76 protein-coding genes, 3 pseudogenes and 1 other annotated feature (1 of these 80 cut by a window edge) are annotated in these 106350 nt (G+C 56.2%); of the genes and pseudogenes, 39 read left to right on the top strand and 40 right to left on the bottom strand.

What is annotated here, in order from left to right; translation table 11 throughout:
* Positions 1-272: 272 nt before the first annotated feature.
* Positions 273-1208, bottom strand: coding sequence for a LysR substrate-binding domain-containing protein (locus tag ACR0BU_RS14195; protein ID WP_298934778.1), 936 nt, complete (start codon positions 1206-1208; stop codon positions 273-275).
* 238 nt (positions 1209-1446) lie between these two features.
* Between ACR0BU_RS14195 and ACR0BU_RS14190 the strand changes: the two genes are divergently transcribed.
* From ACR0BU_RS14190 to ACR0BU_RS14165, 6 genes are all read left to right on the top strand, one after another.
* Positions 1447-2400, top strand: coding sequence for an ABC transporter substrate-binding protein (locus ACR0BU_RS14190; protein WP_298934777.1), 954 nt, complete (start codon positions 1447-1449; stop codon positions 2398-2400).
* Positions 2401-2482: 82 nt separating this feature from the next.
* The gene (locus ACR0BU_RS14185) at positions 2483-3511 is read left to right on the top strand and encodes a quaternary amine ABC transporter ATP-binding protein (RefSeq protein WP_299083689.1); all 1029 of its coding nucleotides are present in this window, start codon (positions 2483-2485) and stop codon (positions 3509-3511) included.
* On the top strand, positions 3511-5493 hold the full coding sequence (locus ACR0BU_RS14180; protein WP_480737958.1) for an ABC transporter permease: 1983 nt from the start codon (positions 3511-3513) through the stop codon (positions 5491-5493). Before ACR0BU_RS14185 ends, ACR0BU_RS14180 begins: the two co-directional genes overlap by 1 nt.
* Positions 5494-5507: 14 nt before the next feature.
* A complete protein-coding gene (locus tag ACR0BU_RS14175) occupies positions 5508-7907 on the top strand; it encodes a trimethylamine N-oxide demethylase (protein WP_480737957.1) in 2400 nt (799 codons plus the stop codon).
* Between the two features lie 123 nt (positions 7908-8030).
* The gene (locus ACR0BU_RS14170; protein ID WP_480737956.1) at positions 8031-8522 is read left to right on the top strand and encodes a hypothetical protein; all 492 of its coding nucleotides are present in this window, start codon (positions 8031-8033) and stop codon (positions 8520-8522) included.
* 692 nt (positions 8523-9214) lie between these two features.
* Positions 9215-10231 carry a GlxA family transcriptional regulator gene (locus ACR0BU_RS14165; RefSeq protein ID WP_480737955.1) on the top strand — a complete coding sequence of 339 codons (1017 nt, stop codon included), beginning with the start codon at positions 9215-9217 and terminating at the stop codon, positions 10229-10231.
* A 463-nt stretch (positions 10232-10694) separates the two neighbouring features.
* On the opposite strand, the gene ACR0BU_RS14160 is transcribed toward ACR0BU_RS14165, so the two are convergent.
* The 5 genes from ACR0BU_RS14160 to ACR0BU_RS14140 form a co-directional block, all read right to left on the bottom strand.
* Positions 10695-11645, bottom strand: a complete 951-nt coding sequence (locus ACR0BU_RS14160; protein ID WP_300072934.1) for an NAD(P)-dependent oxidoreductase — start codon at positions 11643-11645, stop codon at positions 10695-10697.
* Entirely contained in the window at positions 11642-12097 is a 456-nt protein-coding gene (locus ACR0BU_RS14155; RefSeq protein ID WP_300072936.1) for a cupin domain-containing protein, read from the bottom strand. The genes ACR0BU_RS14160 and ACR0BU_RS14155 overlap by 4 nt, the downstream gene beginning before the upstream one ends.
* 75 nt (positions 12098-12172) lie before the next feature.
* Complete coding sequence (locus ACR0BU_RS14150; protein WP_480737954.1) at positions 12173-13615, bottom strand: aldehyde dehydrogenase family protein; 1443 nt, start codon at positions 13613-13615, stop codon at positions 12173-12175.
* 22 nt (positions 13616-13637) lie between these two features.
* Positions 13638-14846 carry a mandelate racemase/muconate lactonizing enzyme family protein gene (locus ACR0BU_RS14145; RefSeq protein ID WP_480737953.1) on the bottom strand — a complete coding sequence of 403 codons (1209 nt, stop codon included), beginning with the start codon at positions 14844-14846 and terminating at the stop codon, positions 13638-13640.
* Entirely contained in the window at positions 14843-16468 is a 1626-nt protein-coding gene (locus ACR0BU_RS14140; RefSeq protein WP_480737952.1) for a GMC family oxidoreductase, read from the bottom strand. Before ACR0BU_RS14140 ends, ACR0BU_RS14145 begins: the two co-directional genes overlap by 4 nt.
* A 69-nt stretch (positions 16469-16537) precedes the next feature.
* Here ACR0BU_RS14140 and ACR0BU_RS14135 point away from each other — a divergent pair, with 69 nt between their 5' ends.
* Both ACR0BU_RS14135 and ACR0BU_RS14130 read left to right on the top strand, forming a co-directional pair.
* Positions 16538-17497, top strand: a complete 960-nt coding sequence (locus ACR0BU_RS14135) for a LysR substrate-binding domain-containing protein (RefSeq protein ID WP_298934766.1) — start codon at positions 16538-16540, stop codon at positions 17495-17497.
* Between the two features lie 96 nt (positions 17498-17593).
* On the top strand, positions 17594-17857 hold the full coding sequence (locus ACR0BU_RS14130; RefSeq protein WP_298934765.1) for a hypothetical protein: 264 nt from the start codon (positions 17594-17596) through the stop codon (positions 17855-17857).
* Between the two features lie 188 nt (positions 17858-18045).
* Here ACR0BU_RS14130 and ACR0BU_RS14125 read toward each other — a convergent pair whose 3' ends face one another.
* Complete coding sequence (locus ACR0BU_RS14125; protein WP_298934764.1) at positions 18046-18630, bottom strand: YceI family protein; 585 nt, start codon at positions 18628-18630, stop codon at positions 18046-18048.
* 128 nt (positions 18631-18758) lie between these two features.
* On the opposite strand from ACR0BU_RS14125, the gene ACR0BU_RS14120 reads away from it, so the two are divergent.
* From ACR0BU_RS14120 to ACR0BU_RS14085, 8 genes are all read left to right on the top strand, one after another.
* A complete protein-coding gene (locus ACR0BU_RS14120) occupies positions 18759-19490 on the top strand; it encodes an endonuclease/exonuclease/phosphatase family protein (RefSeq protein ID WP_480737951.1) in 732 nt (243 codons plus the stop codon).
* 92 nt (positions 19491-19582) lie between these two features.
* On the top strand, positions 19583-20305 hold the full coding sequence (locus ACR0BU_RS14115; protein WP_480737950.1) for a CDP-alcohol phosphatidyltransferase family protein: 723 nt from the start codon (positions 19583-19585) through the stop codon (positions 20303-20305).
* On the top strand, positions 20302-21915 hold the full coding sequence (locus ACR0BU_RS14110) for a sulfatase-like hydrolase/transferase (protein ID WP_480737949.1): 1614 nt from the start codon (positions 20302-20304) through the stop codon (positions 21913-21915). Before ACR0BU_RS14115 ends, ACR0BU_RS14110 begins: the two co-directional genes overlap by 4 nt.
* Positions 21912-22817 carry a lysylphosphatidylglycerol synthase transmembrane domain-containing protein gene (locus ACR0BU_RS14105; RefSeq protein ID WP_480737948.1) on the top strand — a complete coding sequence of 302 codons (906 nt, stop codon included), beginning with the start codon at positions 21912-21914 and terminating at the stop codon, positions 22815-22817. The genes ACR0BU_RS14110 and ACR0BU_RS14105 overlap by 4 nt, the downstream gene beginning before the upstream one ends.
* Positions 22814-23803, top strand: coding sequence for an ABC transporter substrate-binding protein (locus tag ACR0BU_RS14100; RefSeq protein WP_480737947.1), 990 nt, complete (start codon positions 22814-22816; stop codon positions 23801-23803). Before ACR0BU_RS14105 ends, ACR0BU_RS14100 begins: the two co-directional genes overlap by 4 nt.
* A 23-nt stretch (positions 23804-23826) precedes the next feature.
* Positions 23827-24573 (top strand): ABC transporter ATP-binding protein, encoded by a 747-nt coding sequence (locus tag ACR0BU_RS14095; RefSeq protein ID WP_300072966.1) that lies wholly within the window; start codon positions 23827-23829, stop codon positions 24571-24573.
* Positions 24570-26099, top strand: coding sequence for an ABC transporter permease (locus tag ACR0BU_RS14090; RefSeq protein ID WP_480737946.1), 1530 nt, complete (start codon positions 24570-24572; stop codon positions 26097-26099). The genes ACR0BU_RS14095 and ACR0BU_RS14090 overlap by 4 nt, the downstream gene beginning before the upstream one ends.
* Positions 26099-27142, top strand: a complete 1044-nt coding sequence (locus tag ACR0BU_RS14085; protein WP_298934756.1) for a glycosyltransferase family 4 protein — start codon at positions 26099-26101, stop codon at positions 27140-27142. Before ACR0BU_RS14090 ends, ACR0BU_RS14085 begins: the two co-directional genes overlap by 1 nt.
* Positions 27143-27502: 360 nt before the next feature.
* Here the strand turns inward: ACR0BU_RS14085 and ACR0BU_RS14080 are convergent, their stop codons facing one another.
* The 10 genes and pseudogenes from ACR0BU_RS14080 to ACR0BU_RS14035 form a co-directional block, all read right to left on the bottom strand.
* Positions 27503-30988 carry a matrixin family metalloprotease gene (locus tag ACR0BU_RS14080; protein ID WP_480737945.1) on the bottom strand — a complete coding sequence of 1162 codons (3486 nt, stop codon included), beginning with the start codon at positions 30986-30988 and terminating at the stop codon, positions 27503-27505.
* A gap of 564 nt (positions 30989-31552) precedes the next feature.
* Positions 31553-32124: pseudogene (locus ACR0BU_RS14075) on the bottom strand (DDE-type integrase/transposase/recombinase); the annotation flags it as partial.
* A 2-nt stretch (positions 32125-32126) separates the two neighbouring features.
* Positions 32127-32499, bottom strand: a pseudogene (locus ACR0BU_RS14070) (transposase); the annotation flags it as partial.
* Positions 32154-32270: a sequence feature (AL1L pseudoknot), on the bottom strand. It overlaps the preceding pseudogene by 117 nt.
* A gap of 474 nt (positions 32500-32973) precedes the next feature.
* Complete coding sequence (locus tag ACR0BU_RS14065; protein WP_480737944.1) at positions 32974-34242, bottom strand: Hint domain-containing protein; 1269 nt, start codon at positions 34240-34242, stop codon at positions 32974-32976.
* A gap of 529 nt (positions 34243-34771) precedes the next feature.
* Positions 34772-36643, bottom strand: a complete 1872-nt coding sequence (locus ACR0BU_RS14060) for a hypothetical protein (RefSeq protein WP_299083753.1) — start codon at positions 36641-36643, stop codon at positions 34772-34774.
* Entirely contained in the window at positions 36636-42311 is a 5676-nt protein-coding gene (locus ACR0BU_RS14055) for a hypothetical protein (RefSeq protein ID WP_480737943.1), read from the bottom strand. Before ACR0BU_RS14055 ends, ACR0BU_RS14060 begins: the two co-directional genes overlap by 8 nt.
* 48 nt (positions 42312-42359) lie before the next feature.
* Complete coding sequence (locus ACR0BU_RS14050; protein WP_480737942.1) at positions 42360-45662, bottom strand: hypothetical protein; 3303 nt, start codon at positions 45660-45662, stop codon at positions 42360-42362.
* Positions 45659-49048 carry a DUF6603 domain-containing protein gene (locus ACR0BU_RS14045; protein WP_480737941.1) on the bottom strand — a complete coding sequence of 1130 codons (3390 nt, stop codon included), beginning with the start codon at positions 49046-49048 and terminating at the stop codon, positions 45659-45661. Before ACR0BU_RS14045 ends, ACR0BU_RS14050 begins: the two co-directional genes overlap by 4 nt.
* Entirely contained in the window at positions 49041-50603 is a 1563-nt protein-coding gene (locus ACR0BU_RS14040; protein ID WP_480737940.1) for a hypothetical protein, read from the bottom strand. Before ACR0BU_RS14040 ends, ACR0BU_RS14045 begins: the two co-directional genes overlap by 8 nt.
* 18 nt (positions 50604-50621) lie before the next feature.
* Positions 50622-52016 (bottom strand): Nal1-like putative serine protease, encoded by a 1395-nt coding sequence (locus ACR0BU_RS14035; protein ID WP_480737939.1) that lies wholly within the window; start codon positions 52014-52016, stop codon positions 50622-50624.
* Positions 52017-52114: 98 nt separating this feature from the next.
* Here ACR0BU_RS14035 and ACR0BU_RS14030 point away from each other — a divergent pair.
* A pseudogene (locus tag ACR0BU_RS14030) lies at positions 52115-52243 on the top strand (IS6 family transposase); the annotation flags it as partial.
* Positions 52244-52446: 203 nt separating this feature from the next.
* Positions 52447-52770, top strand: a complete 324-nt coding sequence (locus ACR0BU_RS14025; RefSeq protein ID WP_480737938.1) for a hypothetical protein — start codon at positions 52447-52449, stop codon at positions 52768-52770.
* A 5-nt stretch (positions 52771-52775) separates the two neighbouring features.
* Here the strand turns inward: ACR0BU_RS14025 and ACR0BU_RS14020 are convergent, their stop codons facing one another.
* A complete protein-coding gene (locus tag ACR0BU_RS14020) occupies positions 52776-53072 on the bottom strand; it encodes a hypothetical protein (RefSeq protein ID WP_480737937.1) in 297 nt (98 codons plus the stop codon).
* Between the two features lie 121 nt (positions 53073-53193).
* On the opposite strand from ACR0BU_RS14020, the gene ACR0BU_RS14015 reads away from it, so the two are divergent.
* Positions 53194-54069, top strand: a complete 876-nt coding sequence (locus ACR0BU_RS14015; protein WP_299083775.1) for a LysR family transcriptional regulator — start codon at positions 53194-53196, stop codon at positions 54067-54069.
* A 504-nt stretch (positions 54070-54573) separates the two neighbouring features.
* Positions 54574-55986: a S8 family serine peptidase gene (locus tag ACR0BU_RS14010; protein ID WP_480737936.1), complete on the top strand. Its 1413-nt coding sequence runs from the start codon at positions 54574-54576 to the stop codon at positions 55984-55986.
* Here the strand turns inward: ACR0BU_RS14010 and ACR0BU_RS14005 are convergent.
* Complete coding sequence (locus ACR0BU_RS14005; RefSeq protein WP_299083780.1) at positions 55983-56726, bottom strand: anti-sigma factor family protein; 744 nt, start codon at positions 56724-56726, stop codon at positions 55983-55985. The two genes, ACR0BU_RS14010 and ACR0BU_RS14005, sit on opposite strands and share 4 nt — an antisense overlap.
* Complete coding sequence (locus ACR0BU_RS14000) at positions 56723-57229, bottom strand: RNA polymerase sigma factor (RefSeq protein WP_480737935.1); 507 nt, start codon at positions 57227-57229, stop codon at positions 56723-56725. The genes ACR0BU_RS14005 and ACR0BU_RS14000 overlap by 4 nt, the downstream gene beginning before the upstream one ends.
* Positions 57230-57457: 228 nt before the next feature.
* Between ACR0BU_RS14000 and ACR0BU_RS13995 the strand changes: the two genes are divergently transcribed.
* The 3 genes from ACR0BU_RS13995 (at position 57458) to ACR0BU_RS13985 (ending at position 60848) form a co-directional block, all read left to right on the top strand.
* Entirely contained in the window at positions 57458-58273 is an 816-nt protein-coding gene (locus ACR0BU_RS13995; RefSeq protein ID WP_480737934.1) for a hypothetical protein, read from the top strand.
* 26 nt (positions 58274-58299) lie between these two features.
* Positions 58300-59346: a DUF1611 domain-containing protein gene (locus tag ACR0BU_RS13990; protein WP_480737933.1), complete on the top strand. Its 1047-nt coding sequence runs from the start codon at positions 58300-58302 to the stop codon at positions 59344-59346.
* Between the two features lie 83 nt (positions 59347-59429).
* Positions 59430-60848 (top strand): ABC transporter transmembrane domain-containing protein, encoded by a 1419-nt coding sequence (locus ACR0BU_RS13985; protein WP_480737932.1) that lies wholly within the window; start codon positions 59430-59432, stop codon positions 60846-60848.
* A 405-nt stretch (positions 60849-61253) separates the two neighbouring features.
* Here ACR0BU_RS13985 and ACR0BU_RS13980 read toward each other — a convergent pair whose 3' ends face one another.
* The 3 genes from ACR0BU_RS13980 to ACR0BU_RS13970 form a co-directional block, all read right to left on the bottom strand.
* A complete protein-coding gene (locus ACR0BU_RS13980; RefSeq protein ID WP_480737931.1) occupies positions 61254-62186 on the bottom strand; it encodes a M23 family metallopeptidase in 933 nt (310 codons plus the stop codon).
* A gap of 15 nt (positions 62187-62201) precedes the next feature.
* On the bottom strand, positions 62202-62540 hold the full coding sequence (locus ACR0BU_RS13975) for an STAS domain-containing protein (protein WP_298934736.1): 339 nt from the start codon (positions 62538-62540) through the stop codon (positions 62202-62204).
* A gap of 134 nt (positions 62541-62674) precedes the next feature.
* Positions 62675-63805, bottom strand: coding sequence for a DUF7005 family protein (locus ACR0BU_RS13970; protein WP_480737929.1), 1131 nt, complete (start codon positions 63803-63805; stop codon positions 62675-62677).
* 92 nt (positions 63806-63897) lie between these two features.
* On the opposite strand from ACR0BU_RS13970, the gene ACR0BU_RS13965 reads away from it, so the two are divergent.
* The 6 genes from ACR0BU_RS13965 to ACR0BU_RS13940 are packed head-to-tail and all read left to right on the top strand — an operon-like array spanning position 63898 to position 73686.
* Positions 63898-64965, top strand: a complete 1068-nt coding sequence (locus tag ACR0BU_RS13965) for a hypothetical protein (RefSeq protein WP_480737927.1) — start codon at positions 63898-63900, stop codon at positions 64963-64965.
* 42 nt (positions 64966-65007) lie between these two features.
* Complete coding sequence (locus tag ACR0BU_RS13960; protein WP_299891317.1) at positions 65008-66261, top strand: NHLP bacteriocin system secretion protein; 1254 nt, start codon at positions 65008-65010, stop codon at positions 66259-66261.
* 59 nt (positions 66262-66320) lie between these two features.
* Positions 66321-68558 carry an NHLP family bacteriocin export ABC transporter peptidase/permease/ATPase subunit gene (locus ACR0BU_RS13955; RefSeq protein WP_298934732.1) on the top strand — a complete coding sequence of 746 codons (2238 nt, stop codon included), beginning with the start codon at positions 66321-66323 and terminating at the stop codon, positions 68556-68558.
* A gap of 13 nt (positions 68559-68571) precedes the next feature.
* The gene (locus tag ACR0BU_RS13950) at positions 68572-71544 is read left to right on the top strand and encodes an NHLP bacteriocin export ABC transporter permease/ATPase subunit (RefSeq protein WP_480737925.1); all 2973 of its coding nucleotides are present in this window, start codon (positions 68572-68574) and stop codon (positions 71542-71544) included.
* On the top strand, positions 71541-72473 hold the full coding sequence (locus tag ACR0BU_RS13945; RefSeq protein ID WP_480737924.1) for a M23 family metallopeptidase: 933 nt from the start codon (positions 71541-71543) through the stop codon (positions 72471-72473). Before ACR0BU_RS13950 ends, ACR0BU_RS13945 begins: the two co-directional genes overlap by 4 nt.
* Before the next feature lie 7 nt (positions 72474-72480).
* Positions 72481-73686 (top strand): hypothetical protein, encoded by a 1206-nt coding sequence (locus ACR0BU_RS13940; protein WP_480737922.1) that lies wholly within the window; start codon positions 72481-72483, stop codon positions 73684-73686.
* 63 nt (positions 73687-73749) lie between these two features.
* Here the strand turns inward: ACR0BU_RS13940 and ACR0BU_RS13935 are convergent, their stop codons facing one another.
* From ACR0BU_RS13935 to ACR0BU_RS13890, 10 genes are all read right to left on the bottom strand, one after another.
* Entirely contained in the window at positions 73750-75369 is a 1620-nt protein-coding gene (locus ACR0BU_RS13935) for a hypothetical protein (protein WP_480737920.1), read from the bottom strand.
* Positions 75370-75431: 62 nt separating this feature from the next.
* Positions 75432-76661: a YcaO-like family protein gene (locus ACR0BU_RS13930; RefSeq protein WP_480737919.1), complete on the bottom strand. Its 1230-nt coding sequence runs from the start codon at positions 76659-76661 to the stop codon at positions 75432-75434.
* A complete protein-coding gene (locus ACR0BU_RS13925; protein ID WP_480737917.1) occupies positions 76658-77953 on the bottom strand; it encodes a TfuA-like protein in 1296 nt (431 codons plus the stop codon). The genes ACR0BU_RS13930 and ACR0BU_RS13925 overlap by 4 nt, the downstream gene beginning before the upstream one ends.
* A gap of 3 nt (positions 77954-77956) precedes the next feature.
* Positions 77957-79771 (bottom strand): sulfotransferase, encoded by a 1815-nt coding sequence (locus ACR0BU_RS13920; protein ID WP_480737915.1) that lies wholly within the window; start codon positions 79769-79771, stop codon positions 77957-77959.
* A 25-nt stretch (positions 79772-79796) separates the two neighbouring features.
* A complete protein-coding gene (locus ACR0BU_RS13915) occupies positions 79797-80996 on the bottom strand; it encodes a PP2C family protein-serine/threonine phosphatase (RefSeq protein WP_480737960.1) in 1200 nt (399 codons plus the stop codon).
* Between the two features lie 647 nt (positions 80997-81643).
* Positions 81644-82423, bottom strand: a complete 780-nt coding sequence (locus tag ACR0BU_RS13910) for a hypothetical protein (protein ID WP_480737913.1) — start codon at positions 82421-82423, stop codon at positions 81644-81646.
* The gene (locus tag ACR0BU_RS13905; RefSeq protein ID WP_480737911.1) at positions 82420-83502 is read right to left on the bottom strand and encodes an ABC transporter substrate-binding protein; all 1083 of its coding nucleotides are present in this window, start codon (positions 83500-83502) and stop codon (positions 82420-82422) included. Before ACR0BU_RS13905 ends, ACR0BU_RS13910 begins: the two co-directional genes overlap by 4 nt.
* Positions 83503-83545: 43 nt before the next feature.
* Positions 83546-85771: an MFS transporter gene (locus tag ACR0BU_RS13900; protein ID WP_299083825.1), complete on the bottom strand. Its 2226-nt coding sequence runs from the start codon at positions 85769-85771 to the stop codon at positions 83546-83548.
* Between the two features lie 8 nt (positions 85772-85779).
* Positions 85780-86547: a hypothetical protein gene (locus ACR0BU_RS13895; protein WP_480737909.1), complete on the bottom strand. Its 768-nt coding sequence runs from the start codon at positions 86545-86547 to the stop codon at positions 85780-85782.
* A 13-nt stretch (positions 86548-86560) separates the two neighbouring features.
* The gene (locus ACR0BU_RS13890) at positions 86561-86986 is read right to left on the bottom strand and encodes an ATP-binding protein (protein ID WP_299083829.1); all 426 of its coding nucleotides are present in this window, start codon (positions 86984-86986) and stop codon (positions 86561-86563) included.
* 260 nt (positions 86987-87246) lie between these two features.
* On the opposite strand from ACR0BU_RS13890, the gene ACR0BU_RS13885 reads away from it, so the two are divergent.
* Both ACR0BU_RS13885 and ACR0BU_RS13880 read left to right on the top strand, forming a co-directional pair.
* The gene (locus tag ACR0BU_RS13885) at positions 87247-88206 is read left to right on the top strand and encodes a pyridoxal-phosphate dependent enzyme (RefSeq protein WP_480737907.1); all 960 of its coding nucleotides are present in this window, start codon (positions 87247-87249) and stop codon (positions 88204-88206) included.
* 265 nt (positions 88207-88471) lie between these two features.
* Positions 88472-88801 (top strand): Nif11-like leader peptide family RiPP precursor, encoded by a 330-nt coding sequence (locus ACR0BU_RS13880; RefSeq protein WP_298934716.1) that lies wholly within the window; start codon positions 88472-88474, stop codon positions 88799-88801.
* Positions 88802-88957: 156 nt separating this feature from the next.
* Here the strand turns inward: ACR0BU_RS13880 and ACR0BU_RS13875 are convergent, their stop codons facing one another.
* From ACR0BU_RS13875 to ACR0BU_RS13860, 4 genes are all read right to left on the bottom strand, one after another.
* Positions 88958-90418, bottom strand: coding sequence for an NAD(P)/FAD-dependent oxidoreductase (locus tag ACR0BU_RS13875; RefSeq protein WP_480737905.1), 1461 nt, complete (start codon positions 90416-90418; stop codon positions 88958-88960).
* Positions 90419-90433: 15 nt separating this feature from the next.
* Entirely contained in the window at positions 90434-91699 is a 1266-nt protein-coding gene (locus ACR0BU_RS13870; protein ID WP_480737903.1) for an FAD-binding oxidoreductase, read from the bottom strand.
* A gap of 197 nt (positions 91700-91896) precedes the next feature.
* Positions 91897-92229 (bottom strand): Nif11-like leader peptide family RiPP precursor, encoded by a 333-nt coding sequence (locus ACR0BU_RS13865; protein ID WP_480737901.1) that lies wholly within the window; start codon positions 92227-92229, stop codon positions 91897-91899.
* A 450-nt stretch (positions 92230-92679) separates the two neighbouring features.
* Complete coding sequence (locus tag ACR0BU_RS13860; protein WP_298934712.1) at positions 92680-93009, bottom strand: Nif11-like leader peptide family RiPP precursor; 330 nt, start codon at positions 93007-93009, stop codon at positions 92680-92682.
* Positions 93010-93625: 616 nt separating this feature from the next.
* Between ACR0BU_RS13860 and ACR0BU_RS13855 the strand changes: the two genes are divergently transcribed.
* From ACR0BU_RS13855 to ACR0BU_RS13845, 3 genes are read left to right on the top strand one after another with little or no spacing between them, the layout of a single operon-like run.
* Positions 93626-94750, top strand: coding sequence for a CobW family GTP-binding protein (locus ACR0BU_RS13855; RefSeq protein WP_480737900.1), 1125 nt, complete (start codon positions 93626-93628; stop codon positions 94748-94750).
* Positions 94743-95957 carry a GTP-binding protein gene (locus ACR0BU_RS13850; protein ID WP_480737899.1) on the top strand — a complete coding sequence of 405 codons (1215 nt, stop codon included), beginning with the start codon at positions 94743-94745 and terminating at the stop codon, positions 95955-95957. The genes ACR0BU_RS13855 and ACR0BU_RS13850 overlap by 8 nt, the downstream gene beginning before the upstream one ends.
* The gene (locus tag ACR0BU_RS13845) at positions 95954-96589 is read left to right on the top strand and encodes a DUF1826 domain-containing protein (RefSeq protein WP_298934709.1); all 636 of its coding nucleotides are present in this window, start codon (positions 95954-95956) and stop codon (positions 96587-96589) included. Before ACR0BU_RS13850 ends, ACR0BU_RS13845 begins: the two co-directional genes overlap by 4 nt.
* Before the next feature lie 490 nt (positions 96590-97079).
* Here the strand turns inward: ACR0BU_RS13845 and ACR0BU_RS13840 are convergent, their stop codons facing one another.
* Positions 97080-98819 carry an FkbM family methyltransferase gene (locus tag ACR0BU_RS13840; RefSeq protein ID WP_480737897.1) on the bottom strand — a complete coding sequence of 580 codons (1740 nt, stop codon included), beginning with the start codon at positions 98817-98819 and terminating at the stop codon, positions 97080-97082.
* A 161-nt stretch (positions 98820-98980) separates the two neighbouring features.
* On the opposite strand from ACR0BU_RS13840, the gene ACR0BU_RS13835 reads away from it, so the two are divergent.
* Positions 98981-100090 (top strand): FkbM family methyltransferase, encoded by a 1110-nt coding sequence (locus tag ACR0BU_RS13835; RefSeq protein ID WP_480737896.1) that lies wholly within the window; start codon positions 98981-98983, stop codon positions 100088-100090.
* 43 nt (positions 100091-100133) lie between these two features.
* Here the strand turns inward: ACR0BU_RS13835 and ACR0BU_RS13830 are convergent, their stop codons facing one another.
* Entirely contained in the window at positions 100134-101012 is an 879-nt protein-coding gene (locus ACR0BU_RS13830) for a GDP-mannose 4,6-dehydratase (RefSeq protein WP_480737895.1), read from the bottom strand.
* A 20-nt stretch (positions 101013-101032) separates the two neighbouring features.
* Positions 101033-102070, bottom strand: a complete 1038-nt coding sequence (gene gmd / locus ACR0BU_RS13825; RefSeq protein WP_298934705.1) for a GDP-mannose 4,6-dehydratase — start codon at positions 102068-102070, stop codon at positions 101033-101035.
* A 203-nt stretch (positions 102071-102273) separates the two neighbouring features.
* Here gmd and ACR0BU_RS13820 point away from each other — a divergent pair, with 203 nt between their 5' ends.
* The 4 genes from ACR0BU_RS13820 to ACR0BU_RS13805 form a co-directional block, all read left to right on the top strand.
* Positions 102274-102687 (top strand): hypothetical protein, encoded by a 414-nt coding sequence (locus ACR0BU_RS13820; protein WP_298934704.1) that lies wholly within the window; start codon positions 102274-102276, stop codon positions 102685-102687.
* 69 nt (positions 102688-102756) lie between these two features.
* A complete protein-coding gene (locus ACR0BU_RS13815) occupies positions 102757-104742 on the top strand; it encodes a glycosyltransferase (protein WP_480737894.1) in 1986 nt (661 codons plus the stop codon).
* 45 nt (positions 104743-104787) lie between these two features.
* The gene (locus ACR0BU_RS13810) at positions 104788-105591 is read left to right on the top strand and encodes a class I SAM-dependent methyltransferase (protein WP_298934702.1); all 804 of its coding nucleotides are present in this window, start codon (positions 104788-104790) and stop codon (positions 105589-105591) included.
* A 241-nt stretch (positions 105592-105832) separates the two neighbouring features.
* Positions 105833-106350 carry the 5' portion of a class I SAM-dependent methyltransferase gene (locus ACR0BU_RS13805; protein ID WP_480737893.1) on the top strand. Its footprint extends 430 nt past the window's final position, so the window shows 518 of its 948 coding nt (coding positions 1-518); the start codon lies at positions 105833-105835; its stop codon lies beyond the right edge, outside the window.

Below are 106350 nucleotides of genomic sequence, written 5' to 3'. Positions count from 1 at the left end.
TGGAAATCCCAATCTTACCACCAATCTCCTGGATCGGCTGCTTAATGGCCTCTCGGGCAATCTCAATGTCAGATTTATAACTCATGTGGGCTTTTGCCTCCCTGCAGAATAGGCCAAACACGTCCGGACCCGACAGTCTGGTAGACCGGGTGCAGAATCAAATTATTTCTTTAAAGTAAATAAATATTCCCCATGGTCAATGTTTGAATTGTACAGCAACTGGATCAGACGCAGTTTCCGAAAGGCACAATAATTGAAATCAGACAGAAAAATTACGCGTAACGTTTTCGTCCAGCGCTGAGCCCCAAAAGCCAGTCTTGGACAATACGCTGTTCCGGAAACGCTTTGTGTGCGGGGCTTCTCAGCAGATAGTATCCTGAGCTTGTCCTAACCGATGCACCGTCAATTGGTCGAACCAATGCTTTGCTCTCAAGCAAGGGGTCAACAAGATGCGCCCATCCCAACGCGATACCCAAACCATCGACTGCTGCCTGCACGGACAATGGATAGGTGTTGAAGGCCACCGCACGTTCCATAGGAGACGTTGCAACACCGTTCGCCCCCAGCCAGGTGCGCCATGTCATCCATTCTGCGTGGCTGCTTGTGACTTCGATCAGGTCCAGCTGCGGCAGGGCAGTGAGATCAGTCGCCGACGGGTTAGTTTTTAAATACTCTGGGCTGCACACAGGAAACACTGTTTCACCAAACAGTAGTTGTGCCTCGTAGCCGGGCCAATCGCCATCTCCGCGCAGTATGGTCAGATCCATAGCTTCAGACAAACACTCGGCGTCGCTGTCCGAGGACACAAGCGAAATCCGTATCCGACCATTGGACTTGTTGAACTTCCGCAATTGCGGCATCAACCAAAGCGAAGCCACGGAATTGGTTGCAGCAATCGAGACCGTATTGGCTTGATGTTTGGCCAACATATCCCGACTGACATCTCGCATCAGATCAAGCGATTGTTCTACTGTTGCGAGCAGAATGGCACCCTGTTGTGTCAAGGATACCGACCGATGCCCCCGCACGAACAAGGGCACATCATAGTGTTGTTCCAGCAAACGTACTTTTCGACTGATTGCAGTCTCTGAGATATTAAGAACCTTGCTCGCTTGCGCAAAACTCTGCGCCTTGGCTGCGGCCTCGAAGGCCAAAAGATAGTCGAGCGGCGGTAGAACTTTACCGGTAGCTGGCGCTTTCTTTGGCATTTGACGACATAATCCCAAGCTGGACCTGTTCACGATCAGTATCGATGTTCCCGGGGCAAAACACATTTGACCAGGCAACCGATTGTTAAAATAACAAAATTTCTATTTTGCCTCAAGAATTTATAGGCAAAGCCCCTCAAATCTCTGTTCTGTGTTCCCCGTATTTATGGGCAGAATGCAAAAATTCGGGACCGGAAGAGTCCTTACGCTGAAAATACTCGTCACTCAGGGAGCGAACATGAAACTTACAAACCTACTTTCTGCTGCAACCTTGGCAGCGGCAGCGGGAACCGGCGCGATCGCCGAAGACAGCAGCGATCCGATCGTTATCCCCATTCACAATTGGTCAAGCCAGATCGTGATGTCGAACGTTGTTGGTCTGATCTTCGAAGAGATGGGCAACAACGTCGAATATGTCACCACCGACAGCCAGGCTGTCTATGAATCGGTGCGCCTGGGTGACGTGGCGCTGGAAATGGAAGTCTGGGAAGGCGCGTTTGGCGCGTCCTACCGCGCGGCTCTGGAAAAAGGTGGCCTGCACGATGCTGGCGATCACGACGCAGTCACGCGTGAGGATTGGTGGTACCCGATGTGGACCAAGGACTCCTGCCCTGGTCTGCCAGATTGGCAAGCGTTGAATGATTGCGCACATTTGTTCGCTACAGCGGAAACCGGCGACAAGGGTCGGTATCTCGATGGCCCGGTTGACTGGCTGAAGCATGGTAAAGAACGTGCCGAGGCGCTGGATCTGAATTTTACCGTGATCAACGCGGGCTCGGCCGCAGCCCTCTGGGCCGAGATTGGCGCGGCTGAGGCCGACAAAACGCCGGTTCTGGTGTTCAACTGGACGCCAAACTTCGCCGAAGCTGTTTGGCCTGGTGAGTTCGTCGAATTCCCCGCATGGGAAGACGGATGCGACAAAGATCCGGCCAAAGGTCCGAACCCGGATGCGTTGTATGATTGCGGCAACCCCGCCAAGGGTTATCTGAAAAAAGCTGCATGGGACGGAATGAAGGACAAATGGCCGGCCGCGTATTGCGCCCTGACCGAGATCTCGTTCACCAACCCTCAGATTGCCGAGATGGCGAAATTGGTCGACACTGATGAGCTTGAACCGGAAGAAGCGGCAGAAGAATGGCTGGACGCCAATCGCGCCGTAGTTGATCCCTGGATCAGCGCCTGTAGCGGGTAATTCGGTCAATCTTAACGAAATTGGCGCGGCCTTGTTTGTCTCAGCGACGCAAGGCCGCGTCTAACTGGAAAGAAAAACAGCCATGTCCGCCGCAGCACCTGTGATCTCAGCCAAAAATGTCTGGAAACTGTTTGGGCCCTCGCCAGAAAGCTATCTCAAGTCTTTGCCCGAAGGCCGCAGCTTCGATGAGATCCGGGCCGATGGATACATCGCCGGTGTCAAAGACGTCTCGATCGAAGTGGGTCGTGGCGAAATGCTGGTCATCATGGGACTTTCAGGATCGGGCAAATCGACACTAGTGCGGTGCTTCTCGCGCCTGCATGACATTACGGGCGGTACTATCGAAGTTGACGGGCAGGACGTCATGAGCCTGAGCGAGCGCGAACTGATCGAGTTACGTCGCAAAAAGATGGGTATGGTGTTTCAGTCGTTCGGTCTGCTGCCACATCGTACGGTTCTGGAAAACGTGGCATTCCCACTGGAAATGCGTGGACAAGATCGCCACGACCGACGCGAACGCGCGCTGGAAGTCATCAAGCTTGTTGGGCTCGAAGGACGAGAAGAATATTTTCCGCGCGAGTTGAGCGGCGGTCAGCAACAGCGAGTTGGGATTGCCCGGTCACTGGCCATCGAGCCGGACATCTGGTTTCTCGATGAACCTTTTTCGGCACTGGATCCGTTGATCCGCCGTGAAATGCAGGACGAATTCCTGCGACTTCAGGAGCTACTGGGCAAAACCATCGTCTTTATCACCCATGATTTTGACGAAGCCCTGCGCCTTGCCGATCGGATTGCGATCATGCGCAACGGCGCGGTCGAGCAATGTGATACCCCTGACAAGATCGTGATGAACCCTGCGACCGAATACGTGGCGAAATTTACGGAGGACATCGACAAAGCCAGGGTCGTGCATGCGCGAGGTTTGGCAAAACCGGTGAACGGACATGCATTGGAAGGTGCCCCGATCGATGGCGGTGCCACCATTCACGAACTGGCACGTGTGTTGGTCAATGACAACCGCATCCTGCTGCCGGTGGCAGATGACCAAGGCGTTGTAACCGGCGTGCTGGAGCGCGACGCTGCATTGAACGTTCTTCTCGGAGCCGACTGATGGCGACGCTGTCCACCGATCTGCCCGGCACAGCAGGCAAGCCGTGGAGTCGTACCAGAGTCCTGACGGTGCTACTGGTCACCGCCTTTGTGCTGATCGTTGCCAAGGCAGCAGGTATTTTGCCTGAATGGCTGAACCGCATCCCAGAAGCGGCGATCCCTCCGACGGCACAAGTGTTGGACGCAATTTTCAGCTTCATTCAGAATGACCTCGGTCTGATCTATGTGACCCGATTTATTGCCGAAGGCCCGCTAGAGTTCTTGCTGGACACGTCAGCGAACCTATTAGAAGGCAAACGGCGTTGGCCATTTCTGGGGCCTATCCCATGGTCGGCAATCGCCGCCGTGGCCGCTGTCATTGGCTACGCTGTTGGTGGGTGGAGGTTGGCCGCCTTGGGTGCGGGAACCTTTATTTGGACCGCAGCAATCGGGCAATGGAAGATCGCCATGCAGACGATGTCTGTCATCGTGGTCGCCGCACCATTGGCGTTTCTGCTGGGCTTGGGTCTGGGTATCGCCGCCTGGAAATACGGCTGGTTCGAGCGGATGCTAAAACCCATCCTGTCTGTGCTGCAAACCCTGCCCTTTTTCACATATCTTTTGCCAGCAGTCATCTTTTTCAAGGTGGGACCAACCGCCGGGGCCGTGGCAACAATTACCTTTGCTATTCCGCCAATGATCCTGATGACCACTCTGGGCCTGAAAAAAGTCAGCCCGGAGGTGATCGAGGCGGGTCAGATGTCTGGCTGCACCCGCTGGCAGATGCTGCGCCACGTTTATGTTCCGGCCGCACGTACTGAAATTCTGGTTGGCGTCAATCAGGTCATCATGCTGTGTCTGGCAATGGTAGTTCTGACCGCCTTCATCGGCATGCCGGGCCTTGGTGCCAAATTGCTGGCCATGATGGGCAGTTTCAAGCTTGGCCGATCCTTTGAGATTGGCATCACGATTGTTCTGCTGGCAGTCACCCTGGATCGGATGTCCAAAGCCTGGGTCGTCAAGCAACCGGTTCATTTCGAACGCGGCACACCGTGGTGGAAACGGCATCAGATTTCTCTTGTCGCTTTAGGTCTGTTCGTCGGGTTCATCCTGCTGTCGCAGTTGTTCCCGATCCTGGCTGAAATTGGTCGCAAGCAACACCTTAGCCAAGGCAAAGAAATTGATGTGGTCATCAAATCGTTCCTGGCCGTGGACTTCATCAAAGGAACGACCGAGTGGCTGCGCTGGTTCCTGAACGTCAAGGTATTGATCCCGTTCCGCAACACATTGCTGGCCATTCCGACACCTGCCTTTATCTTGCTTGTTGTTGCATTCGCCTATTGGGTCGGAGGGCGGCGACCGGGCATCTATGCCGCGATCTTTTTTACCATTGTCGCCTTCTCAGGCTGGTGGGACCGGTCCGTGATCACGCTCTATACTGTGATCTCTGCGGTTGCGCTGGCAACATTGATCGGCATTCCACTGGGCGTGGTTGCGGCCCGTTCGGCATATTGGTCCAAGAGCATTCTATTGGCGTGCGACACCGCCCAGACCTTCCCCAGCTTCATATACCTGATCCCCGCGATCATGCTGTTCGGTGTCAACGACGTCGCTGTGGTGTTCTCGATCCTGATTTTCGCAGCAGTGCCGCTGATCCGATACACCATTATTGGTCTTGGCAGTGTGCCCCCGGAAATGACCGAAGCAGCAGACATGTCCGGGTCCACACGGCATCAAAAGCTGATGTCGGTCCAGTTTCCATTGGCGCTGCCGACAATGGCGGTCGGGTTCAATCAGGCAATCATGTTTGCCTTCTTCATGGTCATTATTGCTGCCTTCATCGGCACACAGGATCTGGGACAGGAATTACAGCGCACACTGGCCGGGACGGAACTGGGTAAGAACTTTGTTTTGGGCCTGAACGTGTCGCTGATGGCACTGACCTTTGACATGGCAATCAGCAGTTGGGCCGAAAAGCGCAAACGCGCTTTGGGTCTGGATTAACCGGAGGATCGAAGATGAACGTTCAGCCCGTCTTTGAAGTACCTTATGAACGCAGCGGCGTTCTGACCCCCGGTCTTCCCATCCTGCCGCACGGGACGGAACGCCATCCGGTACCCGGTGCCGGGTCGCGGGCTGTTCCGATCTCCAAGGGCGATACGATCACCTTGCTGGATCGAGACGGAATGCAACCCGCCGAGATGGTCTTCTTTGCCCCCGATCGAAGCTCTGATGCAGCGATGCTTGGAACACAAAGTCACGGCCGTCCCGAAGGGTTGATTGCGACCCTGGCAAACGGGTCGCCCTCGGGCAAAAAGGTGCTGCGCGCTTTGCAAGCCGCAGGATTCAACATCGGTAACGGCGACGCCATCCGGGCATTCACCGACGGCTCGCGACCCGGCGACATGGTGCATTTCGTGGCCGAATGTGATGGCCTTCTGATCGTGGCCGCCCCAGGCGAGGCGATGCGACCGGAAAAGAGCAATCCCCCAACAGACATCATCCTGTATATCCAGCGCGCCGCCCCGGGTCTGGAGAAGCCTGATGTGGGTCCGCCCGATCCCTTGGCCGACCCACTAAGAGATCTCAACATTCAACCGGGCAACGCCAAATCCTATGAGGTCAAGGCCGGAGAGTATATCCAGATCGTGGATATCAGGGGGCGCGAATGCTCGGACTTCCAGGCCTTCAGCCGCCGCGCATTGGATCAGGGGATCGAGCGCGAAATTGACCCAACGACCACCCGCAGCCTGATGGGCAGTCTCTACCCGCAGCCAGGGATATACTCAAAATACTGGTCGGTTGATCAGGAACCTCTGATCGAGATTGTTCAGGATACCTGCGGGCGTCATGACACCTTCGGATTGGCTTGCACTGCGCGATACTACGAAGATCTTGGCTATCCAGGGCACCTGAATTGCTCGGACAATATCAACAAGGATCTGGATCAATACGGTGTAAAGCCACGTGCTGGTTGGCCTGCGATCAACTTCTTCTTCAATACAATGCTGGACGACACAAATGCGATTGGCATGGACGACCCCTGGTCACGGCCGGGGGACTTCGTCCTGCTGCGCGCCTTGACCGATCTGGTTTGCGTCAGCACCGGCTGCCCCTGCGACATTGATCCGGCCAATGGCTGGAACCCCACCGACATTCAAGTGCGAACTTACAAGGCGACCGAGGATTTCAATCGATCCTATGGCTACAGAAAATCTGCGGAGGCGGACGTGGAAGACACCAAGAAAACTGCATTTCACGACTGCTTTGCCCGGCACACCCGTGATTTTGTCGAATACAATGGCTATTGGCTACCCAACACCATGACCAATCACGGCGCGATTGCCGAATACTGGGCCTGCCGGGACAAGGTCGCCGTGATGGACCTGAGCCCGCTGCGAAAATACGAGGTGATGGGCCCCGATGCGGAAGAGCTGATGCAGCTTTGCGTGACCCGCAACATGAAAAAGCTAAGCGTTGGCCAGGTCGTCTATACGGCAATGTGTTATGAACACGGCGGTATGATCGACGATGGTACGGTCTATCGGTTGGGCGAGACAAACTTCCGTTGGATCGGCGGCAATGACACAAGCGGGTTGTGGCTGCAGGAACAGGCGCTCAAGCGGAACATGAATGTCTGGGTGCGCAACTCGACCGACCAGTTGCACAACATCGCGGTTCAGGGACGTCACAGCCGCGACATCCTTTCAAAGATATTCTGGACACCGCCCCGGCAACCAACAATCGAGGAATTGCCGTGGTTCCGACTTGCAGTTGCAAGGGTTGGGGATGTGCAGGGTACGTCTGTCGTGATTTCACGAACGGGGTATTCCGGCGAGCTGGGTTATGAAATCTTCTGCCACCCAAAAGATGCCACCGAAATCTTTGATCGCGTCTGGGAGGTTGGGCAAGATTACGGAATTACACCTCTGGGCCTCGCTGCATTGGACATGTTGCGGATCGAAGGCGGTTTGATCTTTGCGGGGTCTGAATTCGACGACCAGACCGATCCGTTTGAGGCTGGCATCGGCTTTACGGTGCCATTGAAATCGAAAACCGATGATTTTATCGGACGTGCCGCGATCGAAGACCGCAAGGCACATCCGCACCGTAAGCTGGTTGGTTTCGAAATCGAGGGGGGAACTGTTCCGTTGCCGGGCGACTGCGTGCGCGTCGGAAAAGCACAGGTTGGAGAGATCACCAGCGCCATGAAATCTCCAATCCTGGGCAAAGTCATTGCCTTGGGCCGGGTTGCGACCACCCATGCCACCATAGGAAGCGATATCGAGATCGGACAACTGGACGGTCAGCAAAAGCGCCTGAAAGCCAAAATCGTCCCTTTCCCGCATTTCGATCCGACGAAGGAGCGTGTGAAAGGCCTGTATTCCAAAGCAGATGTTCCTGACGCAGCCGAATGACTGCTCGGCTGCAGGCGTATTGTACAAAGCATGAAAGCGGCATGAAAGCTGATGCAGGCCTAAAAACACAATCTCGAATTTGCCTTAGCGCCTGTAGCAAAAAACAGCGTTTTGGAGGTTCACATGTGCAAGTTCAGTGAGCACGTCAAAGCTCGGAGTGTCCCCAAAACAGGACCAGAAGCCATAACAGGCCATGGAATTCCATTGCTCAAGCGACTTGCCATCGTATTGATCGTGGCAGTTCAACCAACATCTGGTATGGCTGACGCATGCACGCGAATTTCTGCGCTAGAAAGCTATGAAGACACTGGTCTCGCCCCTGAAGGATCAATATGCGAGACTTTCGTTGGCTTGATCTACTCAAGAGGCGTTTCGTGCTTTTGGGAATTTCCATTCAGAAGCACCGAGGCCACAAGCATCTTCAACGTCATGTGGGCCGAAATAACAGATTGTAAAAAAATGGTTTCTTCTTCTGACGACAAGCCCGTCAATCACCCCGACAGCTATCAACTCAAGGAAATGATCGCCAATGATGGCGTTTACCGCGTCGCAATAAAAGACAAAGGTTTAGAAAACCGTACTTTAGTGTTTTTGACTGTCGAGCAAGGCGATTGAATTGACTTATGCAGATGGCTTAGTCGGATGTGCGACAAATACTGAGATGAATTGAGAGGGCGGGGGCCCTTACTTTGATCGCGGCGCGAGAAGAACGGACTTTTCGCCTCCTGTGACCTAGCGCTTCAGAACAAGCTGATGGGTCAGGTCAACCTTCTCAGCGTTGGTCACGGCCGGGTCAGCGAAGGCGGTTCATTTCTGATCTGACCTTTAGCACGGTCGCCACATGAGCTATCGTCGACCCAATATCCAGAAACACAGGACCTCCGTATCGTGGTGCCGCGTTGAGGCCAAAGGCATAACCCGCGCCTGGGGGCGTAGACCGGCCTAAAGCAATTTTCCTATCCGCTTCTGTATCTGCCTCGAACAGTGGACGAAGGAAGCAAATCGGTTTCCCGACCAGTCTCGTGTAATGCGGACGGTGCTTTCGTGATCCCTGAATTCGGCCTCGGCGTAGCGACCGAAAATTTCAAAGGTCTGCCAACATTTCACTTGCATATACATGCTTTTTCTTTCCCTTAGTTGGCATCGTTTAGACCATGACCAGGCTCTCCTCACCAAAGGCCAGCGACGAAGAGATCTCCTCGTGGAAGGCGAGCGGCAACACTGTTATGCAGGTACATGCCGCACCTTCACCCGGTGTATTGGTGCCTTTGATCCGTCGCGACCTGCATTGTTTGGGGGAAGAGGACATGACCCAAAAGAACTTTGTACCCAAGGGGGCGGCCAGTTTTCGCATTAGCTACGACGGGCCAGCGAAAGAGATCTATTTCCTGCTGCTACCAAAGCTGACCATGCTGGCCTTCAGCGCAGCGGTCGAGCCTCTGAGGATTGCCAATCAGATCACCAACAAAGAGCTCTACAGATGGTTTTTGATCACCGAAGACGGAAGCTCTGTAATGTGCTCCAACGGTATCGAAATCACCCCGGATTTTGCCCTTCAACATCTACCCCGTTCATCCAGATTTTTTGTCTGTTCGGGCATAGAACCGGCAGAAAGCACCAATCGCAAAGTTCAGTCCTGGATCAGCCGACAGATTGCCTTTGGGTGCAAACCCGGCGGCATTTGTTCCGGCGCGTTTGCACTTGCACAGGCAGGAGCTTTGACCGGCAGGCGGTTCACATTGCACTGGGAAAACCAACCGGCATTTCTTGAGCATTTCAATGATCTGGAACCGTCAGCAAATCTATATGAAATCGACAATGATCTGATGACCTGTGGAGGTGGAAATGCGGCAACTGATTTGATGTTAGACATGATCGAATCCGACTTTGGAAAAGACCTGGCGATAATCGTCTCTGACATGTGCATTCACTCCCGTTCGAACAACAGGCAAACCCTTCAAAAGTCCGCCTTTTCGGTGGCACTGGGCAGCCGGAACCAACATCTGATCAACGCGATGCAGATAATGCATGAAAACCTTGAAGAACCGCTCGATATCTCCGAAATCACTAAAGCCGTAGATATCTCCCGCCGTCAGTTAGAACGGCTTTTTCAGAAATATGTCGGGACCTCGCCTACGCAGTATTACATCGAGCTACGGGTTGCACGGGCTTACGCCTTGTTAAATGAAACCGAGATGACAGTGTCAGAAATTGCGGCTGCCACAGGTTTTGGCAGCGCCACTCAACTTACAGTTCGATTTAAAAAACGCTATGGCGAGGCGCCAACTTCCTTTCGAAGAGGCTGGTCTGAAAGGCGCGGATGATCACGTCACATCTTCAATAACGCTTTTTAGACACAAGTCTTGGGTTCTCGGATGATCCGGCACAACTGCGATATGCTCCTCTGTCCAGAAGCCGCAGTCGACCAATGCATCAATGACAAAGCGTGTTCCTTCAGGACGTTTCTGATTAGCGAAGCCTACTGCGAAGCAGCTAGGTGTTGGCGCGAACAATGCGGAGATCAATCGCCTGCCGATACCTGAGCAGGCCGCGGTCAACCAATACTGTGTGAACCCGAGAAGACAAAACGGAGAACCATGAAACTAGGGCACTTGCAGCACGCCAAATCCGCAGCTCAGCCTAAACCAGATGAGAAGTGACAAAACAAAGTCAAGCTGCCGCCTGTCTCAAACCATCGATAACAGACAAGTACTTGACATATATTGACTTTTAGAAGTGCCCATGAAGACGCGTTGTCACTTAGCTAAGCGGCGAACACCTCTCCTCTCAATTCCGCCCCGTTGGGATGACCTCATAGCCGGGTTCCTCGGGCTCATCGTCCGTCATTTCCGGTGGAAATCCCGGTGCTCGGATATCCAGACCGGTTGCATCCTCCAGACGCTTGATGATGTTTGGTGACAATTCACGATCACCATAACGAGCGATGCCATCGTCGAAGATGCTGCAAATCAACGGTGAAATCTCCAAAGGCACGTTGTTGCGCTCTGCGATTTCCTGGAACAGCCCCACGTCTTTTTTGACCAAATCCATGGTGAATGAAATATCCCGAGACCCATTCAAAATGACCTGACTTTCGGTGACATGGCTGAAGGATGTTCCCGACGAGATCTTGATTGCCTCATACGTGGTGTTCAGGTCCATTCCGGCAGCTTTGGCAGTGACAAGCGCCTCGGCGTTGGCCGCCAGATGAACGGTTGCCAGATAGTTGGTCAACACTTTCAGCATCGACGCCGATCCCAGATCACCGGTATGCAATACCCGACGTCCCAAAGTGGTCAGCAAAGGCAGAATACGTTCGAATGTGGGGCGATCGCAGCCTGCAAAGATTGAAATATTCCCTGTATCAGCCCGGTGGCATCCACCCGACACGGGGCAGTCAACAGCGGCCCCGCCCGCCGCGATAACCAGACCTCCTAGACGCTCGGCCTCGGCCTGATCAGTCGTCGACATCTCCATCCAGATCTTGCCTTCGCGAACCTCAGGCAACATCTCCTGCATGACGGCATCAGAGGCGGCGGGTGACGGCAGGCATGTTATTACCGCATTGCAGTCACGCATCATCTGTGCCGGATTTTCGCCTGCCGTTGCGCCCTTGGTGACTTTTTCGGCAACCAGATCGGAGTTTAAATCATACACTGTCAGATCAAAGCCGTTCCGCAGCAGGCTACCACTCAGTTTGCCGCCGACATTGCCGAGGCCAATAAATCCTATTTTCATTGTTCCCCACCCTGTTGTTGAGAAAAGTTGTAGACCACGTCACCAAAGCGATTTTCCGGAAACCCGTAGATGAACTCAATGCCCTCAGTGCCAGCCGTTACGCCATGTATTGTCCCGCCCGGGATGAAGAGCGCCATGCCTGGGCCAACTGATGTAATCTTGCCGTCAATTGAAACCTCTGCATATCCGGATACGACAAAATAGAACTCTGCCGGGTCGTGACTGTGCAGTGGCAAACTGCCGAAGGCCGGAATACTCGCGATCCCCAGGACCAGATCTGTTGATGACATACGGTCCCCACAAATCAACGTTTGCCACATCACGTCGCCATACCTCGCGTCAAAACCGCCTTCGATTGGCGCGTCGTCGCGATGGGTCGCCCAAGCGCTGGTTGTATTTTCGGAGCCGGAGGCAGACGGCTCCGGAAGAAAATCGAGGGTGGTGTGCGACATTGCACTCTCCGATGAAATGGCTGCCTTTTTTGGTCAGACAGGGTTGCTGTTGCGAATGTTAGGATTTGGCCTGGCTCAGGCCGATAACCCAAGCCCGCCTCTGACTTTGAGTTCGAGGTAATCTTCCAGCCCAAACGGCCCGCCTTCGCGCCCGTTACCGGATTGTTTATACCCCCCGAACGGCGAGCCGTAGTTGGTGCTTTGACCGTTGATCGTGACAGTGCCCGCACGCAGCGCTGAACAAACGCGTTTGGCACGCTCCGCGTCTCCTGTCTGAAGGAATGCGGCCAGGCCAAATACTGTATCGTTGGCGATGGTGATCCCTTCCTCTTCGGTCTCGAAGGGGATGATGACCAGAACAGGGCCAAAGATCTCTTCGCGCGCGATACGCATTTGGTTGTTCACATCCGCAAAAACGGTCGGACGGGCATACCAGCCCTGTTCAAACCCAACGGGTTTGCCAAGACCACCAGCCAAAAGCCGCGCGCCTTCGTCCAACCCAGTCTGAATCATTGCCTGAACGCGGTCATATTGTAACTGGCCGAAGAGAGGACCAATATGATCACCGGGATCAGCAGGCTCCCCAATCTTTTGATCAGCAGCGGCGCGGGATGCAATCTCAAGGACGGTTTCATAACAACTGCGCTCGACCAGCATACGGGTTGGCGCGTTGCAAGACTGGCCAGTGTTTTGAAAGCAATTGGCAACCGATGCAGTTACGCGCGCCTCTAGATCCTTACCGTTATCAGCAAAGATCAGGTTGGGGGATTTCCCGCCTAGTTCCAGCGCCACACGTTTGACTGTATCGGCGGCGTCCTTTGACACCATTATGCCTGCCCGGGTCGAGCCGGTGAAGGACATCATGGCAATGTCTGGATGACGCGACATTGCCGATCCAACCTCTGGGCCATCCCCGAAGACCAGATTGAAAACACCTGGCGGATATCCCGCCTCGTCGATGAGCTCGGCAAAAAGTGCTGCCGAAAGCGGTGTGTATTCCGAAGGTTTCAAAACGCAGGTGGCCCCAACCGCCAAAGCAGGCAGGACCTTTTGGGCGACCTGGCTGATTGGCCAGTTCCACGGTGTGATCAACCCGCAGACGCCGATCGGTTCGCGATACAGCACATCGCCGTTTGGCAGGGTCTCGCAGTCAACGTGAGCCTTCAGCACCTCGATGAACGACTTGATATGGTCTACTCCACAACCCGCTTGCATCGCACGCGACATATCGATGGGCGCGCCCATTTCGCGGGTGATCGCCCAAGCCATCTCTTCCAGCCGGTTGGTGTAAACTCCCAGCAAGCGGTTCAGCAGCGCGATACGCTCAGCCTTGGAGGTTTTGGAAAACGTCTCAAAGGCCCGGCTTGCGGATGCAACAGCCCGATCGACATCCAAAGCGGTGCCAAGCGTGACTTCGCCCAGAATGCTATCGTCTGCAGGATTCTTAATAGCGAAGCGCGTGCCGTCGACCGAAGCCACCCAACCGCCATCGATATAGTGTTTGTTAAGCTTTTCCATTGCGTTCACCATTCATGAGTGATCATGGGTTCACCGGCTCGGCCACCACATTCAGGTGCAATTCTTTGCCGGTATAAGGATGCGCAGCGATGACCGCATCGTTTAACTCCGCGCCCAACCCCGGAGATACCGGGGGGAGGACAAAACCCGCCTCCCAGGAGATGGGCGTGGTCAGGAAGTCCATAAACGGGCCGTCAAAGCGACCGATGGCTTCCAGGATCAGAAAATTGGGACTGCAAGTTGCGATCTGGATATTTGCTGCGGCCACAACGGGGCCACAATACAAATGCGGAGCAATCTGCGCCTGACGCGTTTCGGCCATGGATGCTATTTTCTTAGCTTCCAGCAAGCCACCTACCCGACCCAGGTTCATCTGTAGAATTGAGGCTGCGCCAGCTTCGAGCAGGCGGGCAAACTCATGCTTGGTGCAAAGCCTTTCACCTGCGGCGACCGGGATGGCAGTGTAACGGGCAACTTCTGCCATATCGGCCGGGTTTTCCGGCGGAATAGGCTCTTCAAACCAAAGCGGGTCATACGCCTCGAGCCGTCGTGCCATGCGTTTGGCACCCGACACGGTGAACTGGCCATGGGTACCAAACAGAAGATCGGCCTTATCGCCCACAGCGCTACGGATCTGTCGGCAATAAGCCTCGGACAGGTCCAGATCGCTGAGCCGTGGCTGATGGCCGTCATAAACTGTGTATGGACCTGCGGGGTCGAATTTGACGGCAGTAAAGCCCTGTTCAACAGCCCGCACCGCCGCCTCAGCGGCGATATCCGCGTCATTGTAGACGTTGGGCTCATCAGGGTCCGGGTAAACATCGCCTTCGGCGGGATAGAGGTATGTGTAGCTGCGAAGGCGGTCGTGAACTTTGCCGCCCAACAGCTGATAGACCGGCTGATCGGCGGCTTTGCCGATTATGTCCCAGCAGGCCATTTCAAGCCCGCTCAGCACGCCCATCACAGTTACATCGGGGCGCATAGTAAACCCGGCGCCATAGGTCTGACGCCAGAGTCGTTCAATATGGTGCGGATCCCGACCAGCGAATTGCCGTTCAAACACATCATGTGCCATGGCGGTACAAAGATTGGGCCCGAAGGTTGCATTGTAAATTTCGCCCACGCCGGTGATGCCGCAGGCGGTTGTGAGGCGCAGAAAGATAAAATACCGGCCGCCGTGGCGTGGCGGCGGATTTGCCACTACGAAGGTTTCAAGCTTTTCCAGTCTCATACTGCACCTCCTTGCCGGATCGGTTGTGCCGTATCCTGCAGGATCATTTCAGCGCCGCGCGCGGCCAGCATCATGACAGGTGCATTGGTGTTGCCAGACGTCACGTTGGGAAAAGAGGATGCATCGATCACCCGCAATCCTGACACGCCATGCACCCGTAAGCGCGCGTCCAGAACAGAAGATTTAGCCGAGGCGCCCATGCGGCAGGTGCAGCTGGCGTGATAGATCGAACTGGCGCGCGCCTGAAAATCGGTAAGCAAATCATTGTCGGACATGGCCGCGATATCCGGACCGTCGCGCAATACAGACCGAATGGCGGGCGTCTCTGCCAGTTTTTGTGCGGCACGACCTGCTGCAATGGCAAGCGCGCAGTCTTCGTTGGTCGAAAGCGAATAAGGTCTGATGTCTGGCGCAGCATTCGGATCGGCTGAGGTGATCGCCACCTCACCCCGGCTGGTCGGGCGGCAGGGCTGCACACATATCAGAAACCCGGCCTTAGCTGCGACGTCAGTTTTGCCACCAGCGCGCACTGCGTAGGACATCGGGTTGCAGTATATCTGCAAATCCGCACGCTGACCTTGGTCGGAACGTATAAAGCCGCTGACCTGATTGATCGGTACGCTGAGCGGCCCGGCCCGTGTCAGAAGATACTGTAAACCCGCCGCGATTTTGCCGGGCCAGCTGCCCAAGCGGTTGTTCAACGTCGGCTCGGTGGCGGCAAACTGATAAGAGATTCCCAGATGATCCTGCAGCCCCTGCCCCACTTGCGGCAGGTTGGCCTGAACTTTGATCCCGTGGCGTTGCATCAGCTCTGCCGGGCCGATCCCTGAAAGCTGCAAAAGCTGTGGCGAGTTGATCGCGCCAGCGCTGACAACCACCTCACGTCCCGCCATGGCCTGCACCCGCCGCGTGCCCTGACTGTACTCGACCCCAGTGGCGACACCGTTTTGCAGTACTATTCGTTCTACCAGAGCGTTTGACACAACCCGCAGGTTTTGCCGCTTCAATGCAGGTCGCAAAAACGCATCAGCTGCCGACCAGCGCCGCCCGTTTTTTACAGTACAGCGCAGACGCGCAACCCCTTCTCGTATTGCCCCATTCAAATCATCAACGACAGGCCACCCCGCTTGTTGGGCAGCCTGCAGAAAATGGGCGGAAAACGGATGCATACGCGTGCCGACGTCACTGATATGCACGTGCCCGAAGCTGGGCCCTTCGGTTTCACATCGGTTTTCAAAGGTTTCAAGTTGGGAATAGGTTGCGCTGACAGACTGCCAGTTCCAACCCGTCGCACCAGCGGTCTCCCAATCGTCGAAGTCATGGGGAAGGCCTTGCAGGTAAGCCATCGCATTGATCGAAGACGATCCGCCAATCACCCGTCCACGCGGCCAAAAGGCAGCGCGATTGGCAAGACCAGCGTCGGGTTTGGCGGTGTAGCACCAGTTCAAAGATGGATCATCGTAGGTCTTACCATACCCCAGCGGTACCTTGATCCAGAAGCGGCGGTCGCTGCCGCCCGCCTCAATCAGCAAAACCTTGTGACGTCCACTCGCCGAAAGCCGATCAGCCAGAACACATCCTGCTGAACCCGCTCCTACGACAATGAAATCGTACGCCTCCACCCACGCCTCTCCCTGCAATTGCCACGGCTCTATCGTTGGCCCGGTGACATTTCTGCAAAGAGTTCCCACATGATGATTGTTAATTCAAACAATGGATTTTATGGTATTGACCTAAAATTATTTAAAGGTTGTGCGCTTATGGACCTACCTCACCCAACCTGGCTCCGTACCTTCGAGGCGGCCACTCGGCTCGGTAGTTTTTCTGCCGCGGCGGCTGAACTTGGGTTAACGCCAGCAGCCGTCAGTCAACAAATGCGCTTGCTTGAAAAGCATCTAAAAACAACGTTGTTTGAAAGACTGCCGCGCGGCGTTGCTTTGACGGATATGGGCAAAGCCTATGCCCAACCTGTTCGGAAAGGCCTGAGCGACATGCAGGTTGCCACCACAGGGTTGTTTGGCAAAACGAAGCGACAACAACTCAAGGTTCGGGCATCAATCTCTTTTGCAGCTTTGATCATTGCACCCAGGCTGAACGAGTTTTTCGCCAATCATCCCCATATCGACGTAGAACTGTCTACATTCGTCTGGGCTAACAGATTTCAAGAGGGGATAAGTGATGTCGATATCCGTTTTGGATACGGAGATTGGTCAGATGGTCGTGTTACACATCTCGGTCATGAATTTGCTGTCCCAGTTTGCCATCCAGACTTCCTAGGAAACTTCCAAGGCGAACCAACCCTCGATATACTGGCCGCACAGCAGATCATTACAATTCATGGGTCTGAATCAGATTGGCCACAGCTATTTCAACAACTCGACCTTTCGATGCCTGTTCAGGCCAGGGTAACACGATTTGATTCATCCTTGATGGCTTTGCAGGCCATCAGCGCAGGGCCCGGGATGGCCATCGTATTAGAGAGCTTTGCGCAATCGTTCATTCAACGAGGGCTCGTTACGTCGCCGGTGACGGAAAAGATTGCCATCCGGCCCGCTCATTTTCTGGTAGAACGCGATGGCTCTGAGCGCCGCGACGAGATCCGTACCTTTTCAGATTGGATCAGAACCATCTATTCGGATACCGCAGGCTAACCATTCCACAAATTGCTTGGTTTTTCGCGCCCGCCAACGCCGAACAGTATGTAGCGATCAAATCAGGGGCCATTTCCTAGCCCATAACAACTACAGATGTCATTCCTTCCGGAAGGTCGTTTTGCACTTCTGAAAATCAGGCGTGTCAACGCTCCAAGTGTGAAGCCATCTTTGGTCCACATCCATTATTCCGCACGGTTCGGCACCAAGAACCTCTGCGAGGCGTCCTACTTCCTTGGACACTTCCGCAGCATCGCCGATGCCGATCTGATCTGGGCAACAGGCGTGCCAAAACTGATCGGGGCCTGGACCCTTCGGGTGTCCTCAAAGAAGTGGTCCTTATGTTTTGAAGATCGATGAAATCAAGGCTTTTGGCGCCTGGATGCCACCAGCTGGGTAGGTCGAAATCTGAACATCAGAATTCTGGAGGTAACGCGGCAATACCATGCGCGCAGTGCATCTTTATTAAACTGTATCGATCTGACCTGATCCGCCGTGCATGTTTCCAATCGGGTTCGATCAGACTTGGATGTCGACCCAACTTGACATCACTCTATCTTCATCGCCTCGGTTTCAATACTGATGTTGACTACATCCCCGACCAGCCCGTTTTCCACCGCATAGGTCATGCCGAAATCGCTGCGCTGGATCGTGGCAGTCATCGACAAGCCTAGAACCTCGCGCTGGTGGCCGAACGGGTAGCCTGCAATCTTGTTCAGATTCACGTTAAGCGTCACAGGCTGGGTCACGCCAAGGATCGCAAGGTCGCCGGTGACGGTTCCGGTGGTATCGCTGGTAGGAGCGCCGCCGTTAGCGACAAAGGTGATTTCGGGATGTTCCGAGACATGCAGGAAATCAGGTTTGCGCACATGCCCATCGCGCGCTTCGTTGAACGTGTTGACCGACGCCGTACCTATCGTCACCGAGACATCGCCCAATTCTTGGGTGTCCACGTCATACATGAAACTGCCGTTGACGTCGGTGAATATACCGAGTGTCTTGGCGAAGCCGATGTGATCCACGGTGAAGTAGATGGATGTGTGTTCCGGGTCGAGTTCATACCGCGCCATGTCCGCCTGCGCAGTTGCTGCGAAAGTGGTGAAGAAAGCCGTTGTGACAAGGAGCGTACGCATGGTTTATGTGTCCTGTTCTAAGCGCGTGAAATGCCTTGGTGGGCGAAAACATCGCCATTGGGGACGCGCGGTCTAACTCTGCTATTGTGGCATATAGGGTGGTTGAGAGATAGGGCAGGTTCGATCTGATGCAGGCTGAGCAGCTGCGATGTGCAACGTGGAACATCCACCGCGCCAAGGGAAGTGACGGCAACGTCGATCCTGGGCGCGTTGTCGAGGCGATTGATCATTCACTGACACCTCTGGGCCTACATGTTCTGGCCTTACAAGAGGCAGACGGAGAGTGCCGACCTCACGCAAGTGTGGTCAATGTGCAAGAGATCGCAACCCGCACCGGGCTCGAATACATCCATGACTGCGCGCTAAGATGGGGAACCGAAAGCGATGGGTTTCTGGGCACCATCCTGTTTTTGTCACCGTCGCTGGAACGTACGAAAACCGACTTGATAGATCTACCGGGTCATTGTCACCGCGGTGCAGTGTCTGTCGAGGCAACGTTTAACACACGCGAGGTCAGGATCATGAGCACTCATTTGTCTCTGTCGCAGCCTCTACGCATCATCCAGATGAGGACCATCGGGCAATATCTGCGACGGCGCCCGCCCATGCAAACCATCCTGCTTGGAGATCTGAACGAGTGGCGTCCCTGGAGCGGGCTGATGCTCAATCGCCGACTGATTGGTACTGCGCTGCGCGGCCCTGCCCGCCGCACGTTTCCCAGTAGATGGCCACTTCTGCCGTTGGACCGTATCCTGACCAACCCGCCGGGCAAAGTGCTGCAATCGCGCACCGTTACGTCGACAAAGGTAGCACTGGCATCGGACCATCTGCCGCTGGAGGCGACGGTCACAGTTCCGTGATGTGGTTGTATAGTCCGCGTGGCCGTGGGTTATCTAAGGTGTCCAATGCCGCCCGCGGACCTAAGTAACAGACGAATTGGGTGAAGTAACACATGTTTCGCAGCACACCACACCTTGTCGAGCAGACGCTTGAGCCCCGCACACCAATAGCCGGGTTCTTGGGTGTTTCTGCTGTTCTGGGTGTGGTGCTGGCGCTGGTGTCGTTCTTTGCCTACGGCATGCTTGCAGTGCCGATTTTGATCTTCGCCGGCGCAGCGACGGTGGCGGGACATGCTCTGAATAACAGATATCCGCACCCGGTTCTGGGCGCCTGCAACATCGTCACCCTGGCGCGCGTGGCCATGATAGCCTTTCTGACTGGGGCGCTTGTGTCGCCCGACGTGTCCGTCTGGGTGGTGTTTGCAGTGGCAAGTTTGGCTTTTGCGCTGGACGGCGTTGATGGATGGCTGGCCCGACGAGCGGATCTGGTTTCGGATTTCGGTGGGCGGTTCGATATGGAAACGGATGCCGCTTTGGGCGCAGTGATTTCCCTATGGCTCCTGATCAGCGGGACCATCGGCGCTGAAATCCTGATCCTGGGATTCATGCGCTACGCTTTTGTCGCTGCAGCCTTCGTATGGCCGGCGTTGCAAGCGCCCTTGCCGCAAGCATTCCGACGCAAAGCAATCTGTGTCGTTCAGATCGCAGCGCTGATCTTTTTGCTCTTTCCCCTGACACCGCAGGTCGCTGCAATACCCGTCGCTGCAATTGCAGCCCTGTTGCTAAGTTGGTCGTTTCTGGTCGACATCCTTTGGCTTGTGAGGCGCGCCGCATGAGGCGCGTTGTGGCACTGGCCGTTTCCGCAGCGGTGGTCTTTGCCGTTCTGGTATTGCCGAACCATCCGGGCGCCGTGGCATGGAACACGCTGAACCGCTGGCCGCTGGAGCTGCCAGTGTTGCTTCTGGGTATGGTGGCCATTGGGCGGCGTATGGGTGTGACTTACGTCTGTGCGCTTTTGCTATTGCTGGCTATCGTGATCAAAGTTGCAGATTTCGGGATGTTCAGCGCCTTCAACCGCACGTTTAATCCCATCCTCGATACGTTTCTAATTGGCGCAGGTCTGTCTCTATTGCGCGAAAGCGTTGGGGGCGTGCCAACCGTATTGGTGGTCATCGGGACCGCAGGGTTGCTGGTTCTTCTGTTTCTGGTGCTCGAGCGCAGCTTGCGCACTTGGGCTTCAATTGGGCCCGCTCGCTCGCTGCGCGTAACAGCGGCTTTTCTGGCGCTGTTGTGCGCGGGCTGGGCTGCGGCAGATACCGGGCATCACTTCGAATACTGGCGCTTTGACAAGAGCCCGCCGGGCACGGCCTGGACCACGCGCTTAACACTCAAACGCGGAATCGAGGTGCAGCAAACCGCCACGGAGCTTGCCCGATTTACTGCAGAGGCAAACAAAGATACCTACGCGAATTCTGCCGGTCTCTTGAATGCGCTTGAAGGTCGGGACGTTGTTTTGATCTGGATCGAAAGCTACGGGCGCGCCAGTTTTGACAATCCACTATATGCGCCGACCCATTTGGAAACACTGCGCGTGGCCGAGTTCGAGATCGCACGCTCTGGTATGGCGATGAAAAGCGGTTGGTTGACCTCACCGACCTCGGGCGGTCAGAGCTGGCTTGCTCATGGTGCCTTGGCAAGCGGGCTATGGACGACGAACAGTGGGCGCTACACCGCGATGCTGGCCAGCGGTCACAAGTGGTTGTTCCACTTCGCTCAGGATGCAGGCTACCGCACGACGGCGATCATGCCCGCGATCACTATGGGATGGCCAGAAAGCCTTGCGATGGGCTTTGACACGGTCATCCCGGCAGCGGACATCCCCTATGAGGGCGCGCGCTTTCGCTGGGTCACGATGCCTGACCAGTTCACATTGGCCACTTACCCTGCACTTTTGCCCGCGGACCCGCGCCCGGATTTCATACAAGTCGCCTTGATCTCCTCGCATGCCCCGTGGACGCCAATCCCGGATGTGGTGCCGTGGGATAGGGTTGGCAATGGGACGGTTTTCAACGAAATGGCGGCCCGCGGACCTGCGCCAAAGGATCTCTGGCGCGACCGGGACGCCGTGCGCGATGCTTATCGCAGGTCCGTGGACTACGCGCTCCGGGTTACATTCGAGCATGTGGCGGACCTGGGCGATAACGCGCCGCTGGTAATCGTCGCAGGCGATCATCAGGCTGCAGGATTTGTGGCGGGAAGCGACAACAAGGATGTCGCCGTGCACATGATTGGCCCGCCGGACCTTCTGAGCCTGATTGATCATTGGGGATGGACCGATGGTCTTGTCCCTTCAGCAGAGGGTCCGGTGCGGCGCATGGACAGTTTCCGCAATAACTTTCTGGATGCTTTCACGCATGCGCAACTTTCGAAGATGGCCGGCCAATGAGTATGCGTGGGATCAAACTTGCGGTTTCAATTGGCTGCCTTGTCATTTTGCTGTGGTGGACCAACCCCGCAGAGGTGCTGGCGCAGTTGCGCGGCGCGGACATGAAGTGGATTGCGCTGTCCTTGCTAGCTTTGACAGTCGCTACCTTTTCGATGGCCGACCGCTGGAAAACCACCGCCGGCGCATTTGACATACGCTTCAGTTACGCGTTCGCCTTGCGCGAATACTACCTCGCCCAGTTAATCAACAGCGCCTTGCCCGGTGGCGTCGCAGGTGATGTGACCCGAGCGGTCCGGGCCCGTGGCGCTGCGGATGTTATCCGCGCTGCGCAATCGGTGATGGCCGAACGGATGCTTGGCCAGGTCGCCATTCTCGGTCTCATGTATGCAGGTTTTACCATCACTCTGGCGATGCCTGCAGGCCCCGACTGGACCCGTTTGAGTCTGCTTGTCTTGGTGGTCCTGACAGGGTGCGGTTCGGCGGCTTGGTTAGTTTCAAGACGCGATAGCGTGACAGGACGGTTCGTTCAAAAGGTCCTGAAGCTGATCCCCCAACCTGTCATTCTTCTCCATAGTGCAATCACAACACTGTGTCTGATCTTTGGCTTTTACGCTTGCGCGCGGGCAATAGGCACCTTCATTCCGGCCGCGGCGTGGGCAACGCTGATCCCGCTGATCCTGTGCGCGATGCTGATCCCTCTGTCGGTTGGCGGCTGGGGTTGGAGAGAGGGCGCTGCCGCCGCCCTCTTTCCGATGATCGGTGCGCCCGCCAGCGCGGGTATCGCAACCGGGGTCACTTACGGTGTCGTGCTCTTCGTCGCGGCGCTACCCGCCGCTGCCATTCTTGTGGCCCAGAGCTTTTCCGGAACCACCTTAACCAAGGAGAAACCAGATTTACCATGACACAACCTGCACATCTCACCCGCCGTTTCTTTCTGCAAACCAGTGCAGCAGGGGTGGCAACCGCAGCCGCAGGCGTGCCTGCGTTCGCCGCCACGTCGGTTAACTTCCAGCTTTCATGGCTGCATTCTGTCCAATTCGGTGGCAGCTACATCGCGGCGAAAAAGGGGTACTGGACTGAACAGGGACTCGATGTTTCGCTTAGTCAAGGCGGTCCCAACGCCCCGGTCGAGCCGCCGGTGGTCTCTGGCACAGCTTTGGTCGGGATTTCCGCCGCCGACTACACAGCCGCCGCCGTTTCCCAGGGCGCACCGTTCAAGATCATCGCCGTGGCCATGCAAAAGAACCCTTTCGCCATTGCATCGCTGGCGGCGAACCCGGTGAACACGCCGGCAGACCTTGTGGGCAAACGGATCGGCATGGCGGTCGCCAATACGCCGGTGCTGCAGGCGCTTTGCACTCTGAACAATCTCGACATCAACGATATCGAGATTGTGCCAACGCAATATGACCCCGCCCCACTGGTCAGCGGTCAGGTCGATTGCCTGCTGTGCTGGGAAACGGATTTACCGGTCGCGATGACCGTAAAGGGCGTCGATAATACGACAATGCTGATGGCGGATCATGGCTATGCCCTGCATTCCCAAACCTATATCGCGACCGAGGAGTCGATCGCCAACCAGCGTGCTGATCTCGTTGCACTGATCAAGGGCGAGGTGATGGGCTGGAATGACTACCTGAACGACACGGATGCCGCCGCTGCGCTGACGGTCGAGATGTTCCCTGATGCAGGTCTCGACCTACAAACCCAGAAGCTACAGGCCGCACGTCAAGTCCCGTTGATGTTCTCTGACCTGACCGCCGAAAACGGCTTTGGTTGGTTCACAGATGACACGGTGTCAAAGAACATTGAGACTTTGGCCCTGCTCGACCATGACGTGTCGGCGGGTTTATGGGACAGGTCGATACTGGAAGAGGTGCATGGCTGATCCAGCGCAAGGATTGCCGCGGCATGGCCAGCGTAGACATTCACTGCGATAGCATCACCAAACGATTTGGCGGAACCGAAGTGGTTATACCATTTTCTGTAACGCTTGCCGCAGGGCAGACCACCGCGCTCGTGGGTCCTTCAGGGTGTGGAAAGTCAACTATATTGCGGATGATTGCTGGGCTCGACACGCCAGACAGCGGGACGGTAGCACTGGGTGCAGAGCCACCTAGGACGGTTGCTCGGAACGGAGCATTGGCCATGGCCTTTCAGGATCCGTCGCTGCTGCCCTGGCGCAGCGCGCGCGCAAACATTGCGCTTGGAGCCGAGTTGGCGCGCAAACCCGTGGGTGATGTTGATGCGCTGATTGACCTTGTGGGACTTGGCGGTTTTGCCGACCACCGCCCGGGTGAGCTATCAGGCGGTATGCGCCAACGCGTCGCGATCGCACGCAGCTTGATTTCAGAACCCGATGTGTTGTTGCTGGACGAACCCTTCGGTGCAGTCGATGCCATGACGCGTCGACGGTTAAACGAAGATCTGCCACCGCTTTGGCGATCCCGCGGAGCGACCGTTGTGCTTGTCACCCATTCAGTGCAGGAAGCCGTGCTTTTGTCCGACCGTGTTTTGGTCTTGTCACCGCGCCCCGCGCGCGTGGTTGCGGACATCCCGATTGCACTGACAGGCACGCGGGACAGTAAACTTGTCCAGACTGCAGAGTTCGCAGCCTTGTCGAAAGAGATCTTCGCCGTTTTAGAGGACAGCATATGACCGTACTGCGCTTGCTATTATGGCTCTGTGTTGTGTTGGTTTTATGGGAAGGTGCTTTGCGCTTGGTGCCGGGCAGCCTGCTGGTAAGCAGTCCTTTGGCAATTGCGGGATATGTATCAAACAATGCAGCGCTGCTTGCCCGCGCTGCGCTAGAAACGTCGGTCAACGCCGCACAGGGCTTTGTCTGGGGGAATCTCGCAGCGATAGGGTTGGGCACCATAATGATCGTCTTCCCCCGCAGCGCGCGAACGCTATCTGCCGTTTGCCTGCTTGTGTTTTGCGTGCCGTTGATTGCCAGTGGACCCATTTTGCGCGTGTTGTTTGGGCCCGGCACTGGCCCACAGATCGCGCTCGCCGCCTTGGCAGTTTACTACACAACCCTACTCACGCTACTCGTCGGCTTGCGCGCCGTGTCACAAACTTGGACTGATCTGATGCTCGTTTATGGCCGTGGTCCGATGTCGACACTGATCCGCGCGCGGGCGCGCGCAAGTTTGCCATATCTCTTCGTGGGCCTACAAATCAGCGCACCTGCCGCCCTTTTGGGAGCCATGATCGGCGAGTTCACGGGGGCAGAACGAGGGCTGGGTGTGCTGACCTTGCGCGCCATGCGGGGGTTGGACACAAATGCGACATGGGCGCTGGCGCTTATTGCTGCACTGATCGCCATGATCGCTTATGGGTCGATCGGCTGGCTTGGTCAGCGCGTCGTTGCGTACAGGCCCGTCATTCTGTTGTCGGCAACTGCCGTCTCTGCACGTCAGAGACCATGGAAGTACCTGATCGAGATTGGGTTCACTACGGCTTTCGTGCTGATCCTTTGGCAAGTGTCGATGGATGCATTAGATCTCAACCGCTTTTTCGCGAAACGTCCCGGCGATGTGTGGGACTTTCTGGCCGAGGCGCAAAATCGGAACACAGTTTTGTCGGCTCTCGCTGAAACCTTGTCTTTTGCCGTTCCTGGATACCTTGCCGGCCTTGCCTTGGGCGCGGCGCTGGCTGCATTGGTGGTTTTGTCGCCGGCATTGAACCGCGCAACAATGCCGGTTGCCGTAGCGCTGCGTGCTGTGCCAATCATCACGACTGCACCGCTTCTGGTGCTTGCGTTCGGGCGCGGTCTGGTGGGGACCATGGTCGTCGTCGCAGTAATGATCTTCTTCCCGACATTTGTCGCCTGCCAGCAGGGTCTTCGCCAAACGCCCGGTCAGGTCGTTGACCTTTTCAGAAGCTATGACGCCGGTCGCTGGCACTTGCTGCGCGCGGCACAAATACCAGCAATGCTACCCGCCTTCTTCGCCTCTGCCCGTATGGCCGTGCCAGCCGCTTTACTGGCGATCACAACAGTAGAATGGCTTGCGACAGGCAAAGGGATCGGCGTTTTGATGGCCACAACGGCGAGCACATCCAACTACAACATGCTATGGTCCTGCGTTGTGATCCTCGCGGTTGTCGCAGTGGTGGTTTATGCCGCTGTCGCCACAGTGGAGCATAGGGTCCTACGCATATACGCGAATGAACAGGTGTGATGAATCAAGCCGTTTTTGCTATCCCTGGCGACAAGAATCGCCGCACCGGAGGCTTCATATATGAGGCCCGCGTGCTGCATGAATTGAACGAGATGGGGTGCAGCATAGCTCATTTGCGATTGCCGGACAGCTTTCCCGATCCTACCGTCGCAGACATGGTGGCGGCTCTGGATGTCTTGTGCGCTGTGCCCTCGGATCAACCGATCATATTGGATGGTCTTGTTTTTGGGGCAATCGATCCCGACGGTCTTGCCGAAGTTCAAGCGCCAATCATTGCGATGATCCACCATCCTCTTGGCCTGGAAACCGGACTGCCCAAAGCGCGTTCCGCTTTTCTGCTGCAAAATGAAGCTGCCGCTTTGCGCCATGCCGATCATGTTGTGGTTCCGAGCTCTGAAACAGCGCGCAGTTTGTGCCGTGATTTTGGTGCAGAAGCACACCGGATCACAATCGCACCGCCCGGTTTTGATAGGCCGGTTGTGAACCGTCAGCTCTCTGATCCACCGCTCATTCTCTCCGTCGGGCTTTTGGCACCTCGTAAGGGTCACGATGTCTTACTGGACGCTTTAGGGCATCTCGAAGCCCTCCCTTGGCAGGTCGAAATCGTAGGCAAGACACATGATCGGGACTATGCCGCCGCCTTGTTCAAGCAGGCACGCGCGCTTAACATCGACTCGCGCGTAGCTTTCGCAGGCGAGCTTGATCAGAACGACCTAACGGCCCGTTTCAATGCAGCATCGGTTTTTGTTTTGGCCACGCGCTACGAAGGCTACGGCATGGTGCTGAGCGAGGCGATGATGTACGGGTTACCAATCGTCTCTTGCCGTGTCGGTGCCGTGCCGACAACAGTTGGCAAGGCCGGGATTTTAGTTGCGCCCGACGATCCTGGCGGCTTGGCAGATGCTTTGCAACGGGTCATTCAGGACACGCGCGAGGCACAGCGGCTCTCTCGCTTGTCGTTACAACGGTCATCTACGCTGCCCCAATGGCGAGACACAGCCCATGAGTTTTCGACGATAATAGCGCGGCTTAGATGCGCATGAGTATTCCTCCAAACGGCCGCGGAATACGACCCCCCACAAGAAGCCCATATGATCCACAAGATGTCATCGGCCTTGACGTTAGAGCGCGTCTTCGGGCTAAGCGTGACGTTACTAAACCGTGCAGTCTTTGTGAAAGTGCGCGTTGCAACCCTCGAGTATGGGCATAGTGTTGCAGTTTCCACGAACGACGGCTTTCAGGTACCCCGGCTGGGATCCGCGAATGTCGGCAGAGGGCCACGAGCAGAGAGTGTATCGAACCGTCCGACTTTGGTTCTGCTCCCAATGATCCAGAGGCGCTGATGTCAGACAGCTGGGCCGCCCAGGGGTACGGCTAAGTCACGCCACCCGATACCAACAAGCTCAGATCAAAAAGACATCGTCATTCAGCAGATCATCAAGAAGACCCAACCCTGCAACGTCAACGTCTTTGGATGGCACGGGCTCCACCTCTGGGGCTTCGTCTCGTTGCAATGAGTTCCAGATCATCTCCTGATCGGTCTCCACCGGCGCGTCGCTCTGTATTTCAACAAAGTGAATCTCGTCAGAGTCGTCCACAATTGGGGCCTGCTTTTGGAATTGCGCAAATTTCGGTAGGGCGTAACCAACCGTTCCGCTGCCGTTGATGTCGTATTGGTAGAAGTCTTCGACATCGATAACGTCAGGGATAATCTCTCCGCTGAGATAAGCTCCGGAACTGTTCAGAGTCCATTCCACATAGGTGCCGTCGGTGTTTTGCAGCAGAACTTTGTAGCCGCCCCCAAAAGCTTCGGCATGTAATGCTGTCCATCCCGGAAGAGTGTTTGGGCCAATGTTCTGCCCGTTCCAAGTCAGAGTTTTGGTGCCATCCACAACATATGTATCTTGCGCCGAAACGTCCAGATTCACAGACCCGTTGGTTTCGATATTGCTGACAACAACATGACCGACGTTGTTGTCGCCATCGATATCGGCATCATAGAAGGTCTCGACATCGACGACGTTGCCGATCACCTCACCAGCGACGTATTCGCCAGTACCGTTCAGCGTCCATTCGACATAAGTGCCATCTGTGTTCTTCAACAGAACTTTATAGCCGCCGGTAACTGCTTCGGCCTGTAGCGCAGTCCATCCCGGCAGAGTGTTTGGGCCAATGTTCTGCCCATTGTAGGTCAATTGCTTGTCACCATCGATGATGTAGCCGGTTTGTGTCGAACTCTGAAGCGTGATAGCGCCAGCGCTTTCAATGCTTGTGGTGACATGACCAACAGTGCTGTCGGTATTCAAATCAACGCCATAGAAAGCTTCAAGGTCATAAACGTTGCTTGCAGTCGCTCCGTCGACGTAAGCTCCGGAACTGTCCAGAGTCCATTCCACATAGGTGCCGTCGGTGTTTTGCAGCAGAACTTTGTAGCCGCCCCCAAAAGCTTCGGCCTGTAGCGCAGTCCACCCCGGCAGAGTGTTTGGGCCAATGTTCTGCCCGTTCCAGGTCAGCGTTTTGGTGCCATCCAAAACATATATATCTTGCGCCGAAACGCCCAGGTTCACGGACCCGTTGGTTTCGATATTGCTGAGAACATGACCGACGTTGTTGTCGCCATCGATGTCGGCACCATAGAAGATCTCGACATCAGCGACGTTGCCGATCACCTCACCAGCGACGTATTCGCCAGCACTGTCCAACGTCCATTCCACATAGGTGCCATCTGCGTTCTTCAACAGAACTTTATAGCCACCGGTAATTGCTTCGGCCTGTAGCGCGGTCCACCCCGGCAGAGTGTTTGGGCCAATGTTCTGCCCATTATAGGTCAATTCCTTGTCACCATCGATGATGTAGCCGGTTTGTGTCGCATTCTGCAGCGTGACAGAACCAGCGTTTTCAACGGTTGTGGTGACATGACCAACAGCGCTGTCGGTATTCAAATCAACGCCATAGAAAGCTTCAAGGTCATACACGTTGCCTGCAACCGCACCGCTCTCAAATTCTCCATTTGTGTCCAAAATCCATTCCACATAGGTGCCGTCGGTGTTCTGCAGCAGAACTTTGTACCTATGGATCTCAAAAGCTTCGGCCTGGATGACAGTCCATCCCGGCAGAGTGTTTGGGCCAAAATTCTGCCCGTTCCAGGTCAGATTTTTTCCATCGATGATGTAGCCAGTTTGTGTCGAATTCTGAAGCGTGACAGCGCCAGCACTTTCAACGGTTGTGGTGATATGACCAATGTTGTTGTCACCGTTTAGATCGGCCCCATACACCGTCTCCAAATCAACAACATTGGCAACATTCGAGCCGCCTGTAGCTTCGCCCTGACTGTTCAGAGTCCATTCTGAATAAGTACCGTTCACATTCTGCCAAAGCAGGCGGAAGCCTGTTGCTGTTTCTTCAGCCTGAATAGCGCTCCAACCTGCTAGTGAGTTTTGCCCGATGACCTGGCCATTCAATTTCAAGGCAATATTGTCCGATCCTCCATCGAGGACATAGATACCGTGGGCCGCATGTTGCAGAACCGTACCATTGGTTTCGATGTCGCTGATTTGCATGGCCTGCATCACACCCGCTTGAGTGAACCCCTGCAAACCATTGGAGAACTGGAACGTCTCTACGTCATTGGAAACAGTAAACGTGACGCCGTTAATAAGATTTGTGAACCCGAAAGTCGTACCATTGTTCAGGAATAGGTAGTCAGTGATGGTGTAGACGAACCGGATCGTGTCGAAGCCCGAACCGCCGATGAAAGATCCGCCGTTGCTGGATACAACGGCGATGTCATTGTCGCCCCCACCGTTGACCACATCTACACCAGCTCCTGCAGCGACATAGATCACGTCGTTGCCACTGCCGCCATTGATTGTGTTGCCGTTATAGCCGTTGGACAAGGAATAGAAGACGTCGTTGCCTGCGTTGCCAGACAGCACGTTCGACGCAAGGTTGCCAAAGATTATGTCGTTGCCCGATCCACCGGACGCATTTTCGATCACAACACCATGGGCGATGGTGTATCCACCTCTCACGCCTGAGGCAGACGAGACCGCTCCACCACCCGTGGCTGAATAGTCAAGCGTCGCCGGGCGGAGGTCCAGAACGGCATCGTTGCCGGCGATATGTGCCAATGTATCGATACCACCGGTGTCCCAAATGGATTGATAGCCGGTTCCCGCAGCATTTACCGCATCCAACGTATAAGTGTTGTTGCCAGAGTTGGTCGAGGTATTGGCGCCATACATTGCCTGCAACGCCGCGATATCCAAAGCACCAAGCCCTGTCGAGCCACCAGAGGTTGCGGATAAAGGCAGGACGCCATTTTGACTGGTCCACCCGTCATTGTAGGACATGACGGTAAAAATACCTTGGTTCAGGCCCGCTACACCGAACGAGTCAAATGGCTGGGTCACACCAGCCATCACCGAAGAACCTAACCCGTCATCATGAGGGTGACCCAAACCCAAAGCGTGACCAAGCTCATGCAGAATCGTAGTGAAAAAATACCCGCCAGGTGCACCGTTCGAGGCGTTCCAGTAATCAGTGTTGAAGGCGCCATACAATGGCGTGCTGCCTCCCGCGACCGGAGCCTGGTGAAAGCCCAGAATTGACGGCCGCGAAAAAAACGAACTGGGTGCTACAACCTCGATCAGATCAGCGCTGGCGACGCTTGTTTCAACAAAATTTATGTTCGCCACCGACTCAATCACATCCAGAGCCATTTTGAATTGCGCTCTGAGGCTTGGCGTCCAAGCCCCTGTGTCCAAATATTGGGCGAGACTATACGTGATGGTCGTAACCGTATTGGGATTCCCATCACCAAAGGCATAATTACCCTGAATGGCACTGAGAGGGGAAGAAGCTGAGGGACGGGGTATGTTGGTGAACATTCTTCTGCTTTCGGGTTCTTACTGAAATTCTGAACTAATTTGAACGGCTAAACTGTTTGTTAAGGATTATGCAACTTTGATGCGAGGCGTCAGTCCTGGTTTTAGGTCGAAAATCCATACCGGTTACCGCAAGGACACAGTCTAAAGCGTGACGTTACCGTCTAAATGGGCGTTCCCGAGCACGACACCTGTGCCGGGAAAGGTTTGGATTCTTTTTCCTATATACATGCCATATGCCGAGTTGATTGCCGGGTATAGTTAATTCGGCATTAGGCAAGTATTCGTTCGTTTCGAAGCAAGGGCTTGAAGAGTATGGTGGCGAGTATTGGCTTCATTTTGGGCCGTGTTTTGCAATCATTTCAGGCGAGTGAATTTACATCTGAAAGCAGTCTACGTTAGGGGTGTGGCAACAATTTGGCGCGCGCCAGCCATCAACGCTACCAATGCCCGATCCATGTCAAACACTGAGGAAGCAGGGTGATCATTGAGAGGTCGCTTCGACCACGCCGAATCGGGCATTTCAACATGCGGAATCTGAATCGCTCCGGTTTAGCCGGAGGCCCTTAGCTTCGTTTCGCGCGACCAATCGATACATACGAGGGTGGCCATTTCCAGATCCTGCACGTTGCGCCTCAGGCCCCGGCTGATAGACAAGCTCGGTTTTGTAGAGGCCGTTATCGTCTCAGCGAGGGCATAATCGTAACTGTCGCCAGCGCGGCCGACCGACGGCTCGAGCTCGGCTTCAGCCAAACGCTCTGTGTATCGTTTGGACGGGTATTGCCGACCGCGGTCCGAGTGATGGATCAATCCCTCTTTCTGGACAGAGCGTCGATCATGCAGGGCTTGTTCCAGAGCATCGAGAACAAGGTCTGTCTTGGCAGACCGCGAGACCCGCCATCCCACGATGCGGCCAGCGAATGTGTCGATGACGAAGGCGACATAGACAATGTCTTGCTAGGCAGAGATGTACGTAAATCACTGACCCGCATCAAGTTTGGTGCTGGGGCCCGAAACACGCGGTTCACCTTATCAGGTGGACATCGCGCTGGCGTGTTGGGGACCGTTGTTTTGGCCACTCATCCGCGCGCGGCACCCCGGATGCCAATCTGTTTCAGTCGGCGCTCTACCGCACAGCGCAGCATGCAAGTTGATGATAGAAAGTTGACGGCGCAGTCGGCAGCACCCTGCAGATCGACTCGGTACCGTGAACAACGCGCTGACCTTCAATGAAGGCGATCATCGCTTCAGCGGGCGGACGAGTTCCGCTTGCGCAGAACACGCGCTTGTCTTGCAGAGGATCTCACTCACTTGACGTAGCTCGCGGACCTCACGTTCGAGAGCTTTGATCCGCTCCCTTTCCTCGGTGGGGATACCGTCTCACATCCCGTTGTCTTTCTCGGCCTGCTTGACCCATCCGCTCAAGGTCTGGGGAGTACAGCCGATCTTGGTGCGATGGCCGTGATCACCCCCGCCTGCGCCTCATAGGAGCCTTGATGCTCGAACTGATCTCGCTCCCGTGTTGCTTGTTCTTCTTTTGAGCCTGGCGGGGCAGATCAGCACCCTTAAACAAGTCGCGGTGGAGCTTGCCAACATGTTCAGCAAACTAAGGCTTATGAACATGGCGCGTGGGGAATTCGTGACGATCGGGACCTACGTTCCAGACATAACATCGATGCCAGGGCTGCCTGGTTGGGTGCAGTAGCCCGCGAGCCTGGTGACGGTTACGTTGGTTGCATGACGTCAACCCCCACCTATCGTCAAAACGAGTAAATGCGTTTTGCCACTGGAACGAATACACCATTGACCGAACCGCGTGAATTCACACAACCAGAAGGACCGTAGGCGCTAGAAACAACCTGACGATGCCAAATAGCGTCGTGTTAGAGATCTACCGCACCATTTGCTGCAATGCGTATAGAAGCCCGCTTTGACGAGGCATCAAAATTTGCGCCAAATCCAATCTCGTATGTATCACGATGCTTCGATCACGTCAGCTCATGGCTACTGAACAGGCTCGCCTCGAAGCGCTTTATGACCGGTCGAGCTGTAGTGTGCGTATCTTTCGTTCCGTGCAATAACTCTGGAAAGATTTCGGTCAGTTCTTCGTAACCCGCCTGATCCACTTGCGTAATGTAATCGCCAGCGAAAAAACTCTCTAGAAGCGCGCCGTCAGAGAAGATGATTTCGTGTTGGTCAAACATGAAGTGCGTGTAGGTGACTTGATCGCAGGGCTCGCGAAATATCCGGTCGCCGTTGCACAGATGCTTCGCGGCGGAAAGCAACTCAGGTTCCTGAAGCCAAAGCTCGCATTTCCAACCGGACAATAGAACGCGATGCTGTGGAGAAAGTCGGATCCGCCGCTTGTTGCCAATCGAGCCCGGTAGAAAACAGATTGGAGCATGCTTGCCGCGACCGGAAACAGTCCGTTTGCCGATCCACCGGATCGGTTTTGGGCCATGATCTAGGGTTTCAACCAGATCGCCGCAGACAAGGTCTTCGACCAGCACATCTCCCTTGGGTGTTCTGATTGGCGTACCGTCAGTAAAGCAGGCGACCGTGACATTCTCAACATTGACATAGACGAAAGTATTGCCGTTGGGCAGGGTGACGTTACCCCCTGTTGAGCCGGGCGAGAACGGTACGAATGTCGATCCCGCTGGCAGGACCAGACTATCAGTTCCCGCTCCGCCCTGGACGAAAACCGTGTTAAGCCCCGCATTAATGATGTCGTCGCCTTCGCCGCCATCTAGGTTCCCGGAACCGTCTTCTCCAAAAAGTACATCATTGCCTTCGCCGCCGGAAAGGTTGTTCGACCCTGAACCACCACGCAACAGATCGTCACCGTCGCCACCGTTAATATTGTTGTTCCCGGTGCCGCCGATCAGCGTATCATTGCCATCGCCGCCGGTCAGAGTGCCGCCAAGACTGCCGTCGTCCTGAAAGGTATCGTTTCCGCTGCCACCGGTATAGCCACTGCCATTCAGGCCGACCGATCCGCTAACGTTACTGTCGGCATCGTTGCCTTGATACTGGACAAACTGGTTGAACGATCCCGCAGCCAGATCCGCATCGGTGTAGGTCGTGGTCGTGCCGGTGGATGTGTCGGAAAAAGTAATAGAGCTACCAGTTATGGTGATCTGGAAATTGTCACTGATACCGCGCGCGTCGATTGTACTGTCCGGGCCGACGTCCAGACCCGCCCAGAATGACGGATCAGATATATTGGCATCGGTAAGAACGACGAAGACAGGCATTGTCTTTTACCTCTAGCGGCCAGACGGACGCATTCGGACGGTTTCCGTCTAAATCAGAACTGCTTGATAATACCACTCATTCTACAACGGAATGCTTCGAGTTCAAATTGCACAAAAGAGAAATAGCTTCGCTTGGATAGTTTTTGCCGATGCCGGACACTCTCCGGTCGTTGTCTCGATGACGGCAGCGCGCGCAAAGTGAAACAAGGATTTATCAATAGACTAGGCTGCACAATAGCCGTTTAGCGGTCTGTTTATCCCGTTTCGATTGGGTTTTCGTGCACCATGGCACACTGCTGACCACCTGCAGGCCAAAGCCAGTAGAGCGAAAATGGCTCCCATTGAAAATTCGATAAATTGATTAATTTGTGTGAGCGTTTCATGAATAGAATACTTGAACACTTGCAGAAATATGAATCTGGAATTTGATGGTCTGGCGAAGGTTTGGTTTTGCCGCAAAGAGGACCTATCGACGCGATGGGTGCGACAGACCTGCAACAAGTGCGCACTCGTTAAATCAAAACTAGCTTCAGCGACGCTTGCGCCGCAGCTGATCAAAGCGCAGGCCACTGGACTTTTCGCCGCGGCCGGTCTGTTTGCGCACGCCCAGCCAGGTGAACACTTCGCCGCCATACCACCTTGTGCGTTGAAAGCTCTGACTGATCTTGGCACCTGCGCGGGGCACTTCCTCTTCGTGCAAATCATACGGATCGCCACTGCCCAGATTGTGGCGCAGCAACGCAGTGCGCGGACGGATCGGTTCGGGCGGGTTTGGATCGCCGTCGATCAGGCGGGGCATAGCGGCCCGGCGTAGCTGGATTTCGCGGGTACTGCCGGGTACATGTACCGGCACAAAGGGGATCCAGTTTTCCGGGACGCGAGTCATCACGCGGTAACGCCACGCGGCGTCGTTTTCCAGCGGATCGGGGGGGTCGGGCAAGGGGCCGTCATCTTCGACCAACCTTTTGAAATAGCGCCGGGTTTCGTGTCCGGTACGGCGTCCGAAGCGGCTTTGACCATGCGGCAACGGCACCCGAGTCTCGATACCCCAGACCATGTTCGCCACCTCGTCGCGGATCAACTCGGCGGCCTCTAGCGGACGACCTTCGTGGATTTTCGGTGCCGAAGGGATCACAAGCAGACTGGTATCAGCCGGAATGTCATCCGAGCCGCGCGTCGCCAGGTTATACATCGACCAACGCTGCCAATCCTCGTCATCGCCTTTGCCCGCCGCCTCAATCCACAATCGTTCGCCAAATACGTTTGTCACGCTCAACCCCCGCACCTTGGACAAGGTACCTGCAGGCATCGTCAGCGGCAGCATGAACCAATCATTGGCGTAGACCAGCGCAAACTCCATCACCAAAAGCTTGTTGATCTCGGTCGTGTCAGGATCCACGTCGCCGAAATTGGTGCTGCCGTCCTCGAACCGCCACCAGCGCGTGTGCGGCATACCTTCAAAGCTGATCGGAGTGGGCAGGAAGCTCGACGTGGTCGCGTCCAGAACATCAGCCGGTGCCGGGGCATCCGCAACCGGACCAAGCCCGTTGCCGCCCGGTTCGAAATCCAGATTATACCAATCCAGATGGCCGTGATAATACTCATCCGCCGTTAGATGGGCCTCATCACCGCCGTGAATAGGCGCCGATGTATCAAAGGAATACTCTAGCTTAGGTGGTTGCCAGGCATCACCGACCCCTTCGTCAGGCTGATAAAACAACCGTTCATACCAGGCAAGGAACACCGCCTCGGCATCCTCGATGGGTCCGGCACTCGCCGCATTGTCTAGCGTAATCCGGTCATGCGCATGCTGGCCGGGCGTGCGCAACCAAAGCAGCAGCTCATAGCCGTCCATTGCCCGGCCCGCCAACGCCGAGACCGCTTGCCAACTGTCCAGATGCGCGCAGACGGCGGCATCTGCGGACACCGACGGGTCAGGTTCGTCAAAGCCGAACTCATTGATGAATTTCTGCCGCAAGCCGACTTCAATCCCGTCAACGAGTTTAAGCCAACGGCGGCCCATTTCGGCACGGATATCGATTGCCATTGGTTGCGCGCCCGCTTCAAAGGGGATCGGGCGCTGTTCCACTTTGGCCTCAAGCGGGACATCGTCATCGAAGGCTTCGGCATCATGGCCGCGCGGACGGTACTTGGTCAGCTGAGAGGTTTCAAAATGCACCTTGGCCGTGACCGGTGATCCCGCGTCGTCGCCCTTGAATTCGCCCATCTGCCATTGCTTGGTCAGCATCCACAGCGCATCGCGAACTTCGGCCTGAAGCGCACGATCGAAATCATGCCGGCGCGGCCGCCCTTCCAGACGGTTCCACAAAGTGACCGTCGGCAATGTCCGTTTGGCGGTGAACACCGCCTCGATATTCGAAAGGGCAACGAAATCATTCATCACTGTTTCCTTGCGCAATATTGGCCATGACGGCAGAAAAATTGTTGTTTTCCGCAAAGTTGAGCGCCGCCGTCAGCGGATAGAGGGTCACAGCTGAGATCACTGCAGGCAGAAATCGCCCATAGCCAGTGGTGTCGATATGGTCCGGTTCAATCGCCCGTTTGCGCGCCAGATCCATGGTTTCCAATACGCTGTCCACCAGATCGTCCCAGCGCCACGCCCCGGTGAATTCGGCAGGCAGAGCCAGCAGCAGGCTTTGTGGCGGCTCAGAGTTTGGCCGATCATAGTGGAAAGTCAGGCCGGTATCTTCTGTCCGGCTGGGTATGGTCTCGGTCATTTCATCCAGCAACAGCCCGGCCTGATCTTGCGTTTCGTCGAAGGGCACTGCGTAGTGGGCGGTATAAAGCAGCTTGTCTTCGTCGATCACAAGATCGCTGCCATCCGGCAAGGTCTGCGGATAATCAAGCGCCAGCCAAGGCAGATCGGGCCGGTGCGGAAATTGCAGCGGCTGCAGCGCCGGATCGGCGGTGCCAAAGGCCTCGGTCAATTGGGTGACGGTCTCAAAGGCGCCGATTTTGTCCCGGACCCGGGCAAAACCGGTCATGAAGTCATCCACTGGGAAGGGTCGGCCCAGCGTGGTTTCCTGATAGGACAGGATCGCGCGATCGGCTGTAGCCCCCAACCCCCAGGCTGCGCGCCATTCGGCCCCTTGAAGGGGAGGCAGGGCAAAGCTGGGCACCATCTGGAAATCGTCGCCAAAGATCGCCTGCGCAGCCTTGGTCCGGTCTTCAACCTGTCGCCGTGGATCAGTTTGCGAATCCGCTTGGATCATCAAAGCGTCCACCGCTTCCAGGCGCGTCGTCATTTCAGCGGCCATGCCCGCCGCACGGCTTGCCATGTCGGTGGCCAACGTGACAATGCCGGTGACATGAGCGCGCAGGTCCAGCGGCTCGGTGTCGAAATCCGCCAAGGTCGCAAGCCGTGCCTCGATGGCGTCATGCAGGCCGGAAGCGGTGTCCTGTGCTGGGCCAATCGCTGCCAGCGCGTCGCGTTCGGCGACGAAAGCGGGGCGCGCAGTGTTCACCAGATCGTTGCGATAAGCATCCGGGTCGGCGGGTTGCGGGTCGGTGTTGGTGACTGCGATCAGCCGCTCGGCCAGGATCAGTGTTTCGAATTTAGCATTGTCGCCCGCGCCGGGATCACCGTCAAAGGCAGCGATCGCCGCATCGAACTCGGCCAGCCGGTCATCCAAGCGTTGCACCCGGTCGGTCAGCGTGGTTTGCAGCCCCGCAAAGATCCGGCCCCGGTCACCATAGATCACCCCGGTTCCGGCCTCCAATTGCGCAAAGGGCTGCGCCGCAAGAATAGCAGTCACGAAATCGTCGGCGGTGGCATCAATCTGTGTCACGATTTGGGCGGTGGGCTGCGGGTCGGCCTCGATTTGTGCCGTCAACGCAACCGCAAAACTATCCAGATCGTCTCGCGCCGCAGCCATGGCTGTTCGGTTCAGGGCAATGCGTTGTGGATCAAGCGAGACACTCACGTCCTGTGTCTCGGTTGCCTCGTCTTGCAGGGCCATGTCGGTTGGTCGCAGCGGGCGCGATTCAAGCAACATCCGACGCAAAGGTTTGATCATCGCCGTCAATTCAAAGAACGGCACATGCCCGGCCAGCGTACCAATACGGCGGCGATAATGGATCGTCATCGCCACATCCGGGCGCGGGGCATGAGTGCGGATCACATGCGCCTCAATCATGTCATCCAGCGCCTTGCCCGCCCGATCATCATCGGGGTCGAGCACGTAAAGCATGTCCAGTGGGGCCAGTCCCAGATCGGCCTGACTGACCTCGTGTTCAGCAAGCGATGCACCATCCGGCCCGATCAACTCGACAACACAGGCAACGCGCACTGCATCGGGCAGCACCCCGGCCAGCCAGGCATCCAGCGCCGGTTCACAGCGCGCACGCGGCGAAATGCGGGCGGCATCGGCCGGATCCAACCCCACCGGCAGATGCAGCGCAACGCGGTGCGTCAGGTTCACACCGGTGCGCGGCGTGCGGATCACGTCGGGCGTAGCCGGGAATTTACCTTTGGAATAGGTGTTCAGAACAGCGCCTGCCCTGTCGTAATTACCCTGCACCACCTGATGCACACTTTCGGCCATTGCCAGATCGGCCACGGCATCGGCAATATCCAGAAGACGTTTTGCCTCATCACTGATTGCGGCGGCTTGCGCCGGGCTTGCCGGAGGCAGATCATCACCCAGTCCAAATGGGTAGTCCTGCGCACCGTCTTTCAGGTGATCAACGAATTCCAGCCCATCAATCACATTGCGCGCCTCGACCTTGCGAATGCTGATTGCCTTGCCTGAGCGGGTCGGTTGCAGCCGGTCTCCGGCCAGCGGGAACACCTTGCGCAGATCGTAGATGAACTCATCCACCTCGACATCGTGACGGTCGTGCAAGCCACGTTCGAACTGATACCCCAGCAGAGCGGCAAGGTTTTGGTCGGCCTTCATCCCTTCGATGATCGACAACGCCATGCGCACACGTTCGGATGTCAGGTTCACCGCCAGACTCTCGGGATTGCCCGGGGTTGCGTTGGATATATAGCCATTGCGCAGGACCGCCGCTGTCACCGCATGGTTCAGCGATGGCGCGTGGATATATCCCTGGTTCTTGTCATCGCGGGCCAGCGGCGGCGCGTCCGGTGTGTTGAAGATTGCCCCCAGCTCACCGTCTAGACGCACAGGCTCCAGATTCTTGAACTCGGGCCGCACGTCTTCAAGATATCCCCAAGCGCCAACATATAGCCCGGTTTGCACGGCGGTTTCGCCCCGGTCCGTCTGTCCGTCGCCATCAAGATCAACAGGCGCTGAATAGCGCATCTGCTCAAGCTGCGCGCTCATCAACCCGCCATACCAAGCGTCCAATCGGTATGTGCACAAATCCAAATGCTCAGCAAAGCACCGTTCCAATGCTGCGGTGGGCCGTCCGCTTAGATGATCCAGTGCGCGCAACTGACGGCTCAGATAGGCCGTGGCCGTCATCGTGTTCATCACCGTCGGGATGAAATCGCCAATGCGCCGATCAGCCACTCCTGTGATCGTTGCCTCGCGCTGGTACAACCGCGCCCAGCGCGAATTGCCTGCCGCCTCTTGCGCAGGATCGGCCAGCGCCGCTTCGCTCACCTGGATAAATTCCGGCTCACGCCGGGCTTGTCGCGCTTCAATCGAGGTCATCAATCCGGCATTGACGAACAGTTGCACGCTGGTCTCGACATAGCTTAAGTCCAGCGCGTGGCGCATCATGTGATACAACAACGCGCGGGGCCGCCCATCGGCAAAGCCCTCTTGTCTGCGCAGCGTGTCATGAGAGGTCGCCGCCGCCTCACGCAGCCAAGCCAGATAATTCTGCCCGGTATCGGTATAGGCGCGGATCGCATCCGTTTCCGACAGCGCCACATCATCGATCAGCGGCCCGCTCAGATTATTGGGCGCGCGGGTGAAGTACTTTTCCAGAATGGACGGGATTTCGGCGTCTTCCGCATTGGGGTCATAGCCGTATTCCCTTAGCAAATTCAGCCCACTGGTAGCGTATCCCAGTGCAATGACAAGCGCGAGTAACCCGCCACCTGCCCCGCTTAGCCGCATCCGGTTATACAGTTGTTGCAAGCTCTCGGCATAGCGCTGCTGAAACTCGACGGAACCGGGATGCAACCCCAGAACATCCAACAACACCTGTTGTGGGTCTGCGGTGCCGGGCTTGCCGATGAAAGACACGCGATCCAAAAGCGGCTCAAGATCACCCTCGAACTGCCGCATCATGCCGTAGAGGCGGAGCAGGAATGGATCGCCCCCAAGCGCACTAGTGTTCACACTGGCCGCACCAATCGGATCGCGGTGTCGCGGCGCCATCCATCGCAGGCGTGATCGAGGTGTGACCGGCAAGATACCATAAGGTTGTCGCCCAACACGGATCGCCGGGATATTGCCGCGCGCCGACACATGCCGGTTGAAGAAATCGCGCAGCCGCCGGATCGTCGCATCCTCAAGCACCGGTTGCAGCATCGTGTCACAGAAATAGCCAAGCGTTGCAGGCCATAGCGCCACATTCATCGCCTTGGCATCGCGGATATCGGTGCGCCCGTAATGCGGGATCACGCGCAACGCCCCCGGGTCAAGCCCCAGCATCTCGGCCAACCAACGCCCATCGGTTTTGTCATACCAACCTGCGGGGTCGGGCGGGGCTGCGCCAAAATAGTGATCAAAACTGACATCGGGATCTTCGCGCCAGTTGTAATCCGAGGCAGCGCTCTCCACGTTGTTTGTGGGCCGTCCCTGCGGCAGTATCGTAAAGCCGGATTTGGACCGGTGATGGCGGCTGATCAGGTCTTCCATCCCGGCGCGACCTTCCTCGGCATCATCGCGCAGGCGCATGCCCAAGATCAGAACCTTATCGAATCCACGGCGAAATGCCACCGGATCCAGAGGGATGCGAAAGCCCATGCCAACCGAAACGGCCCTATCAAAGTCGGTGAGCCATTCCATTTCATCGCCGACCTTTAGATCTTCACCATCAGGGCGGATCTGTTCATCCTCTTCGGCCTGTGGATCTGGGGCCACCGCCAGATCCGGCTGGATCGGTGCGCCCAAGTGTTCCTCGGTCACTTCGCCATCATTGAGACCCATGAATACCAGACGATCCGGCAACAGCCGCGCGCGTGGTGTTGTGGCCCAGCCCTGCAGCCGCAATCCAGCATCCTCGTCGGTGGGGAAATGCAGAAAGGCGACCTGCACCTGCACATCCGCACGGGCCACGCCCTCGGGCGGCGTGTCTGCGAGGTTGGTAGGAATGTAGCTTTCGCGTAACTCCTGCGCACGCGCCGCATTTGTTGCGGCCTCCAGCGCGCTCAGCGCGGCGGCTTGCGCAGCAAGGTCTTCGCCTGCAATCCAGGTTGCGGCCCAATACGTCCGCAGGGCATCGGCCTCGGCAGGCGCCAGCGGAGCGCGGGTCGGGATGGTCAGGACGATCCATGCGCCGTTTTCAGGCGGATCCGGGCGGTCGGCTTCGTTCAGCGGCATGTAGGCCTGCGTGATCCAGTGAGATCGCCCGGCGCCCTGCCCGGCCATCATCACAGCCCATGCGCCACGCTCTTGTGCTTCGACACCCCCTGCTGCCCAAATCCCGGCCCAATAGGCGCGCGCGCTTTGCGCTTCGGTATCTGACGGCGTGTCTTCGAAACTGTCGACCGAGAAATCGTCCGGGTATACCCGCACCCAAAGCCGCCCAGTGTCACCATCGGTCTCATCCGCTGGTTTGAATCGCGTTTCAATACGCAACGGCACCAGACAGATGGGAATACGGTCGTTGAGATTGGAGATACGCTCGCGCGGGTGTACGGCGGCGAACTGCGCCACCAGGTCCCTTTCAATCAGACGCACCTCGGCAAGGCGCGCCCGTCGATCGGCTACGACCGCTTCGTGCTCGGCAATGCGCGCCTCCAGCTCTGCTGCTGCATCCGGGTTCTCACCGCCACGCCCTTGGAGCCAACGGGCTCGACCGCTGCGTTCCAAAGCCGCGCGGGCAGATCGCAAGGCGCGATCCTGATTTTCGACCTCGGCGTGGGCTGCGGCAAGCTCGGCTTGGCGGTCTTCGAACTCAGACATGGCCCCTTCCCCGCGCATTCGCGCTGTATGTTATGCCAACCTGTCCGCTCATTCCGGCAACATCTCGGCGGCATGCACACCCACCAGAACCGGCACCTGATAGAGGATGTAGGCCAGTTCGGCGGCATTCATCTGCGGGCGCCATTCGATCTGCAGGTCTTCGGGATGCTGGGTGACGACGAATGTGTTGGCATCATCGGGCGGCGCGCTCAGGTTCAGCGTTGGCGTACCAGCGCCGATTTGCAGGAACCCGTCATCGGCCGCCGGATCAAACACGTCGGGCCAGGCCAGATCGTTCCACGTTACCAGATCGCCCGCGCTTTCGATATCCAGTCCAAAACGTGGCTCGCCCGGGCGTTCCTTGATCACAAAGAACCAGCCAGGATCTTCGTCGCCTTCTTCGCCCGTGCCGCCTTGTGCTTCTGAGGCTGTCAAATCAAACCCGATAAAGGTGATATCGGGTGGCGCTTTCGCCTCATAGAGCGGCGTTCGGACAAGTTCCTCTTCGCTGCCTACCGTTTCTAATTCGCGCGGGTTGAAGCGGTCAATCTCGCCCTCTTCGGTTAACCGCCAGCGGGCGCGCTGCGCATAGATCACCGCGTTTGGGTATTTCTTCAAAAGCTCGCCCCGGATCACTAGAACGACCTCTTCCTCGTCATCCCCGGGTTCTTCGCGGTGGTCGTGATCACCCAGATCACTGAACCGCGACCAGAGGTGAATGGGCGGAATATCCCTAAGTTTCTCGCGCAATTCCTCTGCGCTCAGCCCATCGCGGTCCAGAACGCCGGCCGGGTCCCAAAACTGACGAAAATAGCTGCCGCGCTGATCTGTTGGGTATTCGCGCCATAAAAGCTCGGCACCCATGGCGACGTTCAGGCCCAACATATAGGCCTCGATAAAGCGCTGATTGGTCTCAAGCAGGGTGATCGTGTTGGGCGGGATCTTGTCGATATTGGGCAGGAAATTGTCCCCCGGCAACGCCAGCAACGGCTCGTACATGGGGATATCGAATTCCGGATAGGCCATTGCCTCGCGGAAGATCTCAAAATTCAGCGCCACAATATGGGCAGGAAAGGTGATACCAGTATAGGTGAAGTCCGGGATCGTAACCTTGGGATCCAACCCAGTATAGACCGATCCGACGATCGCCGGAATGTCGATCGGGTCACGCTGCGGAAACTGACCAATACTGGCGCTGACATCCAGCAGCGCATGCACATCTTTCAGCGCCCCTTTGAAACGGATCGCCTCGGGGCTGTCCGATGTTCCGGGCACCGGTTCGGGCAATTCGGGTACAGTTCCGGTCAGGGGCGGGACGTCCGCCAGTTCAAAGTCGGGATACTCGGGCAGCGCATCAATGACCTCGGGCGCATTGCCTTCGGGCAGTACCGCATCTGCAATCTCGCGCGCCCTTTGCAGCCGCTCGATCAGGATATAGCCGGCGACGCCCAAAGCTATGGCAATCAGCGCTGGCAGCCAAAGCGCCAGCAGTAGAAACAGCAGCGCAATCAGCGCAAAGATCCCCAGCACGATCCATTTCAGAAACGGGTTTCGCAACACGTCTTCGGGGATTGGCAGCCCGCCCAACGGGCCATCTTGTTCAAGCTCTTCGGCCAGCTCTTCGACAGTCGGCAAACCTTCTGGTGTCACGCGCGGAGGCGCGGCGCTGATTTCGCCGCTGTTGACCCGGTCCACCAAATCCTCGGGGCCTTTTGGGTTGTCAAACCCCAGCTCGGCGGCAACATGATCGCGCGGTCGCAGGATACGCCGCATCGTAGGCGACAAGATTGCGCTTGGCACCGTGCTTTGCCGCAGCTGATGCCGTATGTTCACCCCTTGCGACAGCACCCGCCGTTGCACCGGAGCGGTCAGGTACAGCGCCCGCTGCGTACTCAGATCGCGCACGCCGCCCAGGCTGCTGCCATACCAAGCGCCCGTGGCAACCTGTGCCATCTGAGCCAGTCGGATGCGTCGGTTAGCGGCAATGATATCGCCCACCTGTTCCCAGGCGGCGTCCATGTATTCTTCCTGGTTCTTCTCCAGCACCTTGGTGCCAAACCCCGCCGCGACGCGGAAGCGCGGATCCAGGTTGACCTCATGCAGCCAGTTTTCATCGGGTGTGATCGGATCACCATCGGCCTCTGACAGCAAACGATCTTGCAACGCGTGCCAGCGCCCATACAGCGGCGGCGTGATCAGCGGATCGGGATCGCCGTTCTGCTGATAATCGTCGGCTAAGTTGATGAAATCGGCCAACCCGGTCTGGAACGCATGTGGAAATGGCTGGTCCCAATCTTCAAAAGCCTGGCGTTCCGCCTCTTCGTCGTCATCCAGCGCTTCGTCTGGCACTTTCAGCGCACCGCCAAGGCGCAACACTCCGTCCAGTTCCGGGATCGCAATCCCCGGCAGGTTTGCACCGGGGCGCTGCACATCCATGTCGCGCCGACCCAGCCGGGGGTCTGGCGGGCGCGGTTTCAAAAGACGCACGAGGTATTCGAAATCGCCAATCTCGCCGGTTTTGAAATACCAACGGTGATAGAAGGGGTAGAGCCCCGGCACTGGTCGGCCGGTATAATTGGCCCAGGCCGCCTGCGTGGCAAAGCGTTCGGCATTGCCATCATCGGGCGGCAGGCCAAGCCCTGCAAGCCTCCCGCTTTCAAAACTGGGCATCAGGAACGCATGATAGCCGGTATCCGGCGCAAGGCGGCGCGGTGAAATAATGCGGGAATAGGCGTGGTCCGCATTGGATTTCAACACATTTTCAAGCCGGGTGCCCGCCATATCCCCATCGGTGGAACGTGTTGTGCCGTCAGACTTAATCAGATCGCGGTTCACATGCACGTGGGCCCATCCCCAAAGCTGATCCTCGGGGGGAAAGGTGGTCTCGGTGGCAGCGCCCAATTCGATGGCGGGTAAGGGGCGCGCCGCATTGATGCCCGCCTCGCTGAATTCGTCATCGCGCAGTACCACAAGGATGATCCAAGGACGAAGCCGGTGCAGCGCCAGATCTGGCGCTGCGGGCGTGTAGCGCCATGGGAAATCTTCTTCGTAGAACTCGATATACGGCAGATAGTTGGGTTCGAAATTGGTGATGTTAGCGCGTGGCTCGACCTTGACGATGGCGCTTTGATTGATGCCAACGACGTCACCCGGGCCGTAGAGTTCAACGTCACGGGTGACATTGGCGGTCAGATCTGTGTCGCCTTCGACCGGCTCACCCGTCAGCTCCAGCGCGACCTGCATTGTTGCGCGGGCCGTGACGGACGGGTCCATATCCGCACTGGAGATGTTATTCGCCATGCCCAAACGTAGCCAGGGCAGGAAGGAATATGTGCCAAGCGTGTCGCTCATGCCGCCTGCCTTACTTCATGGCCGCGCAGCACATGGGCCCTGCCGGCGAATTCCGGATCAGCCCGGGTCTGTTGGTTCATGAATTCCTGTGCCCTTGCCTGACTGAGGAACACGACCTCACCTACGTCTTCAAGCGGTGTGTTGTCGGCCAGATTGGCCACCACATAGGCATTGGGCGAAACCGCGATCTTTTCATCCAGCAGATGCTTGCGCGTCTTGGAACGGATCGACATCGGTGCCTGCGCCACCGCATTGCCGCCAAGGAAATGAGTGAACAGACCCGCAATCAGTGTAACGATCCCCATCAGGAACGGACGGAACGCTTTGTCGATTATGATCGTCTCATAGCGCACGACGCGTTTGGTCATCAGACTGGTCTTGGTCTGATTGCCGGTAACCGACAGTTCGACACCTGCCTCTTCCATCTCGAAATCTGACGATTTCAGCTTTTGATCATCGCTCAGATCCTGGAATTGCCCGATGGCAAAGCTCTCGTCGATCCGACCCCGCCGTTCGATGCCTATCGTGGCGGTCTCAATGCCGAACCTGTTGGCATCGTCAGGGCGCTGATTACCGATCTTGTCCAGCGTCAGCCCCAGCGGCACCGCGCGCTGTGTGATCGACAGGCTGCCCACCGGGTGCAACACCAGTTCGGTCTGCGCATCGACCGTGCGCAGCGACACCAGCAGCGCATTGGCATTTTCCAGCTTGGCGGTCCAATTCTCCACTTTCTCGAATTCGGCCGCCAGGATCGGCATCACCGAGATCGGCGGCAACTTGGTGTCCTCCTTGTCGCCCCAGGTCTTCGAGAAATCCACATCCACATCCCAGAACAAGACCGAAATGCTGCCCGTGCCCTCGATGTGCCAGGGTGATGTCCCTTCAAGCGAGCCGCGGAAGCGGACTGAAAACAACCCAGCGCCAAATAGCTTTACCGACAGCGAGGCAGAGATGGTAATGTTGAAATAGAAGGGCGAGAACTGGAACAGCGCATCAAAGGCGATATGCCCTTCGATGCTGGCAATCTTGATGCCGAAATACAGCGTGGCGCGGGCCCCGAACTGCACCGTGTTGGAGGTGACCGCGAAGTAAGCCGTCACAATTACCTTGGCCACCGGTGTGTTCAGCACGTTGATGGCGATCCGGGGAATATCCTGAAACGGTAGCGCCGGTGGGTTGTAGATCGGGTGGAAACCGCCCACTGAGACCACGAAATTGCTGTCGTCTCCAAAGGCCGCCAGAACTCCCATGCCACCTTCCAGCGTCATGTAAATTACGCGGCTGTCATAGAGCGCCGCAAAGAACCAACCGCGTTTTTTGTCAAACTCGATGGCGCCCATGAAGGCAACGTTGATGATGATCAGCGGCACGCGTTCGTCCGGGATCGCCACCGTCAGCTTGCCAACAATCGCCACATTGCCTGGAATCTCGATCAGGATCCCAAGGGACAGGCTGATCAGCGTCGGCGTGCCCCAACCGAACTTGGCCATGGGCCCGATCAGGAACACGTCCTCTTCAATCGGGAAGAAGGTGCGCAGATCGGAAATGATCCGCGGTGCATTGGCTATGACATCCTGTGGGAACAGGATGGTGTCGATGCTACCAGATCTGGCCCCAGCCACCAGAGCATCCAGATCCATCGACCGGTTCAGCCCGACAAGCCCGCCAACCCCGAGAAGGGTAAACCCAAAGCCCAACTGAATGCCCGGATTGAACTCGACCGAGATGATCGCCAAAAACGCGAACCCGTCCGATCCGTCGGGCATCTTGGTGTTGATAATACCGATTGCCGTAACCTCGACGATCTCGAGAATGGCCAGTTGCAGCACGCCGGAATATTCACCCCGGTCAGGATCGATGCGCAAATACCCGCCACCGCGAACCGCACCTGCGTCGATAGAAACGCCGACACCCACAGGCGGCTTGAAGCCGACACCAAAGTCCAGCGGACCAAGATTGCCCTGCCCGTTCTCGGCAATCTCGAAATCGGCGGTCATGCCGATCTGTTCGACCACCATCTGCAGCGGACCAAGATTACCCTGTATGTCCGTCGCGATTCCAATCGGGAACGAACCGTTGTCGATCCCGACGCTCAGCGTCAGCGCTCCGATCTTCACAACGCCAAGATCCACATGCAGCGGCACCTGCACTTCCAGTGTTGCGCTCCCGTGAAAGAACAGACCCTTTTCCGAGGAGAAGCCCATGCCGATATCGAAATCGGATTCCAGCTCGATCCCGGACAGAAGTGTGGAAATGAATCCATCGCCTTCGCTGAAATCAATGACGACGCGGCCGCCCTGCACCTCGCCCGAGACAATAACCTCGCCATCTGCACCCGCGCCTGAGGCCTGCATCAGCGCCTCAAGCCGGGCCTCGAACTGGCGCGCTTCGACCCGGCTAGCATCAGCTTGCCCGATAATCGTGAAAGGCTGGCCATCCGCCGCTCCTGCCGTAAAGACCAGCGCCGCCTTGCCCGCCGCCGACCCTGCCGGCGGCGTAAATGTCACATTGCCCGTCGGGCTAATTGTGGCGCTGAAATCCGGCACGATTTCCGAGGTCAGCTCCAGCGCGACCGACCAGCCATCACCGTCGAATGTCGGTGTCCCATCAAAGCCAATTGTGTCATTGAAGCGGATCTCCAACCCCGGAGGATTCATCGACGTGTCAGCCGAAATCTCGGCCACGACCGCATCCAGAACCGGCGGGTTCACCCCTGTATCCACGATGGCAGGCAACCCATTGCGCGTCAGTTGCCGCCGTAGGATCGGCAACAGCACAGATCCGTCGAAGCCCGGTGTACCCCAGCCGTACTTGTCTGCCATGGCCTGAGCCGGATTGGTCAGCACATCACCCAACCGTTCGAGCGCGATCCGGCGGTGCAACACCTGTTGTCCGCCCACGGTGACGGGTTCCAAATCGAACAGGCCGAGCAGTTCCAGCGCCTCGGCACCTCCGGGGCTATTTTCGGCATAACGGATGATCAGAACATCCAGCAGGCGACGCGGCAATTCCGCCAGTTCGGCATTGCTGGCCCCCGGATGAGGTCCCAGAGCCTGCAGCGCTGTGGCAAAGTCGCCAGCGTTTTCGATGAAGGATTTGACGTCTTGACCCAGTTGGATGGCCGTGGCCAGGATCGCGCCGAAATCTTCGGCCTCGATATGCCCGATCAGGGTTTCCAACCGCGGCAACAGCACGGCGGCATCCTGCGCCAGTGCCGCGCCCGCGGATTGCAGTGCGCCTTCGGTTTCGACACCGGCGCGCGGCTCGTACCCCATTTCGGCCAGCAGTTCGACAACCTGCCCTTCGCTCAGCCGTTCGCGCACCGGCTGAATGATCCGCGCCAACCAACTGGCCAGGGCTTCGATGGTGCCGGTGTCATCAGCCATCCTGCGTCTCCAGTTTCTGGGCCTCGGGTGCGTGTTTCGTCAGCAGACGCACCCCTTGCGCGGCCGTTGTGACCCGGCCGATCATCGCTTCAAGCTGATCCCCAAAGTTATCCAAATCAGCGCGCAACTCAGGGCTGCCTTCGCGCCACAACGCCATGCGCATGGCTTTGGCCAGCATCAGTGCATCGACCCCGTCCACCTGTTGGGGCAGAGTGTATTCCGGTTTCTGTGCGCTGCGCACCAGCGCGGCAAGCCAAGCTGGCCCCGCCCCGCGTTGCCAGGCCAATGTGACGCCGCGCTTGCGGTTTACATGTTTCAATACTTCGTATTGGTGCCGCTCAAAAATCTCTCGCCAGGCGCGGCCTTGGGGCGTTGCACTCAGCATCCGGTCCAGCGCTTCGGCCACCTGATCCACGCCCGCGCGGGCGAATGTGACATCACCAATGGCGACCTCTCCGGCACTGGTGTCGATGTCATGATCCAACGCTGCAATCGGCGCCCCGGGCGCAGCCCCCAGCCCAGCGCGGGTTCCCGGAACGGTGATCTGCAGCGCCGTCTCGACATCCTCGATATGACAGGCAAAGCCGAAATGCCGGTTATTGGCTGGATCGTTGAAGCCCAGGCAGTACAGGCCCACAATCTCTCCGGCTTCGTTTACCACTGCCGATCCGCTGTCACCGCTTGTTCCAAACGGGATGGTGTCATCAAAATCACCCGCGGCGGCGTCCCAGGTCACGATCATGATCAGATTGGTAAAGTTGAAACTATCCCCGGCAGGCAGATCAAAATCAGAGTAGTCCACGGCGCCTGTGACGTCTTTGCTGGCATTCACGATGCGACCCAGAGTCCTGTCCGTGGATCGACCCGTCTTGGTCACAAGATCATTGACCTGCGCCCGGCGGATCCCCGTCATCTGGACAGAGTTATCAGTGCCGCCAGTTTCCGTGTTCCGGGTCTTGTTCTCGTGCTTGATCGGACTTTTGCAGCAGCAACTGGAGCCTTCTTCGTCCAACAAGGCAATCGCGCAATCGACCGAGCCGCCGATGCTGCCATCCACAACCTCGCCAACCCGGGTGTCACTGCCCCTTGGTGGTTGCAATGCCTCGTGCGGCTCTCCGGTGATGTCCAGCAGATCCCGGTCTCGGTATAACACGTGGTAGTTGCTCACCAATACCGGTTTGTTATCGCTGTTGCGCCTTGCGAAAAAGCCCAGGGTGCCCGCGTGATCGGGGCTGGTACTCAGGGACACGCCGGACAGCAGCGGACGCACTCGCGTGCTGTCTTCCGGCAAAGGTGGCCCGTCGCTTGGCCGCAGAAAGGCCGGGTTCAGTTCCTCATCCACGTCCGTGCGCAGATTGCCCACAAGCCTCGGCACCACGGCGCCCTTTGGCAACTCGGCTTCGCTGCGTTTCTTGTCCACATAGACGACCACGGCGAGCTCTTGCGTCAAACGCCCGTTCACGCGCCTCAATCCCAAGCCCACATCCGTCACATTCGGCAAGGCACGCAGCATTTTCAGAGCGGGCTTGGCAATCAGATCTGTTGCATATGTCATCTTGCCCCTTTCCCTCGTCTAGCCTGCGTTTCGGGCCGCGGCCTCTTGGGTCGCCTTGATGTTGTGGTAAGCCAGCCAAAGTTCATCGGCTGTCCGACAACCCTGCAATATCGGGATCCAACCGATACCCTCGGCCCGGATATCCGCCTTGAGTGCTTCACTGCCGTGCTGTTCCAGCGCCGTGGCCATCGACAGAAGCAATTGTGTGAAACTGACCCCATCCACGTCGTCTGGCACCCGATAGCTTGTGACCCGAGTGGTACGCTCGAACGCGGCCGCAAAAGCGGGCCCTTGCCCTCTCTGCCACCTCAGACCAACCTCGCGATTGGTCTGGATCAGGTTCCACACTTCATTCCAATGCTGTGCGACCTTGCGACCCAGAAGATCCTGGCTGTCGGTTTCGGCCCACAGCATGGCCTCCCAATCCCGTCTCCGGATGACCCCATCCGATCCGGGCTGCGGCAGCATCGCCACGGCGGGCATCGCCGCTGCGGTGGTGCTTTGCGCGAAGACAGTGATATCCAGCGCGGCTTCGACATCGGCGATCGGGTTGGCTACACCGGCATTGCCATTCTGCCCCCAGATCAGTCCGATAACATTATTGTCCTCATCCAGCAGCGCCGAGCCTGAATCGCCCCCTTCCACGAAATTTGGATGCGCTGCATCCGGCGTAACGAAAATCTGATCGGTGAAGCTGAGGCCGGAGTCCGAACTGGTCGTTGCAAAATTGACCATCGATACCGTCCCAGTCGTCAATTCGGTCGTGCGTCCACGCTTTCGAACCGCGTCCCCAACAACGGCGACGCCCGTGCCGGCAATTCCGCCGATCTCGACCACTTCTTGCAAATGCTGGATATCCGCATCAATCGACGCGATTGCGCAATCGACTGTGCCACCGATGGACCCGACCAACACCGCCCCGACCTTGCCAGCCCGGCAACAGCAGCAGCAGCTGAAATCTGGCTGGGCTATTTCAATCCCGGTCGCCGTCGCGCTTTTTCCTGCAAACATCACGTGATGATTGCTCAGAGCTACCGTCGCGCCACCCGAATTCTGTGTCGCCAGACACCCCAACGTACCGACGGAACCGGTTCCGTTGCCGATCTGAATACCTCCCCGGATGGGACGATATCGCGAGGTGTCGGACATTGCCTTTGTTGGCGTCCACACGAAGACATCAGTCTCGATTCCATCAATCTCGGAAGGGATCATCTCTTCCGGCGATAATTCGCTTATCGGGCGCTTTTCCTCGACCCCAATGCGCAGCACGATGTCGTCGGTCATCTTGCCATCGGTGACTTTCAACCCGACCGCCACCGTCTTGACACCTGGAATTTCCAGCAGTCGACCTTCGACGCTTTTTAGAAGAGTTTGCACCTGAACTTGGCGCTTTTTTCGGGCGTCCCTATCCATTCAGATACCTTGCCACGACGAAAATAAAGGCCGCAAAAAGAGAAAATAATACCCATGATTGTAAGTCCGACCGCGATTCCATACAACACAAGCGTGCAGTTTCACGACGTCCTAACAAGCCAGCAGCGACAAGGTTCTTCACCCGGATGTTGCAGACAAATGGATTGCCGAGCAAGATTGTGATCAACAAGAGCGGTGCCAACACCGCAGGCATGAACGCTATCAACTGAGTGCCAAGAGCCTCCAGCAACCTACTCTGTCACTCAGCGATCCCGGGAAGCGTGTAACTTATTTCAAGAAGTCTTTTTGCAAAACGGGGGGAACCGTTTGAGTGTCTCGTTTGTCGGTTTGTTGCTCTTCAAACCCCAATGCAGTCTCAGGCTTACCCGCTCTTTCGAGCTGCGTCGGATTGGCGAATGACAGCGTGAATATGGCAACCAAGACCGCTGCACCTGCGATGAACAACAAGTTTTCTGCAAGCCGTTGGATTTCTGCTTTGGTGGGCATGATTTTCGGGGTCATGGTTTTAATCCTGTTTGATACAGTCAATACGATGGGCCGACACAGCCAGTTGGGCGGGAAAGACTCCTTGGGATCACGCATCGGAACACGTGTGAATCCGCTTTCGGGAACAAGGCGTTCCCACTTCGTTGGTGTTCTGCCAAACCCGTCAGGAACCGGCCCAACAGACGCGCCGCGGAAACTTTTCCAACTGGAACCGATGGACGTGATACCGCAGGACGGCGGCGAGTAGCGTCACTAGCTATGAATTTTCTTTGTGCTACTCTTCATCGCAATATATGGGACGCGGTACCCTGCAAAGTCAGCAATGTTCGGCAGTTCGCGGGGATTGTGACCAAGTGCGCGGACCAGCTCCGAACGTGTAACGCCTGCATCCTTCAACATGCGTTCATCTCCCGCAAGCAGCCGCTCAATCTCTTTTTTTCTTGCCTTTTTGATACGTCTTGCATGTACCCATGATCTAACTCTTGTTGCCCATCCTCTGATTGGATCGCTCACTTGAGTAGCGCTCACACAGTCATTTTCATAAGCCATCTCGAACACTCCATGTCTGAGTCTTTAGACAATATGGGACTAGACAAGCCATTAATGAAACGAGTAATGTTAATATCAGGCATTCACTGAAATTATGTCTTGTCGTATCAGAGGCGCTACCATGAATCCAAATTTAGAAAGTGATCTTTTGCGCACTCTTACCGCCATCGCTGAAACCGGGAACTTCACGCGCGCGGCAGAGGCCGTTGGCCGCACTCAATCGGCGGTGAGTGTTCAGATGAAGAAGCTGGAAGACATAGTTGGTGAGCGCCTGTTCGAGCGTGGCCCACGGGGTGTCACGCTTACACCTCCGGGAGAACAGCTTGTAACGGATGCAAGACGAATACTCTCTCTTCTCGATCAGGCAGCTGTTTCACTGCATTCTGATCCCCTTGATGGGTTCGTCAGGATTGGCATTCCGGAAGAATATGGCGGGACAGTATTGCCCCATGTCCTGTCACGATTTTCAAAGAAGCATCCGCTAGTCGAAGTAACCGTTCGCTGCGCAGCGTCATCGGAATTGAAGGCGGAACTGGACAAGGGTGAACTTGATCTCGTCGTCGTCCATGAGGAAGCAGGCAGAATTGGCGGTGAGGTTCTTCTGAACGATCCGGTGGTTTGGGTTACATCGGACAAGCACTTTCAGCACGAATGTGTTCCGATGCCTGTTGCTTTGTGTGATCGGGGATGCTGGTGGAGGGAATGGGCAATTGCAAGCCTCGATCAGCGTCAAAAGGACTATCGGATCGCCTATGTAAGCGGGAGCACGTTTGGCTTACAAGCCGCAGTCTCATCCGGCATTGCCGTGGCGGTTCTGGCGCAAAGCCAAGTCCCGCCTGATTGCCGCGTGCTGACACCGGAAGAGGGATTCCAATATCTTCATGGGACAAATATGGTTCTCAGGCAGAGAGTTCAGAGCAAATGCAGCACAAAAACAGGAATGGCACAGGCAATCCGTGAGGCTTTTCAAAAACCTGAACTTGCAGATGCCGTTTGATTGCGGGGATTTCGACAAGCTAAGCTGGCTTTGGCCATAACCCCAAAACACGCACCGTGGGATGAATGATGGCCATGCGGTGTTCGCCTCAGGCCAAATGCCAATGTAGATCCAACCACTTAACCAACCCGCTGGTCACAATCTGCCCGAGTTTAGAGCCGTCTTGGCTCAGCTCATTGGAAAATCTAGCAGCTGCCCCATCCGCAATGCGTCGTCCGACGTTTTGATTTCAACGCTGGTACCAATATCTCAGTCGCTACAACGCTGCCCATCTCTTGACCAGCGTAAGCGAGAATTGCCGCCATTCGCATTTCACCCCATGAACCGAGCAGCCAAGGCGTAATCAACCGGGCTAATGTCTCCTTAGCGACCTCGTGTTGATCCAGAAGACTCCATATCAGGGACATGATATCCACCTGAGTGGCTTAAGAGTCCAATATGGAATAAGTCACCCTCTACATCGTTGTCTTTCCGAAACATGTATAATCGGAGTTGGAAGTCGATATGAGAATGCCAACGATAAAACTCTTCCAGGTTTTAATAGTCGCCAGCCTTTTGATCCCCTTGCAACTGGCACTGCCTATGGAGTGGCAAGCCTCGCTGGTTTCTGCCGCCTGGGCTGATGATGACGACGATGGGGATGACAGAGACGATGGGGATGATGATGACGATGACGACCAAATGGGCCAGAGCACTGGTGGCTCGGGAAATGGCCGGGCCTCTTCGTGGAAAAATCCGCTCGGATCGCTGCTGCGGCGGCTGACCGACACACCGCAACCGGCAGAACCAGCACCACCTCCTGCGCGCGTTGTGCTTCCGTCACGCGCACCCGCAGAAGTCGTGGTATCAGATGCGTCCACCGAAGACATCGAACAGCTACTATCAGAAGGATTTGCGGTTTTAGCGACGGAAAACTTAGGGGCGTTCAATCAGGTTCTTACACGTTTGACGACGCCAACGGACCTGACATTGGAGGCCGCTCGGGACCGGGTCAGAGCCCTACCGTCGGTCAGCACCGCAGATTTCAATCACTATTATAGGTTTGAACAAGGCGAAACAAACGTGGCCGTTTCAGCGCCCTGTCTTCACGAAAACTGCGCCGCCTGGGACATTATCCAGTGGCCAGACATCACAAGGGCCAGCGATACGTGTTCCGTTCGCGTTCCCGTGGGCATGATTGATACCGGAATTAACTCGGATCATGAGATCATGGCTGCAGCGCAGCTGGATTTGATTAAGCTTTCCGACCAATCTCTTGAACCGTCTAAGGCGATCCATGGCACCGCGGTTGCATCCCTGATGATTGGCAATCCAAACAGCCGGGTTCCCGGTTTGATTCATGATGCCAAGATCATTGCGGTTGATGTCTTTTCCCGCAGGGGTTCGGATGAGCGGGCCGATCTGGTTTCGCTGTTGCGCGGCCTTGATGCGTTGAAAGCCCGTGGTGTACGCGTGATCAATCTTTCTCTGTCCGGTCCGGAGAACAGCTTGCTTGAAGAGGCTGTCAATCAGTTGGTACAGCAAGATGGAATTGTTCTGGTTGCAGCCGCGGGCAACGCTGGACCATCGGGCAAACCGGCCTTTCCCGCCGCTTATGAACCTGTGCTGGCCGTTACTGCCGTGGACGCCCGGGCACGCATTTACCGTCAGGCGCAGCGTGGGGCACATATCGATTTGACGGCACCCGGCGTGAATATGTTATCGGCCACGTCGATACGCGGTGCACGTCTCAAATCAGGCACGTCTTTCGCGGTCCCTTTTGTTACCGCGGCGGTGGCTCTTTTGCTGTCACAGGACGAAACCCTGTCCCCTGAACAGGTGCGCGAATTCTTGAGGCAATCGGCCCGAGACCTGGGCTCGCCCGGCGTGGATGAGGTTTTTGGGGCTGGCCTGCTGAACGCAGCATCGCTGTGCTAAGGCCGCCAGCCCTGTGCAATCAAATCCGCTTCTTCCGAGGGAGCGAGCGCCTCGCCTGCCCCCAACCGGTCGAGAAATGGCATGAGCCCCTGCATCTCGGCCCCGCTTGCGGTCACAAAACCATCTTCGGTTCCAGACGCCGCAAGTGGTTCTGACAGGGTGACTTCGACCACCCATGTGTCAGAGGCGATGCAGGCAATGCCAAGCTCAATACGCTGATCTGGGCGGTTGATGATCTCGAATTCGCGGCAAAAACCATCCGCCGTCGGAAGCGTGGCAAGGATCATGAATTCCTGATTCACACCAGTTTTTTCGGGAACCCCCGAGGGCAAACGGCGCAAAGCCGATGCCAGGCCTGAGCCACTTTCAACTGGACCAACTGCCAGGTTTGGCGCGGCACTCGGTACTAGCAGATGGGACCCCGTCACCGCCACAAAGGCCAATGTGGCTGCAACAGCCGCCCCGATCCAGACGCGCGGACGCGCGCGAAACGGCAAGATTTGGGCCGATTTTGTTTCGCCCAATAAAGTGTCTTTAACGGCCTGAGGGATAGGTTCATCCAACGGCTCAGCAAAGGCTTCGGACAGCGCTTCGTTAGCGGCCATAAGGTTGTCGACATAGGACTGATCCTGCGGATGATCCGCCAGATGCAAGACGACCGCTGCGGCCTCTTCCGGCGACAACTCTCCATCGGCAAACGCGGCGAGGCGGGACTTGTCTAACACGGTTTCAGCACTCATTGCATCGGTCCTTTCGACATCCCCAATTGCGGTAGCAAAGCGTCCCTGGCCCGCGACAAACGGCTCATGACAGTGCCGACTGGCACCTCAAGCACATCGGCGGTTTCTTTGTAACTCAAACCTTCAATCGCCACGAGTGACAGAACGAGACGCTGCTTTTCTGGCAACGCCCCCATGGCAACCCGCGCCATGTCCAACATCATCCGATCCTCAGGCAAACGCGCTGCCCGCCCCTCATCAGACAAACTGGCGGCCTCCGGATCCAACGCGGTCCCGCGGGTTTTAGCGCGCCTGCGATCATCAATCCAAAGTGTTTGGATAATTCGGTACATCCAACTGTCCATACGCGTCCCTTCACGGAACTGGTCGAGGTTTTTCAACGCTTTCACACAAGCTGACTGCACCAGATCATCTGCGTCCGGTTTGTTGCCTGTCAGTGTCAGTGCAAACCGACGCAGTTTTGGCACCAGCGCGACCAGGTCTTTTCGAAACCGGTCTGTCATGCAGTCACTCCTGTCTCATGTAGTGTCCCCCGACAACGGATCAGGACAGAGTTTATTCCAAAAGATCGGAAACATAAAAACCTACCGCGGGATGGCCAACAGACGCTCGATACAGAGACTGGCTGATGTGCCGCCCTGTAACCACCCTCGCTCCGCGCCTTTAAGAATTTTGGAATAGACCGCCGCCTGAGCCGTTGTACCAGCAAGACAGCAATCAGGAGTTCAAGGATGCTCGATACCGCTATGGATGTCATGCCCGTTTCAAGACCGATGTCAGTGACCAGAGTCTCAGTTTGGTCAGGACGCCGCCAGCTACACGCCGAAATCCGCGTCCCTAAAACATGTTCTCCGGATATGCCACCTCTGGTGGCGCTGCACGGAATATCCCGCGACGCCGCAGGGGTTGCCGGGGCATTTTCAGAGCCATGTGCGAGTAAAGGCCAGGTTCTGATTACTCCATTGTTCACGAGAGAGAACTGGTCGCATTTTCAACGGATCGGCGGTTACCGCCCGGATCGTGCGCTTCTTGCCCTGCTCGCCCTGGTGCAGCAGATGGGATTGGCAAGAACAGACAAGGTTGAGATGTTCGGCTATTCCGGTGGCGCACAGCTCGCACACCGGTTTGCAATGCTGTACCCGCAACGGGTGGCGGCCCTGCACCTTGCTGCTGCTGGCTGGTATTGCCTGCCTGATTTGACGCAGCCATTTCCGATGGGTCTGGCCCCGTCAGAAACGAACCTTAAAACAAACATTCCGGCTTTGGCGCACAATCAACTGAGGCACTTTCTTGCCCTGAAACTGCGGGTCTACGTGGGCGCCGAAGATCATCACCGGGATGAAGCCTTACGCAAAGAGCCGTGCATCGATGATGTTCAGGGACGCCACCGGTTGGCGCGTGCGCGTTACTACTGCAAAGCAGTTCGCGCCGCGGCTGATGCGCGCGGTGTCACGGCCGACCTGTCGCTGTGTGAACTTCCGGGATGTGTCCACAGCTTTTCAGACTGCGCGGCAGCGGGGTTAACCGGACTGGTGTGCAGCGACTAAAACGTTTTACTTACAGGAGTTTAACTATGAAAAACTGCAATTTCAAAACCGCGAAATGGTGCTTTGCAACACGCCGCATTGATCAGAATCTTGCCGGCGGGCTGTGCCATGATTTCTCGCAGACAAAACCGGGTGATCTTATCCTCGGTCGTGTAAAGTCGATCGGCAACCACAGGCGCATCCAGCTGCCTGAGGGGCGCCCCTCGACCCTGTACCCAGGCGATCTGGTCGTTCTGCCGTGCGGAGCCCGGTATGCCCCCGATCAGTTTGAAGGCTTTGCCGAGATCGATGAACAATGTAGCGACATGCTTGCTGGTGGTGGGTGTATCGGGCGGATGGTGCAGCGCAATGAGCGCATCAAACCCCCTACGCGTATTCAACCTTTGGGGCGAATCACATCCAAGGACGGAACCGTTCTAAACACCCGTGATTTCGCTTTGGCCAAACCGACCACAACCAGCCAAATCCCGGTCATCTGTGTCGTGGGCACCTCGATGAACTCAGGCAAGACAACCGCAACGGCGGCTCTTGCCCATGGGCTGACAAAGGCGGGTTGGCAGGCCGCGGTACTAAAAGGGACAGGCACGGGCGCATTTGGCGACTACAATGCCTACACCGATACTGGCGCATCTTATGTCGCTGATTTTACCGATGCGGGCATGGTCACCACCTATAAGGAGCCCTTGCACAGGATCGTTGAAGGCATAGACACATTGCTAAGCGAGGCTGAGACCCGCGATTGCAACATCGCAGTGATGGAGCTGGCAGATGGCATTTTCCAACAGGAAACGGCCGCCATTCTGGCGACACCCTCAGCACGCGGTAGGTTCTCAAAATATCTATTCGCATGTTCAGATGCCGTTGCGGCTGCGGGCGGCGTCGCTGAACTGGATCGCAACGGGATCCGTCCAATTGCTTTGACTGGGATGCTGTCATGCTCGCCCATGGCCGTGAACGAGGCCCAAATCGCGACGGGTGTTCAAGTGCTGACAAAGGGTCAGCTGCTTGATCCGGCTTATGCCAACACACTGGCGGCACGTACCCTGATGGGTCGATCCGCCCTGGCGGCATGAACCCCCCCGCACTTTTTGTTGGTTTAAGACGGCGACTGCTAGGATGGGTCCTGATTTCGACCCTTCTGCAGGCGGTGGCTTTCGTGACGGTCGCCGTGGCAACGCGCAGGGTTTTTGTGGCGCTGCATGCCGGGTCTGGACTACCCGTAGCAGAGATAGCATTGGTTGGCGCCGCGGGAGCTTGCGCGGCTGTGATGCAGCTGACCATTCGGGTGCTCGCTGAACACTTGGGGCAGGATTTTGCCAAAGACGTTCGCCTAACCTTGTTCGATCACGCCAGTCGGAGCGACCAGAACGAACTGAACCAAAAGCGCTTAGGCTATCATGTTCTGCGGTTCACAGGCGATCTGAGTGCACTGAAAGGCTGGCCCAGCCTTGGATTGCCCCGATTGGTGCAGGCCTCGGTTCTGTTGCCCGTATCCACCGCCGTGCTGATCTACCTGGACAAGCAATTTGCTTGGGCGGCGGTCTGTGCCCTTCTGCCCACAGCGATTTGGGTACCTCTGTCACAAAGCAGGTTGGTGCGTGCACATCGGACGTTGCGCCAGCGCCGCGCGCGGCTTGCCGCCGATGTCACCGAACGCCTGCCGATCGCACCCCGACTAGCAGCATTGGGGCGCCGGAGGACTGAGTCAAATTTGCTGTCTCGCCGCGCAACCCAGGTCGTCGAGACCGCCCGAGGCTTGTATGGCCTCATTGAGGTCCGAAAAGCTGTCCCAGAGGTGTCGGCAGCCGTCGCGGCCAGCCTGATCATGTGGATTGGCGCGCTTGAAGGCATGCCAACCGGGACAATTGCGGCCGCTCTGGCAACGCTAGGGCTGATGATCAGACCATTGCGCAATGCGATGGCATCCGGCGATCAGGCAGCAAGGTTTCACATTGCTCACAACAAACTGATCCGCGCCCTACAGCGTCCTTTGTCTACACGAACGAACTCCAAAAGCCGCCTGCGTCGGAAACCAGTTTCAGTAGAAGTCACGTCTCATCACGGACCTGCTCTGAAGTTGGCTCCGGGGCAGACCGAGGCTGTGTCCAAGACACTGATGGATCAAATCGAAACCGCTTTTACAGGCAATTCCAAACTCGTGGATGTTAAGCTCAAACTAGACGGAAAGGACATTTCCAACTTATCGCCGGGCAGCCTGCGCCGCTGTGTGGGGATTGTCACCGAACGGCCATTGATCCTGAAGGGAAGTATGCGCCGTGCAGTGACCTTGGGCTTGCGGACAAGACCATCAGATGATCAGATCCTACAAGCCGCCCGCGATACAGGATTGATGAACGTTATCAATGATATGGGGGGGCTAAGTTCCAAGCTGTCAGAGCGCGGCGCCAACCTTTCAGCAGATCAGAGGCTGGCCATCTCATGCCTGCACCTTATGCTGCAAAAGCCGGGCGTCATCCTTGTACTCAGTGCGCCGCCTGTCCGTGTACGTGCATCCACTATGTGGCAAATAGCGACCAAACTCGTAACCCTCCCCTATCCATCAGGGGAATCATGAACTGGCTTTCGACTTGCCACGCCCAACAGTCATTCACTCTCTAACCCTAACAATTTCAATGGTCACAAGTCTGCGTCAAGACCGCGTTGTTGCGTAGATCGCGGATGGTCTGAGCGATCGCTCGATGCGGTTATTCGACACCTAGTGGGCTCGATGATCGACGCCCGGATCGTCTCACAACTCACCATGATCCCTTGCTCGGCAAGCAGATCCTCGTCGTTGCGCAGACTGAGCGCAAGGCGATGGCAAGGCCAGACCGCATTGGAAATGATGGATCTTAGAAAACGATAGCCCGTCAGACGAGGCTAGCGAATTTGGCTGATCATCGTTCGGGCTAGGGGCATTTGGGATTGTGGCTAACACCTTGACGATCCCCAGGATCAGCTTGGCAATGCCTACCTGACTCTAAGCCGGAATGGTGAAAACTCGATTGCGCCTCAACGCGCTCACGCCCTGGAACCTGATCGGTATCGGCTCACCACTCAGGGGGTTACCAGATCCGTCAGGCCGATGCGCATGAATATGCAGATGCGGATCCGAGGAGTTTCCCGAATTGCCAATTTCACCCACTAGCTGGCCGATCTTGACCACATCCCCCTTCGCAACCGAAACGCTGCCTTTGCGAAGATGTGCCAGACAAACCTCGACCATGCCAATTTCGGGATGGTCACACTGAATGCAGACATGGTTTCCCAACGGGGTGGTTCGATCCGAAGCTCCCAGCGGTTGGTCGTCGGCGCCGTCGCTTGCGGCACTGACTTGCCCTGTGACCGGTGATAACAGTGGATGCCCATATATCCAGAAATCACCCACACCTCGCGGATAGACCCTGCGCGTTTGCAGACCGAGCACCCCCGCAGCCACAATGTCGACCCCGTATGACTGGCCACGAAGATCTGAAACATTCAAGCATTTCAGGTGATGGTTCAAAAATCGGCTGGCTCCACCTTGTATGACCAGAAATCGGCCATCTGATACCGGGCTGTGCACATGCAATTCGGCCACCTCGGCAAGTCGCTGGCGTTTCACAAGAAAGCAAAACACACCAATTGGCAGGCCGATCAACAGCCCTACAAAAGCGTCAGACCACGTGCCAACCGGCGAGTCGGATTTTGCAAAAATGGCCATTGCCATGGCGACCCCGCTGACCAGCATGATCCACCTGTCCCATGGCGGCGTGCGCGGCAGCATGATCTGGAAGAAAAGGCAAAACACAGCAAAGGTCAAAACACCGGACATCTGCTCGGCCAAGCTTGATGCAAGGGTGGCTTGAAACGCCATCACCGGAGGCAGGGCAGCGTTCGACAGTGCTGCCAGAAGTGGGCGCGGGATATACATCGCCGCGCAAACCCTCTAATTGCTGACTTGGCCCACACCGTCTTCGAGGCTGTCGGCAATCGACAGAATGCGATCAAACCCGCTCATTTTGAAGACGTTGCGAATATTGTCATTCATCGCACAGAGGATCATCTCCGCAGCAGTTCCCTTGACTTTTTTTGCGCCCATCAGGAATACTCTCAGCCCCGCACTGCTTACGAAATCAACGGCTGTCATATCCACGAGCGTCGACGTCGCCGCCCCGTCAAGCTGGGCGATAAGTGCGCCTTCGAACTGAGGGGCGGTTGAACTGTCGATACGGCCAGTAACAACCAGCTGCGCGTAGCCGTCATGCTGGATGACATTAATCTCCATCGGTCGCTCCCATGTAGCCTAGTGGCTTTAACTGCTCTTGTTGGTTCGCGCTAAACTGGCAGGCTAACCAGCCAAAAGTCAATTGATGCCACCACGCGACGCCGCAAAAAATCTCCGTACGCTTCGGTCGGCCGTCAGGAAACGCACGCCCAGTCGAGGCCTTGGATGAAACGGTGTTCTATGTCGTCTGCTGCGAAATCTTCGAAGCACAATGCTGAAAGAGCAAGCAAAACCTTCCCGAGATCTGGCGAAGCGCCCAGTCGCGGTACGACATGATCCTGATGCAACCTGTCCATCACTGAAGCCGCATGGGCAAGCAGTCTCAGCATGCCGCGTTCGGCAGCGGGCGTGAGATTCTGGTCAAGGTATATTCGGGCGCGGGCCTTAGGCTGAAGCGCGCGGTCTGGTGTCAGACCGATCATAGTCAGAAACAACTCTGCATCGAACTGACCGGTCGCGGCGACAAGACCAGCATAGTCAGCCAGCAACTCGTCATACAGGTCGTTGCGCATTTGCCCGCAAACACGCCGAGTGAAGTAATGAGCGCATTCATGTTCCAGCCGGATCACCCGTGATAACTCCAGGACCTTTTCCTGACCACCGGGCAAATCATCGGCGGTCACGTTGCTGTAGGTTCCGCGCGACAGGATTATGAACCGATCCTGATATAGAGGTTTGTTGGGCACAATCTCTGCCCGGAAATACGCTGTCCAATCAAACTCGGAGTTGCCGTCGGCAAGCCAATCTGCCCTGAGCCGCGCTATTCGGTCCCAGTTGTTGAACCCTGACACCATAGCCGCCCCCATACTGCTGGGCACAGCAACGGGTTCGCTGCGATACAAGAATGCGCGCAGGAGAGCTTCAAAATCTGATCGCGTAGCAGGCTCGAGAACGGGTATTCGCCCGGCCGCTGTCTGGTGTAGCGTCACCTTCAAAGCCTGTGGCGCTTCCAATTGCAAACCCTCGCCGGGGTCTGGTGCCAAAGACAGGTCCCCCCGTTTGGTCGCGGCCAGATAGGCGGGGTTCTGACCTTGCATATCTGAAATCTCGAAGCGCAGCTGTGGGAGCGACGTCGACAATTTCAACCAGATGTCTGGGCTGCTCGCATAACTATCCCATGTTTCCACAAAGGGTTCGTCCGGCAATGGGAAATCCGGAGCCTTGTTCGGGCCTTCAAACGGCGGCGAAAGCGTCGCCAGAAGGCACTCCGCATCTGCGCCTGTTACACCTGCGACGCGCAACGCATTGGGTGCTTGCTCAAGCATCGTAAATCACCTTTACTTCCCAGTACATTGAGGGTGCGGTTACGTTGAAGACACGGCGCCACCTGGTATTCTTAGCAAGCTCAGAAGGTCCCATGTCAAGACTCTTACTGCACATAGGCCACTCCAAGACGGGCACCAGTTTTTTACAGGCACTTCTGAGGGAAAATCGATCTGTGTTGGCACGGCACGGCTATGATTACCCGCCGCCTTCTTGGCAGGAGAACGAAGAAGACAACGCGGAAGTCGGTCAGGGCAATGGCCTCGTGGCGGCGCAAACCCCGAAGGCGATGCAGGCATTACTGCTAGACCGCCCCCGCCCCGACCGAGGGCTGATACTGTCGAGCGAAGAGTTCTTTCCACAACTCGCAACAGCCTCGGATCCGGAGCGTCTGGGGCAGCTGGCCATCGAAGCTGGTTATGACAAAGTTTCCATTTTGCTTGCGATCCGAGACCCTGTTTCGCACGCGGCGTCGCTTTGGATGCAATATGTGAAACGCGCAGGCGGGACGGCCCCGTTAGAGCGTTTTTTTGACCTTTACACCGTACCCGATCTCGCCCTGCGATTTCTGGAAGCTTATGACGACCAACCGAATGTATCGATCAAATTGTTCAACTACAGCCGCCACAAGGCGCATCTTACAGACCGCCTGGCAGATTGGCTTGGCCTAGAGGCACAAGACCTCAATGCTCCAAGGGCCCCAAGAATCAATCGGGGCCTGACCCGCGCGGAAACGGAGTTACAACTGGCACTGAATACAGAAATCGGCCGGCGCGGCCGCATCCTCTCAGACGCGCTCTGCAGTGCGTTGCCAGAAGTCACTGCACAGGCGGCCTACCCCGCAAAATGCGTCCAGGCCGCGATGCTGGACAGGCTGTCTCCAACTCTGGGACGACTAAATTCGCGCCTTGAACCGGACGAGCGCTATCAAGATACCTTGCACGAGCCGATGACGCTGCTCCCCCAAAATGAGGCAAATTTCCTTTCACAACATCAACTTAGAGTTGTGGGCTCGGTATTAGGCCATGAGATCAGGAACCTGTTGAAGTCAAAAGTCGATAGCGCCAGCGAAACGCTTTATGAATCTCTTGACGGAACGGTTTTCACCGCAGAGAATTCAATCAAAGGGTCAACCGAACCGGAGCGTGGCGGACAACCGTAGGAAATCCGGAAAAGGGCCCGCAAAAACACCGGGACGTGAGCGATGAGCAAGAATATCTTCCGCAAAAGTGCGATGGACCGGCTTGCCTCTCCAGAGCAGCTCGACAGGTTGGTTCCGGTAACGGACAGCAAAGCGTGGCTCGCCATGTTGATGCTAATGTCCATGCTCGCCGCGGCCGTCGTCTGGAGTTTTCTAGGCTCACTGCCCTCCCGCGTAAAAGGTGATGGCATCCTGATCATCGAAGGCGGACGCGTCTTTGATGCTGTGGCGCAGGCCGACGGTATCGTTGAAAGGTTGGAGGTCTCTATCGACGATCTCGTCGAAAAGGATCAGATCGTTGCGCGCCTTTCCCAGCGGGATCTGCAGATCGAGTTGGACAACACGATTGCGACCGTCGATGAGGCAAAGAGTGAGCTGGATCGAGTTCAGTCAGATGTGGAACGGCAGTCAGAGTTGCAGAACGATGCACTACAAGAGCAGATAGACGCCACCAATGAGCGGGTGACAGTCGCCGAGGTGCGATTGAAAAATGCGCGCGAACGTCTGGAAGAATTCGAAGACCTTTTAGAACGCGGTCGTGCCACAAATGACGCCGTTCTTGAACGCCAGCTGGCCGTTGACTCCATCCTCAAGGAACTGGGCGAGCTGCGGCAGGTATTGTCCGACATAGAAGTGCGCCGTTTCGACGCCCTGGCAAGCAATAACGATCGGATTGAGCAGGCGCAGCAGCGTGTCGCCGAAGCCCAACGCCGGCAAACGGCGATCGAAAGCCAGCTACAACGCGGTTCGGTCATCATTGCCCCTGCTGCCGGTCGCGTAACTGAATTGCAGGCCACGGCCGGTCAGCTTCTAGGCCGCGGCGAGGCCGCGCTGTCATTTGAAACCCTGGGCGACAGCCTTGAGCTGGTTTTGTATGTTGGTCCATCCGACGGCAAATCGGTGGAACCGGGTATGCAGGTTCAGATTTCGCCGCTAACAGCAGCCCGTGAGGAATATGGCACCATTCGTGGACAAGTCACAGAAGTGTCCGGCTTCCCCTCGACCGTCGATGGCATGATGGCGGTGCTGCGCAACAGCGAGCTTGTGCGGCAGTTTTCCGCCTCGGGCCCGCCTTACAGGGCGATCGTGCGACTCGACCGGGATCCAAATTCAGTTTCTGGCTATGCTTGGACATCTGACAGAGGTGCGGGGCTTGAACTGCGCTCTGGCACACTGACCGAAGGGGAAGTGACGGTACGCACCCAGCGCCCCATTGAGATGGTAATACCATTGCTGCGTGAATGGACAGGGCTCTGATGTATCCCACCAAACCTCCTCGCGCTGCACTCTGTCTTTTGCAAAAGGCTTGATCTGACGTGTTTTCCGGTTCCCAATCCAACGCCTCAGACGATCAGAGCGCTGACAAGGAATTGCTCGCCTTCAAGGAAGCAGCTCGCAAAAAGGGACGCAGAAAGTCTGTCCCGACTGTGCTTCAGATGGAAGCCGTAGAATGTGGCGCCGCCGCACTGGCAATGATCCTGCGCTACTATGGGCGCTATGTCCCGCTTGAACGTTTGCGGACCGAATGCGGCGTGAGCCGTGATGGCTCGAAAGCGTCGAACGTTCTGAAGGCTGCGCGCGGGCATGGTTTGACAGCAAAGGGCTACAAATACAGTCTGCCCAAGCTACTCGACGTCAAGATGCCATGCATCGTGTTCTGGAACTTCAATCACTTTGTGGTCCTGGAAGGCATCCGGGGAAAGAAAGTTCACATCAACGACCCGGCGATGGGACCGCGTACGCTGAGCTTTGAAGAGTTCGACGAAGGATACACGGGCGTTGTACTCGAATTCGAACCCGGGCCGGAGTTCAAAAAGGGTGGTGAGCGTCCCAAGGATCTGGCTGGTCTTTTCCGCCGTCTGAGCAGTTCAAAAACCGCCGTGACCTTCGTCCTGCTAGCCACCTTGTCGTTAGTCATCCCGGGGCTGGTCATCCCGGTCTTCTCAAAGATCTTCGTCGACGAAATTTTGATTCAGAACCTCGATAACTGGGTCATGCCTCTGCTTATCGGAATGGCACTCACCGGGCTGATGCGCGGCGCGCTGACGTGGTTGCAGCAGATTGCACTGGTGCGACTGGACACCAAGATTGCCTTGACGCAGGCATCGGCCTTTCTGTGGCACGTGTTCCGACTGCCCCAGGGTTTCTTCGACCAGCGTTTTGCCGGAGACATCCTGTCACGCGTAACGGCAAATGACCGCGTGGCCACATTATTGTCCGGCCCGTTGGCAACCAATCTCGCCTCACTTCCGACTGTAATCTTTTATCTGGCGGTGATGTACGCCTTTGATCCGATCATGGCGATGGTTGGTGCAGGGCTTGCTCTGCTGAACGTGCTGGTCCTCAGATTGCTCAATCGGGTGCGCGAAGATGGCAGTCGTCGGCTGATGCAAGATCAGGGCAAGCTTGCGGGCACGTCCGTTGCCGGCATACAGCTTATGGAAACTCTGAAGTCATCGGGTCAAGAGGATGATTTCTTTTCCAGATGGTCTGGGTACCAGGCCAAGTATCTGGCATCCCGGCAAGAGTTTTCTTTCTTTTCGACGATCCTGGGATCGGTGCCTGTATTGGTGTCAGCCCTGATCACCGTGGCGATACTGTTTCTCGGCGGGCTTCGGGTGATGGACGGGGCGATGACCATTGGCATGCTTGTCGCGTTCCAGAGCCTGATGCGAAGCTTCACCGGCCCGATCGAGAAAATGGTCAACCTCGCAGGCAGCTTGCAGGAAATCAAAGGCGATCTTGCGCGCCTCGATGACGTTCTCAACCATGAGCTCGATCCGCGGTCCGGCGTGCAGGACGAGAAAACGCCAGCCGAAGCGGCCCTCATGAAATTGAATGGACGGATCGAATTGCGCGACGTCGTCTTTGGCTACTCAAAAGCCGGCCCCCCTCTGATCAACGGGCTGTCTTTGGTGATTGAACCGGGTCAGCGCGTGGCCTTGATCGGTGGATCTGGCAGCGGAAAATCGACGGTGGCCAAGTTGATTACAGGGCTCTATGCGCCATGGAGCGGAGATATCCTGTTTGACGGCAAACCCCTTAACGAGATCCCGCAGCGAGTGTTTTCACAATCGCTTTCGACCGTGGATCAAGAGATTTTCCTGTTCGAAGGATCGTTACGCGACAACCTGTCGATGTGGGACACAATGGTGCAGGAGCGTGACATTGTGAACGCGCTACGCGATGCCGCCATTCTGGACGTCATCGAAGCACGCGCCGGACGGTATGACACACAGGTGTCGGAGATGGGTTCAAACTTTTCTGGCGGGCAACGCCAGCGCGTCGAAATCGCCCGTGCTCTTACAGTTAATCCTTCGATCCTCGTGTTGGATGAGGCGACCGCGGCGCTCGATCCGATTGTTGAAAAACAGATCGACGACAATGTCCGACGGCGCGGATGCACCAGCGTGGTTGTGGCGCATCGGCTTTCGACTGTCCGCGACAGCGACGAAATCATCGTGCTGAGCCAGGGATCGGCGGTGCAGCGCGGCATTCATGAAGAAATGATCGAACAGGACGGGCCCTATCGCAGCCTGATGCAGGCGGAATAGGAGGTTTGAGAGCATGACACAAACGGACATGGCCCAGACCGAAACTCATGACGCCTTTGACGCCGAACTGCTGGGAAAGATCACCGGCACGCGTATGGCGGTGGGCGGGCACCGCCCCTTCCTGATCGAAGACACGTCCAAAATTTGGCTCGTCCTGGTGGGATATATCGACGTCTACGCCATCGAGATGTCGGGAGATCAGGTGGTTTCGACCGGGCGGCACGTCATGCATGTCGGTCCCGGTGCAGTGCTGTTTGGTGTACCCAGCCTTGATCTGCCCAATGGCAATCGGCTGGCGCTGCGGGCCGTGGCAGCCATGGGTACGCAGCTTTACGAAGGCGACGCCGCAGATGTTCAGGGCGACGATTTCGACATTATCGTTGTGGACTGGATCGACACTTGGGTCGGGCTGTTGTCGCGCTCGATAGTCCAGAACCGCATTCCGCGCAACGCGCTCGTGCTTGAAGCGGAACCCGCTCAGGCGTTCTCAGCAGGCACTGACGCCTGCGCGCAGTTTCAGGATGTGGTCTGGGGCACGCTGGATGACGGCGAAGCCAAGTTTCTGGATCGCGACGAGTGCCAATTGCAGCAAGGCGGTGTAGCGGTTCCGATAACGGATCAGAGCTGGATCAGTTTTGGAACCGACTGCACGATCAGTTGCGCCTACACGCCAACGCTTCTGTTCTTGGGCGGTCTCTGGGAAGCTATGGACAATTTCCATCGCTACTTCCTTCCGATCATCCAGGAAGAGATCGATCTGACGCGCGCAGAGGCGACCGAAATACGCGCGGCACGGTTCGGACAGCGACAAGTTCGTTTTACAGGAGCCCTGGCCACGCTGGGCAGCGTATTGCGTCCAGACTTGGAGAACTTGGCCGAGGCCGGCGGAGACACCGACACGGGCGAAGACCTGCTTTTCACCGCATTTTCACATGTTGTGCGCAGCCAGGGCTCTGCGGCGAAGAAACCCAAGCACGGCACACACCGAAAATGGGTTGACCAACTCAAGGAGTATGCGCGCGCGTCGGGGCTGCGCATGCGGCGCGTCGCACTGCGTGATAATTGGTATCGTTCGGATGTCGGTGCGCTTGTCGGGTATTTGGACGAGGATGAAACACAGCCCGTCGCTCTAATGCCAAGCTCTGCCTCTGGCGACTATGTCATGATAGATCCGGCGTCGGGGACACGCACCAAACTGACCCGGCGAAATGCAAGCGAACTAAATGCTTTTGCCTACATGTTCTACGTGCCCTTCCCATTGAAGGGGTTGGACGTAAAAGAAGTTCTCTCTTTTGGTTTGCGCGGCATGCAGCGGGAATTGTGGTTGGTGCTGTGCTTGGGATTGCTGTCCGGCTTGCTTGGCCTCGCCGTACCGGTTTCAATTGGCTATCTGTTCTCCGACGTGGTGCCGCGCGCCGACCTGAACACGTTCACAGCGGTCATCGGGGCTTTGATCCTGACTGCTCTGGGCGTCTTCATCTTTGACATAACCCGCGGCTTCACCGTTTTGCGCGTGACCGGAAAAATGGACGGGCGCATTCAATCCGCTGTCTGGGACAGGCTGCTTGCGCTGCCTTTAGGATTTTTCAGAGATTACACTTCGGGTGATCTGGCTGACCGGGCCAACAGCATCAACTCAATCCGCGAAGTCCTGACGGGCGCCACGTTGCAGTCCGTATTTTCGCTTATTTTCTCACTCTTTTCCTTCGCGCTGCTGTTCTACTACTCGTGGGAACTTGCATTGGTCGCCACCGGGCTGATCCTGATCGTCATTCTCGTGACCACATTTTTCACCTGGGCGATGATTCCGCACAAACAGGCTGCGTTGGAAACGATGGGCAAGATCGAAGGCCAGGTGTTCCAGTTTCTTGCAGGAATCGCCAAGCTCAGAAGTTCAAATAGTGAAAGCCGCGCCTTTGCGCGTTGGGCAAAGCTCTATCAGAAAACCAAAAGCCACACCTATGCCGCGTCCCGTTTGAATGCCGGTCAAGAGGTGTTCAACGCGATGTTTCCAGTGGCTGCCTCGATCACCGTGTTTGCTTATGTCTACTACCAACTGAACGATTCCAGCATTGACGGTCCTGGCTTCACCATTGGTGATTTTCTCTCCTTCAACGCAGCACTGGGTCAGTTCAACGCTTCAGTTATGGCTTTCGCCGCCGCTGCTTCGCAGATCATCGAAATTGTTCCGCTCTATCGTCGCGCAGACCCGATACTCAAGGCGGTGCCCGAGATACGCAGCGATGCCCTCGACCCGGGAGAACTGACAGGTCAGATCGAATTGTCCAACGTAACCTTCCGCTATGACCCGGAAGGTCCTCCAGTCCTTGACAACGTCTCAATCAAAATCCGTCCCGGGGAATTTGTGGCGTTTGTCGGCGCATCCGGGTCCGGAAAATCCACGATCCTGCGCTTGATCCTTGGCTTCGAACAAGCCGAAGCGGGCGGCGTCTATTTTGACGGGCAGGATTTGCACGGGCTGAATCTTGGTGCCGTGCGCCGCCAGATTGGGGTCGTTCTGCAGGGCAGCCGTCTCACGTCAGGCACGATTTTCGAGAATATTGTAGGGTCTACGCGGCTGACACAGGACGATGCGATGGAAGCGGCAATTGCCGCCGGGCTCGAAGATGATATCGAAGCCATGCCAATGAAACTTCATACCGTGGTTTCTGAAGGCGCAGGCACTTTTTCGGGCGGACAGAAACAGCGGTTGATGATCGCACGCGCGATGGCGCAAAAACCACGCATCTTGATTCTGGATGAAGCCACAAGCGCGCTGGACAACAAGACCCAGTCAATCGTGAACGCGAGTCTCGACAAACAGAACCTGACCCGGATCGTCGTGGCACATCGCTTGACGACCATTGTAAATGCCGACCGGATCATCATGCTGGAGGGCGGCAAGATTATCGAAGAAGGGCGCTACAGCGAATTGATGTCCCGCGATGGATCGTTTGCAGCGCTGGCGCGGAGGCAGCTTCTATGATCGACAGCCAATGGCTGGCCGTGATCCTGACCTTCGGCCTTCCGCTTCTGTTTGCAATCGATCTTACCCTGAGGCGACCGCGAAACTGGGCGGATTGGCTTTTGCGGTCGGCACTGTTGTTGAGCTTTTCGACCTTTTTGTTTCTCGGTGGCGTCGTTTGGTTGGCCATCGGATCGCAATGGCGATGGGTCCTGATTGTTCTGGCGATTGCCTCAACGATTTGGTCATGTCCGGTCCGTCAATCCGCTGAAACACAGTATGTCCCGAACAGATGGGGCGGATGGGTTTCACTGATCGCATTTGCTTTGCCAACAGCCCTGTTCCTGTCCAATCTTCTACAAATCCTGACAGCAGGAAATGTGCCCAACGATGCTGTCGATCTGGCCCTGCCGCTAAGTGGTGATCGCGTTGCTGTTATGCAGGGCGGTCAATCGATCATCGTGAACCACCATTTCACCACGCCGAGCCAGAAATATGCCGTGGATTTGATAGCACTCTGGCCCGATGGGCGGCGTGCCAAGTCCCTTTCCTCTTCAGATCCAGAGGATTACGCGATCTTTGGCATGCCGGTGATTGCTCCTTGTGAGGGAGATGTTCTTGCAACGCGCGACGACCAGCCCGAAACACCTATCGGAGGCGCGAATCTGCAGGCACCGGCCGGAAACTTTGCTCTACTCACCTGTGACGGCATCACCGTCCTACTGGCCCATCTCCAGCCAGGCAGCCTGACTGTCGACGCGGGCACCCGTGTCGGTACGGGACAGGAATTGGGACGCGTCGGGAATTCGGGAAATTCGACGGAACCGCATTTGCATATCCATGCTGTGGAAGGCCAGGTGGACGATATCACTGCGGCGATCTCGACCGCGACCGCAGTCCCGATTACATTCGACGGGCTTTTCCTGACCCGAAACATGGTTTTGAGGTAACAGGGACATGACCACCCCTTCCAACTCTGCCGCGTCATCCAAGATAGAGGACGATGTTCTAGCCACGCCCGCCGCCAAAAGGTCTCTGGCTCCACACTGCCAGAGTATCGGTGATGTACTGCGATTGGTCGAACCGCGTATTCGTCCCGAGCTCGTCGATACAACCGGCATGACGCGGCTCTATCACGTGGCTGATCAACTGCCAGCAGAGATGGCGCCGTTTTGGGGTCTTGAACTCCGATTGGGCGATCCTGCTGCACGCGCAGACATTCTTTGGGAAGTGGCTCAGGGCAACGGATCGATCAGCACACTTGCCGGAGACCATGTGCCGGGGCGTCCATCCTCGTCGTCCGCTGCTGTTTTGAAGCGGTCGGCATTCTGGGACGCTCTGTCAGCCTTTGCGCTGGACTGGCGGGACGGGACGCAGTGGAAACCAATGCTTGGCAATGTCTGGCTTGAAGTCGACAGCGCAAGCACCGAAGGGCACCAGCTGGAAAGCTGCCTTGACCAACCCTGCATGTTTTGGGGCCCAAACAGACAATCCAACGGTACCGACCGCGCCCTTCTCAACGCGCTGCCCGAGCTTGGGCGCCGCTTCTTCCAACTGGACATCGACAGCGGCCAATTGGCGAAATTTGCCGATGCGCTTCCTGATGGCGCCACTGTCTTTCAGATGGGTGTGATGGGGGCCCGAGACGTCGTTGTCACCCGTCTATGCTTGACCAACCTGGATTGCGACGCTGCGATCGCTTGGCTTGACCAGATCGGCTGGCCCGGAGACTTGGGAACAGTTGAGACCGTATGGCGAAAGTACGTTGACCGATTGGGCGAGCCTGCTCTCAATATCGACCTGATGCCGGATGGTGTCGGACCCAAGCTGGGCATCGAACTATATGCGAAGGAAAACACCTTCTCAACGCGACCATGGGAATCCGCGTTCAGCCAGATTCTATCAGCAGGTCTGGCGCGCCCCGAGAAGATCAGCGCGCTGCGGGATTTGCCGTTTATGGAACACTATGCTTTGCCGACATGGTCCCCTGACGGCCCGCAAGTGATTTATCCCGCGCTCTCGTGCAACCTGCACCACCTCAAACTGGTCATCGTCGGAGCCGAGGTCACCGAGGCCAAAGCATATATCGGTGTGTTGCGTCCGCCCTTCAATCAATCGCCGACCAAAGGCGGCGAGGCCGAAGGTGGCGGTGGTTGGCGTTAGTCGACTTGCAAAGAACCAGCGGCCGAAAGCGCCGCCGGATCAACCTTTGACTTAATCACCAAACTACGCGATCTCGACGTCCCGCAGCGCTGGATTTTCCGCTTCCTTCCTGGCGCGGTAGTCCTGCGTGATCGCCATCTCGCAGAGATACCCATTGGAAAACAGATTATCGAGCATCGCTATGGCTGCCATCGGACCGATTTCCGGATGGTCGGACAGATGATCAAATACTTCGCCATAGGTCAGCGTGCCCTCGGAAATCAGCGCGCCAGTGACCAGATGCAATGTTCCACGCCGGAAATCGCGCCGCGTGGTCGGGGATATCAGGGTGAAACCATCCTCCTGCTCGACAAACTTCAGATCGTCGCGCCACTTCATGGGCATCTCCTGATAGGGTCCGGTTACCATTGACCGGGCCACAATCTTCTCAAGCACCCGCTTGAAGTCCTCTCCGTCTTCAAATTTCGCCTTGTCGAACACGCGATAGCCATAGCGGTTTTCCAGTGTCGTGTAGCAGGGGCTGATCAATTGAACGGACCGGTTGACCATGTTGACCAGCAAACCAGAGACGCAGGCGATCGATCCTTGGGGCACGTCGAATCCGTCGGGCGGATTGTCCGTGTCGATATTGCGCAAATCATCCGACTCAACCAGCTGCTTCAGCATGCGCTCGCGACCGCCGGGCACCTTCGCCCGGAATACTTCGGCATCCGCCTGTTGCATCAGAAGGATCGTGTCGCGCATTTCCGAAGGCGTAAACGTTTTGTGCAACCGCCGCATGATGTTGCGTGACAGAACGCTGATACGGGGCCACGGCGCCGGAACTTTGCTATAAAATCCAATCAACTCGCCGACCCAGTCTTCCTTGGCACGCGCTGTCGCAGTGCACAAAGACGCACCTGTAATCGATTGCCAGATCTCCAACAGTTTCACGTAATGCGGATTGTCATGAGGTTCCGTGCTCCAGTAGAGCATGCCATGTGCGGCTGGCCACCCAAGCACATCAGCCATACCTTGCGCGACCCCTGCTACCATCGCTTGGTTTTCCGGTACGGAAACGTCATAGACCGTTTGCAGCTTCGGCGCATCGAAAGCACAGAAATGGCAGCCGACAGAACAACCAACGGCCATCTCGACGGCATGACAGGGGTGATCGATATCCCAGCCATAGCTTCCAAGCTCATTCCGTGTGGTTGCGATGCGTCGTGCGCGCCAGACAGTGTATTCATCGCTCACTGATCGGGTGGACAGCACCATTTTCTTCTGAACAAAGCCGGTCTTTTCGCGCCGAAACCGCCACAGAAACCACGTGCGCAAACGCGGATAACGTGCCAGAGTCTCGTGAATTTCGCTTGGCAGTTCTTCGAAACTGCCCGCCGAAAACCCGTGGTGGCTAAACTCGGCGTTGAAGCTCGGCTGCTCCCAAAGCAAGGCAAGCTCTTCGGGTTCGAACGTCACCCCGATATCTTTCAGCATCTTACGCTGGTCGTCAGAAAAATTACCGCCGTCATCCAGTGCTTTGCGGAAGTCACGATCGCCTTCATAACACTCGATGAAGCGCTTCACCTGGCAGAGGCTTTCCATCTCTTCAGGTGAAAAATCGCTAAGCGTGTCGACATAGCGGTTACGGTCGCGCATTTCTACGTTGGATTCTCCCCGTCCGGTCTCGATCATATTGGTCACGATATCGCTCCTCCAAAAACCGCGTTTCAGTCATAGTTTCGCACTATTCCACGCGACACAACCTAAAATAGTGCTTTGTCGAACTTGAGCTTGGGGGCCAAGATCCGAGCAGCAAAGAAACTATGCGTCGGATCGCTGAGATCGAACCCGAATACCGGGCCACGGTCATTCTTCTCAAGCGCATCTACAATCCTTCTGATCGCGATGTCAGGCCCCTGCCCCGGATCAAGGTATGGGGCATTGGAAATGGTGGACCAGGAGGTATCGGATTTCAGGTTCCGAAAAAACGCGAAGACCGGGCTCGCTGCAGGACCTTCGACCGCGTGGACGGGTTTGCGCAAAATGTCATCTCGGGCGCCATGGATCATACCAAGTCTGGACTGGGTGGCTTCGGTGATGGCACGGTGAAGCGCAATCTGCGGCTGTGCATGGCATCCCCACCCGACATTACAGCTCGACCTGGCAGAACCAGAGCCTTGATCCAACAAGACAGCCCAAATGACCGGCAGATTAACTGCGCCTGGAAGCGCGAACAATCGCATCTCGGAACCCGTTTCGTGACAGCGATCGAGGATCAGTCGCGCGACAGGGTCATCGACGCTATCGGGCTCGATGATCTGTGCTCTCTGCCGTAGCAACAGCTTTCCATTCTGTCGAACGGCACACATCGCGTCACGCTCGATTACTTCGTAAAGCCCGTGTAGATAGGCCTCCGCCAACGAATTCCCAGAGGCGAGGCCGTTCGAACTGGTTTCGTAGTAACCGGGCCTGCGCAGAAAATAGACGGCGCTGGACGGTACAAAACACGGGTCGCTATTGCTCAGGTTTACACCCAAGGTCCATTCGCCCGTGAACTCATCATGATAGTATCTCTGCAACATGCCCGGCAACTCATGCGGGCGCAGGATGCGGTCGGCACCCCCACCCCGCTCGTTCGGAAGAGATTGGCTCGAGGCTCGCCAAATCTGGCTGGGCAAAGGGTGTTCGGCCCGGTGCAACTCGCAGGCCTCCATTGCGGCGGACACGCGCGCGGTGGCGTCCGACAGCCCCTTGCCATTGGATACCTGAAGCACCTTGCCACCTGGGCGTACGGCGACCCAAGACGGAACACCAAGAACATCCAACGGCGTAATGGAAGCCACGCGAGTCACACCGCATGATTTCAGATCTGGTTGGATCCGGGTCCAGGTTTCTTCCGCCGAATACTTGCGCATCTGGCCCATCTGGCTTGACTGCTTCGACAGTCCTTGTGCGAACTTCAATCCGCTCAGATCATGCGTGCCGGTGGTCATGATCCGGCGCGCACGAACAGCTGATTTTCAGCGATTGACGTATCAAGCAAGGCGACGTCCTCATGCCAGTCCACAGCCCCGAAAAACAACGGACCTTGTTGAACGAGCCAAACGGCAGTCGCGTGTACCTCATTCGCCGTGTCCCCCGGCGGGACCACCCCAGAGCGCGCGGCCCAATCAAGCAAAACTGCCATCTCGGGAGGCACTTCCGGACCGAACTGACATATCAAGTTCAGATCTGAAAGGGGTCGTCGCGCGATCCAATCGCTTGTGGCCGAGCCCTGAAAAACGGATGGCATCTCCTCGGGCCGCAGCCCATGCAATGCAAGCCAGCTTTCTTGAGTTTGCCCCCCAGCTTTCGCATATTCGCTTACGGCCTGACCCGCAAACCGAGAAACCTCTGCCTCGTTTGGACCTTGTCCTGTCAATGCACACCAATCTTGAAGAAACCAATGACGTCGGCTTAGCCGCCACGCGTCCGACAAGGCTCCGGGCTGTTCGGCGCGGGCCTGCAACTGCGCGCGCAAGGAGAGCGGTCGGCCATCTGCCCCATTCACAAGGCGCGATAGCCGCGGTTCAACATCAAGCGGCGCTGGGTCGGGGATCATCCACAGGTCCGTCTTGTTGACGCCGGCAGGCCCGCTATCGGCCAATAGTGTCAACGCAGCCCTTGCATCCAAGGTTTTCAATCGGGTCCGTCCCGCAAGTGACTGCCTCAGCTCTGCGCCGTTTAACCCCAACCGGTCCGCTGCGGCAACGATCCGTTCTACGGTGCGATTCACATGCCCCCAAGACTTAACTTGCGCGATCAAATCTCTAGCGTGAGGTTCATTTCCGAATATCTCTCCCAAGACCCAGCGCAGATCAACCAAAGGAACGGAAAGCTCAACATACCCCATCTCAGCTGGACCGTGGCTTAACGCCACTTCGTCATCACCTTCGATCTCGCCGCTGTCGAACAGTCGAAAGACCTCTCCCAATCCGACCATGCCATATGGAGCCAGCTCTAACGCCCGCAACGCTCCCATGCTTGATGCCCCAAATAACTCGATACCGGCGTGAAGCGCCGAGAGAATTTCTCGCTGCCAGATCGGTGTCTGCGCGTGAAAGAATCCATCGATGATCAATACCCGGGCGGGCGGGCATGCCAGAACGGCGTAAAGATCGCCGAATTTGATCGGTGGTCGAATAACCGCTTCGGGATGCAGCACAACCGCCTCTGGCAAAGATAGGGATGGTCCCAGGAAGACGAGATCCCGACCCGAGAGCATCTGGTGTTGCGGCACTGTCATTTTCTAAACAGGCACCCGGTGCGCATCGGCTTCGACGCTTGCGGCCGCATAGGCAGGGCCACAGATGTCGTGCGCCATCTGTACCAATTCCGATCTGGATATTCCTTGCAGAATGTCAGGGCCGGGCGGGCTGATATTGGCATGGCTCTCTGTCGTGATGTGCTTTTCAGAGATGCCAGCCAAGCGCGCCAGATCTCCACGACGTTGGCCCAAATCTTGCGTATGCAAGACAAGCCGACGTTGGGGCGGGAGAACATCGAGTGTGCGTAACGTGGCATCAGCCCAATGACCAAGAAACCGTTCCGCAACCTTCGGCATGAAACGTTCACGTGCGTCTTCCGAGGCAATTTCCGCCCAATCAAAATGGCCGAACAGGAGTTGGCCATATGCCTGCATCCAGTCTGGCGGGGTACGGCCTTTGGCTTGAAAGCTGTCATGCCAGCGCAGCAGCATTTTCAGATAGCTTTCGAACCACTCCGCGGGCGGCCTGATGGGCAAAACGAAGCCAGAGTCTGAGCACTGGGCCACCAACTCGGGAGCCGCGAGATGCAAGAAACTGGCAGCATCCATCTCCAACGCGCTTTCGCGATCGCGCCGTGCGAAAAATGCAGCCAGATCCGAACCTGACATCCGATTGGTCAGCGCTTCAATGGTTGCTTTCTCGGCATATTCATTTGCCGCACGCATCGGACGGAAGAGCGTATACAAAGACGTTGTACCTGACCTGGGCAACCCCATGCACATCAAATGAAATCGGCGTTTCGGCCAATTCACAACCAATGGGGCCGAGACGGGTGCCGCATCGCAGTTTCGCAAGGCAGCCCGAATTGCGCCGGGCAGGATAATCGGGTCTGCAGCGTCTTCTTCAGCCCGTTGTGCGACATCTTCCGCAAACAGAAGGCCGCTCTGTCCTCTCAGCGCTTTTGCGACCGAAACCGCATCCAGCACCATCGCGTACCACAGACATGTTTGGCCGCGCCCGGCCAGCAGCGCCGGTACAAGCACTTCAAAAAACTGGTAGACGTGACCTTCGCACCAAGCCAATTTTGCACTGCGCCAGGCGGCTATCTCGCTATAGGCGTCCAAAGTGGCAACCTGTTGAAGCCCGGGCATTGCCAGCAAAAACTGTTGTGCCTTGGCCTGAGACACTGACTGTATGATCGTACCAATTTCACTACATATCCGATAGGTCATGGCCGCCGCCAGGTCGGACCGGATTTGCATGGCCAAGTGCGGGGACCACCCGGTGCCAAACGGCAGATCCGCTCCGTGACCATGCAGATAAACCAATACGGCATCCGCCGTTTTGAGTGCAGTCGAAACATCGCCTTTTGCCGCCTGAACGCGTAGCCAAAGGTGAAGTGTATGAATGCGCCCGATATGCATCAGGTCATAACCGAAATCCTGCTCTAGTCGCGTATCATCCGCCATGGCCCGTTCCAGCCGAGCCTCTGCAGACGTCAAATCACCGTGCCTGACGTCGTAGAAGGCCATGGCCTGCTCGATCCAGCTTTGCGAAAGGGCGTCCAACTCCGGATCCGCGGCGGCGAATGGCGCGGCTAAGCGCTGCGCCTTTGCAAACACCGCGCTGGCTGCGTCGGTTCCTTCGCTATGAAGCACCGATACTGCCTGTCGCACCGTGTCGCGCACTGTTTCATAGCTGGCCAATCTGTCCGCCGACAGTTTCTCTGCGATCTGGGCCTGCATCAAATCGGCAAAAAGCTGACCCTTGGGACCGGCCTCCATGGCGGGCGGCAAACTCCATCCGACACGGGTTGCGCGGACAACATGTACCAGCCAGGTCGCAATGGTTTTCATGCCCACCTCCCGTCAACCTGCTTGTTCAATCCGCCTGCCCCGCGGCGGCGCCTTCAGATTGCGACGACGGACCCTTAAACTCTATCGACAGGCAAGTGATATCGTCACTGGTTTCAGCCCCTTCCGTAAAGGTCGAGACCGACTTCATGACCGCGTTAAGTTGGTCCGACGGCGTGGCCCCCATCAGCGGGCGCATAGCCTCTAGCAGACGCGCTTCGCCATACTCCTCAAGCTCGGCTGACATCGCCTCGGTCACGCCATCTGTATAGCAAAACAGTGTCTCTCCCGGGTTAAGCACTCCGGTCTCTTCCTCGTAGTCGAAGTCTTCCCACACTGCCAATGCAGGCTGACCCTGATCGAACTTCAGATAACGTGGTTCGGTCTCGGGACCGACGATGACCGGCGGATTATGCCCTGCGTTGCAGAAAACCATTGCGCCGGTATTCGGGTCGATTTCGACATAGAACAAGGTGACAAAGAGCATCGCGTCATTGTCGACGCAAAGGTAGTTGTTCACCATCGTCACGCAGTCCGCAGGCCCTCGCGCCGATGCGGCAATCGCCCGCATGACGGTACGCGAGATGGCCATGAACAGGGCCGCCCCCATGCCTTTGTCAGAGACATCGGCGATCACGCATCCGATCTTGCCCGACGGCAAGTCGAACACATCGTAGAAGTCCCCTCCGACTTCGCGCATCGGCACCATATCCGCAGCGAAACTCATCTCTGCCAGTTCGGGAAAAGTTGTTGGAAGGCACTGCTGCTGAATGCGGGTCGCGACATCCAATTCGCGGTTGACCCGTTCCAATTCGCTCCGGGCTTCCATACTCTTCCGAAAAACTTCGAACGTACCGGCTAGCCTGCCGATTTCATCATCTGTCTTTGGTACGTTCACGGCCTGGTCTGTCTTACCTTCCGACAAAGCGTCCAGCGACCGTATCACCGCATTCAAAGGAAAGAACGAATGCCTGAGCGACCAATTGATGAACGCAAGAAACAACGTGAGGCCACTGGCAAGTGCAAGTGCGGATATGGCGTTTCCGATCCGGGTTTCGTACAGCGCATCAGAGGCATCCTGAACACCCACCACGTGCAGCGGCGCGTCTAGAAACGCGCTTGGAACAGGCAAGCTGGCAATCTGAAGAAATCGCCCGTCATCTTCCAAAAGGGAAATGCCCCACCGGGTCGCCTGCGCGCTGATTTTGGTTTGCTGCTCCTGAACCATGGCTGTGCCGCTGCTTTGCAAAACGTCTCCGTCCTGCGACAGAGTCAGAACCTGCGAACCGAACCCTTTGGCCAACTTGTCGGTTGTGCGTTGAAATGGGCTGATGACAATGGCCGCAGCCACCGGACGCGCCTGCACAAAAAGCGGGGCTGCAGCGACATGGACCAATGACCCGTCTGCCCCGAATGTCAGTCCCGTGGTGACGCGGCCCTGAGCCCGCAACAGATCGAGGTGTTCGGCCGTCAAGATCGGTGCTTCGACCAGCGGATCGTCAGAGCCGCCAAGAAACTCGCCATCGAAGCTGACAAACTGCGCAGCAGTGGGGTCAAGCTCGGCTTGCAATTCCACGAGCTCAAGATCAATCAGGTCGGCATCACGGTCACGCAATCCCTGAGCAAGCTCGCGGTTCTCCTGAAACCGGCGGGCATAGGCCTCTACACGCTGAAATTCGACGTCCTGTAAGCTCTCGAGATTGAGCTCCAGACTGGTCAGCAACGCATTTTCCAGCCGCGTTTGCATTTCCCGTTCGCGGTTGTGCATTTCGAATAGCAAAAGCGTCGTGAGAACCAGAAATACGACGCAAACGATAGTCGTGATCCGACTGCGCAAGCTGAGCCTTGCAAGTGCCGCGGTGTCGGAGCCGGATGTCATGGGGCTGCGTCCTTCCCCCGGTTTGCATAGACGAGTGACAAGTGGCCACCGATATCTCTCAGCGCGACGCCGACGCGGCCTGCCTGCAAGCACCGTTCATGTTCTTCTGCGTTTGCCAGAAGCGGCACAGTGACCGCATGTCGGTCGTCCTGATATGTCGGTTGACCAGGCAGAGCCCGAACCAGAACAAATCGCAACGCATCATATTTGCGGATCAATCGCTGAACTGTCAGGCCACATTGTAACAGGTTCGACAAAGAGAAACTGTTTTGCGGTGACGCCATGGATACTACGGTTTTGCGTCCCAATGTCCGCGCCCGCTCCATGCGATACCCCGTTAGATAGCGTTGCAGGCCAAGCCCGCGCCGATGCGGCAAGACACCTGTACCGTCCAAATGTGCAACCAGGGCGAGGTGCGCCTCGTCATCTATCCCCAGGTCACGGCCAAAATTTTCCGGGTCAGAAGCAGTTGGCAACCCGATGACGGTATATCCGGCCAGCTGGTATCTGAGCCCGGCGTTTTCCCAAAGGCCCCAAACCTCTCCGGCACTTGTCAGATGCTCAGCGAAGAACGCATCTTTTTCGCGTACGAATGGTGCGGGTTGCTGCGGGCTCTGCTGGTGCAGCTCAGCGTGCAAAGCCGTCAGCCTGTCCAAATCACCAATATCCATTTTGCGCAGCACCAGACCGTGTGGCAGGGTCCGAGGCCAAGCCCCATGCAAAGGCGCATAGCCCCCGTCCGCGTTGGCCGGTCCCTGGGACATGGTGGCCATCATTCGGTCTCTCCTTCGAGAATGCGGGCAAATTCCAAAATATCCAGTGGCGGGAATACACCGATGCGCAGCGCCACATTCATGCGCACGATATAAGTAAACCGTGCAAGAGTGCTGATCGGAATTGTCTCGGGGGCTTCTCCATCCAGAAGGATCCGCTCAATTAGCGATCCGTTGAGAAGCCCGAGATTGTAATATGGCGTAACCAGCCCAACCAATGCGTCCCCGTCGAGAATTTCGAGCTCGGTGCCGGTAAAGCTTGGGATACCATACGACAGGGCCTCGCCGATTATGGTTTCCTGGTTGGTTCCAACGAAGTTATCCGGCCCGATATACAGAAACTGTACGTCCTGTGCGGCCATCCGGGCAATCAGCTCTGGCAAGGTCGAAGGGTCAGGCTGGCCTTCGGAAACTTCCTCTTCGCCGCTACCAGCCTCGGCTTCTGCGCCGGTCTCGCCTAGGGATTCAGCTTGACGCTCTTTGAGGGGAACCCGGATAGCCACAAGCTCAATGTTGATGTCTTCCCTTTGCGTTAACTCGCCCAGCGCACGCATGTTCAGGACCGAGTTGTCCTCTCGTGGATTGAAGATCATCCCAATCCGGTCCACGTCACGATAAGCGAGCATCGCCTTGAGTTGGGATTCCAATGGCACGGTATGCGAACTGCCTGTCAGGTTTCGCCCACTACCAGCAAAATCCGGCACGATTTTAGACTGAACCGGATAGGATACCATCGTGAAAAGAACCGGTGTTTGCGATGTCGGAAACGCGGCACCTTTTTCGTCATATGTGCCTACCGCGGCCAAGGTTGCAGATGTCCCCCACGTGTACAGCAGATCGGGCTCCAGCTCTTTCGCCTGCTCAACAAGCCGCACGAAACGCGAGCTGTCCCGATCAGCACTGAGGCAGGTAACATTGAATTTCAGATCACGACTATCAAAATAAGCCTGAACCCCTTGCTCGACAGTTGTCGGACCACGCCACAAAACCATCACGACATGGGGCACGCCATCGATATGCGGACGCTCGCAAAGGTTTTGCATCTGGTCTTGGGCCTGCAAGCTTCCGGTACCGAACAGCATCGCCAACGCCAGGGCACAGCAGTTCACAAGAGCAACGCGTATATCACACAGCCTCAACATCGTACCCCCTTGTGCCGCGCGTTTTCAGGTCATCATCCTCGGACCGCAAGCCCGAAACCAGGAAGAAGGCCGCAAAACCGGTACCCGTGACAACGGACAAACCGCCTAAAATTGCCGCCGCACCTGCCAGCCCCCAATATTGCGACAGAACACCGGCAAGCAGAGGCCCGATGACCGACCCGGCCCGTTCAGTCATGCGATAGATACCCAAGACCCGACCCGGCCCATACGTCTCGATCTCCTGTTTTGCCAGAATCGTAAACAAAGCCGATTGCGCCGAAATGCTCATGGCCTGTGCAACGCCAAGGATCAAAACCGACCACGCCACTGCCGAAACCGTGGCGCCATAGGCCAACGGTACCAACCCCCATCCCGTCAGCAGGGCTCCGACGCTCACCATGAAAGCATGCAGCCCGAACCTGTCGCATAGCCGAGAGAACAGCGACAAAAGGATCAGCGCCGACGCCCCATACAACATCGTGATGCGACCGATTTCATTGCTCGTCGCCCCAATATCGGTCAGGAGCAGGGGGACTAGGAAGAACAAGAAGCCTGAAAGCAGAAGTTTGGCGGGCAAAGCTGCAAGCAAGGCGGCAACTACAAAGCGCGGCTGGCTCATGCACTCAAAGATAATTTTGGGTTCAAATCCAAAATGCGTTGACTTGTAAGACTTTGCCTCGTCGTTGCGCCCGTCCAACAATCGCATCGCCAGCAGAATGCTGAGCACGCCCAACGCCGCAGCGAGCAAAAGCGCGGGCTTAAAGCCGAACTGTTCTGCCAGAATGCCTCCAATCGCCGGCCCACAGACATCTGCCGCCATGATGCCGCCCACGAACACAGACATGCCCCGTGTGCGGTTGGCCGTTGTGGTCTGATCTATCGCCTGTCCTTGACACGACAAGAAGCACAAAGCGTAGCCAACCCCTGAAACAGTACGGGCCAAAATTAGAACCTCGAGGCTCGGAGCAAAGGCGGTTGCCACAAGGCCGAGGCTGGCAAGTGCGGCCCCTATCATAAAGCCATTCCGGCGCCCGACCCGATCGGCCCAGCCAGCCGCAAGCGTTCCGACCACCGCGGCCCCCAACATAAAGGCCGATATCGGAACCGCTATCAGAATGGTGCTGTCAAACCCGTCGAAACCTTGTGCAGGCCCACTGCCCAGCACTTCCGAGATGAACTGTGGCAGAAACGGTCGCGTCAGCTCTTCAGTCATCACGAACAAGAACGCGGCACCGCGCACACCCGCCAGGTGGGCTGCCGTGCCAATTTTGTTGCGCCCGCCCTCTACAAACTCGCCAACGGCTCGAAGGCGGGTGCGCATCCGATCCGCATCAGCGGCGTCAGTAAGGCCGGTTTCAATGCGCGCCTTTGTATCCGCCATCCGAGTCGACAGCGTTTCCAAAAGAGCATTTCCTGCCCGTATCGCACGACGCATGGAAACCCCTCCCGCCGGTTTTTCCAACCGACGGAAATCTCTGCCCACAAGCGCATTGAGCAGCCTCGCCACCTGTGCCAACGGGCTGCTGATGCTGGCGGATGTCACAACCAGCAAAATCTCGACCGCCAACACGACAGCAACAAAGACCATGACCAAGATATCCGCCGCCGCATCTAGCAGCTGCTGCGCGACAAAGGTTTGGTCAATACGCGTAACGATCTGCCCGAACTCTGTTCCATCAGCGGTCAGCAACGGCAGGACGACAACGCCATCTCCGGTCGTATCACTCTGCGTTAGGCTTCCCGTTGTGGACATTCCCGGTGACAGCCAGCGCAGCAGTTCGCTTTGCATACCGGCAGGCAAAACCTGCAAACCACGGTCCCGCATACGATCAGGCTCCGCCTGCTCCGAACCGCTCGATGCTTCGGTATCAACCCCATCTTGGTTAGGATCCGATTGCGCCTGGCCCGAGGCATACATGGCCACGCCACGGGGAGACGTCAGAACGATGCTTGAAATGCCGTGGCTACCCTCCAGCGCACGATCAAGATACTCGTCCACCTGCGCCAACGCCTCATAGGGTATCCCCATCGCCACGGCGCTTTCGATTCTGTCACGCACGCGTTCGGTGACGACCAGCGCATTGGTCTCAAGAATGGGTCGCACATTGCGCTCAAGCAACCCGATCGAGCGAAGCCCCAAGGCGCTTACGGACACAACCAGACATAGAACCGCCGCCGACAGGATAAAAAGGGTAAAACGTCTGGACATTTGATCCATCAGGTCACCCCCTTGCCCGGCTCGGCTACCTGCGCCGGATAGGACAAACGCTGCAACTCTCCGTCCAGATCATCCAGCTCTGTTTGGCTGGTGCGATAGGCTTGCACGGCGCTTTGCGCCAATTGATCCAGTTGATCGCCATTTACCTCGGCCATCGTCTCGGACGACATGTCATTTTCCAACTGCATCGTCAGCCGGTCCAACCTTTGATCGATACGCCGTGCGGCCATCAGACTGGCTACTCCGATCACACCGACGCAGGCCGCAAGCAATGCGGCAGCTTCCAAGGCCAAAATGCGGGCGGACTCAGCAAGAATACCTTGTGCTCCCCTCGGGTCGTAGGAAACTTCCACACGCCCCACTTCGGCTCCGAATGAGTTGATGATCGGTTCGGATACCGTTGCGATATCTTCTGCCTGCGCGCCTTCTCGGTTTTCTGTTTGCGACTGCAACGCGAGGATTTCTTGACCATCCTCAGCAATGAGCCGAATGGCCAAAATCTCGGCGTCGGACTCAAGCTTGTCTTCAATCTGCGCCGATACATTGGATACGATCTCTTCGACCGCGAGGCCAAAATTCACCCCTGTCTCGATATTGGCACGCAGGTCCGTCGCGACAATTCTGTAGCGCCCGTCAACCGCCTGCGTGAGTGCGGTGGACAGCTTGGCTATCGTCAAGGCGACTGCCGCGGCCAGAGCAATAGCAAATGCCACCGCCAGATAGGCGATGAGCCTTGCTGCAAAGCTCCCAACCAGCACACGCATCATTGTCTTCGCCTTCCTAATCGCCTTCACGGCCCAACGTTTTGCGCAGACGCATCACATTCATATTGCCGGCTCTTTCATAGCTTACGTCGTCCATGACCTGACGAACGAAAAACACGCCTAGCCCGCCAACCTTGCGATGGTCAACATCCAGCGTCACGTCTGGCTCGACCACGTCCAACGGATTGAAAATCCGGCCATGATCTCTCAACTCACAAATGAGGTCTTCGTTCTGGCGTTGAAGGGCTACCTCAAGCTGTGACGTCTGCCCCGCGTCAAACCCATAGTTTATGGCGTTGGTGACCAATTCTTCCAACGCAAGCTTTACCTGAAATGCGTCGGCATCAGGCACATCCATGGCGGCAAGTGTCCGATCCAGTTGGTCCAGCAAGCCCGGCACAGCCGAAAGTGTGTTGGCGAGCTGGATTTCGGCTTTCAACATCTGAAATGTCACCTTCTGATCCATCGGCCAAACAGCGCGCATTATTCACAATTTTGTGCTTGCTTCTATTTTAGATTGTATAGCTTCCCCCAAATGACAGCTAGAAGAATTTTCAAACATCCCCCTAGGAGCGCTCAGTTGTGCAAATCGGTTCGTCAAAAGCCTACTTTCGGAACGCTCATTGGTCGCCCGCGCAGCCCGGAACGGTGTTCGCCGCGCAGTCCGACAGAATCCTTTCGGCCATCGCAAAGCATCCAGCGATGACGCAAACCCCTCTAATCGCAGACAAGCACAACAGCGACGGGCATGTAACATGCTGGATCAAGAATGAAGGCGAACGCTTTGCGGATGAGGGCCTATCCTGCTTCAAGGCGCTCGGTGTTCTTGGGGTACTGGCCGCAAAGCCGGACCTGGCAAACGCGGACAGGTTCGTCTGCGCGTCCGATGGCAACCATGGTCGCGCTGTTGCATGGGCCGCGCAACGTCTGGGTGTTGCCGCGACCGTGTTTATGCCTGGATCCGTGCCGCAAGAAAACTTTGATCGGATCACGCAGTTTGGCGCGCGGACTGTGGCGGTCGAAGGTGGTTATGACCGGGCGATTGCAGATGCCGCCGAAGACGCCCATCGCACTGGCGCTGTCGAATTTTCCGACACAGGCCGTCCGGGATGCGAGGAAATCCCCTATCTGACGCTCTTTGGCTATGGACGGATCGTAGACGAAATCCTCGACCAAATGCCATCACCGCCGACACATGTCCTGGTACCAGCGGGTGTCGGTTCATTGGCGGCTGGCGTAGTGGCGCGGTTTGCCACCAGACTGGGTGCGGAGATGCCTCGCATTATCACCGCCGAACCGCTTCACGTGGCGCCTGTTGTCGCCAGTTTGGAGGCTGGGGATATTAGGAGCGTTCCCGAAGGAGCCACGACCTCGATGGCTTGTCTCGCGTGCGAGACACCGTCCAACGTGGCTTGGGAAATCCTGCGTGAAGGACTTTTTGGCGCCATGGCCATTTCTGATCTCGTAGCTCTCAAAGCAATGAATGATCTTAAGTCTTCTCATGCCGCATCCGCGGTTTTCACCCAGCCATCCGGGGCGGCTGCCTTCGCAGGGTTGCAGGAAATCCTCTCCGATTCGGTCCTGCGCACCCGTGCCGGGCTCGACGGGGCGGCCAATGTGGTCTCTCTCGTGACCGAAGGACCATCTCTGGTGTCCGGATAGGCGCAACCGTTGCTTAGGATCATTCGCGATTTTTCCTGGTTAGCCGAAACGGGTTTGCCACACCATGCAGACGGCGGCTGCGTTCACTGTGCGCCCGACTATCGGGCAAGAACATTCGGCTTTCAAATTACGACGCTTGATTTTTGATGGGTCCTCGGTACACTTTATTCGTGTGAAAAGAACAAGGCCATTTGGTTTAGTTGTGCGTCCGGTCACGGACCCGGTATTTATTTACTCGTGGCAAAACATGAGAAGGGACAATTCAATGAGTGTCGAAGACCTGAAGGAATATGCACGCCGGTGTGCAAGCGACCCCGATTTGCGGGCCAAGGCGAAAGAGATTGGCGCCACCGATCTGGATGGCCAGATTGCACATGCCGCATCCATGGGTCTGACTTGGACCAAGGAAGACATGGCCGCCTTCCAGGAAGAACTCCAAGCCGATGGCGAGCTTGGCGAAGATGATCTGGAAAAAGTTGCCGGTGGTGTTGTGACCACCACGGCCGCGGCTGCAGCAGCCGTTGTTGGCGCAGCGGCAGCCGTTGTCGGCACAGCCGCCGCAGTAACGTCGGCCTCGACCGGTAGCGGTTGGTAACCTGACAGACAGACAGTTTGTAAAGGGCGGAGCACATCCGCCCTTTTTTATGACCCAAGAATAGACTCTGCCTCGGGTTGCAAAACTCAATGCGTCTCCGTCAGAGCCAAAGCTCTACATCGGCCACCAGCTACTCGATAACTGGTTCACCTCTACTCAGGCATCCGAGACGGCGAGCGGGCGTGTACGCGGCGTGTGAGCAGGCATGATCCATTCGCCACGCTCATCGATTGCCAACAAATTGCGGATCGCAGGGAGGGCGGCAATAGGCGTCGCCTTTGGCGGGCCGTCATAAGCCAATTGATAGGAATTGTACCCGCGCATCATGGTCAGATTTCTCTGTGCCTGTGTGCGCAGGTCTGCGCCGGAACACGATGCGCCACCAACATTCAGACCACCGGGATTGTCCAATGTCTGGCCCCATTCCATAAGCACCCCGTTGCTGTTCTGCAACAAGGCGCGCAGCCAGCCGACACAATCCTGCGACCGCTTATCCATATCGTAGAGACCCGAAAGCCCAGCGTAGAACACGGAAAATTCTTGTCGCAGGCGGCTCTCGTATTCGGCCATGGCAATATCTTCCGGTACCGCACCAGAGAGCGTCGCCTTAATCGACCGGGCTGCCAACAGCGCTCCGTAGGTCGCCAGATGCACACCTGACGAAAGAAGCACATCTACGAAACAGGCGGCATCACCGATCTGCAGAACGCCTGGCGCGCTGAATGCGTTGGATGCATAAGAGTAATCCGCGCACAGACTCACTTGATCGTAGGGCGCATGCTCTGCCGGTGTGGCATCGCGCAGCAGTTCGGTTATCCGTGGGCATGTCGCAAGCCAGTTTACCAAACCTGCTCGGGGGTCGACCCGCAGTTTGGCCAGGCAGTCGCGCGGCGCAACCACGCCCACGCTGGTCAATCCGTTGCGCAGGGGAATGTACCACACCCAGGCTGTCCCATGCTCGGTCTCTAAGGTCTCGAAAAAGACGTTCCCATCCAGAGGGGGATCAAGGCGCCCCCCGCCGGTCCAGTATCCCCAAACCGCCACTTTACGAAAGAACTGCGAATGCTCGCGCGCATCCAATTCCGGGATATTCAGGCGCATCTGTCCAGTGGCATTAACAACAAATCGAGCGCGCAACGCATTTTGCTTCCCGCTTTCTCGGTGGGAGTAGGTCACGCTGCGACCTTGCTGGGTGTTACCGTCGCCGACGGAAACTGCGTCATACCCTCGGCGCAGCGTTGCGCCGCAATTCTGCGCGCTGGACAGAAGGATTTCATCAAAGCTTGCGCGATCAACATTGAGGGCAACAGGGGGATCGTCGGCTTGGTCGGGGCCGAAGGCGAGGGTCCAGATGTCCTGTTTGTCAGCGCCCCAGCAGAATGTGGCCCCGCGCTTCACAGTATAGGCTTCGGCATCAACGGCGTCCTGTGCACTGATCAGGGGCAAGACTTGTCGCAGCGTGGCTGGCAGCAATGATTCACCGATGCGGTAACGCGGCTCGGTATCACGTTCAAGAAGGACGGTGGACAGACCAGCCTTGGCGCACAGACCTGCCATCACCGATCCGGCGGGGCCACCCCCAATCACCGCGACATCTGCTGTTTCCACTTCGTCCATTTTCGCCTCTCAAACCTAACCGGGCTGTGTATTCAAAACACGCTGCGTGGCAGCAGCGAGCCTGCGAATCTGAGCAACGGTTACAGGCTCCGTCTCTTTCGATCGCTGCAACTCCCCGATATTCAAAAGGTCTTGCGGATCATACTTGTTCTTCAAAGCACAAAACTTCGCCCAAGTCTCTGCGTCGTAATAGTCCGCATAGTCTAGCGACCGGCTCAGATTCTCAGCCTGTACGTAGAGGCGACCGCCTGCTTCAACAATGGATGAAACAAAGTCCTGCTCGGCTTCGACAAGAGCAGTTTCCACCTCCGGCTTGCCGATACCGCGGCAAAGCGCCATCACCCCCATAAGGACAAAGTCTTCGTCCCTCGGGTACAGCAGCGGGGGCACTGGCGCACGTCGCTTGACAAGATATCGAAAGCCGATGGGCACTCCATGCAGCGATGGCCCGACCCAACCGCCACTGGGTTCAAGCGTAGCGGAATGCCGGTCGGTCCAATCTCCGAGCAACGACCAGAATCGACCTTCTTCGTCGATCGGAACCATGGCCGAGAACCAATAAAGCCAGTCGATGCCATCCGCCCCCGGCAGATCATTTGTTTCGGATGGGTTGAGCGGATTGGTGACCGGAATTTTGCCCGATTGACCAACCGCAAATTGATTGGTGACGCCCGGAATGGCCTGAAGCCGTAAAGTGACATCCAGGACCAAACCAAATTGTCCCATTGCGGCAAATATCCAATAAAAATCCGAGTCTTCTGGCGTCAAATTATGCAACTCGCCGCAGCCATCAATCAGAGTAAGAGCCTCAACATGCGCCCAAAAGCCACCATGTGTTTCCGAAATTGAGACGTAACCGTCATTAGATTCACCGCGCGCTGCGGCCTCTCGGGTGGTTGGCGGCACGCGCAATCCCATGCCTCCGGCGTTGACATAGCCACCCAAAGTCGGGCCGGCCCATCCACCATTAAAAACCGGCAAGCTCGCTCCATGAGCGGCTACGAAATCGCGGATATCCCACATGATCGCACCGCACCCGACCCGCAGAAGGTCGGCTTCCACAACTTCGAACTGGTCAAGGCCATGGGTCAGAAACAGCGTTTCTCCTCTTCTGGGCAGGCTTGCGCCACTCAGACTATGGCCGCTGCCCCGTACACGCAGCCGGTGTCCACGAGAGAGTTCCTCGCGCCATTGCGAGATGGCTTCCGCAGCAGACTGAGGCGCGCGCAAAGATGGTTCGAGTGGCGAAAGATATAGTTTTCCGTAATCAGCGAGCGGCATAGTGAGTCTTTTCGTTGATGTCTGACCGAACGCAACTGAAAGGCCGCCTCTTGCCGGACTGATTAGGGTCGCGCGATCCGCTCCGAGGCAAGTCCCAACGCTGGAACGTCTCGTTGTCGCGTAACAAAATACCCTCCGGACAATTGCCCGAAGGGTCGCGTTGAAATTTAGCAGGTCCCGAAGGCTGCACCAATGTACTACCAGCCACTGCCAGATGTCGTAGAGGTGACCGCGGCAGCGCTCCCGACTACCGCAGCCGAGGCTGCGGACACAGCTACAGCCGCGGCTGCCGCGGTGGTTGTCACGACGCCGCCGGCAACCTTTTCCAGATCATCTTCGCCAAGCTCGCCATCGGCCTGGAGTTCCTCCTGGAAGGCACTCATGTCATCCTTGGTCCAATTCAAACCTATGGAAGCCGCATGTTCGATCTGGCCGTCCAGATCGGTGGCGCCGATTTCCTTGGCCTTGGCGCGCAATTCAGGATCTGCGGCGCAACGGCGGGCATATTCCTTCAGATTTTCAACACTCATGCTAAACCTCCCATCGACATCAACGCCACCATGCTCATTCCTGCAATCGGAGTTGTTCATAAACAGCCGCTTTCGCAAACACCGGCCATGATGGCGCGCGGACCTGTGTCGCTATAGTTGTGCAGAACAAGCAATAAAAATCAAGCAACGGTTGTGGCGAGTAGAGTAAGTAACGTCAGTACGCCGATCTGGCATTGCCAAGTCGCTCCTGCTGCCCATTTCAAATAGCAGGTGGCCGTGACCGCACTAGCAACTAAGCCAAACCTGAAGCCCTCCCGAAATCATTGCCTAGGCAATATGGGTTCAATCCCGGCACGTCGGACGTCGAGAGACTTCTAGCGGGGCGTGGAGCCATCGTCAGCAGTTAAGCGATCAATATCTGGGGAACCAAACGGTCCCCAGTTTGGATCTTGCATACAACGCAATCGGCCCAAAGGCTGCGCCAATCTGTTACCAGCCGCTGCCGCTTGTTGTGGTGGTGACTGCAGTCGCGGTTCCAACCACTGCGGCGGCTGCGGAAACAACTGCCGCTGCCGCTGCTGCGGTGGTGGTCACGACGCCGCCAGCAACTTTCTCAAGGTCATCTTCGCCAAGCTCGCCATCGGCCTGAATCTCTTCTTGGTAGGCACTCATGTCGTCCTTTGTCCACGTCAGACCCATGGATGCGGCATGTGCGATCTGGCCGTCCAGATCAGTGGCGCCGATTTCCTTGGCCTTGGCGCGCAATTCAGCATCTGCAGCGCAACGACGGGCATATTCCTTCAGGTTTTCAACGCTCATGCTAGACCTCCCATTGATATCAACGCCACCATTTCCAATCAAGGAATCGACGCTATCGATCGCGCCGCCGTTTTCCCGAACACCGGCCATGATGGCGTACAGGCCCGTGTCGCTATAGTTGTGCAGAACAAGCGACAAAAAATCAAGCAACGGTTGACACAAAAGGAAATAGAGTACCGTACTTGGCGTTGCACGTCGCTCGGAGTGCTAGTGACCGGCAGATAACCCGGTCAAGTCAGGCAACCAACTTGGCAATACCCGACGACCACAAGGAAGATGCGGAGCGCGAAGACGACATCGCGCGTGACGAGCGCGACGCTTAAACCTGTTCGGCGGCGGCAGCTTCATTATGTTCCACGACGCAACTCAGTGTTTCGCGGGCACGTTCGACTTCCCTGCTTCGGGTGCAGTTTCAGCCCGAGACACATCCGACCGCCGCCCGGCGCGCATTGCCGAGGTTCGAGTATCAATGGTGTCCCTGACGCCCTCAGTTTGAGCACTCCTACATCGCTTAGCCGCCATTTTTCTCGATTTCAGTCGCCACGATGAATAGGGCTTTTCGGCCTTTCGTTTGAAACTGTGTTATGATATCACATAATCACAAATGGAGATGGCAGTGTTTTCCTATGCAGCAAACGGCGCCGATGACACAACGGATCGGCGGATACCGGTTACCGTTCTGACAGGCTTCCTCGGAGCGGGCAAGACGACGCTATTGAACGCAGCGCTGTCCGAGATTTCCGCCGGAAAAGTCGCAGTCATTATGAATGAATTCGGCGAAGCTGGATTGGACCACGATCTGATCGAGTCCGTTGAAGACGAGATCGTGTTGATGCAATCCGGCTGCCTATGTTGCTCCATTCGAGGAGACTTGTCGGGCACAATAGCAAACTTAGTCGAACGGCGAGATGACGGAAGCCTAAGATTTGAACGGATCATCATCGAAACGACCGGGCTAGCTAACCCTAGCCCAATTCTCCAGACACTCTTGGTCGACCCCGAGCTGGCACGGACCACCCGCATGGACGGGTTGATCACCGTCGTTGATGCGGCCAACGGGCCCGCAACACTGGACGCGCAGTTCGAAGCTGTTTCGCAAGTTGCGATGGCTGATCTCATTCTGCTCAGTAAGACGGATCTAGTCACACCTACGGCAGCAGACGCGTTTGAAAACCGTCTAAGTGGCCTGAACCCTACGGCGCAGATCGAACGACCGATTGATGGTCGTTTCAAGCTCGAAAAGCTGTGGGGCCGGAGCGGCCTACGCAAGAACATAGAGCCGAAAGATGTGATTGCGTGGACAACACCCGATTCACCTCCTGAACTAGCCCCACTGAACAACCTCTCAAGCATCTCCAAACCCAAGTTGTCGCCCTTGGTGATGTCGCCACATGATGTACGGATAAGCTCGGCTTCGATTGTGTTGGACGCGCCGTTGAAAGACGTGGCTTTTGACCTTTGGCTGGACACACTGATTGCGCTCCGAGGGCCAGACATTCTGCGCGTCAAAGGCATCGTCTTTCTGGAAGGCGTCGAAACTCCATTCGTCTTCCATGGCGTTCAGCACATATTCGACCCGCCGGTCCCGATGAAGAACTGGAACGGCGGAGACCACCGCTCGCGCATTGTGGTCATTGCCCGAGACCTCAACCGCCTCGAGTTGCGGCGAAGCCTCGACATGCTGCGTGCCCATCAGCCAGAAATCGCCACAAAAGAGGAAGTGTTTCCTAACCATGATTGATACCCGTCTTCCCGTCACCGTATTGTCCGGTTTCCTTGGGGCCGGAAAAACCACCCTGTTGAATCGCGTGCTGAACAACCGCGAAGGCAGGCGCGTCGCTGTAATCGTTAATGATATGTCCGAGGTGAATATCGACGCCGACCTTGTGCGTGCGGAGACTGAGCTGAGCCGCACCGATGAGACCCTGGTCGAGATGTCCAACGGCTGTATCTGCTGTACTCTCCGCGACGACCTGCTAGCTGAAGTAAGACGCCTGGCGTCTGAAGGAAGGTTCGACTATTTGCTAATCGAGTCAACCGGCATCTCCGAGCCGTTGCCGGTCGCAGCTACCTTTGACTTCCGTGATGAAGACGATAAGAGCCTGTCTGATGTCGCCCGCCTCGACACTATGGTTACTGTTGTGGATGCGGTGAACTTGCTCAACGACTTTTCCAGCCACGATTTTCTACGCGACCGTGGCGAAACACTTGGGGAAGAGGACGAACGCACGCTGGTCCATCTTCTGACCGACCAAATTGAATTTGCAGATGTCGTGGTTCTCAACAAGGTGGAAGACGCGGGCCCCGAACGCACCGATGCCGCGCGCAAGATCATTCGCAGCCTGAATGCCGACGCCCAAATCATCGAGACGAACCATTCCGAGGTTGCAAGTTCAGCGATCCTGGATACCGGGCTATTCGACTTCGATGTCGCCCACGAACATCCGATGTGGGCAAAGGAGCTTTACGGTTTTGCCGACCACGTTCCGGAAACGGAAGAATATGGTGTTTCTTCATTCGTATACCGTGCCCGCCGACCTTTCGAGCCAGAGAAAATTCTGAACGTGCTGAACGGCGAAATGCCCGGTGTCATCCGCGCCAAAGGTCATTTCTGGATCGCATCCAGACCTGCCTGGGTTGCTGAGTTCTCGCTTGCTGGCGCGCTATCGAGCGTTAAGCCAATCGGAACCTGGTGGGCATCGGTGCCAAAGGAAAGATGGCCAGAGCATGCGTCGGCCCAAAACTACATCAAACAGCATTGGGCGGAACCCTGGGGCGACCGGCGACAAGAAATTGTATTCATTGGCGCCGGTATCGATTGGCCAGTTTTGAGTTCAAAGCTAAACGCCTGCCTCCTGCCCGAGTCCCTTGCCTCAAGCCCTGACAATCTTCCAGAAGACTTACCCGATCCATTCCCCCTTTGGCGTCGTGTTGAGGATGCCGCATGAGCTACGTCCAAACTGAAATCAAAAACGCAGCTGTAGGAGTTGGCGTCAGTGACACACCAGACGGGTTGGCGAAGATTGCAATGCCCGGTTGTGCAGCAACAATCTGGCGCCGTCAGCTAACCTCAGACTTTCAAACATGGATCGATACGCTGGATCCATTGAAACTGCCAAAAGCACGCCTCGTTCTGCGCCCAGAAGCTGTGAAAGACAAAGTGAGGCATCTGTTTGAAATCGCGGGTATGGAAGATGTCACTGAACGCGCGTGGCTTGAAGAGGATATCTCGGACCTAGCCGCGCGTTTTGCGGAAGTGATGCGCGCACCATATCTTCGCCTTCGCCTGGACGCGATCACTACAAACGCGTGCCGCAAATTCCACGTAGACGCGATCTATGCACGATTGATCTGCACTTATCGGGGTACGGGAACCCAATATGGCATTTCGCTGGACGGCGAAGACCCAAAACGGGTCTTCACTGTTGGCACCGGATCACCAATGGTCATGCGCGGGACGCTTTGGCCGCAGAACCCGCCCTCTGGTCTGCTGCACCGCTCGCCACCTATCTCAGGTACGGGCGAAACACGCCTGGTTATTGTGATTGACCCGATCTTCGATGCCGATGAGGCCCAGTGATGGGGCGCAACCTTGTCCAGACAAAACTCCGCAAGCGGCCCCGCAGAGAGGACCCAATGCGCGAACATGGATGAAGACAATCCCGCTTAGCACCCGTTTTTGCAGATTTATTCGTAAGGCGTGAGACCGCTTAGTGCGTTCCAACAACGGGCCTCGTTGTAACCGTCGAGGAAATTGGCTCCTTAGGCCCTGGCTTTCTATCCTCGACCGCTTGCCGCTTTCGCCATCTCGCAACGGTTTTTACACTGATGTCGAGCCCGCTGCTCAGCCCAGCGTTCGAAGCTTGCGATCGCCGTTTTGCTGCTCGTATGCTTACGTTCCTGTGGCGCAGCCGTGATGTAACTGTCCCATAAGGCATCCCTCCATTCCATCCAATGGATCGCACCATCAAGCCTTGAGATAAAACAGCTAATGAGATGATGATGAACCCGAGATAGCGGAAAACTGGCAACCACCATTGAACCTACGACGGTTCATATCGCTCGCATCTCTAGCGCCAAAGCAACAGCTCTTCGAATTCCCAGTCATCCCCGGTCAGATAATCCATAACCGCATCAACACTGACATCCGTACGTGTACCAAGTTTGCGATTGGGGAAGACCGACAGCCGCTGCATAAAAGCTTCAGCGTCGAAGTCAGGCTTGGCAATGCGCCAGATTTCTATCAGGGCTACGTCGATCCGCTCCCAGATTTCCATGGGCGTGCGTGAAATTATCAGCTCATCAAACCCCTGAGTGTCTGACTTCCAGACAATGGCCTCAGTGGAGCCGAGATGGGTCTGCATCCAGGCTGCCGTCTCGCGGGTGGTGACTTCTACACGATCAAAACTACGCGCACGCATCGCGTCAGGATTGAGTGAGTAATTCCCGATGTTTTCAGAATCCCGAAAGAATTCCTGAGTCGCGTCCGTGTCCCCCAGAGCCACGTTAAACAAGGATGCCCTATCCCCCAGGGGCCCGAGATTATACTGCAACGCCTGAAAATTCTTTTCATCAGGCTCTACGCACAACAAGCGAGCGATTTGCGGCACCTCGAAGGCCAGTTGCCGGCTGAACAACCCGATATTGGAGCCGATATCAACCAGAGTATAGGACTTGCCGGGCTGACAACGTGCGGCAAACGCTCCGATGTTATCGTATTCCCATGCTGCCTCCTTCACGATCTCCGGGGACATGACAGCATCATCCCTAAGCAACAGAGTTGACCCTGCAGGGCCCAGGGGTCCGTCGGCTGTCAGCTCATAAAGGGTGCCGCGTTTTGCAAGGCTTTCATGCTGAACGGTTGCGGCTGCATCATTTGATCGCGGGTGCGCTTCAAGGTGTGCCAAAGTTTGCTGGTTTTCGGCCAAGTCATAAGCGAGGCTGCGGAACAATGATGTGCTATGGCGGTTATGGCTTAACGTGACACCGTGCCAATCACGCGGTGGCGGGCCAAAGCGCGCAACAATTAAGCCGTCCCCACTGAAGGATTCATGCACGTCATGCTCGGCTTCGATAAACGCACCGCATTCCTGCAAGATTTGCAGGCATTTCTGATGTGTCAGGGGATCGCCGCTAATCTGATGCGCATGTGTTGAGACAAATACCCAATCAACCTTGCCCGCAATAAACAATTTCCGGCAGCTTTCCAACACTGCCACCTCATGACCTTGAATGTCACAATGCAGCAGCTCCAGCCGATCCCATCTTTGCTCCTTCATCAAGTGGTCCACAGAATAGCCTGGGATCTGCATCGGGCCTGAGCGTTCCCCGTGGAACGAGGCTGAGGGAATGTGTTCAGGGCCTGCAAAACCGGCCTTAAAAATGGGTTCAAGACCGTTGAGTGCTGCGTTTATGCGCCCTACTTCCAAATGCTCCGGTTCGGGTTCAAGGACAACAGAGCGCCGTTTAGGCTGATGTTGCAAAAACCAAAGGCTGTAGTAGGACCAGAAGCCGCCCAATTCGATCATTCTGGCGGTGTCGGACAAGCACTTATCCACCTCATGGAACAGGCGTTCTTCCTGCGGTTCATGGTGTCCGTTAGACAGCTTGATCAGGTTGCTCATCCAGTCGCCATAATACCCGCCGTTGAGCACGCGCAGCCCATTGTGCATTATCTGAAGCTTGCGACCTTGGGTGTCTTGATAGACTTTCCCGGCATCCGCCACTTTGGGTACGCAATCAGCATCGCGGCACCGCAACCCCAGGGCGAGGCGTTCTTCATTGGACAATGTTTCTTGGGGGTAGTTCACGCAGTACGCTCCAGATAACAACGGGCCAAATTGCCACGATGCGCGCACGATACGACCAGCGGTATCATTGTCAATGATTGGCACTCCAGCGTATCGCAAAAAAATCGCATGTGGTTGCCAGTGGCTGAAACCAGCGGTCTAACAACCCTCATAGGTCGTCCATGATGCGGCAGCTGCATCAAGGATTTTCCCATGGCATACTACTGCCAACCGCGCTAGAGACGCTCTCGATACACGATGAGTTGGAGAGTGCCATGACATTTATTTCATACGCGCAAAACGCAGAAGACCTGATTTTATGGCGCGCTCTGAAACATGTCGAGATGGGCAAATACATAGATGTCGGGGCCGCATGGCCATCCTTTCATAACGTTACCAAAGCGTTTTACGAAAGAGGCTGGAACGGGATCAATATAGAGCCCAACTCAGAGCTTCTGAGTCAACTCAATATGGAGCGTTTGCGCGATACCAACCTAGGTGTAGTGGTGGGGGAGACGCCTGGTGAGGCGGTTCTGCACATCATGAGCAACGCGGGTCTATCGAGCGTTGTTGGCGAGATCGCCGATAACCATGTCGAACTGGGGTTTGAAAAATCCGACATATCGGTGCCAATGACCACTTTGGCCGACATTTGTGACACGCATATGACGGCGGATCAGGACATCCACTTTCTCAAAGTCGACGTGGAAGGTTTTGAAAGACCTGCACTGAAAGGAAATGACTGGGAGCGTTTTCGCCCCTGGATCATTGTTGTTGAAGCAATGGAGCCGATGTCACAGGTGGAGAACCATCAGGAGTGGGAAGATATCCTGATCGAGGCGCGCTACGTTGACGTCTACTGCGATGGCTTGAACAGGTATTATCTGGCGCGCGAACATCATGATGAACTAGTGTCTGCGTTCAAATACCCTCCCAATATCTTTGATGATTATATGACGGTTGAGATGCAGTCAGCTCTCATCGAAAGAGACCAGAATGCTTCGCATATTCAAGCCCTACGGTCGGAGCAGTCTGTTATGGCCGAAAAGAACGATGCAGCCACCCAGCACATGCGGTATCTTGAGAACCGCTCGTTTCTTGAAGATATGTTTTTCAACCACAACGGCCGCCCGCGCAAAGCTTTCCGTCGAATGCTTTTCCACAGTGATGGGAAATGCCGGGGTATTTTCAAACGCCTTGTTTTCAAGAGTAACGGCGCCCCAAGGCCTGCGCTGCAATACTGGATGAAATCGGATGCCTATCAAAGCTTGCCGCGGGCGCATCCCTTATAGTTTGAATATGTTTTCCGGTGGTTTGCCTACAGGAGTCTCGGTGTTACGCCGCCCCGTCCAGCATCCAGGTAAGCGTTTCACGCAAGGGGATACGCGCCTGGCTGGGCAAAAATCGCTCAAGACGTGTGCTGTCGCCTGACAGTTCCTTGATTTCTTGCGCGCGCACAAAAGCTGGGTTCACCTCAATAGACAGATCATGGCCTGTGATCTCACGACACATTGTCACGATGTCCTGCAATCGTGTTGCCCGCCCCGAGCAAATATTGGTCACTGTGCCGGGATCAATCTGATCGAAAAACGCTTTGTAAGCGCGCGCAACATCCCGCACATCTGAGAAATCGCGCGCAACATCCAGATTGCCCAGTTCCATACGCGCCGCGCGGTCCCGAAAGTGCTGAACTATTTTGGGAATGAGAAATTTTGGATCCTGGCCGCGCCCCGTATAGTTGAAGGGCCGTATCAGCATGATGGGTAGGTTGTCCATGAACAGCCGCGCCGCATATTCCATTGCAAGTTTGGATACGCTGTAGTCATTGACTGGCATCGGCAATACCGATTCCGAGATTGGGCTTTCCGTCGTATGACCATAGATGTTGGCGGTGCTTGCCAGAACAACGCCCTTCTGACCCAAACCGCGCTCTGAAAGCCCTTCCAGAAGACAGCGGGTGCCCATCAGATTGACGCGGTAGAAATCTTCGGCCTGGCCGTGCTTCACAAACGAAATTGCGGCCAGATGCAGCACTGCATCCGGGGTCGCCTTCTCTAGCATTTGTGCCACTTGATCACTTTGGGTTAGATCAGCCGGAACATACTTCGCATCGCCCTCCACGGCGCCCGCCAGACCCGTGCTCCACACGTCCCACCCGGCATTTGTCAGTTCCCGTGCCGCGTAGTGGCCGGTGAATCCGAAGCGTCCGGTCATTAACAGGCGCCCTTTGCTCATCAGAATGATACGCCTGTACGGTTTCGTTCAAGATCTGCAAGCACCATCATTTGACACAAATCTTCCAGAGAGGTTGTCGCTTCCCAGCCCAGATCCTGCTTTGCCTTGGACGCATCTCCGATCAGCAGTTCAACTTCCGCCGGGCGATAGAATTTTGGATTGATACGGACAAGAACACGGCCGTTTTCGGCATCCATTGCGATCTCATCCTCGCCCTGCCCTTCGAATGTCACATCGATCTCGGCTGCTTTGAAGGCCATCTGCACAAAATTACGTACCGTTTCTGTCTTGCCAGTCGCTAGAACATAGGTGTCCGGTGTTTCAGTCTGCATCATGCGCCACATACCGTCCACGTAATCCCTGGCAAAGCCCCAGTCACGTTTGGCATCCAGATTGCCTAATTCCAGACAATCCAGTTGACCCAGCTTAATCTTGGCGACGCCGTCGGTGATCTTACGTGTCACAAACTCCAAACCCCGCAGAGGGCTTTCATGGTTAAACAAAATGCCGGACGTACCAAAAATATCGTAGCTTTCCCGGTAGTTGATTGTCATCCAATGAGCATAAAGTTTCGCCACACCATAGGGGCTGCGCGGATAGAACGCCGTTGTTTCGCACTGCGGAATTTCCTGCACCTTGCCAAACATTTCAGAGGTGGACGCCTGATAATACCGGATTTTCGGATTCACGATCCGCACAGTTTCGAGCAAGTGCAACGCGCCAATGCCTGTGATCTGGGATGTGGTATGAGGTTGGTCGAACGAGATGCCCACGAAACTCTGCGCCGCCAGATTGTAGATCTCATCAGGTTCAAACTTCTGAACAAGACGGATCATAGCACCCATATCCGTCAGATCCAGTTCCGCCAGTGTGAGTTTGGGGTGCCGGGCAATATCGAGACTCTCGATGCGCCAGAAATTTGTTGACACAACACGCCGGAAAGTGCCGGTGACCTCGTATCCCTTCTCAAGAAGTAGTTTGGCCAGATAGGCCCCATCTTGGCCCGTGATGCCGGTTACGATCGCTTTTTTCGCCATGCTCAACCTCTAGTGTCTTTTGCCTTCCCTAAAGTAGGAACGTTCCCTCGTCCACTGGCGAATCCTCGCCCACGTGCTGCAAGATCAAGGTGATAAATATGCCGTATCAATGGTAGGCGCCCGCGATATTGATCTGATATCTTGTGAATGGGTTCTGGTAGGATTAAAGAAACGGTAAAATATTTGATGCTGGACAGAGTGAAATGGCACAACAAAGCGCCCAAAAGCGTCCCGACGACGACGTTGCTTCAAAAATTGCAGCACTTCACGCTGAAATTGAGCGCCTGAAGCAAGCGCACACTCTCGAATTGCGTCAGCTTGAGATTGCCAGCTACAAAGCGGAGATGGAACTGGCGACTCGTTGCCGACACATGCCGAGGTCTTCTGAATCAGGATCGACTGAGCAAGCGGGGCCTCGAAAAACGTTCTTCTTTCGCGCCGACGGGCGACCTAAAAAATTCCTGCGGTTGTTCCTTTTTGCCCCGAGCGGTCAACCGCGATCACTTTGTAAACGAATCATTTTCAAAAAGAATGGCAAGCCCCGCAGCCAATATGTCACTTGGATGAAGAGTACGAAGTACCAGAGTTTGCCCAAGGCCTACAGGTGGTCGCGTTAAACAGGGAAAGCATCCCAGTGTAGATTTGAACCGGTTAAAGACCGCCACATAGATAAAATGGATGACAGCGTGTCACATAATTCCGCACAGCTTAACGAAATGATGCCGGCCGATTACGATGCGGACACTCCCGTTGTCTCGATTGTCATTCTGAATCTGGACAAGCCTGAAATGACAATTGATTGCCTCGAGGCGATCTGGAAGCGGACAAACGGCATCCCTTATGAAGTGATCGTGGTCGACAATGGCAGCACTGCAGGAAACAAGGCCATTTTGGAAAGTTATGAAGGTCCCCAAAGGGTTCTTTCGCTCGCCATAAACCGTTTTTTCGGTGAGGGGAATAACATCGGGGCCGAAGCCGCCAAAGGCGAGTATGTGCTGTTTCTCAACAATGACGTGATTGTACAAAAAGGTTGGTTGCCACCGCTTGTCGAAGTCCTGAAGACTCAACCCGACGCTGGCTGCTCGGGACCCAAATTCATTTATCCTGACGGCGACCTGCAAGAAGCCGGAGGCTTGCTAGACGAAGACGGCTCTGCCGTACAGATCGGCAAATTTCAATCACCTGATCAACCCCGGTTCAACCGGATGCGCACAGTAGATTATGTGTCGGCGGCTTGTGTTTTAATGCGGCGCAAAGACTTCATCGATGTTCTGGGTTTCGATTTTCGCTATGAACCGGCCTACTATGAAGACTGCGATCTGTGCCTGAAAATTGGCGCATTGGGAAAGAAAACCTACTACGTGCCGGCGTCGGAAGTCGAGCATTACGAGAGCACGACTACATCTGACAAGGCGCACGAGTTACGCCTCAATACGATTGTTGGGCTCAACAGGCAAAAATTTGTAACGCGCTGGCAGGATTTCCTGAAAACCGGCCGTCATGACACATTGGCAACCCCTTCTTCGCTAGTCCCCGAGACATCACGCAACAAGAAAACCGCAGGCATCTATACGCCATACAACATCATTCCGGGCGGAGGAGAACGCTATCTTCTCAGCGTCATGAGAGTGTTTGAGACACTCGGATATAGCCTGACTCTGGTAGTACCCGAAGTTTACTCGCGAATTCGCATCTCTGCGGTGCTCGAAAAGCTGGAACTCACGCTTGATGCCATTGAGATCATAACCCATCAAGAGGCTGAACAATCGCGTCGGTTTGATCTGTTTTTCAGTCTGGGCAACGAAATTTGTCCGCCTTGTAAAACACTGGGGGATATCAGCTTGTATTGCTGTCAGTTCCCCCTCCCTTCTGCTCAGCAAGAACTTGATCGTCGGCTGCCCTGGCTGACCGATTATGATGCCGTCATTTGCTATTCGGAATTTGTAGCGGAGGAGATCGGCAAGAAAATCGTGGAGTTTGACCTTCAAGACCAGCACCTGCAGGTTGTCTCGCCCCCTGTTGGTATGAAAATAGATGTGCCGAAGTCGTCACCGAAATCCGGTATTCTAGCCATTGGGCGGTTTTTCTCAGGTGGACACTGTAAGCGACAGGACATGATGGTCAGCGCCATGAAGGGATTGAAGGACAGAGGCGTTCAAAGCAGGTTGAACCTTGTTGGGTCTTTGCACCCGGAACCGGAACACCGAGAATACTTTACGAAATGCCAGACTGACGCCAAAGACCTGCCCGTTACATTTCACGTCGATGCCGCTTCCGATACGTTGGGAGATCTGTTGTATAAATCTTCTCTGTACTGGCATGGCGCGGGTTTGGGCGTGAATGTCGACAAGGACCCAGGCAACTGCGAGCATTTTGGGATCAGTGTTGTCGAAGCGATGGCCGCGCGCGTTATCCCATTTGTTGTCAACAACGGCGGACCCTCGCTCATTGTTGAAGATGGGATCTCAGGCTTTCACTATAGTTCCGAAGAAGAGCTTGTTGCTCTCACCGAAAAAGTTCTGGCATTGCCCGATGATGAAATCGAGACCCTACGCGACAACGCGGCCAAACGCGCGGCACAATTTTCTGATGAAGCCTTTCGTACGAACTTGATCGCGTTGCACGATATGATTGCACAACAGAAAACCGAGCAACTCGCTCAATCCTTGTAATTGCCGGCATACCAGTCGAAGCTAAGAATAAGTTAGAGGTGCCCCTTGGAAACCGATTTTGCCGCCGATCATATCATTGATTACAAATGTAATATTTGTGGTCACAAAAACAAATTGGCCGCTGGCGACTTTCATCGTGAGGCTGCTATCTGTGGAGGCTGCGGATCCAACGCCCGGTTCCGCGGCATCATACACGGCCTCAGTATGGCTTTGATGAAAACCTCTGTCCCTTTACCCAAGTTCACAAAAGACCGTTACGTCAAAGGGATCGGGATGAGTGAATGGGATGGATACGCCAAAGTACTCAAAAAGAAGTATGACTTTACCAATACTTATTTTCACCAGGAACCCCTTCTGGATATCACATCGGACGACTGGCAAAAATTCACGGGTCTTGATTTCGTCATTTGTACCGAAGTCTTCGAACATGTTCTCCAACCATTGCAGGTTGGTTTTGAAAACATGCGGAAGATGCTGAAAAAGGGTGGGCACTTGGTATTCTCTACCCCGTTCAACGGCAGCCCGGAGACCGTTGAGCATTTCCCCGGCATGGTTGACTTCGCGACCTGTCAGATCGGCGAGGATTGGCTGGTGGTTTCCCGAAAAGCCGACGGGAGCTATGAGATCTACGATCAGAATATCATTTTTCACGGCGGTCCCGGCACCGTACTGGAAATGCGCATGTTCGGGCGAGAGTCTTTGTTGGCGCAGCTGCGCGCCGCCGGGTTTGCTCCGACAGTCTTCTCACAAGCCATTCCTGAAATTGGTTACTATTGGCCAAAAGTGATGGATCGCCCCGAGCTGGGATACCCAGGAGAGCACTACGTGATTTTGTGCGAAGCTATTTGACGGCGTGATAAGAACTGCATTCCGAAGCCCCCGACGATGTATTTGATCTTGAAACATCTTCGGGCTGACGCGCCTTGAGATTTGTTCAAGCTGCAATCAGTCTATTACGCATATGGCTAATCGCGCCGAAGGCGGCTAGGAGTTTGAAGGACGAGCGCTCTGGTGTCAGAGTTAGTGTTCAAGCGATCCCAAAAAACGGGGCGAAAAAAATTTGGCTTTTGCAAACAGCGGGGACGGCAACATGGGGTGGTTTAAAAGGCAGCGTAAGAAGGCGTCTCTATCCGCGGCAAATATCTCGGACAAGAAACCTGCGCAGGACAAATTAATTGATTCAGAGGCATTTGTCTCAGAAGCCATCGCCTACAAAAAAGACCTTGTTGCCGCGAAGGATTTCGCAGCCCTAAGCAGTCTGTGGAAGGAGAAGAACTTTCCCTACCGCATGCGCGTTCAAGATCCTTTCTCTGACGCGTATCGCAATGAAGTATTGGATGTCTATCAGCGTTTGGTGGATACAGAATATGATGTTGCGAACGAACTGACGTCCACACATCTTTCCCCTGAGGACTTTGCGCGCGGCTATCCGTGGATGAGCAATGATATGGGTGTTGTCGCGAGCGAATTAGGGAAAGCCGTTCAAGGGTTTCGTGCTCTGGCACAATTTACCCCCGATGCGAAGAGCGTGATTGAATTCGGAGTGGGCTGGGGAAACACTGCGGTGCCATTGGCCCGCGCCGGTCTAGACGTCTGTGCGGTTGATAT

This window comes from Ruegeria sp. CK2 (assembly GCF_056536585.1).
Note: the sequence above shows the minus strand (reverse complement) of the source record. Positions and strands in the feature narration are given on the sequence as shown.

Coding starts and splice junctions, on each gene's coding strand:
- ACR0BU_RS14105 (WP_480737948.1), top strand. CDS start 21,912: ATGAGTATGCGTGGGATCAAACTTGCGGTTTCAATTGGCTGCCTTGTC.
- ACR0BU_RS13940 (WP_480737922.1), top strand. CDS start 72,481: ATGACCACCCCTTCCAACTCTGCCGCGTCATCCAAGATAGAGGACGAT.
- ACR0BU_RS13920 (WP_480737915.1), bottom strand. CDS start 79,771: ATGAAAACCATTGCGACCTGGCTGGTACATGTTGTCCGCGCAACCCGT.
- ACR0BU_RS14145 (WP_480737953.1), bottom strand. CDS start 14,846: ATGAGACTGGAAAAGCTTGAAACCTTCGTAGTGGCAAATCCGCCGCCA.
- ACR0BU_RS14125 (WP_298934764.1), bottom strand. CDS start 18,630: ATGCGTACGCTCCTTGTCACAACGGCTTTCTTCACCACTTTCGCAGCA.
- ACR0BU_RS13960 (WP_299891317.1), top strand. CDS start 65,008: ATGAGCAAGAATATCTTCCGCAAAAGTGCGATGGACCGGCTTGCCTCT.
- ACR0BU_RS13905 (WP_480737911.1), bottom strand. CDS start 83,502: ATGCTGTTCGGTACCGGAAGCTTGCAGGCCCAAGACCAGATGCAAAAC.
- ACR0BU_RS13990 (WP_480737933.1), top strand. CDS start 58,300: ATGAAAAACTGCAATTTCAAAACCGCGAAATGGTGCTTTGCAACACGC.
- ACR0BU_RS14020 (WP_480737937.1), bottom strand. CDS start 53,072: ATGGCTTATGAAAATGACTGTGTGAGCGCTACTCAAGTGAGCGATCCA.
- ACR0BU_RS13980 (WP_480737931.1), bottom strand. CDS start 62,186: ATGTATATCCCGCGCCCACTTCTGGCAGCACTGTCGAACGCTGCCCTG.
- ACR0BU_RS14055 (WP_480737943.1), bottom strand. CDS start 42,311: ATGTCTGAGTTCGAAGACCGCCAAGCCGAGCTTGCCGCAGCCCACGCC.
- ACR0BU_RS13865 (WP_480737901.1), bottom strand. CDS start 92,229: ATGAGTGTTGAAAATCTGAAGGAATATGCCCGCCGTTGCGCCGCAGAT.
- ACR0BU_RS13880 (WP_298934716.1), top strand. CDS start 88,472: ATGAGTGTCGAAGACCTGAAGGAATATGCACGCCGGTGTGCAAGCGAC.
- ACR0BU_RS13995 (WP_480737934.1), top strand. CDS start 57,458: ATGCTCGATACCGCTATGGATGTCATGCCCGTTTCAAGACCGATGTCA.
- ACR0BU_RS14095 (WP_300072966.1), top strand. CDS start 23,827: ATGGCCAGCGTAGACATTCACTGCGATAGCATCACCAAACGATTTGGC.
- ACR0BU_RS14155 (WP_300072936.1), bottom strand. CDS start 12,097: ATGTCGCACACCACCCTCGATTTTCTTCCGGAGCCGTCTGCCTCCGGC.
- ACR0BU_RS13925 (WP_480737917.1), bottom strand. CDS start 77,953: ATGACAGTGCCGCAACACCAGATGCTCTCGGGTCGGGATCTCGTCTTC.
- ACR0BU_RS14015 (WP_299083775.1), top strand. CDS start 53,194: ATGAATCCAAATTTAGAAAGTGATCTTTTGCGCACTCTTACCGCCATC.
- ACR0BU_RS14165 (WP_480737955.1), top strand. CDS start 9,215: ATGACCCAAAAGAACTTTGTACCCAAGGGGGCGGCCAGTTTTCGCATT.
- ACR0BU_RS14180 (WP_480737958.1), top strand. CDS start 3,511: ATGGCGACGCTGTCCACCGATCTGCCCGGCACAGCAGGCAAGCCGTGG.
- ACR0BU_RS13970 (WP_480737929.1), bottom strand. CDS start 63,805: ATGCTTGAGCAAGCACCCAATGCGTTGCGCGTCGCAGGTGTAACAGGC.
- ACR0BU_RS14050 (WP_480737942.1), bottom strand. CDS start 45,662: ATGAGCGACACGCTTGGCACATATTCCTTCCTGCCCTGGCTACGTTTG.
- ACR0BU_RS14110 (WP_480737949.1), top strand. CDS start 20,302: ATGAGGCGCGTTGTGGCACTGGCCGTTTCCGCAGCGGTGGTCTTTGCC.
- ACR0BU_RS14115 (WP_480737950.1), top strand. CDS start 19,583: ATGTTTCGCAGCACACCACACCTTGTCGAGCAGACGCTTGAGCCCCGC.
- ACR0BU_RS13875 (WP_480737905.1), bottom strand. CDS start 90,418: ATGGACGAAGTGGAAACAGCAGATGTCGCGGTGATTGGGGGTGGCCCC.
- ACR0BU_RS14040 (WP_480737940.1), bottom strand. CDS start 50,603: ATGACATATGCAACAGATCTGATTGCCAAGCCCGCTCTGAAAATGCTG.
- ACR0BU_RS13885 (WP_480737907.1), top strand. CDS start 87,247: ATGACGCAAACCCCTCTAATCGCAGACAAGCACAACAGCGACGGGCAT.
- ACR0BU_RS14000 (WP_480737935.1), bottom strand. CDS start 57,229: ATGACAGACCGGTTTCGAAAAGACCTGGTCGCGCTGGTGCCAAAACTG.
- ACR0BU_RS14045 (WP_480737941.1), bottom strand. CDS start 49,048: ATGGCTGATGACACCGGCACCATCGAAGCCCTGGCCAGTTGGTTGGCG.
- ACR0BU_RS13930 (WP_480737919.1), bottom strand. CDS start 76,661: ATGACCACCGGCACGCATGATCTGAGCGGATTGAAGTTCGCACAAGGA.
- ACR0BU_RS13915 (WP_480737960.1), bottom strand. CDS start 80,996: ATGGTTCAGGAGCAGCAAACCAAAATCAGCGCGCAGGCGACCCGGTGG.
- ACR0BU_RS14010 (WP_480737936.1), top strand. CDS start 54,574: ATGAGAATGCCAACGATAAAACTCTTCCAGGTTTTAATAGTCGCCAGC.
- ACR0BU_RS13835 (WP_480737896.1), top strand. CDS start 98,981: ATGATGCGGCAGCTGCATCAAGGATTTTCCCATGGCATACTACTGCCA.
- ACR0BU_RS14135 (WP_298934766.1), top strand. CDS start 16,538: ATGATGATTGTTAATTCAAACAATGGATTTTATGGTATTGACCTAAAA.
- ACR0BU_RS14195 (WP_298934778.1), bottom strand. CDS start 1,208: ATGCCAAAGAAAGCGCCAGCTACCGGTAAAGTTCTACCGCCGCTCGAC.
- ACR0BU_RS14035 (WP_480737939.1), bottom strand. CDS start 52,016: ATGGATAGGGACGCCCGAAAAAAGCGCCAAGTTCAGGTGCAAACTCTT.
- ACR0BU_RS14120 (WP_480737951.1), top strand. CDS start 18,759: ATGCAGGCTGAGCAGCTGCGATGTGCAACGTGGAACATCCACCGCGCC.
- ACR0BU_RS13965 (WP_480737927.1), top strand. CDS start 63,898: ATGTCAAGACTCTTACTGCACATAGGCCACTCCAAGACGGGCACCAGT.
- ACR0BU_RS13830 (WP_480737895.1), bottom strand. CDS start 101,012: ATGACCGGACGCTTCGGATTCACCGGCCACTACGCGGCACGGGAACTG.
- ACR0BU_RS13890 (WP_299083829.1), bottom strand. CDS start 86,986: ATGTTGAAAGCCGAAATCCAGCTCGCCAACACACTTTCGGCTGTGCCG.
- ACR0BU_RS13910 (WP_480737913.1), bottom strand. CDS start 82,423: ATGATGGCCACCATGTCCCAGGGACCGGCCAACGCGGACGGGGGCTAT.
- ACR0BU_RS14170 (WP_480737956.1), top strand. CDS start 8,031: ATGTGCAAGTTCAGTGAGCACGTCAAAGCTCGGAGTGTCCCCAAAACA.
- ACR0BU_RS13900 (WP_299083825.1), bottom strand. CDS start 85,771: ATGTCCAGACGTTTTACCCTTTTTATCCTGTCGGCGGCGGTTCTATGT.
- ACR0BU_RS14090 (WP_480737946.1), top strand. CDS start 24,570: ATGACCGTACTGCGCTTGCTATTATGGCTCTGTGTTGTGTTGGTTTTA.
- ACR0BU_RS14080 (WP_480737945.1), bottom strand. CDS start 30,988: ATGTTCACCAACATACCCCGTCCCTCAGCTTCTTCCCCTCTCAGTGCC.
- ACR0BU_RS13860 (WP_298934712.1), bottom strand. CDS start 93,009: ATGAGCGTTGAAAACCTGAAGGAATATGCCCGTCGTTGCGCTGCAGAT.
- ACR0BU_RS14185 (WP_299083689.1), top strand. CDS start 2,483: ATGTCCGCCGCAGCACCTGTGATCTCAGCCAAAAATGTCTGGAAACTG.
- ACR0BU_RS14150 (WP_480737954.1), bottom strand. CDS start 13,615: ATGGAAAAGCTTAACAAACACTATATCGATGGCGGTTGGGTGGCTTCG.
- ACR0BU_RS13950 (WP_480737925.1), top strand. CDS start 68,572: ATGACACAAACGGACATGGCCCAGACCGAAACTCATGACGCCTTTGAC.
- ACR0BU_RS13850 (WP_480737899.1), top strand. CDS start 94,743: ATGATTGATACCCGTCTTCCCGTCACCGTATTGTCCGGTTTCCTTGGG.
- ACR0BU_RS14130 (WP_298934765.1), top strand. CDS start 17,594: ATGTCATTCCTTCCGGAAGGTCGTTTTGCACTTCTGAAAATCAGGCGT.
- ACR0BU_RS13895 (WP_480737909.1), bottom strand. CDS start 86,547: ATGATGCGTGTGCTGGTTGGGAGCTTTGCAGCAAGGCTCATCGCCTAT.
- ACR0BU_RS13845 (WP_298934709.1), top strand. CDS start 95,954: ATGAGCTACGTCCAAACTGAAATCAAAAACGCAGCTGTAGGAGTTGGC.
- gmd (WP_298934705.1), bottom strand. CDS start 102,070: ATGGCGAAAAAAGCGATCGTAACCGGCATCACGGGCCAAGATGGGGCC.
- ACR0BU_RS13870 (WP_480737903.1), bottom strand. CDS start 91,699: ATGCCGCTCGCTGATTACGGAAAACTATATCTTTCGCCACTCGAACCA.
- ACR0BU_RS14190 (WP_298934777.1), top strand. CDS start 1,447: ATGAAACTTACAAACCTACTTTCTGCTGCAACCTTGGCAGCGGCAGCG.
- ACR0BU_RS14005 (WP_299083780.1), bottom strand. CDS start 56,726: ATGAGTGCTGAAACCGTGTTAGACAAGTCCCGCCTCGCCGCGTTTGCC.
- ACR0BU_RS14160 (WP_300072934.1), bottom strand. CDS start 11,645: ATGAAAATAGGATTTATTGGCCTCGGCAATGTCGGCGGCAAACTGAGT.
- ACR0BU_RS14065 (WP_480737944.1), bottom strand. CDS start 34,242: ATGCCTGTCTTCGTCGTTCTTACCGATGCCAATATATCTGATCCGTCA.
- ACR0BU_RS14060 (WP_299083753.1), bottom strand. CDS start 36,643: ATGAATGATTTCGTTGCCCTTTCGAATATCGAGGCGGTGTTCACCGCC.
- ACR0BU_RS13975 (WP_298934736.1), bottom strand. CDS start 62,540: ATGGAGATTAATGTCATCCAGCATGACGGCTACGCGCAGCTGGTTGTT.
- ACR0BU_RS14175 (WP_480737957.1), top strand. CDS start 5,508: ATGAACGTTCAGCCCGTCTTTGAAGTACCTTATGAACGCAGCGGCGTT.
- ACR0BU_RS14085 (WP_298934756.1), top strand. CDS start 26,099: ATGAATCAAGCCGTTTTTGCTATCCCTGGCGACAAGAATCGCCGCACC.
- ACR0BU_RS14025 (WP_480737938.1), top strand. CDS start 52,447: ATGGCAACCAAGACCGCTGCACCTGCGATGAACAACAAGTTTTCTGCA.
- ACR0BU_RS14100 (WP_480737947.1), top strand. CDS start 22,814: ATGACACAACCTGCACATCTCACCCGCCGTTTCTTTCTGCAAACCAGT.
- ACR0BU_RS13820 (WP_298934704.1), top strand. CDS start 102,274: ATGGCACAACAAAGCGCCCAAAAGCGTCCCGACGACGACGTTGCTTCA.
- ACR0BU_RS13945 (WP_480737924.1), top strand. CDS start 71,541: ATGATCGACAGCCAATGGCTGGCCGTGATCCTGACCTTCGGCCTTCCG.